Annotated in this window: 103 protein-coding genes and 2 pseudogenes (1 of these 105 only partly in view); 62 read left to right on the top strand and 43 right to left on the bottom strand. The window is 72.9% G+C overall.

Translation table 11 applies throughout. From position 1 onward, the window contains the following. From ACI3ET_RS09790 to ACI3ET_RS09820, 7 genes and pseudogenes are all read left to right on the top strand, one after another. A pseudogene (locus ACI3ET_RS09790) lies at positions 1 to 209 on the top strand (nucleotide sugar dehydrogenase); the annotation flags it as partial. Continuing rightward, on the top strand, positions 206 to 1,117 hold the full coding sequence (locus tag ACI3ET_RS09795) for an ABC transporter permease (protein ID WP_405032849.1): 912 nt from the start codon (positions 206 to 208) through the stop codon (positions 1,115 to 1,117). The pseudogene ACI3ET_RS09790 and the gene ACI3ET_RS09795, both read left to right, overlap by 4 nt. Next, on the top strand, positions 1,104 to 2,006 hold the full coding sequence (locus ACI3ET_RS09800) for an ABC transporter ATP-binding protein (RefSeq protein WP_405032850.1): 903 nt from the start codon (positions 1,104 to 1,106) through the stop codon (positions 2,004 to 2,006). The genes ACI3ET_RS09795 and ACI3ET_RS09800 overlap by 14 nt, the downstream gene beginning before the upstream one ends. Next, positions 2,003 to 3,169 (top strand): glycosyltransferase, encoded by a 1,167-nt coding sequence (locus ACI3ET_RS09805; protein ID WP_405032851.1) that lies wholly within the window; start codon positions 2,003 to 2,005, stop codon positions 3,167 to 3,169. Before ACI3ET_RS09800 ends, ACI3ET_RS09805 begins: the two co-directional genes overlap by 4 nt. Before the next feature lie 85 nt (positions 3,170 to 3,254). Beyond that, complete coding sequence (locus tag ACI3ET_RS09810) at positions 3,255 to 3,656, top strand: hypothetical protein (RefSeq protein ID WP_405032852.1); 402 nt, start codon at positions 3,255 to 3,257, stop codon at positions 3,654 to 3,656. Then, positions 3,653 to 6,148 carry a glycosyltransferase gene (locus ACI3ET_RS09815; RefSeq protein ID WP_405032854.1) on the top strand — a complete coding sequence of 832 codons (2,496 nt, stop codon included), beginning with the start codon at positions 3,653 to 3,655 and terminating at the stop codon, positions 6,146 to 6,148. The genes ACI3ET_RS09810 and ACI3ET_RS09815 overlap by 4 nt, the downstream gene beginning before the upstream one ends. Beyond that, a complete protein-coding gene (locus ACI3ET_RS09820; protein WP_405032855.1) occupies positions 6,145 to 8,340 on the top strand; it encodes a glycosyltransferase family 4 protein in 2,196 nt (731 codons plus the stop codon). Before ACI3ET_RS09815 ends, ACI3ET_RS09820 begins: the two co-directional genes overlap by 4 nt. On the opposite strand, the gene ACI3ET_RS09825 is transcribed toward ACI3ET_RS09820, so the two are convergent. The 4 genes from ACI3ET_RS09825 to ACI3ET_RS09840 form a co-directional block, all read right to left on the bottom strand. Beyond that, positions 8,310 to 9,926, bottom strand: a complete 1,617-nt coding sequence (locus ACI3ET_RS09825; protein ID WP_405032856.1) for a glycosyltransferase family 4 protein — start codon at positions 9,924 to 9,926, stop codon at positions 8,310 to 8,312. The two genes, ACI3ET_RS09820 and ACI3ET_RS09825, sit on opposite strands and share 31 nt — an antisense overlap. Positions 9,927 to 10,013: 87 nt before the next feature. Next, entirely contained in the window at positions 10,014 to 12,086 is a 2,073-nt protein-coding gene (locus ACI3ET_RS09830) for an acyltransferase family protein (protein WP_405032857.1), read from the bottom strand. A 73-nt stretch (positions 12,087 to 12,159) separates the two neighbouring features. Further along, the gene (locus tag ACI3ET_RS09835) at positions 12,160 to 12,987 is read right to left on the bottom strand and encodes a glycosyltransferase (protein ID WP_405032858.1); all 828 of its coding nucleotides are present in this window, start codon (positions 12,985 to 12,987) and stop codon (positions 12,160 to 12,162) included. Positions 12,988 to 13,235: 248 nt separating this feature from the next. Then, a complete protein-coding gene (locus ACI3ET_RS09840; protein WP_405032859.1) occupies positions 13,236 to 14,402 on the bottom strand; it encodes a nucleotide sugar dehydrogenase in 1,167 nt (388 codons plus the stop codon). A 109-nt stretch (positions 14,403 to 14,511) separates the two neighbouring features. On the opposite strand from ACI3ET_RS09840, the gene ACI3ET_RS09845 reads away from it, so the two are divergent. Next, entirely contained in the window at positions 14,512 to 14,727 is a 216-nt protein-coding gene (locus ACI3ET_RS09845) for a biotin/lipoyl-binding carrier protein (RefSeq protein ID WP_405032860.1), read from the top strand. Here the strand turns inward: ACI3ET_RS09845 and ACI3ET_RS09850 are convergent. Beyond that, positions 14,724 to 16,856 carry an acyltransferase family protein gene (locus tag ACI3ET_RS09850; protein WP_405032861.1) on the bottom strand — a complete coding sequence of 711 codons (2,133 nt, stop codon included), beginning with the start codon at positions 16,854 to 16,856 and terminating at the stop codon, positions 14,724 to 14,726. The genes ACI3ET_RS09845 and ACI3ET_RS09850 overlap by 4 nt on opposite strands. Before the next feature lie 226 nt (positions 16,857 to 17,082). Here ACI3ET_RS09850 and rpsF point away from each other — a divergent pair, with 226 nt between their 5' ends. The 10 genes from rpsF (at position 17,083) to mnhG (ending at position 25,194) form a co-directional block, all read left to right on the top strand. Next, entirely contained in the window at positions 17,083 to 17,370 is a 288-nt protein-coding gene (rpsF, locus tag ACI3ET_RS09855) for a 30S ribosomal protein S6 (protein ID WP_405032862.1), read from the top strand. Positions 17,371 to 17,424: 54 nt separating this feature from the next. Beyond that, positions 17,425 to 18,069 carry a single-stranded DNA-binding protein gene (locus tag ACI3ET_RS09860; protein ID WP_405032863.1) on the top strand — a complete coding sequence of 215 codons (645 nt, stop codon included), beginning with the start codon at positions 17,425 to 17,427 and terminating at the stop codon, positions 18,067 to 18,069. Between the two features lie 94 nt (positions 18,070 to 18,163). Next, positions 18,164 to 18,406: a 30S ribosomal protein S18 gene (gene rpsR, locus ACI3ET_RS09865; protein ID WP_405032864.1), complete on the top strand. Its 243-nt coding sequence runs from the start codon at positions 18,164 to 18,166 to the stop codon at positions 18,404 to 18,406. A gap of 25 nt (positions 18,407 to 18,431) precedes the next feature. Next, positions 18,432 to 18,878, top strand: coding sequence for a 50S ribosomal protein L9 (rplI, locus tag ACI3ET_RS09870; RefSeq protein ID WP_405032865.1), 447 nt, complete (start codon positions 18,432 to 18,434; stop codon positions 18,876 to 18,878). A 120-nt stretch (positions 18,879 to 18,998) separates the two neighbouring features. Next, on the top strand, positions 18,999 to 21,914 hold the full coding sequence (locus ACI3ET_RS09875) for a Na+/H+ antiporter subunit A (protein WP_405032866.1): 2,916 nt from the start codon (positions 18,999 to 19,001) through the stop codon (positions 21,912 to 21,914). Continuing rightward, the gene (locus ACI3ET_RS09880; protein WP_405032867.1) at positions 21,911 to 22,402 is read left to right on the top strand and encodes a Na(+)/H(+) antiporter subunit C; all 492 of its coding nucleotides are present in this window, start codon (positions 21,911 to 21,913) and stop codon (positions 22,400 to 22,402) included. Before ACI3ET_RS09875 ends, ACI3ET_RS09880 begins: the two co-directional genes overlap by 4 nt. A gap of 17 nt (positions 22,403 to 22,419) precedes the next feature. Further along, positions 22,420 to 23,952 carry a Na+/H+ antiporter subunit D gene (locus ACI3ET_RS09885; RefSeq protein ID WP_405033027.1) on the top strand — a complete coding sequence of 511 codons (1,533 nt, stop codon included), beginning with the start codon at positions 22,420 to 22,422 and terminating at the stop codon, positions 23,950 to 23,952. Further along, positions 23,949 to 24,548, top strand: coding sequence for a Na+/H+ antiporter subunit E (locus ACI3ET_RS09890; protein WP_405032868.1), 600 nt, complete (start codon positions 23,949 to 23,951; stop codon positions 24,546 to 24,548). Before ACI3ET_RS09885 ends, ACI3ET_RS09890 begins: the two co-directional genes overlap by 4 nt. Then, complete coding sequence (locus tag ACI3ET_RS09895) at positions 24,545 to 24,847, top strand: monovalent cation/H+ antiporter complex subunit F (protein WP_405032869.1); 303 nt, start codon at positions 24,545 to 24,547, stop codon at positions 24,845 to 24,847. The genes ACI3ET_RS09890 and ACI3ET_RS09895 overlap by 4 nt, the downstream gene beginning before the upstream one ends. Continuing rightward, on the top strand, positions 24,844 to 25,194 hold the full coding sequence (gene mnhG / locus ACI3ET_RS09900; protein ID WP_405032870.1) for a monovalent cation/H(+) antiporter subunit G: 351 nt from the start codon (positions 24,844 to 24,846) through the stop codon (positions 25,192 to 25,194). The genes ACI3ET_RS09895 and mnhG overlap by 4 nt, the downstream gene beginning before the upstream one ends. 57 nt (positions 25,195 to 25,251) lie before the next feature. On the opposite strand, the gene ACI3ET_RS09905 is transcribed toward mnhG, so the two are convergent. Then, the gene (locus tag ACI3ET_RS09905) at positions 25,252 to 26,595 is read right to left on the bottom strand and encodes an MATE family efflux transporter (RefSeq protein WP_405032871.1); all 1,344 of its coding nucleotides are present in this window, start codon (positions 26,593 to 26,595) and stop codon (positions 25,252 to 25,254) included. A 340-nt stretch (positions 26,596 to 26,935) separates the two neighbouring features. On the opposite strand from ACI3ET_RS09905, the gene dnaB reads away from it, so the two are divergent. Beyond that, positions 26,936 to 29,281, top strand: a complete 2,346-nt coding sequence (gene dnaB / locus ACI3ET_RS09910; protein ID WP_405033028.1) for a replicative DNA helicase — start codon at positions 26,936 to 26,938, stop codon at positions 29,279 to 29,281. Between the two features lie 75 nt (positions 29,282 to 29,356). Beyond that, complete coding sequence (locus ACI3ET_RS09915; protein WP_405032872.1) at positions 29,357 to 30,562, top strand: AI-2E family transporter; 1,206 nt, start codon at positions 29,357 to 29,359, stop codon at positions 30,560 to 30,562. 67 nt (positions 30,563 to 30,629) lie between these two features. Here ACI3ET_RS09915 and ACI3ET_RS09920 read toward each other — a convergent pair whose 3' ends face one another. Further along, positions 30,630 to 31,112, bottom strand: a complete 483-nt coding sequence (locus ACI3ET_RS09920; RefSeq protein ID WP_405032873.1) for a GNAT family N-acetyltransferase — start codon at positions 31,110 to 31,112, stop codon at positions 30,630 to 30,632. Positions 31,113 to 31,389: 277 nt separating this feature from the next. Here ACI3ET_RS09920 and ACI3ET_RS09925 point away from each other — a divergent pair, with 277 nt between their 5' ends. Then, positions 31,390 to 31,608: a hypothetical protein gene (locus ACI3ET_RS09925; RefSeq protein ID WP_405032874.1), complete on the top strand. Its 219-nt coding sequence runs from the start codon at positions 31,390 to 31,392 to the stop codon at positions 31,606 to 31,608. Between the two features lie 17 nt (positions 31,609 to 31,625). Further along, positions 31,626 to 32,000 (top strand): annotated as a pseudogene (locus ACI3ET_RS09930) (GNAT family N-acetyltransferase); the annotation flags it as partial. A gap of 9 nt (positions 32,001 to 32,009) precedes the next feature. On the opposite strand, the gene ACI3ET_RS09935 reads toward ACI3ET_RS09930, so the two are convergent. Together ACI3ET_RS09935 and ACI3ET_RS09940 are read right to left on the bottom strand one after the other, a co-directional pair. Next, the gene (locus ACI3ET_RS09935; RefSeq protein ID WP_405032875.1) at positions 32,010 to 32,330 is read right to left on the bottom strand and encodes a rhodanese-like domain-containing protein; all 321 of its coding nucleotides are present in this window, start codon (positions 32,328 to 32,330) and stop codon (positions 32,010 to 32,012) included. Positions 32,331 to 32,433: 103 nt separating this feature from the next. Next, the gene (locus ACI3ET_RS09940; protein ID WP_405032876.1) at positions 32,434 to 33,111 is read right to left on the bottom strand and encodes a PIG-L deacetylase family protein; all 678 of its coding nucleotides are present in this window, start codon (positions 33,109 to 33,111) and stop codon (positions 32,434 to 32,436) included. Between the two features lie 103 nt (positions 33,112 to 33,214). Between ACI3ET_RS09940 and ACI3ET_RS09945 the strand changes: the two genes are divergently transcribed. Next, positions 33,215 to 33,718, top strand: coding sequence for a hypothetical protein (locus tag ACI3ET_RS09945; RefSeq protein ID WP_405032877.1), 504 nt, complete (start codon positions 33,215 to 33,217; stop codon positions 33,716 to 33,718). Positions 33,719 to 33,769: 51 nt separating this feature from the next. Here ACI3ET_RS09945 and ACI3ET_RS09950 read toward each other — a convergent pair whose 3' ends face one another. Beyond that, on the bottom strand, positions 33,770 to 35,470 hold the full coding sequence (locus tag ACI3ET_RS09950; RefSeq protein WP_405032878.1) for an AMP-binding protein: 1,701 nt from the start codon (positions 35,468 to 35,470) through the stop codon (positions 33,770 to 33,772). Between the two features lie 23 nt (positions 35,471 to 35,493). Between ACI3ET_RS09950 and ACI3ET_RS09955 the strand changes: the two genes are divergently transcribed. From ACI3ET_RS09955 to ACI3ET_RS09975, 5 genes are all read left to right on the top strand, one after another. Continuing rightward, on the top strand, positions 35,494 to 35,955 hold the full coding sequence (locus ACI3ET_RS09955; protein WP_405032879.1) for an SRPBCC family protein: 462 nt from the start codon (positions 35,494 to 35,496) through the stop codon (positions 35,953 to 35,955). Positions 35,956 to 36,145: 190 nt separating this feature from the next. Next, on the top strand, positions 36,146 to 36,364 hold the full coding sequence (locus tag ACI3ET_RS09960; RefSeq protein WP_405032880.1) for a hypothetical protein: 219 nt from the start codon (positions 36,146 to 36,148) through the stop codon (positions 36,362 to 36,364). Between the two features lie 43 nt (positions 36,365 to 36,407). Further along, positions 36,408 to 38,093, top strand: a complete 1,686-nt coding sequence (locus ACI3ET_RS09965; RefSeq protein WP_405032881.1) for an FAD-dependent oxidoreductase — start codon at positions 36,408 to 36,410, stop codon at positions 38,091 to 38,093. 134 nt (positions 38,094 to 38,227) lie between these two features. Further along, positions 38,228 to 41,830 (top strand): hypothetical protein, encoded by a 3,603-nt coding sequence (locus tag ACI3ET_RS09970; RefSeq protein WP_405032882.1) that lies wholly within the window; start codon positions 38,228 to 38,230, stop codon positions 41,828 to 41,830. Positions 41,831 to 41,852: 22 nt separating this feature from the next. Next, a complete protein-coding gene (locus ACI3ET_RS09975; RefSeq protein ID WP_405032883.1) occupies positions 41,853 to 42,848 on the top strand; it encodes a hypothetical protein in 996 nt (331 codons plus the stop codon). A 49-nt stretch (positions 42,849 to 42,897) separates the two neighbouring features. On the opposite strand, the gene rimK is transcribed toward ACI3ET_RS09975, so the two are convergent. Beyond that, a complete protein-coding gene (rimK, locus tag ACI3ET_RS09980; protein WP_405032884.1) occupies positions 42,898 to 44,112 on the bottom strand; it encodes a 30S ribosomal protein S6--L-glutamate ligase in 1,215 nt (404 codons plus the stop codon). Positions 44,113 to 44,137: 25 nt separating this feature from the next. Here rimK and ACI3ET_RS09985 point away from each other — a divergent pair, with 25 nt between their 5' ends. Together ACI3ET_RS09985 and ACI3ET_RS09990 are read left to right on the top strand one after the other, a co-directional pair. Continuing rightward, positions 44,138 to 44,626: an ATP-dependent zinc protease family protein gene (locus tag ACI3ET_RS09985; RefSeq protein WP_405032885.1), complete on the top strand. Its 489-nt coding sequence runs from the start codon at positions 44,138 to 44,140 to the stop codon at positions 44,624 to 44,626. Then, a complete protein-coding gene (locus tag ACI3ET_RS09990; RefSeq protein ID WP_405032886.1) occupies positions 44,627 to 45,709 on the top strand; it encodes a succinylglutamate desuccinylase/aspartoacylase family protein in 1,083 nt (360 codons plus the stop codon). It begins immediately after the preceding gene. On the opposite strand, the gene ACI3ET_RS09995 is transcribed toward ACI3ET_RS09990, so the two are convergent. Next, positions 45,699 to 46,343, bottom strand: a complete 645-nt coding sequence (locus ACI3ET_RS09995) for a rhomboid family intramembrane serine protease (protein WP_405032887.1) — start codon at positions 46,341 to 46,343, stop codon at positions 45,699 to 45,701. The genes ACI3ET_RS09990 and ACI3ET_RS09995 overlap by 11 nt on opposite strands. Further along, positions 46,340 to 47,029: a cation diffusion facilitator family transporter gene (locus ACI3ET_RS10000; protein WP_405032888.1), complete on the bottom strand. Its 690-nt coding sequence runs from the start codon at positions 47,027 to 47,029 to the stop codon at positions 46,340 to 46,342. The genes ACI3ET_RS09995 and ACI3ET_RS10000 overlap by 4 nt, the downstream gene beginning before the upstream one ends. Positions 47,030 to 47,136: 107 nt before the next feature. Between ACI3ET_RS10000 and ACI3ET_RS10005 the strand changes: the two genes are divergently transcribed. Continuing rightward, positions 47,137 to 47,340 (top strand): ArsR family transcriptional regulator, encoded by a 204-nt coding sequence (locus tag ACI3ET_RS10005; RefSeq protein WP_405032889.1) that lies wholly within the window; start codon positions 47,137 to 47,139, stop codon positions 47,338 to 47,340. Between the two features lie 57 nt (positions 47,341 to 47,397). Here the strand turns inward: ACI3ET_RS10005 and cobS are convergent, their stop codons facing one another. From cobS to ACI3ET_RS10040, 7 genes are all read right to left on the bottom strand, one after another. After that, entirely contained in the window at positions 47,398 to 48,135 is a 738-nt protein-coding gene (gene cobS / locus ACI3ET_RS10010; RefSeq protein ID WP_405032890.1) for an adenosylcobinamide-GDP ribazoletransferase, read from the bottom strand. 13 nt (positions 48,136 to 48,148) lie between these two features. Further along, entirely contained in the window at positions 48,149 to 49,243 is a 1,095-nt protein-coding gene (cobT, locus tag ACI3ET_RS10015; RefSeq protein ID WP_405032891.1) for a nicotinate-nucleotide--dimethylbenzimidazole phosphoribosyltransferase, read from the bottom strand. Positions 49,244 to 49,246: 3 nt separating this feature from the next. Then, on the bottom strand, positions 49,247 to 49,771 hold the full coding sequence (gene cobU, locus ACI3ET_RS10020; RefSeq protein ID WP_405032892.1) for a bifunctional adenosylcobinamide kinase/adenosylcobinamide-phosphate guanylyltransferase: 525 nt from the start codon (positions 49,769 to 49,771) through the stop codon (positions 49,247 to 49,249). Between the two features lie 66 nt (positions 49,772 to 49,837). Next, positions 49,838 to 50,332 carry an SRPBCC domain-containing protein gene (locus tag ACI3ET_RS10025; protein ID WP_405032893.1) on the bottom strand — a complete coding sequence of 165 codons (495 nt, stop codon included), beginning with the start codon at positions 50,330 to 50,332 and terminating at the stop codon, positions 49,838 to 49,840. 345 nt (positions 50,333 to 50,677) lie between these two features. Then, entirely contained in the window at positions 50,678 to 51,520 is an 843-nt protein-coding gene (locus ACI3ET_RS10030) for an ABC transporter ATP-binding protein (protein ID WP_405032894.1), read from the bottom strand. Further along, complete coding sequence (locus tag ACI3ET_RS10035; protein ID WP_405032895.1) at positions 51,517 to 52,599, bottom strand: FecCD family ABC transporter permease; 1,083 nt, start codon at positions 52,597 to 52,599, stop codon at positions 51,517 to 51,519. Before ACI3ET_RS10035 ends, ACI3ET_RS10030 begins: the two co-directional genes overlap by 4 nt. 56 nt (positions 52,600 to 52,655) lie before the next feature. After that, positions 52,656 to 53,636 (bottom strand): ABC transporter substrate-binding protein, encoded by a 981-nt coding sequence (locus ACI3ET_RS10040; RefSeq protein ID WP_405032896.1) that lies wholly within the window; start codon positions 53,634 to 53,636, stop codon positions 52,656 to 52,658. 407 nt (positions 53,637 to 54,043) lie between these two features. Between ACI3ET_RS10040 and ACI3ET_RS10045 the strand changes: the two genes are divergently transcribed. Further along, positions 54,044 to 54,316: an HU family DNA-binding protein gene (locus ACI3ET_RS10045; protein WP_405032898.1), complete on the top strand. Its 273-nt coding sequence runs from the start codon at positions 54,044 to 54,046 to the stop codon at positions 54,314 to 54,316. A gap of 115 nt (positions 54,317 to 54,431) precedes the next feature. After that, positions 54,432 to 55,799, top strand: a complete 1,368-nt coding sequence (locus ACI3ET_RS10050; protein ID WP_405032899.1) for an SGNH/GDSL hydrolase family protein — start codon at positions 54,432 to 54,434, stop codon at positions 55,797 to 55,799. A 43-nt stretch (positions 55,800 to 55,842) separates the two neighbouring features. On the opposite strand, the gene ACI3ET_RS10055 is transcribed toward ACI3ET_RS10050, so the two are convergent. Beyond that, a complete protein-coding gene (locus tag ACI3ET_RS10055; RefSeq protein ID WP_405032900.1) occupies positions 55,843 to 57,630 on the bottom strand; it encodes a SulP family inorganic anion transporter in 1,788 nt (595 codons plus the stop codon). A 338-nt stretch (positions 57,631 to 57,968) separates the two neighbouring features. Here ACI3ET_RS10055 and ACI3ET_RS10060 point away from each other — a divergent pair, with 338 nt between their 5' ends. From ACI3ET_RS10060 to ACI3ET_RS10090, 7 genes are read left to right on the top strand one after another with little or no spacing between them, the layout of a single operon-like run. Beyond that, a complete protein-coding gene (locus tag ACI3ET_RS10060; protein ID WP_405032901.1) occupies positions 57,969 to 59,678 on the top strand; it encodes a nitrite/sulfite reductase in 1,710 nt (569 codons plus the stop codon). Continuing rightward, positions 59,675 to 60,475, top strand: coding sequence for a phosphoadenylyl-sulfate reductase (locus ACI3ET_RS10065; RefSeq protein ID WP_405032902.1), 801 nt, complete (start codon positions 59,675 to 59,677; stop codon positions 60,473 to 60,475). Before ACI3ET_RS10060 ends, ACI3ET_RS10065 begins: the two co-directional genes overlap by 4 nt. Beyond that, positions 60,472 to 61,428 (top strand): sulfate adenylyltransferase subunit CysD, encoded by a 957-nt coding sequence (cysD, locus tag ACI3ET_RS10070; protein ID WP_405032903.1) that lies wholly within the window; start codon positions 60,472 to 60,474, stop codon positions 61,426 to 61,428. Before ACI3ET_RS10065 ends, cysD begins: the two co-directional genes overlap by 4 nt. Beyond that, positions 61,428 to 62,708 carry a sulfate adenylyltransferase subunit 1 gene (locus ACI3ET_RS10075; RefSeq protein ID WP_405032904.1) on the top strand — a complete coding sequence of 427 codons (1,281 nt, stop codon included), beginning with the start codon at positions 61,428 to 61,430 and terminating at the stop codon, positions 62,706 to 62,708. Before cysD ends, ACI3ET_RS10075 begins: the two co-directional genes overlap by 1 nt. Beyond that, positions 62,705 to 63,982 (top strand): uroporphyrinogen-III C-methyltransferase, encoded by a 1,278-nt coding sequence (gene cobA, locus ACI3ET_RS10080; RefSeq protein WP_405032905.1) that lies wholly within the window; start codon positions 62,705 to 62,707, stop codon positions 63,980 to 63,982. Before ACI3ET_RS10075 ends, cobA begins: the two co-directional genes overlap by 4 nt. Further along, positions 63,979 to 64,959: a sulfite exporter TauE/SafE family protein gene (locus ACI3ET_RS10085; protein WP_405032906.1), complete on the top strand. Its 981-nt coding sequence runs from the start codon at positions 63,979 to 63,981 to the stop codon at positions 64,957 to 64,959. Before cobA ends, ACI3ET_RS10085 begins: the two co-directional genes overlap by 4 nt. Continuing rightward, positions 64,956 to 65,669 (top strand): sirohydrochlorin chelatase, encoded by a 714-nt coding sequence (locus tag ACI3ET_RS10090; protein WP_405032907.1) that lies wholly within the window; start codon positions 64,956 to 64,958, stop codon positions 65,667 to 65,669. The genes ACI3ET_RS10085 and ACI3ET_RS10090 overlap by 4 nt, the downstream gene beginning before the upstream one ends. Positions 65,670 to 65,730: 61 nt before the next feature. Here the strand turns inward: ACI3ET_RS10090 and ald are convergent, their stop codons facing one another. The 4 genes from ald to ACI3ET_RS10110 all read right to left on the bottom strand — a co-directional run bounded on the left by ald (position 65,731) and on the right by ACI3ET_RS10110 (position 70,876). Beyond that, positions 65,731 to 66,846, bottom strand: coding sequence for an alanine dehydrogenase (gene ald, locus ACI3ET_RS10095; protein ID WP_405032908.1), 1,116 nt, complete (start codon positions 66,844 to 66,846; stop codon positions 65,731 to 65,733). 58 nt (positions 66,847 to 66,904) lie between these two features. After that, positions 66,905 to 68,116 carry an AAA family ATPase gene (locus tag ACI3ET_RS10100; protein WP_405032909.1) on the bottom strand — a complete coding sequence of 404 codons (1,212 nt, stop codon included), beginning with the start codon at positions 68,114 to 68,116 and terminating at the stop codon, positions 66,905 to 66,907. A gap of 40 nt (positions 68,117 to 68,156) precedes the next feature. Beyond that, a complete protein-coding gene (locus ACI3ET_RS10105) occupies positions 68,157 to 69,923 on the bottom strand; it encodes a choice-of-anchor I family protein (RefSeq protein ID WP_405032910.1) in 1,767 nt (588 codons plus the stop codon). Between the two features lie 158 nt (positions 69,924 to 70,081). Further along, entirely contained in the window at positions 70,082 to 70,876 is a 795-nt protein-coding gene (locus ACI3ET_RS10110) for a HEAT repeat domain-containing protein (RefSeq protein ID WP_405032911.1), read from the bottom strand. 34 nt (positions 70,877 to 70,910) lie between these two features. On the opposite strand from ACI3ET_RS10110, the gene ACI3ET_RS10115 reads away from it, so the two are divergent. The 4 genes from ACI3ET_RS10115 to ACI3ET_RS10130 all read left to right on the top strand — a co-directional run bounded on the left by ACI3ET_RS10115 (position 70,911) and on the right by ACI3ET_RS10130 (position 74,116). Next, complete coding sequence (locus tag ACI3ET_RS10115; RefSeq protein WP_405032912.1) at positions 70,911 to 71,339, top strand: ankyrin repeat domain-containing protein; 429 nt, start codon at positions 70,911 to 70,913, stop codon at positions 71,337 to 71,339. After that, positions 71,336 to 72,145 carry an SDR family NAD(P)-dependent oxidoreductase gene (locus tag ACI3ET_RS10120; protein WP_405032913.1) on the top strand — a complete coding sequence of 270 codons (810 nt, stop codon included), beginning with the start codon at positions 71,336 to 71,338 and terminating at the stop codon, positions 72,143 to 72,145. Before ACI3ET_RS10115 ends, ACI3ET_RS10120 begins: the two co-directional genes overlap by 4 nt. 108 nt (positions 72,146 to 72,253) lie before the next feature. After that, positions 72,254 to 73,417: an LLM class flavin-dependent oxidoreductase gene (locus ACI3ET_RS10125; RefSeq protein ID WP_405032914.1), complete on the top strand. Its 1,164-nt coding sequence runs from the start codon at positions 72,254 to 72,256 to the stop codon at positions 73,415 to 73,417. A gap of 39 nt (positions 73,418 to 73,456) precedes the next feature. Next, entirely contained in the window at positions 73,457 to 74,116 is a 660-nt protein-coding gene (locus tag ACI3ET_RS10130) for an FMN reductase (protein ID WP_405032915.1), read from the top strand. A gap of 13 nt (positions 74,117 to 74,129) precedes the next feature. Here ACI3ET_RS10130 and ACI3ET_RS10135 read toward each other — a convergent pair whose 3' ends face one another. Further along, complete coding sequence (locus ACI3ET_RS10135; RefSeq protein ID WP_405032916.1) at positions 74,130 to 75,551, bottom strand: D-glucuronyl C5-epimerase family protein; 1,422 nt, start codon at positions 75,549 to 75,551, stop codon at positions 74,130 to 74,132. Positions 75,552 to 75,924: 373 nt separating this feature from the next. Here ACI3ET_RS10135 and ACI3ET_RS10140 point away from each other — a divergent pair, with 373 nt between their 5' ends. Continuing rightward, positions 75,925 to 76,650: a matrixin family metalloprotease gene (locus ACI3ET_RS10140; protein ID WP_405032917.1), complete on the top strand. Its 726-nt coding sequence runs from the start codon at positions 75,925 to 75,927 to the stop codon at positions 76,648 to 76,650. A 28-nt stretch (positions 76,651 to 76,678) separates the two neighbouring features. On the opposite strand, the gene ACI3ET_RS10145 is transcribed toward ACI3ET_RS10140, so the two are convergent. Beyond that, positions 76,679 to 77,296, bottom strand: coding sequence for a hypothetical protein (locus tag ACI3ET_RS10145; protein WP_405032918.1), 618 nt, complete (start codon positions 77,294 to 77,296; stop codon positions 76,679 to 76,681). A 99-nt stretch (positions 77,297 to 77,395) separates the two neighbouring features. Between ACI3ET_RS10145 and ACI3ET_RS10150 the strand changes: the two genes are divergently transcribed. Beyond that, positions 77,396 to 78,196 (top strand): PIG-L deacetylase family protein, encoded by an 801-nt coding sequence (locus tag ACI3ET_RS10150; RefSeq protein ID WP_405032919.1) that lies wholly within the window; start codon positions 77,396 to 77,398, stop codon positions 78,194 to 78,196. On the opposite strand, the gene ACI3ET_RS10155 is transcribed toward ACI3ET_RS10150, so the two are convergent. From ACI3ET_RS10155 to ACI3ET_RS10170, 4 genes are all read right to left on the bottom strand, one after another. Then, the gene (locus ACI3ET_RS10155) at positions 78,193 to 78,951 is read right to left on the bottom strand and encodes an amino acid ABC transporter ATP-binding protein (RefSeq protein ID WP_405032920.1); all 759 of its coding nucleotides are present in this window, start codon (positions 78,949 to 78,951) and stop codon (positions 78,193 to 78,195) included. The two genes, ACI3ET_RS10150 and ACI3ET_RS10155, sit on opposite strands and share 4 nt — an antisense overlap. After that, positions 78,948 to 79,658, bottom strand: a complete 711-nt coding sequence (locus ACI3ET_RS10160) for an amino acid ABC transporter permease (RefSeq protein WP_405032921.1) — start codon at positions 79,656 to 79,658, stop codon at positions 78,948 to 78,950. Before ACI3ET_RS10160 ends, ACI3ET_RS10155 begins: the two co-directional genes overlap by 4 nt. Positions 79,659 to 79,670: 12 nt before the next feature. After that, positions 79,671 to 80,561 (bottom strand): transporter substrate-binding domain-containing protein, encoded by an 891-nt coding sequence (locus tag ACI3ET_RS10165; RefSeq protein WP_405032922.1) that lies wholly within the window; start codon positions 80,559 to 80,561, stop codon positions 79,671 to 79,673. A 329-nt stretch (positions 80,562 to 80,890) separates the two neighbouring features. After that, on the bottom strand, positions 80,891 to 81,916 hold the full coding sequence (locus tag ACI3ET_RS10170) for a saccharopine dehydrogenase (protein ID WP_405032923.1): 1,026 nt from the start codon (positions 81,914 to 81,916) through the stop codon (positions 80,891 to 80,893). A gap of 116 nt (positions 81,917 to 82,032) precedes the next feature. On the opposite strand from ACI3ET_RS10170, the gene ACI3ET_RS10175 reads away from it, so the two are divergent. Further along, positions 82,033 to 83,046 (top strand): zinc metalloprotease, encoded by a 1,014-nt coding sequence (locus tag ACI3ET_RS10175; protein WP_405032924.1) that lies wholly within the window; start codon positions 82,033 to 82,035, stop codon positions 83,044 to 83,046. A 4-nt stretch (positions 83,047 to 83,050) separates the two neighbouring features. Here the strand turns inward: ACI3ET_RS10175 and ACI3ET_RS10180 are convergent, their stop codons facing one another. Then, the gene (locus ACI3ET_RS10180) at positions 83,051 to 84,229 is read right to left on the bottom strand and encodes a MalY/PatB family protein (protein ID WP_405032925.1); all 1,179 of its coding nucleotides are present in this window, start codon (positions 84,227 to 84,229) and stop codon (positions 83,051 to 83,053) included. Positions 84,230 to 84,275: 46 nt separating this feature from the next. On the opposite strand from ACI3ET_RS10180, the gene ACI3ET_RS10185 reads away from it, so the two are divergent. Next, the gene (locus ACI3ET_RS10185; protein ID WP_405032926.1) at positions 84,276 to 84,908 is read left to right on the top strand and encodes a hypothetical protein; all 633 of its coding nucleotides are present in this window, start codon (positions 84,276 to 84,278) and stop codon (positions 84,906 to 84,908) included. A 1-nt stretch (position 84,909) separates the two neighbouring features. On the opposite strand, the gene ACI3ET_RS10190 is transcribed toward ACI3ET_RS10185, so the two are convergent. Continuing rightward, positions 84,910 to 85,914: an aldo/keto reductase family protein gene (locus ACI3ET_RS10190; protein ID WP_405032928.1), complete on the bottom strand. Its 1,005-nt coding sequence runs from the start codon at positions 85,912 to 85,914 to the stop codon at positions 84,910 to 84,912. Positions 85,915 to 85,991: 77 nt separating this feature from the next. Here ACI3ET_RS10190 and ACI3ET_RS10195 point away from each other — a divergent pair, with 77 nt between their 5' ends. Continuing rightward, a complete protein-coding gene (locus ACI3ET_RS10195) occupies positions 85,992 to 86,549 on the top strand; it encodes a LiaF domain-containing protein (protein WP_405032929.1) in 558 nt (185 codons plus the stop codon). Here ACI3ET_RS10195 and ACI3ET_RS10200 read toward each other — a convergent pair. After that, the gene (locus tag ACI3ET_RS10200; RefSeq protein ID WP_405032930.1) at positions 86,464 to 87,657 is read right to left on the bottom strand and encodes a tocopherol cyclase family protein; all 1,194 of its coding nucleotides are present in this window, start codon (positions 87,655 to 87,657) and stop codon (positions 86,464 to 86,466) included. The genes ACI3ET_RS10195 and ACI3ET_RS10200 overlap by 86 nt on opposite strands. A gap of 176 nt (positions 87,658 to 87,833) precedes the next feature. Here ACI3ET_RS10200 and ACI3ET_RS10205 point away from each other — a divergent pair, with 176 nt between their 5' ends. Then, positions 87,834 to 90,026: a catalase gene (locus tag ACI3ET_RS10205; protein WP_405032931.1), complete on the top strand. Its 2,193-nt coding sequence runs from the start codon at positions 87,834 to 87,836 to the stop codon at positions 90,024 to 90,026. Positions 90,027 to 90,152: 126 nt separating this feature from the next. Here the strand turns inward: ACI3ET_RS10205 and ACI3ET_RS10210 are convergent, their stop codons facing one another. Then, on the bottom strand, positions 90,153 to 91,145 hold the full coding sequence (locus ACI3ET_RS10210; protein WP_405032932.1) for a sigma-70 family RNA polymerase sigma factor: 993 nt from the start codon (positions 91,143 to 91,145) through the stop codon (positions 90,153 to 90,155). Positions 91,146 to 91,189: 44 nt separating this feature from the next. Continuing rightward, complete coding sequence (locus tag ACI3ET_RS10215; protein ID WP_405032933.1) at positions 91,190 to 91,648, bottom strand: VOC family protein; 459 nt, start codon at positions 91,646 to 91,648, stop codon at positions 91,190 to 91,192. A 147-nt stretch (positions 91,649 to 91,795) separates the two neighbouring features. Between ACI3ET_RS10215 and ACI3ET_RS10220 the strand changes: the two genes are divergently transcribed. Next, positions 91,796 to 92,251, top strand: coding sequence for a MarR family winged helix-turn-helix transcriptional regulator (locus ACI3ET_RS10220; RefSeq protein ID WP_405032934.1), 456 nt, complete (start codon positions 91,796 to 91,798; stop codon positions 92,249 to 92,251). Positions 92,252 to 92,279: 28 nt separating this feature from the next. Continuing rightward, positions 92,280 to 94,397, top strand: coding sequence for an MDR family MFS transporter (locus ACI3ET_RS10225; protein WP_405032935.1), 2,118 nt, complete (start codon positions 92,280 to 92,282; stop codon positions 94,395 to 94,397). Here ACI3ET_RS10225 and ACI3ET_RS10230 read toward each other — a convergent pair. The 6 genes from ACI3ET_RS10230 to ACI3ET_RS10255 all read right to left on the bottom strand — a co-directional run bounded on the left by ACI3ET_RS10230 (position 94,394) and on the right by ACI3ET_RS10255 (position 99,538). Then, a complete protein-coding gene (locus tag ACI3ET_RS10230) occupies positions 94,394 to 95,683 on the bottom strand; it encodes a DUF2254 domain-containing protein (protein WP_405032936.1) in 1,290 nt (429 codons plus the stop codon). The genes ACI3ET_RS10225 and ACI3ET_RS10230 overlap by 4 nt on opposite strands. After that, positions 95,680 to 96,480 carry a crotonase/enoyl-CoA hydratase family protein gene (locus ACI3ET_RS10235; protein WP_405032937.1) on the bottom strand — a complete coding sequence of 267 codons (801 nt, stop codon included), beginning with the start codon at positions 96,478 to 96,480 and terminating at the stop codon, positions 95,680 to 95,682. The genes ACI3ET_RS10230 and ACI3ET_RS10235 overlap by 4 nt, the downstream gene beginning before the upstream one ends. Positions 96,481 to 96,548: 68 nt before the next feature. Next, a complete protein-coding gene (locus ACI3ET_RS10240) occupies positions 96,549 to 97,442 on the bottom strand; it encodes a patatin-like phospholipase family protein (RefSeq protein WP_405032938.1) in 894 nt (297 codons plus the stop codon). Beyond that, positions 97,418 to 98,422, bottom strand: a complete 1,005-nt coding sequence (locus tag ACI3ET_RS10245) for an NAD-dependent epimerase/dehydratase family protein (RefSeq protein WP_405032939.1) — start codon at positions 98,420 to 98,422, stop codon at positions 97,418 to 97,420. The genes ACI3ET_RS10240 and ACI3ET_RS10245 overlap by 25 nt, the downstream gene beginning before the upstream one ends. A 32-nt stretch (positions 98,423 to 98,454) precedes the next feature. Then, positions 98,455 to 99,060 carry an AMIN-like domain-containing (lipo)protein gene (locus tag ACI3ET_RS10250; protein ID WP_405032940.1) on the bottom strand — a complete coding sequence of 202 codons (606 nt, stop codon included), beginning with the start codon at positions 99,058 to 99,060 and terminating at the stop codon, positions 98,455 to 98,457. Positions 99,061 to 99,115: 55 nt separating this feature from the next. Beyond that, a complete protein-coding gene (locus ACI3ET_RS10255) occupies positions 99,116 to 99,538 on the bottom strand; it encodes an ArsR/SmtB family transcription factor (protein WP_405032941.1) in 423 nt (140 codons plus the stop codon). A 46-nt stretch (positions 99,539 to 99,584) separates the two neighbouring features. Between ACI3ET_RS10255 and ACI3ET_RS10260 the strand changes: the two genes are divergently transcribed. From ACI3ET_RS10260 to ACI3ET_RS10305, 10 genes are all read left to right on the top strand, one after another. Further along, positions 99,585 to 100,607, top strand: coding sequence for a permease (locus ACI3ET_RS10260; RefSeq protein ID WP_405032942.1), 1,023 nt, complete (start codon positions 99,585 to 99,587; stop codon positions 100,605 to 100,607). A 197-nt stretch (positions 100,608 to 100,804) separates the two neighbouring features. Further along, positions 100,805 to 102,709, top strand: coding sequence for a molecular chaperone DnaK (gene dnaK / locus ACI3ET_RS10265; protein WP_405032943.1), 1,905 nt, complete (start codon positions 100,805 to 100,807; stop codon positions 102,707 to 102,709). Continuing rightward, positions 102,706 to 103,407 carry a nucleotide exchange factor GrpE gene (locus tag ACI3ET_RS10270; RefSeq protein ID WP_405032944.1) on the top strand — a complete coding sequence of 234 codons (702 nt, stop codon included), beginning with the start codon at positions 102,706 to 102,708 and terminating at the stop codon, positions 103,405 to 103,407. The genes dnaK and ACI3ET_RS10270 overlap by 4 nt, the downstream gene beginning before the upstream one ends. Before the next feature lie 47 nt (positions 103,408 to 103,454). After that, the gene (locus tag ACI3ET_RS10275; RefSeq protein WP_405032945.1) at positions 103,455 to 104,498 is read left to right on the top strand and encodes a DnaJ C-terminal domain-containing protein; all 1,044 of its coding nucleotides are present in this window, start codon (positions 103,455 to 103,457) and stop codon (positions 104,496 to 104,498) included. A gap of 6 nt (positions 104,499 to 104,504) precedes the next feature. Next, positions 104,505 to 104,960 (top strand): heat shock protein transcriptional repressor HspR, encoded by a 456-nt coding sequence (locus ACI3ET_RS10280; RefSeq protein ID WP_405032946.1) that lies wholly within the window; start codon positions 104,505 to 104,507, stop codon positions 104,958 to 104,960. A gap of 47 nt (positions 104,961 to 105,007) precedes the next feature. Next, positions 105,008 to 105,775 carry an SIR2 family NAD-dependent protein deacylase gene (locus ACI3ET_RS10285; protein WP_405032947.1) on the top strand — a complete coding sequence of 256 codons (768 nt, stop codon included), beginning with the start codon at positions 105,008 to 105,010 and terminating at the stop codon, positions 105,773 to 105,775. Further along, positions 105,772 to 106,365, top strand: a complete 594-nt coding sequence (locus ACI3ET_RS10290; RefSeq protein ID WP_405032948.1) for a protein-L-isoaspartate O-methyltransferase family protein — start codon at positions 105,772 to 105,774, stop codon at positions 106,363 to 106,365. The genes ACI3ET_RS10285 and ACI3ET_RS10290 overlap by 4 nt, the downstream gene beginning before the upstream one ends. A 15-nt stretch (positions 106,366 to 106,380) precedes the next feature. Beyond that, positions 106,381 to 107,385 (top strand): threo-3-hydroxy-L-aspartate ammonia-lyase, encoded by a 1,005-nt coding sequence (locus ACI3ET_RS10295; RefSeq protein WP_405032949.1) that lies wholly within the window; start codon positions 106,381 to 106,383, stop codon positions 107,383 to 107,385. 71 nt (positions 107,386 to 107,456) lie between these two features. Further along, positions 107,457 to 108,572, top strand: a complete 1,116-nt coding sequence (locus tag ACI3ET_RS10300) for an ATP-binding protein (protein WP_405032950.1) — start codon at positions 107,457 to 107,459, stop codon at positions 108,570 to 108,572. After that, positions 108,556 to 109,800, top strand: a complete 1,245-nt coding sequence (locus ACI3ET_RS10305; RefSeq protein ID WP_405032951.1) for an MFS transporter — start codon at positions 108,556 to 108,558, stop codon at positions 109,798 to 109,800. Before ACI3ET_RS10300 ends, ACI3ET_RS10305 begins: the two co-directional genes overlap by 17 nt. A gap of 15 nt (positions 109,801 to 109,815) precedes the next feature. Here ACI3ET_RS10305 and ACI3ET_RS10310 read toward each other — a convergent pair whose 3' ends face one another. Beyond that, a protein-coding gene (locus ACI3ET_RS10310; RefSeq protein ID WP_405032952.1) for a hypothetical protein crosses the window boundary here: on the bottom strand, positions 109,816 to 111,960 show its 3' portion. 42 nt of this gene lie beyond the right edge of the window; the window shows 2,145 of its 2,187 coding nt (coding positions 43–2,187); its start codon lies off the right edge, out of view; its stop codon occupies positions 109,816 to 109,818.

Genomic DNA, 111,960 nt, shown 5'->3' on the forward strand with positions numbered 1-111,960 from the left:
AGTTCCACGACCCGCACGTGCAGGACTGGCGCTCCGTGCCGGAGGCGACCAAGGTGGCGGACGCCGCCGCCGCGGTCGGCGAGGCGGACCTGACGATCCTGGTGCAGAACCACCGCGAGTACGACGTCGAGGCCCTCGCCTCCGCGTCCCAGGTGTTCTTCGACACCCGCGGCAAGGCCCGTGAGGGGGAGAAGGTCCACCGCCTGTGACCGACTTCGGGCCTGACCCGACCCGGATCCCCGAGGCGCTCACTGACGAGGAGGCCGAAGCCCTCGCGGCCCGGTACGGTCTCGACCGGGTCGGGGTCAGGCCCTCGCTGGGTTCCTACCTGAGGGACCTGTGGCGCTACCGGCACCTGGCGTGGTCGATGGCCAAGGGCGAGTTCGTCAGCCAGCACCGGGACAACTACCTGGGGCTGCTGTGGGCGGTGATCAACCCGATCATGCTTGGCGTGGCCTACTACCTCATCTTCGGGGTGCTGCTGGACCTCAAGCGCGACGTCGGCAACTTCATCGCCTTCCTGACGATCGGTCTGTTCACCTTCGTCTTCTTCTCGGCGGCGCTGACGTCCGGGTCCAAGGCGCTGCTGGGCAAGGTCAGCATGATGCGGTCCCTGCAGTTCCCCCGGCTGCTCCTGCCGATCGTCGTCGTGGTGTCCGGGTTCGTCTCCAGCATCCCGGCGTTCCTGGTCCTGGCGCTCATCGCGCTGGCCACCAAGGAGCCGGTCACCTGGTCGTGGCTGCTCTTCCCGGTCGCGCTCCTCGTCGTCGCCGTGATGGGCCTGGGCATGGCCATGATCGTCGCGCGGGTCGTCCACGGCGCCCGCGACCTGGCCAACGTCGTGCCGCTGTTCGTCCGGCTGCTCCGCTACGTCTCGGGCGTGTTCTTCTCGATCGAGGCCCGCGTGGCGGCCATCGACGACGCCCCGGTGTGGCTCGGCCCCCTGCTGGAGTACCAGCCTGGCGCCGTCGCGCTGACCATCGTGCGTCAGACCCTGATGAGCGAGATGCCGCTGGACTGGACCACCTGGGCCGTCGCCGTCGGCTGGGCGATCTTCTTCCTGGTCACCGGGTTCTTCGTCTTCTGGCGCGCGGAGGGCACCTATGGGCGCGCCTGACGTCGCCCGGGCCGATGGTGGCGAGGAGCGGGTGCCCTCCGTCGTCTGCTCCCACGTCGACATCACCTACCGCGTCTACGGCGTGGGCCGGGAGGGCGACGACGCCGACGGCTCCGTGCGCCGGCTGCTCAGCCGCAGCACGCGCGGGGTCGGCGTGCGCGAGGTGCACGCCGTGCGCGACGTCTCCTTCGTCGCCTACCGGGGCGAGTCGATCGGCATCGTCGGACGCAACGGCTCGGGCAAGTCCACCCTGCTGCGCACCATCGCCGGCCTCGTCCCGCCCACCGCCGGGCGTCTCTGGCTGGGGGGCAAGGCGTCCCTGCTGGGCGTCAACGCGGTCCTGATGCCCAAGCTGACCGGCCGGGAGAACATCTGGATCGGCACTCAGGCCCTGGGACTGACGCCCGCGCAGGTGCGGGCGAGCTTCGAGGAGATCGTGGAGTTCGCCGAGATCGGCGACTTCCTCGACCTGCCGATGGACTCCTACTCCACCGGGATGGGCGCCCGTCTACGGTTCGCGATCTCGACCGCGGTGACGCCGGAGATCCTCGTGGTGGACGAGGCGCTGTCCACCGGTGACGCGCACTTCCGGTCCAAGGCGACCGAGCGGATCACCCAGATCCGGCAGAACGCCGGCACCGTCTTCATCGTCAGCCACAGCGACAGGACGATCGCGGCCATGTGCACCCGTGCGCTGTGGATCGACGACGGTCGGCTGCTCGCCGACGGCGACCCCCGCGCCGTCAACGGGCTCTACGCCCGCAAGTACGGCCAGCACCGGCAGGTCTGGCGGCAGCGCTTCGACGAGGCCCGCCGGATCGAGGACATCGAGGGTCCCGAGGCGGCGGCCCGTTACCTGCGCCGCTGGGACGCAAGCGCGGGACCGTGAGCATCGACGGGCAGGAGGGGCCCTCGGCCACCCCTCGGCGGGGGCGGCGCGCGCTGGTGGTGACCGTGGTGCACCACCCCCACGACGCGCGCATCCGCCACCGGCAGATCCCGGCCCTGCTGGCGGCTGGCTGGCAGGTCACGTACGCGGCGCCGTTCCAGGGGTATGGCGTGCCCCCCGAGCAGGACGTCGCGGGCCTGACCTGCGTCGAGGTGACCAGGGCGGTGGGTCGCGACCGGTGGCGTGCCCAGCGGTCGGCCCGGGCGGTGCTGCGAGATCTTGGACCGGCCCACGACGTCGTCCTCCTCCACGACCCCGAGCTCGTGCCCACGACGACCCGGCTCGACCTGCCCCCGGTGGTCTGGGACGTGCACGAGGACACGGCCGCCGCGGTCGCTGTCCGACCGTGGGTGCCCGACCCGCTGCGGCCCGTGCTGGCGCGGGCGGTGACGGCCGTCGAGCGCCTGGCCGAGCGCCGCATGTCGCTGCTGCTGGCCGACGAGCACTACGCCGGGCGGTTCCGGCGCCAGCACCCGGTCGTCCCCAACACGACGCTGGTGCCGGTGGACCCGCCACCGGCCGGGTCTCCAGGACCCGACGGGGTGCAACGGGTGGTCTACCTGGGCAGCGTGACGGTGGAGCGAGGGGCCCGCGAGATCGTCGACGTGGGTCGTCGGCTGCGGTCGGTCACCGACGGTCGCGTGATCGTCCAGGTCGTGGGGCCTGCGCACGGCCCGGCCGGCCGGGTCGTCCAGGCCGCCCACCTGGCCGGCGACCTGCGCTGGGAGGGCTTCGTCCGCAGCGACACCGCCCTCGGGATGCTCGACGGTGCGCTGGCCGGGCTGTCGCCGCTGCACGACACCGCGAACTTCCGGCCCAGCGTGCCGACCAAGGTCGTCGAGTACATGGCCCACGGCGTCCCCGTCATCACCTCACCCCTCCCGTGGGCGGTGGACCTGGTGGACCGCAGCGGTGGCGGGGTCGTCGTTCCTTTCGGGGACGTCGACCAGACCGTGGCCCAGGTGCTGGCCTGGGCGGAGGACCCGACCGCCGCGGCGGCGGTCGGGCGCCGTGGGCACGCTCTGGCCGTCGCCGAGCTGGACTGGGCGTCCAGGTCCGTCGACTTCGTCGCCGCCCTGGACCGTGCGGCCGACGCGGGCTGAGACGAACCCTCTCGTGCGTGGCATGCTGGGCGGGTCCGGGAGGGGTTCGACCCCGCTGCCACGTTCACGAGGAGGGTAGGCCTCGATGTCCTCTGCACCGACCACGGCCGCAGGCCAGGGCCTGCGGCAGGCGCCCGCCTCCGCCGTCCTCGCCGTCCTCGCTCTGCTGGGCGTGCTGACCGTCGTCGCGGCGGTGCTCACGAGCTGGGCCGCCGTCGTGGTCGGACTCGTGCTGATGCAGCTCGGAACGGCCACGGCCGTCCTCGGACCGTGGGGGCGCCGTCCGGCACCGACCACGTCGGCGGCGAGCCCGACGCGGACCGGGGCCACCGGTGATCACGGCCCGACCGTGGACGAGCTGCGCGACCTGCAGAAGCGGGTCGACGCCCTCGGTGCCCGCCTGGTGGCCAGCAGCGAGCGCACCCGCGTCGAGCTCCTGGACGCCCTGGGCCCGGCGTCGGACCCGTCGAGCCACCCCGACCGTTGAACCACCAGGCCACCGCCCGGGTGCCGGCACCCGCAGCGGCCCGTGGCCCGGGGGACGGTGCCGCTGAGGACGTCGAGCGGTTCGCGCTGCGCACCCGCAGCCCGCGGGCGTGCGAGGCCCTGGCGCTCGTCGCGTCGGGGGGACGGCCCGGGCGTGACCTCCTGACGGGGGAGGAGGCCGGTGGCACGACGCTGGACCCCACCTGGGGCCCGGTGCTGGCGCGCGCCGTGGCGCTCGGGCCCCGGCCGGACGCCTGGAGCCTGGGAGCCCGCCTGTTCGAGGCGTCCCTGGCGGGCGGTCCACCCTCGATGCTCACCCGCAGGGCCGCGACCACCTGGGCCCAGCTGCTCCTGCGGCTCGGGCGCGAGGACGAGCTGGGCGAGGTCCTGGGGAACGAGGACGTGCCGATCACCGACGTCGACAGGTGGGCCCTGCGGACCGACCTCGCCAACCCCTGGCGGACCGACGCGACGCGACAGGTTTCCGAGCAGCAGGAGCAGGACTGGCTGACGATCCTCAACGAGGTGCACCACCAGGACGGCCTGGACCCGGTGGCCCTGTCGGCTGTCGGTGGGACGCCCTACCAGCGGCTCTCCGCGGTGTCGCCGGCGAACGTCGACGGGGAGCTCGTCACGGTCGTCATGTCCGCCTACCGGCCGGAGCGCGACATCTTGACCGCGGCGCGGTCCGTGCTCGCCCAGAGCTGGAGCAACGTCGAGCTGCTCGTCGTCGACGACGCGTCCCCGCCCGGGTCGGCCGGGCTGCTCGAGGAGGTGGCGGCCCTCGACCCGAGGGTGCGTCTGGTGCGGGCCCCCCGCAACGGCGGGACGTACGAGGCGCGCAACCTCGCCCTCGGCGCGGCGCGCGGCCGGTGGATGACCTTCCAGGACAGCGACGACTGGACCCACCCGCAACGGGTGCAGACGCAGGTGGAGTCGCTGCTGGAGGACCCTCGCCGGCTGTCCTGCCGGACGTGGACGCTGCGGGCCTTCCCGGACCTGACGCTGACCTACGTCGGCTACCCGCCCGAGCGGCTCAACGCCTCGTCGCTGCTGTTCGAGCGTGCGGACGTGGTGCGGCTGCTGGGTGGCTTCGACGCCACCCGCAAGTCGGCCGACATGGAGCTGCCGCTGCGGCTGCAGGCGCTCCGGCCGGGCAGCCACCGCGACCTGCGCCGCCCGTCGCCGCTCGCCATCACCCAGCTGCGGACCGACTCGTTGTCTCGCACCGACGCCGTCCCCGGGTGGACCCGGTGGACGCGCCTGGTCTACCGCGACCTCTACCTCGAGTGGCACGCGCGCATCGCGGGAGGGCGGGCGTCCGCCCGGCTCCCGGCCGAACGGCGGCCGTTCCCCCTGCCCGACCCGACCTGGGCGCCCGACCGGACGCCGCCGGCGCCGCGCACGTTCGACGTCGTCGTCCTGGGTGACCTCAGGGCGGAGCAGCCGCGGGCGACGAGGACGCTGGGCGTGGCGCAGGCGCTCTCCTCGGCACTCACCACGGCGGTGGCGCACGCGGAGGTGCCAGATCCGCTGACGTCTCGCCGCCCGGACCTCCTCCCGGCCGCGGCAGCCGCGGTCGCTGCCGGGCGGGTGGGCCTGACCCATCCCGACGAGCCCGACCGGGCCCGGCTCCTGGTGGTGACCGACCCCCAGGCCGTGCTCCACCTCGGCGACGACGTCCAGCTGGAGGCCGACGCGGTGCTGGTCGTCGTCGACCGCCCCCCGCCGACCGAGGAACCCACCCACCTCGACGGGCCGGTCGACCTCCTGAGGGGATGGACGGTGGCCGCGGTCGACCGGCGCTGCGCCGAGATCTTCGGACACCTCCCCGGGTGGGGTGCCCCGGCGTCGGTCCGCCAGGCCGTTGCCGCCCTCCTGCCGGCGGACCGTCGCCTCGACGCGGACCTCGCGGTGGTCGTCGACCCGACGCTCCTGCGCGTCGGTGCCGGAGGACGCACGAGGAGCGCGCACCAGGGCCGCCTGGTGGTGGGTCACCACCTTCCTGACCAGCGGGTCCGCTGGCCGGGCACCCGCGCCGAGCTGCGCGCCGCCTACCCGGACGACCTCGGGGTGCACCTCCTGCAGGGCGCTGCGACCCCCGCCCGCATGCTGGGTCTCACCCTGCCCCCGCCGTCCTGGTGCTCCTTCCGCGGCACCGGGATGACGAGCCGCGAGTTCCTCAGCCACCTGGACGTCTACGTCTACCAAGGCACCTGGGACGAGGCCGCCGAGGTCGGTGCCCTCGAGGCGCTCGCGGCCGGGCTCCCCTGCGTCCTCCCCGCTGCGGCCGCAGGCCGGGTCGGACCGGGGCCGGTGCTGTGCGTCCCCCCCGAGGGCGTCCCCGAGGCCGTCCGGTCCCTCACCGGCCCGGCACCGCCCGGGGCGGGGTCAACGGGCCCCGCCCTCGTCGAGCGGCGACGCCATACCTGGGTCGCCGCCCTGACACCCTTGGTCCAGCACGACCCCGTTCCGCGAGGAGTCCACCCATGAGCCCCGCCCGCCGCGTCGTCCGACAGGCCCGCGACCGACTGCTGCCCCTGGCCCGCCTCCTGCCGCCGGGCCGCGGCCCGGCGCGGGTGCGGAGACTGGGCTGGTCGGGGCGCGTGGCGTCGGCCCGAGCGCAGATGCGGACCGACCCGCAGGGTGCGCTGGCGGCGCTCCAGCGCGTGCTGGGACCGCAGGCTCCCCCTCGGGTGTGGCGGACCGCGGCTGAGGCGGCGGCGCGCGCCAAGGAGCACCACACCGTGGTCGAGCTCGACCGTCGGGGGGTCGAGCTCGGGTACGCCAGGATCAGCGACGTGCTGAGGCTGCGAAAGGCATCCCGGGCCGTGGGTGACGAGGAGGCGGCACGGCTCGCGGAGGAACACCTGCTGCTGCTCACCCCCGCACGGCCCGGCGCGGTCAAGCAGTGCGCGCCGGTGCTCGCCCAGCTGGACCCGGCCCAGCTGGGGGCGCTGCAGGCCTTGCGGGCACGGACTGCCAGCAGCCACCCCGGCCTGGACCTGACCGCGGTCGACGACGCGGTGGCGCAGGTCCGGCTCCGCGGCGAGCTGGCGGACGGACACGTGTCGGAGCAGACCGTGCTGAGGGCGCTGGAGGCGCCGGGCGGGGCGACCAGCCTGGTCCGGTCCCTCCTCGATGCGCGCCTGCTGGACGAGCTGCAGTCGTTCCTCGCCCGCCTGACACCGCAGCAGGCAGAGACCGTGCCCGTGGCGACCTGGCGTCGGGTCGCCCGCCGAGCGGCCCCTGCCGGATGGACCGAGCTGGCCGGCCGGTCTGCCGCCCAGGTGCTGGCCGCCGGACCCGACGACGAGGGGACCGAGCAGGACGGTCCCTGGCTGCACGACCTCGTGGCCCAGGGCCGCGACCAGGAGCACACCATGGCCGAGGGGTGGACCCCGCCGGCGCGGCACGCCGCAGGGCGCACCGACCGCGACCCTCGCAGCGTCGTCTCCGTCCTCGGGCAGTCGCTCCCGCTGCGGTCGGGGGGGTATGCCACCCGGTCCCACGGGATCCTCACCAGCCTCGTCTCGCGCGGCTGGCACATGAACGCCGTGACCCGGCTGGGCTTCCCCTACGACCTGTGGTGGGCCACCGACGACGACCGGACCGTGCACCCCGTCGACACCGTCGACGGGGTGCCCTACCACCGGCTCCTCCACGACGGGGTGCGCCACTACCCCCGCACCCCCCTCGTCCCCTACGTGGAGGACGGTGCCCGGGGCATCGCCGAGCTGGCGCGCTCCCACCGGGCCAGCCTGGTCCACGCCTCCAGCCTCTACGACGTGGGCATGGCAGGCCTGCTCGCCGCCCGTGAGGTCGGCGTCCCCTTCGTCTACGAGATGCGAGGGCTCAAGCAGCTGCTGGAGAGCGCGCGCCAGCCGCAGTTCGCCGACTCCCCCCGCAGCCGCTACCTCGACCTGCTCGAGGGGACCGTCGCCCGGGAGGCCGACGCCCTGTTCGTCATCACCGCCGCGCTGGGCCGGCAGATGGTCGACATGGGTGTGGACCCGCGGAAGATCACGGTCGTGCCCAACGGGGTCAACGCCGGCCGTTTCCGCCCCCGTCCCCGGGACGCGGATCTCGCCGACCGTCTGGGTGTGACGGGGAAGACCGTCATCGGCTACGCCGGGGGGCTCGTGCACTACGAGGGCCTCGACCTGCTCTTCGAGGCAGCTGCCCTGCTGCGGCGCACCCGGGACGACTTCCACGTCCTGGTCGTGGGGGACGGGGCTCACCAGCGGGCCCTGCACCGGGTCGTCGACACCCTCGGTGTGCAGGACCTGGTGACCTTCACCGGGCGGGTGCCCCACGACGAGGTCGAGGAGCATCTCTCGGTCGTCGACATCACCCCCTTCCCCCGCAAGCCGCTGCCGGTCTGCGAGCTCATCTCCCCGATCAAGCCGTTCGAGGCGATGGCCATGGAGAAAGCTGTCGTGGCCTCCGACGTAGCGGCGCTCGCCGAGATCGTCCAGGACGGGGTCACCGGTCGGCTGTTCGCCAAGGGCGACGCCGAGGACCTGGCCAGGGTGCTCGGCGAGCTGCTGGACGACCCCGAGCAGCGGCTCCGCCTCGGCCGGACGTCGCGCGAGTGGGTGGTCGAGGAGCGTGACTGGAGCCGGATCACCGACGCCGTCGACGGCGTCTACCGTCAGCTGCTGGCGGACAGCACCGAGTCGTAGATGGTGCGGTAGCGGTCGCCGTTGCGCGCCCAGTCCCGCTCGGTGACGGCCCACTCCCGCGCCCGGGCGGCCAGCTCGGCCCTGCGGGCGGGATCCTCGTGCAGACGCTGGAGGACGTCCGCCAGCGACCTGGCGTCGCCGGTGAGGAAGGTCTCGCCACGTTCTCCGTCGCCCGTGATCTCCTGCAGCGCAGGCAGGTCCGAGACGACCAGCGGGACCCCCAGGGCCATGGCCTCGTAGGGCTTGAGCGGGGTGACGAGGCGGGCCGCCCGCTCGTCGATCCTCGGGACCACGAAGACGTCGAGCTGGGCGTAGTAGTCGCCCACGAGGTCGTGAGGGATGCGGCCGGTGAACAGGACCGTGTCGCCCGCCTCCAGCGCGCGGGCGTGCTCCTCGAGCTCTGCGCGCCGGTTGCCGTCCCCGACCACGAGGGCCGTCGCCCGCACGCCCCGGCGGCGCAGCTCGACCGCCGCGTCGACGAGCAGCTCCTGGCCCTCGCGGTAGTGGTCGAGGTTGGAGACGTAGCCGAAGACGAAGCGGTCACGCAGACCGAGACGTTCGGTGAGCGCCTCGTCGCGCTCGCGGGGCACGAAGACGGTCGGGTCCACCCCGTTGGGCACCACGTGCACGTGGTCGTCCGCGACCCCGCGCCCGACGATGTCGTCCTTCATGGACTCGCTGAGGGTGACCACGGCGTCGGCCTGCTGCATGCACCACGTCTCTGTCGCGTGCCGACGGTCGTAGACCTCGGACCGCTCGGCCCACGACGTGTCGGAGGTCCACAGGGACTCGAAGAAGCCGCGGACCTCGTAGACCACGGGAAGGTCCAGGGCCCGTCCCACCGCGAGGGCGACGAGCGCCGCCTCGTAGCCGCGGTTGCCGGAGTGGACGTGGATGAGGTCTGGCCCTTCCTCGGCGACGACCGGCGCCAGCGCCGTCGCGTAGGCGTCGAGGTAGGCGTCCCAGGGCTCGTGCGAGGGGATCCGGTCGCGCAGCAGGTGCCGGTACCGCACGCCGCGCACCTCGTCGACGGCGGGGGCGTCTGCGACCCCGACGTTCCGCGGGAAGTCGAGTGCGGTGACGGCGACGGGGTCGAGGCCGGCCCGCACCTCGCCGGTGAGGGTGTACATGCTGCGCATCGAGTAACCGCTCTGCCGTTGCGGCATGCCGATCTTGAGCAGGTGCAGCACCTTGCCGCTCGGGTGACGGTCCGGGGCGCGGGGGGTGCTGAGCGCGCCGAGGGCGGCCGGGTCGATCGTCGGGAGCCAACCGGCTGCTGTCTCCCGCCAGCGACCCTCCTGGGTGCGCAGCTGGCGGCGCAGGCTCGGGTCCTCGGGGAACAGGTCCAGACGGCGGCGGAGGGCGCGCAGGTGCAGGCTGGTGGCGCCCGCCTTGGAGGCACTCATCTGGATCTGGCGCAGAAGAGCCGGGTCCGGACCCTCCGCCCGCTCGAGCAGGGCCAGCTCCTGCTCTGCAAGCGTCAGCGCTTCGTCGTAGTTCTTCTGCTCGGTGAGCTCGGTAAGACGAACGATGGAGGGATGGGGGGACTTCTCCCCGTCCGCTTCGACGTCTTCACGCGGGGCCACGAGATCACCCTGAGGCTGTGGCTTGCTGCGAGACAGAGAGCGTCGGAGACGGAGGGACCAGCGCCTGGGATCAACCACGACCCGACCCTACGCCTCGGTCCGGGCAGGGACGTCGTCCACGGAAATGTCCTCCACCGGGGTGTTGGCGAAGCCGAGGTGGCTCAGTTCCCGGTGCAGGAAGGGCGTCAGGGATCGGGCATACGTGTCGGTGATGTGACTGCCTTGGCGGTAGATGAGCTGTCCACCGATCGCGACCGGGCACTGCGGGGTGCCCGCGCACAGCCACGGGACCATGTCGACGACCGGCAGGTTGAGCTCGTCCGCGACGGCTTGCAGGAGATCGTCGGCGTCGTCGGCAGGTGAGAAGTCGCAGCGCCGCAAGTCGTCAGCGTGCTGCGTTGCGCACTCGTACGCCTCCTGGCGTGGATGAGGATTGTCCATCATGACGATGACCGGGATCCCGGCCTCGTCCAGCGTCCCAGCGGCATCGATCATGCCGGCAGCAAGCTCTGGATCGAGCCGGCTGCCCGAGGAGATGACCACGAGGCTGGGCGGGGTCTGTTGAGCAAGCATGGTGTTGATGATGTTCTGGCCGAAGACGTTGCAGTCGCTCTTGGGGGCACCTGACACCGTTGGGGCGCACGCGCTCTTGAGGTAGGTGGTCAGGCGCCAGCCCTCCGCACTGGCGATGGCGTCGAAGGCCGAGAAGTACTGCCCCATCTTCGAGTCGCCCCACAGCACGATCTCGTCCGAGGATTCGAGGTCCCCGTACACGCAGTCCGGACGCGGATCCGTGGCACCGGCGGTCAGCTGACACTCGTCGGCGTAGTAGACCGGCACATCTTCGGTCGCCAGCACCGGCGGGGGTTCGAGCTTGCCGGACGTCGAGTAGACCGTCTCCGGGTCTGCTCGCGGCGCCCACACCTCAGCGGCCGGGTCGGCCACCAGAGCTGCTGGGCCGGGGCTGGAGGTCTCCATGTCCAGGGTCGGGCGGGTGACCCAGCCGGTGAGGGCGACCGCGCAGATGGCGGCCATCGCCGTTCCTCCCGTGGCCAGGGTCAGACCGGGCCGGGCGGCGAGCGTGCGCTGGTAGCGGACGGGGTCCTCGACCAGGTGCTTGGTCAGCCACGCCATGAGCACGCTCACCACGCCGAGGGCGACCAGAGCCGGGATCGCCAGCTCGCCCCACCGGGCCTCGGCGAGGATCACCAGCGGCCAGTGCCAGAGGTAGATGGCGTAGGAGAGACCTCCGATCCACACCATGGGGGCCAGCCCGAGCAGACGTCCCCCGACGGTCCGGTGGCCCGGAACCCCTGCGGCGATCACGAGCACGGACCCGACGACCGGCAGCAGCGCGGCGGACCCGGGCCACGGGGTGCTCGCATCGACGACGGCCACCGTGAAGACGATCATTCCGAGGCCGACGGCAACCCCGAGGTGCGCAACGACGCGCGGGAGCCGGGCGAGCCGTGGCACGGCGAACGCCAGCAGCGCCCCCGCCGCCAGCTCCCAGAGCCGGGTGGTGGTGACGAAGTAGGCAGTCTCGGGAGTGGCGCGGGTTGCGACGACCGACCAGCCGAGCGAGGCGGCGCCCAGGGCAGACAGCAGCAGGAAGAGGGTCCGCCGTTGCTTCAGCCGGAACCGCCGTGCGAGCAGCAGTCCGAGCAGGATGAGCACCGGCCAGACGAGGTAGAACTGCTCCTCCACCGAGAGAGACCAGTAGTGCTGGAGCGGTGAGACGTCGGCGTCCTCGGCCAGGTAGTCCACGGATCGGGCAGCGAGCACCCAGTTCACCACGTAGAGCGTCGAGCCGAACACGTCGGCCAGCAGGTTCGATCGCTCGCTCCCCGGGAGGACGAACCACCCGACACCCAGGGTGAAGGCGATGACGACCGATGCGGCTGGAAGCAGGCGCCGGGCCCGCCGAGCGTAGAAGTCGACGAGCGACACCGTCCCGGTCCGCGCGACCTCACGCAGCAGGAGCGACGTGATGAGGAAGCCGGAGATGACGAAGAAGACGTCCACGCCTGCGAATCCGCCGGGAAGCCAGGGGACGTGCAGGTGGTACAGCAGCACGGTCAGGACGGCGACCGCGCGGAGTCCCTCGATGTCGCGACGTACCGGTCGTGCGGACGCAGTCGTCGGGGACGGTGAGGTCACAGAATCGGGATCCCTCGGCTCGGACGGAAACGGACGGACGATGGTCTCACGACAGAGGTGGCTGGCTCATCGCCTACGGGGCGGGTCGGTACACGCCACGGAGAGTGGGGAACTGCTCGAAGACGGGCTCGAGGTCCTGTACTCCAGCGACGCTGGTGTGCTTGGACCGCAGAGCCTCGATCCCCGCCAGCTTGGTGGAGGTGTCCTGGCCGACGTGACGGAGCTGCATGAAGACGTGTGGACGCGAATCCAGGATGGTCGGCATTCGGTCGTCGACCGTGGCATGGCTTCCGGCTCGGGGGAACGTGATCTCCTCCCGATCTTTGTCCCACCATCCGACGTAGGCCTGCCCCTGCGACCCGAGCCGTCGGTGGGCCGTGCGAATGTGCGTCACTGATCCTTCGTCCCACAAGGCGCTGTACCCCCGGGCCATCGACACGGCCCGGCCACGGTCGTGCGGGTTGGCGTACTGGGAGAGCTCGTCGAGGTAGTTCAGACCGAGCAGGTCATCGTCGTCGATGCGGAACCAGACGACGACACGGCTCGGGGAGCCGGTCCTGATCAAGTGGCCCTTCATGGTGTTGTGAAGTTTTGTCGACTCGACCGGCTGCAGGATGAGCACGTCGTGGGTGTCTGCGGCATCGTGAAGCTGTGACTGCCACGGATCGGGCATGTCGGAGGAGTGGGTGACCACGTGACGGTAGTCGTGGCGCTCACGCATCCGCTGAAAGAGCGGAACGGAAAGGTCGAGAAAGACGTGTGAACGGGTGATCATGCGGTCCGCCGCCCACAGCTGGCGCTTGTAAGCCTCGGGATTCGGGACCTCTCTCGAAACCACGAAGGCCTTGGAGTCCGGGTAGAAGGCGCTGTACCGGGTCCAGCCGAAGTACATCGGAGGCATGACCTGGTCGGCTGGCGCCGGCCACGCCGGCAGCAGCTCAGGGTCACGCCCGGCCGGGACATTCCCCGTGCTCAGGAGCCGACCGGCGTCGCGAGCGCGGCGCGCTGCACCGAGCGCCCGTCGTCGAAGCGTGGCAGTCAGGTTCGGTTCGCGGGAGTTCCCCATGAGCTCATGGTGCCCGACGGACGGTCGCTCCCCGACAAGCGCCACGCGTCCGGCGGGTGCCCCGAGGGCGGGGATCTGGCTCCTCAGTCGCGGCTGTAGAGGTCGCGGGTGTAGAGCTTGGGGCCGAAGGAGCGGGCGGTGTCGTCGAGGCGGTTGGCGATGATGACGTCGGCGGTGGCGGCGAACTCGTCGAGGTCGCGGACCACGGCGGCGCCCTGGAAGGTGTCCTCGGGAAGGGCGGGTTCGTAGATGACGATCTCGGCGCCGCGGGCCTGCAGGCGGGACATGATCCCCTGGATGGAGGAGGCGCGGAAGTTGTCGGAGCCGGCCTTCATGATGAGCCGGTAGATGCCGACGGTGGTGGGGTTGGCGGTGAGGATGTCGGCGGTGATGAAGTCCATGCGGGTGGTGTTGGCCTCGACGATGGCGGTGATGAGGGTCTGGGGGACGTCGCCGTAGTTGGCCAGCAGCTGGCGGGTGTCCTTGGGCAGGCAGTAGCCGCCGTAGCCGAAGGAGGGGTTGTTGTAGTGGTCGCCGATGCGGGGGTCCAGGCCGACGCCCTCGATGATCTGGCGGGTGTCCAGGCCGCGGGTGGCGGCGAAGGTGTCGAGCTCGTTGAAGTAGGCCACGCGCATCGCGAGGTAGGTGTTGGCGAACAGCTTGATGGCCTCGGCCTCGGTGGAGCCGGTGAGCAGGACGGGCACGTCCTTGGTGATCGCACCTTGCAGGAGGAGGTCGGCGAACTGGCGCCCGCGGGGTCCGGTGTCGCCGACGATGATGCGTGAGGGGTGCAGGTTGTCGTGCAGGGCGCGGCCCTCGCGCAGGAACTCGGGGGAGAAGATGATCGTCGCGCCGGGGTGCTCCTCGCGCAGCCGGGCGGTGTAGCCGACCGGGATCGTGGACTTGATGATGACCGTGGCGTCGGGCGCGTGCGCGAGGACGTGCGCCAGGACGGCCTCGACGCTGGAGGTGTCGAAGAAGTTGGTCTCGGTGTCGTAGTCGGTGGGGGTCGCGACGACGACGAGCTCGGCACCGGCGTAGGCGTCGGCGGGGTCGGTGGTCGCGCGCAGGTCCAGGTGGTTGTTGGCCAGGTAGTCCGACAGCTCGGGGTCCACGATCGGGGAGCGGCGCTCGTTGAGCATCGCCACCTTGGCCTCGTTGATGTCCAGCGCGACGACCTCGTGGTTCTGGGCGAGCACGACGGCGTTGGACAGGCCGACGTAGCCGGTCCCGGCGATGGCGATCTTCATACGACTCCTCAGGTGGATCTGGACGGCCCCAGTATGGCGTGCGCCCCCAGCGTCGGCGCGGAGGACGAGGAGGGCTGCCCTGCCCCCGGGATCTGAGACGATCGGAGGCATGCCGCAGCAGATCGCCTCCGAGCTCGTCGCCAGCATCGCGCAGGTCCACGTCGTCGTGGGTCAGCGGGTGGAGGCGGGGCAGGAGGTGGTCCTGCTGGAGTCCATGAAGATGGAGATCCCGCTGCTCGCGGAGGACGCCGGCACGGTGACGGGGGTGTTCGTCGAGCCGGGTGACGTCGTCCAGGAGGGTGACGTCGTCGTGACCGTCGACTAGCGGGGCGGGTCCGTGGGGACGTCCCACGCGATCTGGTCGAGGGCCGTGGTGGCCACGCCCGTCCGGGCCAGCTCGTGGTGCAGGATGGGCGTGAGGCTGCGCACGTAGCTGCCCGACAGGTGGCTGCCCTGACGGTTGACGACGACGCCCCCGACCACTGGTGAGCAGCCTCCCAGGTCCGCCGGGGACGGGCAGATCCACGGTGTCAGGTCGACCAGGGTCGCGGGGAGCCGCCTGGCCAGCGCCTCCAGGACGGCGGCGCCGTTGGCGCGGTGCTGGTCGGACCAGCAGGACGTCCAGTCGTCCCGGTGGGCGTCGAGGCACTCGTATGCCGTCACCCCCTCCGCCTCACCCCTCGGCTCCTGGACCGCGGTGTCGGCGAGCACGACGAGACGCGCGCCGCCGTCGAGAGCCGGCGCGAGCAGCTCGGCCATCGAACCCTCGAGGCCGGTGTAGCCCGATCCCACCGAGGTGAGGACGAGGTCCGGCGTGTGCTCGCCGTCACCGAGGTGCGCGGACAGCTCGGAGTTGTAGGCGTGGCACTCCTCGGTCCGTCCCTCGTCCACGAAGCCGCAGCCGGACTTCGTGTAGACCTTGATCCGCCAGCCCTCCACCCGCCCGATCGCGTGCAGCGCCGAGCTCCACTGCTCCATCTTGGAGTCGCCCACGAGGGCCACGACCACGTCGCCGTCCAGGTCGCCGTACCAGCACGCGTCGTCGGGCCTGCGCTCAGTGCCCTGCAGGCTCACCTGGCACCCGTCGCGGTAGGCCACCGAGATGTCCTTCTCGACCACCGCGGGGTCCGGTGTCAGCGTGTCGACGTGCGCGACCGCCCGCGACGGGTCGTCGACGGCGCGCAGCTCGGTGGTGGTCCGGCTGGCCGGGTCCACCAGGGCGATCGCCCCCACGGCGTCCGCCGCGGGGGCCTCGAGCCGCGGGGCGGTGAGGAGGAGAGAGAGGCCCAGCGCCGCCGAGACGCTCATGGCCGCTGCCCCCATGGCGAGCGCCGGCCGGGGGCTGCTGCCGACCGCGCGCCCGAAGCGGATGGGGTTCTCCACGAGGCGCAGCGTCAGCCACGCGAGGAGCACGGAGAGCAGACCCACCGCGAGGCGGGTAGGCAGCCGCGCGTCCGGGTGCGTCTCCTCCAGCAGGCGCAGCGCGGGCCAGTGCCACAGGTAGAGCCCGTAGGAGAGCGCCCCGAGGAAGCGCATCGGTGGCACGCCGAGCAACCGCGCCGGCGGGCTGCTCGGCCACGCGATCCCTGCGGCGATGACGGCGGCGGTCCCGAGCGTCGGCAGGGCGGCCGCGCTGCCCGGCCAGGGGGTCCGGGTGCTCACCGCGAGGAACGTGACCCCGATGAGGACGAGTCCGGTCCACGCCGCGGCCGAGGCCGCCGGACGACGGAGGCGGGCCAGGAGCGGTGTGAGCAGCACGAGCAGCGCACCGACCCCCAGCTGCCAGGCCCGGGTCGTGGTGGCGAAGTAGGCGGTCCCCGGGGAGGCGGCCGTGTGCACGACCGACCATGCCGCGCTCCCGATCACCAGCCCGGCCAGGACGACCGTCAGCACCGGGCGGAAGCGCAGGCGCAGCCGCCGTGCCACCCACAGGGTGGCGATGATGAGCAGCGGCCAGACGACGTAGAACTGCTCCTCGACGGACAACGACCAGTAGTGCTGGACGAGGGAGGGGTCGGCGTCCTCCGCGAGGTAGTCCACCTCCCGGTACGCGAAGAGCCAGTTCACGACATACCCGGTCGCGGCCAGCACCTCGGTGCCGAGCTCGGCGTGCCGGCCACGGGGGAGCAGGAGCCACCCCGCCACCGAGGTGCAGACCAGGACCAGCGTCGCGGCCGGCAGGAGGCGGCGCGCGCGCCGCGCGTAGAACCGGGGGAGGGACACCCGGCCGTCCCTGGTGGCCTCCCTCACCAGCTGGTTGGTGATGAGGTAGCCGGAGATGACGAAGAAGACGTCGACCCCGGCGAAGCCGCCGGAGGACCCGGGCAGTCCCAGGTGGTAGGCCAGCACCATGAGCACCGCGATGGCGCGCAGTCCCTCGATGTCCCCCCGCAGGACGGCCTGCGGGGAGGACGGGCGGCCGGGCGACGCGGTGACGGGGAGGACGGTGGTCATCGGGGGTGACAGTAATGCCTCCCGCTGTCCGCACTGATTAGGCACCGGCTCGACGGGGCCGGTATCGTGGCGGAGTTCGCTCCTCCGTGTCCTGGGCGTCCTAGCCTGTGGACAACTCCTGCTCGACCTCCCTGGTCGGTGGCAGGGTGGAGCGGTGAGCACGTGTGAAGCCCTCCTGTCACGGAGAGACCGTGACCGCCAAGACCGAAGGAGGTGGGTTCTCAGCATGCGTCAGTACGAACTCATGATCATCCTCGACCCCGAGACCGACGAGCGCACCCTCCAGCCCACGCTGGAGAAGCTGCTCGCCGTCGTCCCCAAGGACGGGGGAACCGTCGACGAGATCGACCTCCTGGGTCGCCGCCGGCTGGCCTACGAGATCAAGAAGCAGGCCGAGGGCATCTACGCGGTCGTCCAGATGACCGCCGAGCCCGCGACCGCCCAGGAGCTGGACCGTCAGCTCGGGCTCAACGAGTCCGTCCTGCGGACCAAGCTGCTGCGTCGCGACGCCTGAGCCTGCGCCGCAGCACCACCGGACACCCCACCCACGGATCAAGGACGACCTGACATGGCCGGAGACACCCCCATCACCATCGTCGGCAACCTGACGGCCGACCCGGAGCTGCGCTTCACCCCCAACGGTGCGGCCGTCGCCAACTTCACGGTGGCCTCGACCCCCCGCACCTTCGACCGCCAGGCCAACGAGTTCAAGGACGGCGAGACGCTGTTCATGCGCTGCTCGGTCTGGCGCGAGGCGGCGGAGAACGTCTCCGAGTCGTTGCACCGCGGCGCACGCGTCGTGGTCACCGGCCGGCTCGTCTCCCGCTCCTGGCAGACCGCCGAGGGCGAGAACCGCACCGTCATGGAGATGCAGGTCGACGAGATCGGCCCGTCGCTGCGCTACGCCACCGCCCAGGTGACCAAGGCGCAGCGCGGCAGCGGTCAGGCCGGCGGCAGCACCTACAACCAGGGTGGCCAGCAGGCTGCGCCCGCCGGCGGACAGTCGTCCGGCGGCTGGGGCGGCCAGCAGTCCGGTGGGCAGTCGGCCGGCGGTCAGCGACCGGCGGCCCAGCCGGCCGGTCAGCAGCCCGCCGCCGGTCAGCAGTCCGGCGGTCAGGCCGACGCCGACCCGTGGGCCACCGGGGGCGCCTCCAACGCCGGGAAGTCCGGCGGCTGGGGCGGGGCCCCGTCCTACGACGAGCCGCCGTTCTGACCCTCGGGTCACCGGCGCTCGCCCGCACCACCTCTAGCAGAACAAACCCATCCCGAGCTCAGCTCGGGCTCTCACGAAAGGGGAGAGCTCCACGATGGCCAAGCCCGTTGTGCGCAAGCCCAAGAAGAAGGCGAACCCGCTGAAGTCCGCCAAGATCAAGATCGAGTCGATCGACTACAAGGACACAGCGCTGCTTCGCAAGTTCATCTCCGACCGCGGCAAGATCCGTGCCCGTCGCGTGACCGGTGTCTCCGTCCAGGAGCAGCGCCGCATCGCCAACGCGGTCAAGAACGCCCGCGAGATGGCGCTGCTGCCCTACAGCAGCTCCGCCCGCTGACCCGACGACGACAAAGGAGAAGCTGATGAAGCTCATTCTGACCCAGCCGGTCTCTGGCCTCGGTGCCGCCGGCGACGTCGTCGACGTCAAGGACGGCTACGCCCGCAACTTCCTGCTGCCCCGCAAGGTGGCGACCGCCTGGACCAAGGGCGGCCAGAAGCAGGTCGACTCGATCACCAAGGGTCGTGCCAAGCGCGCCATGAAGTCGGCCGAGGACGCGGCGTCGGCCAAGTCCACGCTCGAGACCACCACGATCACCCTGACGGCCCGCGCCGGCCAGGGCGGTCGCCTGTTCGGTGCGGTGACCCCGTCCGACATCGCCGAGGCGATCGTCGCCGCCGGCGGCCCGCAGGTCGACAAGCGCCGCATCGAGGTCCCGACCCCGATCCGCAGCGTGGGCGAGCACGCCGTGCACGTGCGTCTGCACGACGACGTCTCCGCCGACGTCACCGTCGTCGTCGCCGCCTCCTAGGGCAGCGACCCGGCACCCCCGACGGCCCCGGCCACCGCGCTTCGCGGTGACCGGGGCCGTCGTCCGTGTCCGCTAGACTGAGGGACACGTCATACACCAGTTCGGGGGAGGGCCCACGCCGTGATCGTCGCCCTCCTCGCACTGCACCTGGCCGCCGCGGTCGTCGCGCCGTCGCTGGTCCGGCGGCTGGGGTCGACGGCCTTCGTCCCGCTCGCGCTCGTCCCCGCCGGGACCGCGATCTGGGCGGCGACCCAGGTCGGCGGCGCGGGCGCCGCGCAGCCCCACGCCGAGCGCCACGTCTGGGTCCCGGACCTCGGGATGGACCTCGCCTTCCGGATGGACACCCTGTCCTGGCTCCTGACGCTGATCGTCTCCGGCGTCGGAGCGCTGGTCCTCCTCTACTGCGCCCACTACCTGCGCGAGGACGACGGGCAGGTCGGGCTGCTCGCGGGATCCCTCGTCGGCTTCGCGGGCGCCATGCTGGGTCTGGTCACCGCCGACGACCTGCTGCTGCTCTACGTCTTTTGGGAGATCACGACGATCCTCAGCTACCTCCTCATCGGCTACCTGTCGACGAGCCCTGCCAGCACCCGCGCCGCCAAGCAGGCACTGATCGTCACGACGGCCGGTGGACTGGCGATGCTCGTCGGGATCGTGCTGGTGGGGCACGCGGCCGGGACCTACCGCATCAGCGACGTCCTCGAGGCGCCGCCGATGTCGAGCGGCGCGGTCGTCGGCGTGGTCCTGCTGCTGTGCGGGGCGGTCTCCAAGTCCGCCCTCGTACCGTTCCACTTCTGGCTGCCCGGCGCGATGGTGGCGCCCACCCCCATCAGCGCCTACCTGCACGCCGCCGCGATGGTCAAGGCGGGCGTCTACCTCGTGGCCCGGCTCGCCCCGGCGTATGCCGACCTGCCGGCCTGGCAGGTCACCGTCCTCGTCCTGGGCGGGGGAACCATGCTGCTCGGCGGCTTCCGCGCCACCCGTCAGAACGACCTCAAGCTCCTGCTCGCCTACGGCACCGTCAGCCAGCTCGGGTTCCTCGTCGTGCTGCTCGGCTGGGGCAGCCCCGGAGCCACCCTCGCGGGACTGACGCTCGTGCTGGCGCACGCGCTCTTCAAATCGAGCCTCTTCCTCACCGTCGGCACCATCGACCACGCGACCGGCACCCGCGACATCCGCCGGCTCACCGGCGTGCGCGGCCAGATGCCGGTGCTGGCGGCCTCGGCTACCCTGGCCGCGATGTCGATGGCCGGGCTGCCGGTCCTCCTCGGCTTCGTCGGCAAGGAGGCGGCGCTGGGCGCGCTCCTCTGGCCGCCGGACGGCTGGTGGTCGCTCCAGGGCGCGACCGCCGCGGCCGTCGTGCTGGGGTCCGTCCTGACGATGGCCTACTCCCTGCGCTTCGTCTGGGGCGCCTTCACCGACGGGGCCCGTCCGCCCGTCGGCAAGCCGGTCCCGCCCCACTGGCACCCGCCCACGAGGTTGCTGGTGGGGGTGCCGGTCGTGCTGTCCACCGCCGGCCTGGTGCTCGGGCTGACCTCGACCACCCTCGAGGCCGCGCTCGCCCCGCATACCTCGGGGGTGGTGCACGTCGCCGACACCCACCCGGTGCACCTGGGCCTGTGGCACGGGCTCACCCTGCCGCTGGGTGTCTCGGTGCTCGTCTGGCTCGGCGGGCTGGCGTGGTGGGGGCTGCAGGCGCGGCGACCCGTGGAGGTGCCCGTGCCGCTGTGGCCGGTCGACCTCGGCCGGACCTACCACCAGGTCATGCGCGGCGTGGACCGAGTGGCCCTGGAGGTCACCGGCTTCATGCAGCGGGGCTCGCTGCCGGTGCTGCTGGGCACGATCCTCGCCGTCGTCGTGCTGCTCCCCGGGGCCGCCATCCTGCGCGGCGTCGAGTGGCCCGAGAGGGCGCGCGTCGCCGACTCGCCGGCGCAGGTCGCGACGGGGGCGCTCGTCGTCGTCGCGGCCCTGCTCGCCACGCGTGCCCGTCGTCGCCTCCGGGCCGTCTTCCTCGTCGGCGTCACCGGCTACGGCACCGCCTTCCTCTACCTGCTGCACGGCGCCCCGGACCTCGCCCTGACCCAGCTGCTCGTGGAGACGGTCACGCTCGTGGTCCTGGTGCTCGTGCTGCGCCGCCTCTCCGGGCGCTTCCCCGACGACCCGACCGTCCTGACCCGACGTCTGCGTGCCCTCCTCGGCACGGCCGTCGCCGTGGTGCTGGGCAGCGTCACGGTGATCGCCGCGGGCTCCCGCCTGCACGAGCCCGCCGGGGCCGGGCTGCCCGAGCGCGCGGTCGACTACGGCGGCGGGAAGAACATCGTCAACGTCATCATCGTCGACGTCCGCGCCTGGGACACGATGGGCGAGCTCTCGGTCGTGCTCGCGGCCGCGACGGGGGTCGCGAGCCTGGTCTTCCTCCGCGACGAGCAGGTGGAGCGGGTCGCGCAGCGGATGCGGCGGGCCCGGGACCAGCGGCAGCGGCGCGTCCGCGGACTGACGGCAGCGCCCGTCACCGCAGGGAGCCCGTGGATCGCCCGCACCGACCTCGTCGACCCCGAGCGCCGCTCGACCATCCTGGAGATCGTCACCCACCTCGTCTTCCACACCATCATGCTGTGGTCGGTCTACCTGCTCTTCGCCGGCCACAACCAGCCCGGTGGCGGGTTCGCGGCCGGGATCGTGGCCGGGCTCGCGCTCTGCCTGCGCTACCTGGCCGGCTACGGCGCCGAGCTGCGGGCCGCCCTGCCCGTGATGCCGGCCGCCCTGCTGGGCACCGGGCTCTTCATCGCCGCCGGCTCCGCGGTCCTGCCGATGATCTTCGGCTCGCCCGCCCTGCGCACCTGGATCGCCGACGTGCCCGTCCCGCTCCTCGGTGAGGTCCACGTCGTCACCTCGCTGCTCTTCGACGCCGGGGTCTACCTCGTCGTGCTCGGCCTCATGCTCGACATCCTGCGCAGCCTGGGCTCGGGCATCGACGAGCAGATCCGCGCCGAGAACGCCACGGCCGCCGCCGAGACCCGGCAGGTGGCGCCATGAGCCCGAACCTGACGCTGGTCCTGGTCGCCTCCACGCTGATCGGGACGGGCACCTACCTGTTCCTGTCCCGCTCGCTCGTGCGCGCGCTCATGGGCTTCCTGCTCATGGGCAACGGCATCAACCTGCTCTACATCGTGGCCTCCGGCCCGGCCGGTGCCCCGCCCATCGTCGGGGAGTCGACCGAGGACATGGCCGACCCCGTGCCCCAGGCGCTGGTCCTCACCGCGATCGTCATCACGCTGGCGATGACGGCCTTCGTGCTCGCCCTGGCCCACCGCGGTCGTCAGCTCTCCGGCGTCGACCTCGTCTCGGACGACACCGAGTCCGCGCGCATCCACGCGCGCGCCGAGGCCGACGACCTCGGGCGCGGGCCGACCCCGCGCGAGACCGCCGAGCAGATCGCCGCCGAGGGTGAGCGGACCGAGAGCCGGCACCACGGGTCACCCTCCGAGGCCCCTCCCGGGTCCGAGGGGAGGGCAGAGCCGTGACCACGACCTACTCCTGGATGGTCCCCCTCGTCGTCGTGCTGCCGCTGATCGGGGCCGGGCTGGCGCTCGCCGCCGCCCGCCGCACCGCGTGGCAGCGGGTCATCAGCATGACCGTCCTCGTCCTGATGCTGGCGCTGGCCAGCGCGCTGCTGTGGGCGGCCGACACCCAGGGGCCGCAGGTGATGTTCGTCGGGGGCTGGATGCCGTGGGAGGGCATCGTGCTGGTCGTGGACCGGCTGTCCGCGCTCATGGTCATGGTGTCGACGACGGTCACGATGGGCGTGCTCGGCTACTCGATCGGGCAGGGGCGCAGCTCCTTCGACGAGGAGAGCGACGGGCACGCACCGCTGCCGGTGTTCCACCCGACGATCCTCGTGCTCGCCGCGGGGGTCACCACCACCTTCGTGTCGGGCGACCTGTTCCACCTCTACGTCGGCTTCGAGATGCTGCTGGCCGCCAGCTTCGTGCTGCTCACCCTCGGCGGGACCCCCGAGCGCGTCCGGGCGGGCACCACCTACGTCCTGGTCAGCCTGCTGTCCTCGATGATCTTCCTGGCCGCGATCGCGATGGTCTACGCGGCCACCGGCACCGTCAACCTGGCCATCCTGGCCCAGCGGATGGGCGACATCGCGCCCGGCACCGTCGCGCTGCTGCACCTCATGCTGCTCATCGGCTTCGCCGTCAAGGCCGCCGTGTTCCCGATGTCGGGCTGGCTGCCGGACTCCTACCCCACGGCGCCCGCGCCGGTCACCGCGGTGTTCGCCGGCCTGCTCACCAAGGTCGGCGTCTACGCGGTGATCCGCACGCAGACCCTCCTCTTCCCGACGTCGCGCTTCGACGACCTCCTGCTGTGGGCCGCGCTGCTCACCATGCTCGTCGGCATCCTCGGCGCGGTGGTGCAGGACGACATCAAGCGGATGCTGTCGTTCACCCTGGTGAGCCACATCGGGTTCATGATCTTCGGCATCGCGCTGGGCAGCACGGTCGGGCTGGCGGCCGCCATCTTCTACGTCGTCCACCACATCCTGATCCAGACCACGCTCTTCCTCGTGACGGGTCTCGTGGAACGGGTCGGCGGCTCCAGCGACGTGGGCCGCCTCGGCGACCTCGCGCGGGTCTCGCCGGTGGTCGGCGTCCTGTTCTTCGTGCCGGCGATGAACCTGGCGGGGATCCCGCCGTTCACCGGCTTCCTCGGCAAGGTGGGTCTGATCCAGGCGGGCGTGGACCACGGGGGCTGGTTGGCGCTGACCCTGGTGGGTGCCTCGGTGGTCACCTCCCTGCTGACCCTGTATGCCGTCGCCCGGGTCTGGGGTCGCGCCTTCTGGGCGGAGAACCCGCAGGGGATGACGGGACAGGGTCCGGTGCGCGGTGGCCACCACCACGCGCTCGGCCTGGGTGTGCTGGTCCCGACGACCGCCATGGTCGCGGTCGGGGTCGCGCTGACCGTCGTGGCCGGGCCGCTCTACGACATCACCACGCGGACGGCGGTCGACCTGATGATGCGCCAGCCCTACCTCGACGCGGTCCTGGGAGCGGGGGTGAGCCTGTGACCACCTGGGCGCGCCGTCGCGGCATGGCGCCGCTGTCGGTCGCCTGGCTGACGCTCGTGTGGATGATCCTGTGGGGCAACCTGGGCCTGATGACGCTGGTCAGCGGGCTGGTCGTCGCGGTGGTGGTGCTCGTCGTCTTCCCGCTGCCCCGGGTGCGGGTGGCGCTGGTCGTGCGGCCGCTGGCGACCCTGCTGCTCGTGGGGAGGTTCCTCGCCGACGTGGTGGTCGCCTCGACGCAGGTGGCCTGGCTCACGGTGCGTCCGGGCATCCCGCCGGGCGGCATCGTCATGGACCTGGAGCTGGCCGGCGACGACGAGCTGCTGCAGACCATCACCGCCGAGATGGTCGGGCTGGTGCCCGGCACGGTCGTCATCGACCTCGACCCCGGCGACCGGCTGCTCACCCTGCACGCCCTCGACGTGACGAGCCGACGACAGGCTCAGGTCGTGCGGCAGCGGGTGCTGGCCCAGGAGGCCCGGGTGCTGCGCGCGTTCCACCCCGACCCCGCCTCGCTGCTGGACCCGCGCCGTCGGCGGGAGGCCGAGCGCCTCGCCGACGACGCCCACCCGCCGCCCGACCCGGAGGAGCACCGATGACCCTCACCACCGCCCTGGCCTGGCTGGTGGGTTCCCTGCTCACCGCCGCGGCGCTGCTGTCCCTGATCCGGGTGACCATCGGCCCCAGCGTCCTCGACCGTGTCGTGGCGATCGACGTGCTGGTCTCCGTCGTGGTCTGCGCCCTCGGCGCGCACGTCGCGCTGACCGACGGCTCGAGCACGCTCACGCTGCTCATATCGCTCTCGCTCGTCGGCTTCATGGGGTCGGTCGCCGTCGCGAGGTTCGTCGCCCGTGACCGGGACCCCGAGCCCGACGGCCACCCCGAGGGCGAGCGATGACCGTGCCGGAGGTGCTCGACCTGCTCGGGCTGGTGTTCCTGGTGCTGGGCTCAGCGCTGTGCCTGGCCGCCGGTATCGGGCTGCTCCGCTTTCGCGACCTGCTCACCCGGATGCACGCCGCCACCAAGCCCCAGGTCCTCGGGGTCCTGCTGGTGCTGCTCGGCGTGGGCCTGCGGACCCGGTCGGGCCTCGACGTCGGCGTCCTCGTGCTGGTCGCGGTGTTCCAGCTGCTCACCATCCCTGCGGGTGTCCACATGGTGGGACGGGCCGGCTTCCGCACCGGGCAGGTCGCGCCCGCGGACGTGCACCTCGGCCGGCGCACGCACCAGGAGCCGCCGCCCTCCTAGCCGGCGGCGGGTCTGGCCACAGGGCGTGGACGCGCGCACGGCATACCCGGTCCGTCTCTAGCGCCCCGCCCCGGTCACCATCCACGCGTCCCCCCGGGCGCGCCAGAGCAGCCCGGCGGCCCGCACGGCCATGTAGCCGGTGAACGCGACCCACAGCCACATCAGCCCCTCCACCCCGACGGCACCGCCCGCCCACACGGCCAGCACCATCGGCAGGTAGGCGAGGAGGAAGACGGTCTGCGCGACCGCCAGCCAGCGGGCGTCGCCGGCGCCGATGAGCACCCCGTCGAGCACGAAGGCGACCGCCGACACCGGCTGCCCCACCGCCACCACGAGGAGGGCTGCGGCCAGCGCCGCGCGCACCTGGTCGTCGGTGGTGAAGCCGAGCGGCACGACCCGGTGCAGGAGCGCGAGGACGACCGCCAGGACGACGCCGAACCAGACGCCCCAGCGCACCATCAGCGCGGTCATCGCGCGTGTGCCGGCCACGTCACCGGCACCGAGCGCCTTGCCGGTGAGCGCCTGCGCCGCGATGGCGAGGGCGTCGAGGGCGAACGCCAGCGAGCTCCAGACCGTCAGCGCGACCTGGTGGGCGGCGAGCTCGGGCTCCCCCAGCCCCGCCGCGACCCAGGTGGTGATGAGCAGCACGGCCCGCAGGGCGAGCGTGCGCACGAGCAGTGGCACCCCGTCCACCGCCGCCCGCAGCACGCCGGAGGCAGCGAAGCCCATCGGCGCCCCGAGGCGCCGCGCGCCGGAGACGACCACGCCCACGAGGACGACCGCCATCGCGGTCTGGGCGATCACGGTCCCCCACGCGGCGCCGGCGATGCCCATCCCGACGCCGTGGACGAGCCACAGCGAGAGGGCGGCGTTGGTGGAGAACCCCGCGACGGCGACGAGGAGCGGGGTGCGGGTGTCCTGCAGGCCCCGCAGCACCCCGGTGGCGGCGAGGACGAGGAGCATGGCCGGTATGCCGAGGGTCGAGACCCGCAGGTAGGTCACCGCCTCGGCGCTGGCCTGCGGCGGCGCGCCGAACACCTCGACGAGGGGGGCGGCCCACAGGGCCACGGCGGCGGCGGCCAGCACGCCGAGGAGCAGGGAGAGCCAGAGGCCGTCGACGCCGCTGCTGAGGGCGGCGCGCTGGTCGCCGGCACCGAGGCGGCGGGCGACGACGGCCGTGGTGCCGTAGGCGAGGAAGACGAAGATGTTGACCGCCGTCAGCAGGACGGCGCTGGCCACCCCGAGACCGGCCAGTGAGGAGGTGCCGAGGTGCCCGACGATGGCGGAGTCGGCCAGCAGGAAGAGCGGCTCGGCGACCAGGGCGAGGAAGGCGGGGACCGCGAGCCGCAGGACCTCGCGGCCGAGCCCCTGGTCGGGGGCCGGGGCGGTGTCGTCGGTCACGGATGGAGTCTGCCAAAGGGGTCCGACGGCGCGCGACGCGACGTGCGCCCGGGGGTCAGAGAAGTTCCCTCCACAGGGTGTGGACGACGTCGTCGCTGGTCAGAGGGTTGGTGTGGTCAGAGTTCTCGGACCGTCCCCAGGACTGTCCACACGCCGTCCGGCGTGTCTGGCCCGTCGTCCACCGTGGGTGCACAGCGGGTCCACATGTTGTCCACAGGCCCGGTTGGGGGGAGCGGGAAAAGGGCATACGGTGACGCGATGACCCCGCCAGGGCGGGTCTGTCAGTGGTCGATGGTGGCCTTGGGTGCACGGGTCGTCAACGGAGCAGGAGCTGGGGCACATGTCGCTGAGCGAGCTGGAGCAGGCGTACGGCGCGGGCAGCGGCGGGGGACCCGAGAACCGGCTGCCGCCGCAGGACGTCGCGGCCGAGCAGAGCGCGCTGGGGGCCATGCTCCTGTCGAAGGACGCGATCGGCGAGTGCTCGGAGATCGTCCGCCCACCAGACTTCTACCGGCCGGCCCACGAGAGCATCTACGAGGCGGTGCTCGACCTCTTCTCGCGGGGCGAGCCGGTCGACGCGATCACGGTCGCCGACGAGCTCACCAAGCGCGGTGACCTCGCCCGGGTGGGTGGCACGGCATACCTGCACCAGCTCATCGCCCAGGTGCCCACGGCCGCCAACGCGGCCTACTACGGCGAGATCGTCGCCGAGCGTGCCGTCCTGCGGCGGCTCGTGGAGGCAGGCACCCGCATCGTGCAGATCGGCTACGGCGGCGGGGACGTCGAGGAGATCGTCAACGCCGCCCAGGCCGAGGTGTTCGCGGTCGCGGACCATCGTGGCGGCGACGACTACCACCCGCTGTCGGACCTGCTGCAGCCCACGGCCGACGAGATCGAGCTCAACGCGTCGTCCTCCGGCGACATGTCCGGGGTCCCGACGGGGTTCACCGAGCTGGACGAGATCACCAACGGGCTGCACCCGGGGCAGATGATCATCGTCGCGGCGAGGCCAGCCGTGGGAAAATCGACTTTTGCTTTGGATGTGGCGAGGGCAGCGGCCATCAAGCACAACCTGCCGACCGTCGTCTTCAGCCTGGAGATGAGCCGCACGGAGATCACGATGCGTCTGCTGTCGGCGGAGTCGGAGATCCCGTTGCAGAACATGCGCAAGGGCAACATGCGCGACCGTGACTGGACGCGGCTGGCCGAGACCCAGGGACGCATCCAGAACGCGCCGCTGTTCATCGACGACTCGCCCAACATGTCGCTGATGGAGATCCGCGCCAAGTGCCGTCGCCTCAAGCAGCGTCACAACCTCAAGCTCGTCGTCGTCGACTACCTGCAGCTCATGAGCTCGGGCAAGCGTGTCGAGTCGCGCCAGCAGGAGGTCGCGGAGTTCAGCCGTGCCCTCAAGCTGCTCGCCAAGGAGCTGGAGGTGCCGCTCATCGCGCTGTCGCAGCTGAACCGCGGGTCCGAGCAGCGGACCGACAAGAAGCCGCAGATGAGCGACCTGCGCGAGTCCGGGTGCCTCACGGCTGACACGCGGGTGCTGCGCGCGGACACCGGTGCCGAGGTGACCCTGGGTGAGCTCGACGCCTCCGGGGAGCGGGACGTGCCGGTCTGGTCGCTCGACGAGTCGCTGCGCTACGTTCGCCGGCACCTCACCCACGTCTTCTCGACCGGGACCAAGCCGGTCTTCCGGCTGACGCTGACCTCCGGCAAGGTGGTCAGCGCGACGGAGAACCACCCCTTCCTGACCTACGACGGGTGGCGGCAGCTGGGCGACCTGCGCACAGGTGACCGGGTCGCCGTTGCCCGGCACGTGCCCGCCCCGGAGGTGCACGAGCCCTGGGACGACGACGGACGTGTGCGAGCCGTCGGACGGGCCCTCGCGTCAGGGGAGGTCGTCGACCTCCCGGTCGGCGCCTGGAACATGTCCAAGCGACAGATCGCCCTCCTCGTCGGCTCCGCGTGGGAGCGGTCGGGGAGGGTGGAGTGCGGCGAGGCGTCCGGGTGCGTGACGATCGGGATGGACGGTCCCCCGCGAGCGCTGGACCAGCTCTCCCGCCAGCTGCTGCGCTTCGGCATCAGCACCCAGCGCGCGGTCAGCGGCGGTGTGGGCACCCTGGCGGTCGGTGACCGGGACGACCAACGACGCTTCCTGCAGGAGATCGCCCCTCACGTGGACCTCGGGCCCGATGTGAGCGCCGCGCTGGCGGCGGTGACGTCTCGCGCGGCAGAGGAGACGCCCCGGCGCGTGCTCGAGGACCCGGCACCTCTGTGGCAGGAGGTCGGACGCGTTCTGGGTGAGCAGGCCGCCGGAGGAGCGCTCGCGTCGGTGGTCGACGTGCTCGACCAGGAGGACCTGGACCTGGCCGCCGTCAACGACGTGCTGTTCGAGGCGGTCGAGTCGGTCGAGCTGGTCGGCGTCGAGCGGGTCTTCGACGCGACCGTCCTGGGGACGCACAACTTCATCGCCGACGGCATCGCGGTGCACAACTCCATCGAGCAGGACGCGGACGTCGTGATCCTGCTCCACCGGGAGTCGATGTACGAGAGGGAGTCCCCTCGGGAGGGGGAGGCGGACGTGATCATCGCCAAGCACCGCAACGGCCCGACAGACACGGTCGTCGTGGCCTTCCAGGGCCACTACAGCCGGTTCACGAACATGGCGAGCAACTTCTGACCCAGCCTGCGCGGACCGCCCACGGGCACGCCGGCCCTCGGTGAGCCGGACCAGTGTCGGGGGGATACTGGTCACATGTCGGAGGAATCGCCACGCCACCTGCTGTGGGGGGTGCGCGTGTGGACGGCGGTCGGTGTCGCCATCCTGCTGGTCGGGCTGGTGTACGTCTCCAGCCAGGTGAGTCTCATCCTGACGCCGTTCGTGCTCGCGCTCTTCCCTGCGGCGCTGCTGGACCCGCTGGCCGGGCGGCTGCGCGCGACCCGTCTCCCGAACGCCGTCGTCGCCCTGCTCATCCTGCTCCTGCTGCTGGGGGGGCTGGCTGGAGCGGGAGCGTTCATCACGGTGGCGTTGATCGACCAGCTGCCCGCGATCGTCGACTCGGTGGTCGACGGGCTGGACGAGCTGGAGCGGAACGTCGACTGGGCGGTCCTCCCCGGCGACGTCGACAGCCTCTCCGACCTGGTGGCGCAGGCGGGTACCGCGCTGGCCAGCGGCGAGGCGATGACCACGGGGATGCTCGCGGCCGAAGCGGTCGGGGGCTTCGTGACCGGGCTGGTCCTGATGCTCGTCGTGCTCTTCTTCTTCTTCAAGGACGGCCGACGCATCTGGGCTGCCTTCCTCGACTTCGTCCCGTCGCGTCACCAGGCCCGTGTGGACGCGATCGCGGCACAGTCGTTCTGGACGATCGGCGCCTTCTTCCGGGCGCAGCTGCTCGTGGCGCTGGTCGACGCCGTCTTCATCGGTCTGGGGCTGTGGGCGCTGGGGGTCCCGCTGGTCCTGCCGCTGTCCGTGCTGGTCTTCCTCGGCGGACTGATCCCGATCGTGGGGGGGCTTGTCTCAGGGTCGGTCGCGGTCGCCGTCGCCCTCGCCGACCGCGGACCGTTCATCGCCCTCCTCGTGCTGGGCCTGGTGCTGCTCGTCCAGCAGCTGGAGGGCAATGTCCTCGAGCCGTACATCCAGGGCCAGATCATCTCGCTGCACCCGCTCGTGATCATCCTGGCCGTCGCCGCCGGCGCGATCCTCATGGGCATCCTCGGCGCCTTCCTCGCCGTCCCCGTCGCCGCGGTCATCACGCGCCTGATCGAGAACCTCCGTGGACGACCCCCAGCGGCCGGCCCGCTCTCCCCCAGGCGGCTGGCGTCGCGCCAGAAGCGCGCGGAGGCGAAGACCCGCCGTCAGGCAGCCGTGGCAGCGGGGGCGCAACCCATCCCTGCAGGCCCGACTCGCGGAGCGGGCGACGCGCCGGTCGCGGGTGAGGCAGGGACGGAGCGACCCTCCTGAGCCAGCTCTCGCCGTCCGGGCTTGGGGGTAGGTACCGCGGAGCTGAGGGAGCCTCAGCAGCCTGAACTCATTCCAGGTCGAGGCGCAGCCGCAGTCCACGGTCGACCTCGACGGCGACCTGGCTGACCTCGACGAAACCGGCGGCGCGGTAGAAACCGAGCGCGTGCGGGTTGCCCCAGACAGACAGCTGCTGATGACCCCCCTGGCGGGCGGTCTCGACGGCATCGAGGACCAACGCACGGGCGATGCCCCGGCGGCGCCACGGCGGGTCCACGAAGAGGTCCTCGAGCTCGAGCCCACCGGACGTCCCAGCGGCCACCGTGGCGAAACCCAGGAGCCGATCGCCACCGCTCCCGGTGGTGGCCGCTCGGGTCCGCCCCTCGGCGATGCCGTCGCCGGCGAACACCAAGAACTCAGGGTGAGCCCGCAGAAGGGGCACATCCCCCGCGTTGGACAGCGCGGCGGCCCGGAACACCCGCTGCAGCGCGGGCAGGTCGGCCGCGACGGCCGTGCGGATCAGCGGGCGTGTCGCGTCCGCGCGGTCACTCACCCGTTCAGTCCAGCATCGGCGACAACCCTCGTCAACCAGACGACCAACGACCGGACGCGCGCAACGCCAGAGTCCACACGTGTCGTCGTCAGACATCGTGGACGAACGCTGCACCGACGCGTACTGCGTCGTCGCCCCGGCGCGCCTGTCGCATCGCTCGACAGGACCTGACCCGAGCGTCCGGCAGTCGCCCGACGCACCCCGATCGAGGGAGGACCGTTCCGCGGAACAGCGGCGGGAATTCACCTCTGGCCCGCGAGGGCGCATACTGGCAGTAATGCCATCCTTGCCCGCACGGCGGCGGTCCCTCGCCAGCAGTCCTTTCCGGCCCGAGCCTGAGCCGGTCATCGAGCAGTTCGCCACCGGCGACCTGGTCACCCACGACGTCTACGGCATGGGCCGGGTCATCGGCGTGGAGGCCCACGCGGTCACCGTCGACTTCGGCACCCAGAAGGTCCGCGTCACCAGTCCCTTCACCAAGATGGCGGCCCTGTAGTCCGTGCCTCCTGGGCCGTCGCGGACGCCTCCGGTCGGCTCGCCGGGTCCGTCTCGATCCACAAGATCGACCCGGACCAGGGCGATGCGGAAATGGGCTACTGGGTCGGACCGTGGGCCCGTCGCCGAGGCCTCGCGTCTCTCGCTGTCGTCAGTGCCTCACGCTTCGCGTTCTCACACCTCGGTCTGCACCGGCTGTACCTGTACCACGCGGTCGAGAACCCCGGCTCCTGCGCGGTCGCCAGGGCAGCGGGCTTCCTGCACGAGGGGACGCTCCGCCAGTCGTACAGGTATCCCGACGGTGTCCACCACGACGAGCACCTGCACGGCCTCCTGGCCGTCGACCTCGAGGCAGCAGCAGGCGGAGCCGGAGCCGGAGCCGGCCGATCCTGAGCCGACCGGTCAGGCGGCGTGCGCGCCCATGACCACGGGCCGCCCGGCAGCGACCCACGCGGAGGTACCACCGTCGACGGACACGGCCTCGTAGCCCAGGGCGACCAGCAGGTCGGCCATCGAGCGGCTGCGGTTGCCGGACTGGCAGATCACGTGCACGGTGCGGTCCTTCGGGACCGGGCCGAGCGACGAGGTGATCCGGCTCATCGGTGCCAGCACGGCGCCGGGCACGTGCCCGCCGACGTACTCCGCGGGCTCGCGGACGTCGAGGACGAAGGCGCCGTCGGCGTGGCGGGCGAGGAAGGAGGGCATGGTGATGGTCTGCGTCATGGCTCCAATATACCCGGGGGGGTATGAGGTCACCAAGTCCGCGGGCCCGCACCGTGACCACCGACGAGACGCCAGAGGGCGTGAGGCGGAGGCGTCGGGAGGTTCATCCCACCGGGGGGCGGAGCCAGACCAGGGCCTCGCGGTCCGCCTGCAGCTCGAGCCGGCGCCAGAGCACGCTGCCGGGCACGGCCTGGCTGACGTGGCACGCGATCGCCCGGTGCTGGGCCGTGCGGTCCACCTGGATGTCGAAGCACCCCGGCCCCGACCGGCCGGCGAACGGCACTCCGGTCTCGGTGCGCAGGGCGTCAGCGACCTCCGGGCTGAGCGTCCAGGCCAGCACGGGGACGTCGAGCTCCTCGCCGGCGCGCACCGCGGCCTCGGTCGCGGCGACGTGGTCGGGGTGACCGGAGATCCCGGTGACGTCGAAGACCAGCAGTCCCTCGACATACCCCGCCCTGGCCGTCACGACGACGTCGTCGGTCAGCGACCGCGGGTCCACCACCGCCAGCCCGCCGTCGGCGTAGTCGCGCAGCAGCGTCGACCGGGCCCCGATCTCGGTGGCGGCGGATCGCAGCTCGACGGCGCGCCGGCCCCCCAGGTCCTCGGCCGCACCCAGCGTCGAGGCCTCGCCCTGCGTCAGGCAGAGGACGTCCACCTCGGCGCCGGCGCGGGCGAAGGCGTCGATGATCGCGCCCAGCCCGAACGACTCGTCGTCGGGGTGGGCGACGACCACCAGGACGCGTGTCCACGCGGGCAGCGTGGTGGTCGGTGTCAGCAGCATGGTTCCATCATACCCGTGGGGGTATGCCGTCCAGAGGGTATGGTGTGGCCGTGCCCCTGTTCCCTGCCGTCCTGTCCCGTCGACCCGCCAGGGGGGTGAGCTGATGCTGCGCGACGACCTCGTGACCCTGCGCGGGTGGGGTGCTCGACGCTGGTGGGCGGCGGCCGCCGGTGCTGCCTCGACCGTGCTGTTCATCGGGCTGCCCACGGTGCTCATCCCCAACCCCGTCTTCGGGCGCGAGATCGACACGACCTGGTGGGCGTGGCCGGTCCTCCTCGTCACGGCCGTGCTCGGCGGGCTCGTGATGGCCACCTACGTGCGCCAACGGGGAAGGGTGGCCGAGGACGAGACCGGCTCACGGCGGGGCCTGGCCGGCGGTCTGCTGGCGTTCTTCGCGGTGGGCTGCCCCGTCTGCAACAAGCTGGTCCTGCTGCTCCTGGGCTACGCCGGCGCCCTGCAGTGGTTCGCGCCGGTCCAGCCGCTCCTCGCGGTGCTGGCTGTGGGCGCCCTGCTCTGGGCGCTGCACGCGCGGCTCGCCGGGGAGCGCGCCTGCCCGGTGCGTCCCCAGGCCCGGGAGACCATCGAGGTCGGCTCACCCGGAGCGTGACGGTCCTGCCCACCGCCCGGGCCGGTCACCTGCCTGCCTGACCCCCCGACCTCAGGCCTCGGGTCGGTCGCGGAGAAGACGCTCGCGCACGCGGCGACGCAGCACCTTCCCGAGCTGGCTGCGGGGAAGCTCCTCGAGCACGTGGACGGCCCGGGGGAGGGCGTAGCGGGACACCTTGCCGTGCAACCACGCCCGCACGGCGTCGAGGTCGACCGCGGCGCCCGGCTCGAGGACCAGCGCGGCGACGGCATGCTCCCCCAGCGACGTGTCCGGCATCCCGACGACGGCAACGTCGAGGACGCCCGGCATGCCCCGGACGGCGTCTTCCACCTGCGAGGGGTAGACGTTGAAGCCGCCGGAGATGATGAGCTCCTTGCGGCGGTCGGCCAGCGCCACGAAGCCGTCCTCCGGGTCGCGACGCACGAGGTCGCCGGTGCGCAACCAGCCCCCGGGGAGCAGCACCTCAGCCGTCTCCTCCGGGGCGTCGAGGTAGCCCGAGAACACCTGCGGCCCGTGCACGAGCAGCTCCCCGACCTCGCCGTCCGCCACGTCCGGGGCCTCGGCGTCGGTCGCCAGCGCCTCGGGGTCGACGATCCGGATCGCCGTGCCGGGGAAGGGCAGCCCGAGGGTGCTGGGCCGTCGCCCGGGACCGAAGGGGTTGCCCAGCGTGATCGGCGAGCACTCCGTCATGCCGTAGCCCTCGATGACCAACCCGTCGGTCGCGGCCTCCCACCGGCGCGCCACCTCCGGGTCGAGCGCCATCGCACCGGAGATCGCGTAGCGCAGCGGGTGCAGCAGGTGCGGGTCCTTCGCGCTCGCCACCGCCTCGAGCCGGTCGAACATCGGCGGCACGCCGGCGAGGAAGGTCAGCGGCCGCCGGCGCATCGCGGCCAGCACCATGTCGACGTCGAAGGTCGGCAGGACGACCTGGGTGGCGCCCATCGCCACGGCGAAGGTGAGGCAGAGCGTCATACCGAAGGCGTGGAAGAAGGGCAGGAGGGCGCCGAAGGTCTCCTCGCCCTCCCGCAGGCCGGGCACCCACTGCCGACCCTGCGCGACGTTGGCCATGAGGTTGGCGTGGGTGAGCGGGACGAGCTTGGGGGTGCCTGTCGTCCCCCCGGTGGGCAGCAGCACGGCGACGTCGTCGGGCCCGGGCCCCGGGGTGTGCGGTGCCTCAGCCCCCGAGGTCGGTGACGCCGCAGCGAGACTCCGCTCCCACGAGCCGACGCCGTCCGGGACGGGGCTGCGCAGCTTGTCGCGCTGGGCGCGGGCCGCGCGCAGCGGCAGGCGCAGCAGCGTCCGCGTGCGCCACGGCAGCGCGGCCGTGAGGTCGACGGCCAGGACCGTCCGGCCCTCCGTGCGCCCACCGGGCGCCACCGTCTCCACGGACTTCTCCCAGGCCACCACCACCCGCGCCCCGTGCAGGTCCAGCTGGGCACGGACCTCCTCGGGGGCAGCGAGCGGGTTGTGCTCGGCGACCGTCGCGCCGAGGGAGGTGATCGCGTAGAACGCCACGACGTGCTGAGGGCAGTTGGGCAGGATCACCCCGACGCGGTCACCGTGCCGGACGCCGGCGTCGTGGAGGGCGGCGGCCGCGGTGGCGACCTCGTCGGCGAGCTCGCCGTAGGTGGTGGTCGCCCCGAGGAAGTCGACCGCGACCCGGTCGGGCCAGCGGCGTGCGGCCTCGGTCAGCAGGGCGGTGGTCGTCGTCGACGGATCGACGGTGAGCGGGGTCTGGACGCGCGGTTCCACGGTCCTAACCTACGGTGTCGTAGGTGACATCTGCGCAGTCGCCCGGGCACTTCGTCTTCCGCCACACCTGGGACCTCTCCAGGTCCCAGGACGCGGTGCTGGACCTGCTCGCCGACCTGGGGTCCTATCCCCGCTGGTGGCCGCAGGTGCGGCGGGTGACGCAGCTCGACGCGTCGCGCGCCGCCGTCACGATCCGCAGCGTCCTGCCCGTCCCCCTCCGGCTGGTGCTCACCCGCGAGGTCGAGGACCGTGCGGGCGGTGAGCTCCGGGTCCGGCTGACCGGTGACCTCGACGGGTATGCCGAGTGGCGCGTCGTCGGTCGCGGCACCGGGTGCCGCCTCGACTACGAGCAGGTCGTCGACCTCAGGCACCCGCTCCTGCGGCGCGTGACCGTGCTCCCGCCCGCACGCGCCCTGCTGCGCGCCAACCACTCGGTGATGATGCGTTCGGTCGGCGACGGGCTGGGTCGGGCGACCGGTCCGTAGGAGGCGGGCGCGGCTCGAGGGCGAGGTCCGGCCGCTGCTGGAGCGAGGTCGGCGGCCCCACCCCTCGACGACGCGCTTGGAGCAGGCACCCGCACGCTGTCCTTGATGAAGCAACACTTACTGATACCAGCAATAAAACATGACTTGTCCTTATGGTTCTGTCCTGTCAATGTTGGTGACAGATCACCCCGTGATCGACGTCGTCCCACCCGACATCCTCAAGGAGTTCCCCGTGTTCGAGCTGGTCCTGCTCATCGCCCTGTCCCTGCTCTCCCTGCTCCTCCTCGGCCGCGCCGCCGGCACCCGTGAGCTCTCGCCCGCCGGCCTCGGCCGCAGCGTCGCCCGCGGCACCCGGGTGCTGACGGGCACCGGCTCCTCGATGCGCCCGGTGGAGCACCTGCGCGGCTGACCTCCGCCGTCGGCCCCGTCGGGGCGCCGCGTTACCGTCGGGCATGACCACCCGGCCCCCCGAGCACTACGACGTCCTCGTCGTCGGCAGCGGCTTCGGCGGCAGCGTCACGGCGCTGCGGCTGACCGAGAAGGGGTACCGCGTCGGGGTGCTGGAGGCCGGTCGCCGGTTCGCCGACGAGGACTTCGCCGCCACCTCCTGGGACCTGCGCCGCTTCCTGTGGGCGCCTCGCCTGGGGCTCAAGGGGATCCAGCGCATCCACCTGCTGCCCGACGTCATGGTGCTGGCCGGGGCAGGTGTCGGCGGGGGCTCGCTCAACTACGCGAACACCCTCTACCGGCCTCGCTCGGACGCCTTCTACGACGACCGGCAGTGGGCGCACATCACCGACTGGCGGGCTGAGCTGGCGCCCCACTACGACACCGCCAGCCGGATGCTGGGCGTGGTCACGAACCCGACCACGACGTCCGCCGACGAGCTCTACCGCGACGTCGCCGAGGAGATGGGGGTCGGGCACACCTTCCGCCTCGCCCCGGTCGGCGTCTTCTTCGGCCGCGACGGTCGGCAGGAACCCGGCGTCGAGGTGGACGACCCCTACTTCGGCGGCGCCGGACCCCGACGGACCGGCTGCACCCAGTGCGGCGAGTGCATGGTCGGCTGCCGCTACGGCGCCAAGAACACCCTGGTCAAGAACTACCTCTGGCTCGCCGAACGCGCGGGCGCCGTCGTGCTGCCGGAGACGACCGTCGGTCGCATCAGGGCCCGGGACGGGGACGGCCCCGGGTATGCGGTGGAGACCGTCCGGTCGGGTGCGTGGCGCACCAATGGCGCAGGTGCACGGCGTACGTTCACCGCCGACCAGGTCGTCCTGGCGGCGGGCACCTGGGGGACCCAGCACCTGCTGCACCGCCTCCGGCGCGACGGCGACCTCCCGCACCTGTCCGAGCGGCTCGGGTGGCTCACCCGCACCAACTCCGAGGCGCTCGTCGGTGCGTCCGTGCCGCCGGGGTGGCGACGCGACCGCTCCGTCGACTTCACCCGCGGGGTGGCGATCACCAGCTCCTTCCACCCGGACGAGGACACGCACGTCGAGCCGGTGCGCTACGGCCGGGGGCAGAACGCGATGGGGCTGCTCACGACCCTGATGACGGACGGCGGCGGCCGGGTGCCACGGCCGCTGCGGTGGGTCGGCGCGCTGGTCCGCTCCCCGGTCCGGGCGGCGTGGACCTACGCGGGGATCGGCTCGTGGTCGGAGCGGACCACGATCGCGCTCGTGATGCAGTCGCTCGACAACTCGGTGACGGTGCGCGCCGGCCGGGGGCTGCTGGGACGCTACCGGCTGACGTCCGCACAGGGCCACGGGCAGCCCAACCCGACCTGGATCCCGGTCGCCAACGACGCGGTGCGCCGGATGGCCAGGCGGATCGGAGGTCACCCCGGCAGCAACGTCGGCGAGGTCTTCGGACGGCCGCTGACCGCCCACTTCCTGGGCGGGTGCGTCATCGGCGACTCGGCGCGGACGGGTGTCGTCGACCCCTACCACCGTGTCTTCGGGCACCCCGGCCTGCACGTCGTCGACGGCTCCACCGTCTCGGCGAACCTCGGCGTCAACCCCTCGTTGACCATCACCGCGCAGGCGGAGCGGGCGATGTCGATGTGGCCTGTCAAGGGGGAGCCGGACGTCCGGCCCGCGCTGGGTGAGCCCTACGAGCGGGTGGAGCACGCCTGACTCCTCGCTGGAGGAGCGGCCCAGGCTGCACCCTCGCGGTGCCAGGACGCAATGGGTAGTTTTGCCCATCCCCAGGGATCGGTCCTGCGCGTAGCGTCGAGAGGGACCGACCATGTCGAACTCGAGGGGTTGCCGTGTCAGAGACCGAGCCCAGACGCCCGGACGACGACGAGGCGGGCCTCCGGGCGAGGCGGGTCCGCGTGACCGAGCCCTTCGTGCCCACCCTCGACGTGGTGCACCTCGGCCTCGAGCAGCTCGAGCAGCTGAGCCAGGAGGACCGGTCCCGGGTCGTGGACGGCATGGTGGCCGACGTCACCCACTTCTACCTCGGCCTCGAGGGACTCGGGCACACCCTGGACGTGGCGCGGGACCTCGTCCCGGTGGTGCGGGCACTGCCGACCGAGGTGCGGGGCCAGGTCGTTCAGCCCGACGGGCAGCCGGTCGACCGCCTCTCGGTGGAGCCGACCCATCCGGGTGGACGGGTCCTCGGCAGGGGGGTTGTCACCGGCACCGACGGTGTGTTCGCCCTGCCTCTGCGCGGCATCTCCGACGACGACCGCGCAGCCCTGCTGGACAAGGGCCTGGGCCTGCGGATCAAGGGGGCCGACGGGACGAGCCACGTCGTGCGCGAGCTGCCGGCCCCCGGCGGCGCGGCACTGGGGGTCATCACGCTGGAGCAAGAGCTCGCGCCCCTGCCCCGCAGCGTGGTGGGAGCGCTGGTGGACCTCGTCGACGGACTCGGCGGCCTGGACTCTGGCGCACCGGGCGACGGGGGGGAGACCCCGCCGGTGAAGGTCACCCTGGGGCAGGACGCGTGCAGTGTGGTCTTCGAGGAGGACACCGCCGTCCGCAGGTTCCCGTACAAGGTTCTCGTCCGGCTGGTGGAGCCCCGGACCACCACGATCAGCCGGGTCGCGTGGCCGGGGCGGGACCGTCTCTTTCCCCTCATCCTGTGGAACCCGGCCTGGGGGCCCGGGCTGAACCTGGAGCGGGTGAGCTACGTCGACCGGGTGCCGATCGACAAGCCGATCGGCGTGGACCGCTTCCGGGACGGGATCATCGGCCTGCAGGGCAGCACGATCACCGCCGACCGGCCGGTGCCCGTGGCCGGCACGCTCGGTCTGGGATACGTCCTCAACCTCGCCCAGGTGTGGAAGTACAAGGGTCTGACGCTGGGCAACCTGATCTACTCCCTGCCGCTCGCCCCGGGGGAGCAGCAGCGGATCGCGGTCTCGGAGCGGGTCAGCACAGCCTCCGTGCGGGACGCCGAGGTCCTCGACGTCTTCGAGCAGCAGCAGGCCTCCGTCCGCGAGGACGCCTCCGCGAGCTCGGTGTTCACCTCGGCCTTCGAGGAGCACGTCACGGCGAGCTCGAAGTACAGCAACTCGGCTCGCTCCTCGAGCTGGGGGGTCGCCGGCGGCATCGGCGCCGTGCTGGGACCGGTCGTCGTCGGCATCGGTGCCGGTGGGGGCAGCGGGAAGAGCTCCAACAACGGCAGCACCTCCAGCGCTCTCGACGGTGTGCGGACGACCACCAACACGGCGGCAGAGGACCTGCACCGCCAGGTCGAGTCGGAGGCATCAGGGCGGCGACGTGCCACCCGCTCCAGCATCCGGCTGGCGAGGGAGACCGAGACGCAGTCCGTGACGACGAAGGTCATCACCAACCACAACAAGGCCCACGCCCTGACCATCCAGTACTGGGAGGTGCTACGGAAGTTCGCGGCAAGCACCGAGGTGGAGGGCACCACGCTCGTCTGTTTCGTCCCGCTCGACATCGTGCGCTTCCTACCCCCCGGCCAGCCGCTCGAGATCACCGACACCACGGTCGTCGACGACCGCGACGAGCTCATGGACCGGTGGTCCCTGCTGCACCGGCACGCTGACGCGATCCAGTCGTGGATGCCCGGCCGGCACCGGGAGGGCATGCGCCTGCTCACCGACTTCTTCGCCAACCCCCGGCAGGAGGTCGCGATCGACGGTGCCGCGTCGGACGCGCTCAGCTTTTCGGTCCGCGGGACGTTCGTGCCCTACGAGACCGTCTGGATCACCGTGCTGCTGCGCGGTGGCCGTCGACTGCGGCGGCTGGCGCTGTCGCACTCGCAGACCGAGCTGGACCCCAAGACCCTGAGCTCGGAGTCCGAGGTGGTGGCCGCGCTGCAGGCGGTGCGCAGCAGCACCACGCTGACCGAGCGGGCCGCCACCCTGCGCCTGCCCGAGCCGGTCGACCGGGGTGACGTGGTGGGCTTCGAGATCGAGCGTTCTTTCCGGACCCTGACCTACCAGGTCGACATGAGCAGCAACCCGACCTACCAGCTGCTGGAAAAGCTGAAGGACAGCCCGTGGCTGAGGAGCGTGCTGGACGCCGACGACCTCCGGTCCAGCGTGACACTCTCGCCCTCAGAGCTGGAGCGGCACCTCGGCGGGCCGACCCTGTCCGGGTTCTCGGTTCTCCTCAACGGCGCCGGTGAGTCGATCGCCGCCGAGGCCATCGATCGCCCCACGGTGCTCCTGCCCGGGCCGCTGCTGGTCGCGGCGCTGGAGCAGAACAGCCCGCTGCGCTACCGCGACCTCCTCAAGGTCGAGCGAACCCTGCAGCACGTGGTCTCGAACACAATGACCTACTCCAAGGCGGTCTGGTCCTCGCTCACCGCGGAGGAGCGGGTGGTGATGCTCGAGGGCTACACGATCGGCCTGCCTGACACCGGCCTGGACGTCGAGGGGCTGGCCGACGCCAGCCAGCACGTCCCGCTGCTCAACTGCGTCGCCAACCAGGTCCTCGGCTACTACGGCAACTCCATGATCATGCCCTTCTCGATCCCGGCCGCGCTCGCCGTGGCGCTCGCGGGCGGCGCTTCCGACGACGACGAGGACGCGACCCGTCCGCTGACCACCGGAGCCGTTCAGGACGCGTTGACGGCCTTCCACCGCTCAGCCTTCGCGCCGCCGGTCTCGCACTTCACGCTCCCGACCAAGGGGGTGCTGGGCGAGGCCGTCCTGGGCAACTGCCCGTCCGCCGAGAAGATCGACCTCACCCGGTTCTGGAACTGGCAGGACTCGCCGGGCGACGAGGCGACCGCGATCGAGGGCGTCACCCTGCGGGACTCACCGATCGCCCAGCTGGTGGCTCCGTCGACCCTGGCCCAGGTGCCCTCCGTCGTCGGTCTCACCCCCGGCCAGGGCGGGACCCTGACCCCCGGGACCCTCGCGGCGGCGCTGGCTGCCGAGGCGAGCAAGCAGGCGTCGTTCTCCACCGACTTCCTCGGGCACGACGTGCTCAAGGCCCTCGGCGAGAAGACGATCGCCACGGCCGAGTCGGCTCGTTCGGACGCCCTGGGAAAGGCGACGCAGCTCGCCAGCCAGGCGATGACCGCCGCGGTGGACGTGCACAAGGCGGCAACCGTGGCCAAGCAGGAGAAGGAGGCCAAGGACAAGGCCGCGGCGAAGGAGGCGGAGGACAAGGCCGCTGCTGCGACGAAGGCCAAGACAGCCGCGGTCGACTCCGCGGTGAAGAACCTCAAGGACAACGCCAAGGCCTACCTGTCGGCCGCCAACGCCAAGCCGGACCTCGCCGAGGCCAAGGCGATGGCCGCCGCCGTGGTCAAGGAGCTGACCACCGAGCCGATCCCCACCACCAAGGCGATCACCCTGTTCGACGCGTTCACCCAGGAGGAGAACGGCTCGCCGACCCAGGGCAGCACCGCGTGGCTCACCACCCTCGGCCTGGTCGCGGGATGACCGGGCCCGGCAGGAGGAGACGATGACCGAGACCACCCCCACCCCGAGCGTGGACGACGGCCTGTCGGAGATCGTCGAGGTGCTGACCGAGCTGATGCGCACCGCGACCCGGCCCGAGGTCCTGGAGGCACAGCGCGTGCTGCTGCAGCGCCTGGCCCACCAGGGTGACGTCTTCCCCTCTCGAGTGCCCCCGCCGGGCAACATCACCGAGGTGGGTGGGTACCTCAACCTGCTGGCCTCCATGGGTCTGGCCGAGACGCGGGCGAACGCTGTGGCCAGTGCTCTCGGCATCGCCGGGCCGCCCCCGCGGGCCGGTCTGTCCACCCCTGGCGCCGGGTTCGTCGAGATCGTCAACGACCGCCCGGCAGGTCCCGCGCAGTTCTCGATCCCCCCGACGATCCGCGTCCGCGCCGATCTCGTCACGCCGCTGCTCACCGCGCTCACCCTGCTGCACGCCAGCGGCTGCGCACTGCCGCTGCGATCGGTCGTCCCCGGGCTGCCGGCGGCCGTGCCCTCCGCCCCACCGGTCCTTGACCAGACGCAGCTGCTCGCCGTGCTGGGGCGGACCCTCGAGGTCTTTCCCGGGACCGTCCTGGTCGACCCCGCCACGGACCCGCTGGCGGTGGCCCGGCCGGATCAGCCACCGGGGGAGGAGCTGCGGCTGGTGGCCCGCGAGCTCGACGGCGGCGCGCTGGTGCCCGAGGCCAGCTGGGTCAGCGTGCGCGCGGACGAGACAACCGTGACCGAGGACGTCCCGGCCGCAGCTCGCCACCTCGAGGTCGGCCCGCTGCTGGCTGCGCAGGGGTGGTACCACCCGGAGCCGCTCGTCGCGCCCACCAGTCTTCGTGAACCCGGGACGCTCGTGCGCCTCATCAACCGTACCGGTCTCGTCGCCGGCGAGACGACGCTGGGGACCGAGCTCGCAGGGCTCTACACCGCGGCCGAGATCGGGAGCAGCGCCCTCGCCGCCCACGTCCAGGCGGTCTGGGACGGCGAGGCCTTCGCCCAGACCCTCTGACCCCTCTGCGACAGTCGTGAGGCATCGTCACCGCCTGCGCGTCGATGCCTCAGCCCCCGGCGGACTCCGGCATCGGCAGGTCGTGGATGGGTTCCCTCGGCAGGCGGCGGACCCGCCGCGGGCGCCGGCTGCGGGCCGGGATCATCGACCGCATCTGCTCCAGCCGGCCGAAGCACAGCAGCCGGTCGCCGTCCTCGAGCTCCTTGGCGGGCAACGGGTTCGGGACCACGCGGGTGCCGCGGTGCAGGGTGAGCACCTGGATGTCCTTCTCCCGCAGGCCCGACTCGGCGAGGGTGCGCCCGACCATGTCCGACCCTGACAGGACCGCGATCTCGGCCACGCCATACCCGGTGGAGACCGCGAGCCGCTGCCGCACGTCGATGTCCGGGAAGCCGGCCTGGTCGGCGATGTAGTCCACGATCGCCCCGGCGACGTCCAGCTTGGTCGCGCTCTCGATGCCCTCGAGACCGGGGGAGGAGTTGACCTCCATCACCAGCGGCCCGTCGCGCCCCTCGAGCATGTCGACCCCGGCGACCCGCAGCCCCATGATGTGCGCGCAGCGGACGGCGATCTCGGCATACTCCGGGTCCAGCTCGACCGGCTCCACGCTGCCGCCGCGGTGCACGTTGGAGCGGAACTCCTCACCCTGGGCGCGCCGCCTCATCGCTGCCACGACCCGGTCGCCGACGACGAGCGCGCGGATGTCGGTGCCCTTGCTCTCCTTGACGAAGCTCTGGATGAGGACCTGCTGGTTCGTGCCGTGCAGGGTCTCGATGATCGCCTCGGCGACCTTGAAGTCGGGGGCCAGGATGACGCCGATGCCCTGCGTCCCCTCGAGCAGCTTGACGACCACCGGCGCCCCGCCGACCATCTCGATCGCGTGCGGGATCTCGGCGCGGTTGCGCACGAAGACCGTCGCCGGCATCGGGATGCCGTGCCGCGACAGGATCTGGCTGGCGCGCAGCTTGTCCCGGCTGTTCATGATGCCGTTGGAGGTGTTGGGCGTGTAGACGTCCATCTGCTCGAACTGCCGCACGACCGCCGTGCCGAAGTAGGTGACCGACGAGCCGATCCGCGGCAGGACCGCGTCGTAGGTGGACAGCGGCCGCCCCCGGAAGTGCAGGTCGGGCTCGGGCCCCGAGAGGTCGATGCCGAAGCGGAGGGTGTCCAGCACCTTGACCTGGTGGCCCCGGTCGAGGGCGGCGGTCCGCAGCCGCTGCGTGGAGTAGGCGCGCAGCGACCGGGAGAGGATGGCGAACTTCATGCACGGGTCCTGACAAGATGAGGGGGTGCCTGGGCAGACCTATGAAACCACCCCCGACCGCACGGTCGTCGGCTGGCGGGAGTGGGTGCGGCTGCCGGGCGTCGGGGTGCCCTGGATCAAGGCCAAGATCGACACCGGTGCCAGGACCAGCTCACTGCACGCCTTCGACGTGCGCCCCTACGAGGCGGAGGGTGGCCATCGGGTGCGGTTCAGCATCCACCCCTGGCAGGCGACTCCCGCCGACGAGACGGCCGTGGACCTGCCTGTCCACGACGAGCGCACCGTGCGGAGCAGCTCGGGGCACGTCGAGACCAGGTATGTCGTGCTCGTCCCCCTCGTCCTCGCGGACCGGCAGGTGCCCGCGGAGGTCACGCTGACCGACCGGGACGAGATGGGGTTCCGGATGCTCGTGGGGCGCGAGGCGCTGGTCCAGGGGTTCGTCGTGGACCCGAGCGTGTCCTACGCAGGGGGTCGCCCGGACCGGGCCACCCGCAAGAAGAACTGGGGGAGGTGAGTGGCCGCCGCCCGTCCGCCGTTGCGACCCTCCTTCGCCATCGGGACGGTCAAGGTCCGCACCGGCACCCGGCGCGAGGTGTCGCTCCCGATCACCCGCCTGGTCACCGGCGCAGAGGTCAGCCTGCCGGTGCACGTCCTGCACGGCCGCGAGGACGGGCCGACGGTGTGGCTGGACGCGGCGATCCACGGTGACGAGGTCGTCGGGATCGAGGTCATCCGCCGGGTGCTGGAGCAGCTGTCCGCCAAGGAGATCCGCGGCACGCTCATCGCGGTGCCCATCGTCAACGTCATCGGGGTGATGGTCGGCGACCGCTACCTGCCGGACCGGCGCGACCTCAACCGCAGCTTCCCGGGGTCGGCCCGCGGCTCGCTCGCCAGCCGTATCGCCCACCTGATGATGACCGAGATCGTTGCCAAGTGCGACGTCGGCATCGACCTGCACACGGCCTCCGACCGTCGCTCGAACCTGCCCCAGATCCGGTGCGACCTGGAGGACCCGCGGACGCGTGCGCTGGCAGAGGCCTTCGGCGCGCCGGTCATCTACCACGCCCGGCTCCGCGACGGCTCGCTGCGCTCGGCGGCCCGGGAGCGCGGTGCCCGGGTGCTGCTCTACGAGGCGGGTGAGGCGTGGCGCTTCGACGAGTGGGCGATCACCGCCGGCGTCGACGGCGTGCTGCGGGTGCTGCACTCGTTGGGGATGACCGACGCGCCGCCCCCGGCGTCGCAGCCGCCCCGGCCCAGCGAGATCTGCTGGCGCAGCGGCTGGGTGCGGGCCCGCCGGACCGGCATCCTCAGCATGGCCGTCTCGCTCGGCCAGCACGTCACGGTGGGCGAGCGGCTGGGCGAGCTCCACAACTCCTTCGGCCGGCGGCTGGCCATCGTCAAGGCCGACCGCGACGGCATCGTCATCGGTCGCGCGGAGGCGCCGCTGGTCAACAGCGGGGATGCGATCGTGCACATCGCCTCCACGGACCCGGGTCCGCCCGGGACGCCCGACGAGGGTCTGCAGGACCCCGACGACTACGCCGACATGGACGGTCAGGTGCCCCTCGACGACCAGCCCGGCCGACCTACCGACTGACGGGACCCCGGCCTCCGGCGCGACGGTCCCGGTCACGGCGCCCCAGCCAGACCGCCAGCACCACGCCGGCCAGCGCGCCGAAGAGGTGTCCCTGCCACGAGACCCCCGGCCGCAGGGGCAGCACGCCCCACAGCAGCCCGCCGTAGACCGCGACGACCGCCAGGCCGAGCAGCGCCGAGCCGACGTGGCGGGCGACGAAGCCGTAGACCGCGAGGAACGCGGCATACCCGTAGACGACGCCGCTCGCGCCGATGACGACGGTGCGGGGTGCGCCGAGCAGCCACACTGCCGCCCCGCCCAGGAGCACGACGCCGACCGTGACCAGCCACAGGTGCCGGGTCGACCACGCCAGCAGCGCGCCCAGGACGAGCAGCGCGCCGGTGTTGGCGAGGAGGTGCGCGAGCCCGAGGTGCAGGAAGGGGCTCAGCACGATCCCGGGCAGCCCCTCCAGCTCGCGCGGACGGATGCCGAAGCCGTCCAGCCGCAGGGGCGTCAGGAGGTCGAGCAGCTCGCTGACCCACATGAGTCCGACCAGCACCAGGACGGGGACGAGGCGGTGCAGCCACGCGGGCAGGCTCGGGCCGCTGCCGGGGCGGGGTGCGGGGCGGGGTGCGGTGGACCGGGCTGAGCTCACGGCCCCAGCCTGCCAGGTGACCCTGGAGGGCTCACGACCGACGTGGGGGCCTCCCCCCGCGACCGGGCGTGCCGACGGGTCAGGACGTCCGCGCCGGGCAGGCGTGGACGCTGGCCCGGTCCAGGTGCGGCACGCCCGGGACAGCTGCGGCGACCGTCTCGATGTGCCCGATCACGCCCTCGTCGACGCCGTCCATGAGGCGGGTTGATCGTGGTCCGCATGGACTGCACGAGGACCAGGATGATGACGGCCGCGATGACCAGGCCGACGACGGCGTCGACCTGCGGGAAGCCGAGCCAGGCCCCGACCGCGCCGATCACGACGGCGAGCGAGGTGAGCGCGTCGGTCCGCGCGTGCTGGCCCTCGGCGACCAGGGCGGCCGAGCTGATCCGCCGCCCGACCCTGATGGGGTAGCGGGCCACCACCGCGTTGCCCAGGGCCCCGATGAGCGCGGCAGCCAGGACCCAGCCGAGGTTGGTCAGCGCCCGGGGCTGCGCCCGACGGAAGCCGTAGGAGCAGCGCCGGGTCGGGGCCAGCAGGCCCAGGCCGAAGGCGATGATGGGCGGGATGGTCGTGACGAGGTGGCCGAGGTTGTGCACGGTGTCGGCGAGCAGCCCGATCGAGCCGGAGATCCAGACGATGACGATCTGCAGGAGCGCGGTCGCGGCCATCCCGACGACCTGCACGCCCGCACCGTGGCGGACACCTTCCGCCTGCTCGCCGACCCGACCCGCGTCAAGATCCTGTGATCGCTGCTCCAGGGCGAGCCGAGCGTGGGCGCGCTGGCGGAGCCGTGGACGCCAACCCCACCGCCGTCAGCCAGCACCTGTCCAAGCTGCGGCTCGCGGGGCTGGTGCAGACGCGGCGGGACGGGACCTACGTCTTCTACTCCGCGGACGACGCCCAGGTGCGCAAGCTGCTGACCGAGGCCCTCTCGCACGCCGAGCACGCCACGGGGACGGCCGACGACGAGGGGCGGCACCGCTACCGCGGGTGAGGTCGGGCGAGCCGCGAGCCGCGAGCCGCGAGCCGCGAGCCATCAGCCGAGGTCTGCTCAGGCCACCAGGCTCGCGCCGAGGAGACTGCCGAGCAGCGCCACCTGCGCGGTCGCCCCGAGGACGTCGCCGGTCGCGCCGCCCAGCCAGCGGTGGGCCAGCCAGCCCACGCCGCCCGCCCCCACGAGGGCGCCGGCGAGCATCGCCATACCCGTCCACCCCAGCGCCGCGCAGAGCACGAGCGGCACCACCCACCCCACCGCGGTATGCCGTACCGCCAGCCCGTCCACCACGCCCCGCCCGGTCCCCTCGGCCCGGGCGTAGGGCAGCAGGAGCGCGACCGGCAGCATCGCCGCGCGGCTGAGGGACCAGGCGGCGGCACCGAGCACGGCCGCGTCGACCCACCCTGTCGCGGGCACGAGCTCGGCCAGCAGCGCCACCTCGAGCAGCAGCGCCAGCACGACCGCCGCCGTCCCGTAGACGCCGGTGGCGTGGTCCTTCATGATCCGCAGCCGGGCCTCGCGGTCACCGCCGCCCGTCCCGTCGGCGAGGTCGGCCAGGCCGTCGAGGTGCAGGGCACCGGTGACAGCGGTCTCGACCACGACGAGCAGCACGACCGCGACCAGGACGGACGTCCTCCCCGACAGCGCGACGGCGAGCAGCACCAGCCCGGCGCCGAGCAGCGCCCCGACCACGGGGAACCAGGCCGCGGCCCGTGGCAGGTCCGGGACGCGGCGGTGGTCGACGGGGACGGGCACGCGGGTCAGGAAGGCGACCGCGTCGAGGAGGGAGCGCACGGGTCCGTCGGGCTCAGGCCGTCGGTGTCTGCTCGACGAGCCCGAGGTCGGCGAAGCTGCCCATCTGGATCAGGACCGCGACCGCCGATCTCACCACCGGGATCGCCAGGGCCGCACCGCTGCCCTCGCCGAGGCGCATCCGCAGCGTGAGCACCGGCTCCAGCCCGAGCGCCTCGAGCTGGACGACGTGCCCGGGCTCGGGGGAGAGGTGCCCGGCGATCATCGCGTCGACGCTCAGCGGGGCGAGCCGCCAGGCGACGAGGGCGGCGGCCGTGGTGATGAAGCCGTCGAGGAGCACCGGGACCCGCCGGGACGCGCAGCCCAGCACCACCCCGGCGAGCGCGGCCACCTCGAGCCCGCCCATGCGCGCCAGCACGTCCCACGGGTCGGTCGCCCCCCGGTGCCGCGCCAGGATGGCGTCGACGCGCCGCACCTTCCGGGCCAGCGCGTCGCCGGTGACGCCGGTCCCGGGGCCGACGAGGCGTGCCGGGTCGCGGTCGAGCAGCGCCGCGGTGAGCGCGCTCGCGGTCGTGGTGCTGCCGATGCCCATCTCCCCGAGCCCGACGAGGTCGGCGCCGTCCTCGATCAGCCTGGCCGCCAGCTCGATCCCGTGGGCGACCGCCTGCTCGGCCTCCGCCACGGTCATCGCCGGCCCGGCCGCGCTGCTCGCCGTCCCGGCGCGCACGCGGCGGTCGAGCACCTCGTTGTCGCCGGGCCGCAGGGACGGCGGCGAGAGCACGCCGAGGTCCGCCACGACGAGGCGTGCCCCGGCCTGCCGGGCCAGGACGCCGACGGCCGCCGTGCCCGAGGCGAAGCCCTGCAGCATGAGGCCGGTGACCTCCTGCGGGTAGGCGCTCACCCCGTCCGCAGCGACGCCGTGGTCGGCCGCGCAGACGACGAGCGCCGGCGCGTCGACATGGGGTGCGGTCGTCGCCTGGATGCCGGCGACGCGCGCCGCGAGGTGCTCCAGGACGCCGAGGCTGCGCAGCGGCTTGACCTTGCCGTCCATCGCGCCTGCGGCGGCGGCCGAGGCGTCGGCGTCGAGGGGACGGATGTCGCCGATCGTCGCGTCGACGACCTGGCGCGGGGTCCGGGTCGGGTCGGTCATCGGTCAGTCCTCCTCAGGGTCGAGGGTCAGGGTGCGTCCGGCCACGACGAGCTGGACGAGGTCGGCCCGCCGGGCCACGGTCGCGTTCACCCGCCCGAGCCGGTCGCGGTACTCCCGCGCCACCGGGTGCATCGGCACGATCCCCATCCCCACCTCGTTGGTCACCACCACCACCAGGCCCGGGTATGCCGTGGCCCAGTCCGCGAGGGCCGCCGCCCGGTCCGTGAGGGCCTGCTCGTCCTCGCCCTGCTCCATGAGGTTGGAGACCCACAGCGAGAGGCAGTCGACGACGACGGCTCGGCCGGCGGCAAGCTGCTCGACCGCCGCGAGCAGCTCCAGCGGCGCCTCGACCGTCGTCCACGGGGCGGGCCGCTCGGCGCGGTGGCGGGCGATCCGGTCAGCCATCTCGTCGTCCCTCGCCTGCCCGGTCGCGACGAAGACGACGGGGTCGCCGGTCCGTCCGGCCCGTCGCACGGCCAGCGCCGACTTGCCGCTGCGGGCGCCACCGGTGAGCAGGGTGAGGGGCACGGGTGGACCGTACCGCGAGGACCGCGTCCGGCAGGCCGCCGGCTCCCGCTGCCGCAGGAGGCCGTCCTACCCCTGGGCGAGAACGGCATACTCCTCGGCCAGCGCCTCGTAGTCCTCCCACGCCACGGTGCTCACCTCGCCGGTGCGGACGCTCTCCTCGAGCCGGTCGAGGTAGTACTCCCAGCCCGGTCCTACCTCCCGGACGTCGACGTCCTCGGTCAGCACCTGCGCGAAGGTCAGCGTGGTGACCCCGTCCGCGGAGTCGAGGCGCGCGTCGAGCGTCCACACCTGTGTCGGGTCGTCGGCGACGCTGCGCACGCCCAGGTGGCGCGGCTCCTCGCACGCGTCGATGACGTAGGTCTCGACCGGCATGTCCTCCTCGAAGACCCACCGCACATCGACGCGACCCGTCGTCGGGTCGCCGGTCCACGTGCAGAACCAGAGAGCCAGGCGTCCGGACCGGGTGATCGCCGCCCAGACGTCCTCGACCGGCGCGCCGAGGCGCCGGGTCAGGACGAGGTGGTCGGTGCCGTCGCGCGTCTGCCGGGAGCCGGTGAGCATGCGGCCCAGTCTGCACCCTGTGGACAACCGGAGCGGGCTGTCCGCGGTTCGCCTGGTCACGGAGAACATCCGACGCTTGGGGGTCCACCTGACCTACATCTTCGGGGCGCAGGACCACCCTCGGTACGCACGACTTCTACGAGCGACCGCAGTGGGAGCCCCTCCCCGCCCACCAGCTCACCTGGGCCGACGAACGGGGTCGCTTCCCGGGGGACGACGGGCACGATCCCGGGACATGGTCGCCCCCACCCCGCGGGCCCCTTCCCGGCTCCTGTGCGGCTCGCACGCTGCGCCAGGTGCGCTATCACGACCAACAGGTCGCGTGCGGGACGCACGGGCGCCGGCTCAGGAGACCCCGCGCCGACCACGCCGGTCGGCCAGCTGCACCGGCTCCGCCCCGGGGGTGTGCCGTGGGCCTCGCGGTGCGGGGAGCACGATCAGGTCGCCCGCGACCTCGTGGACGTGGAGCGGGTGGCCGTAGACGCGGGACAGCAGCTCGGGCTCGAGCACCTCGGCAGGGGTGCCCAGGGCGACCAGCTCGCCGCGGTCCAGCAGCGCCAACCGGTCGGAGTAGCGGGCCGCGGAGTCGAGGTGGTGCATGGCCGCGACGACGCTCAGACCGTCCTGGCGCCGCAGCTCGTCGACGAGCTCGAGCACCTCCACCTGGTGGCCGAGGTCGAGCGCGCTGGTCGGCTCGTCGAGCAGCAGCACCGGAGCCTGCTGGGCCAGCGCCCGCGCGATGACCACCCGCTGGGCCTCCCCGCCGGAGAGCCGCCGCACCGACCGGTCGGCGAAGGAGGTGAGCCCCAGCCTCCGCAGCACGTCGGTCACGACCCGGCGGTCCGCGGCCGACTCCGAGCGCAGCCAGCCGAGGTGTGCGGTGCGGCCCAGCAGCACGTACTCGACGACGCTCATCCCCGGCGGGAGCTCCGGGTTCTGCGGCATCAGCGACAGGTCGGTGGCACCAGGGACGGCGCCCGAGCCGAGCTGCACGCTCCCGGTGCTCGGCACCAGGCCCACGACCGCGCGCAGCAGCGTCGACTTGCCGGAGCCGTTCGGGCCGATGAGCCCCAGCCACTCGCCCGAGCGCAGCTCGAGGTCGGTCCCGCAGAGCACCTCCCGGCCCTCGTAGGAGACCCGCAGGTCGCGCAGCCGCAGGGCGTGCGCCGGGGTGATGAGGCTCGTCACGGGTCCTGCCTCCCTCTCCACAGCACGAAGGCGAAGAACGGGGCGCCGACGAAGGCGGTGATCACCCCGACGGGCAGCTCCGCAGGCGCTGCCAGCGTCCGCGCCCCCACGTCGGCGAACGCCAGGAACGCCGCGCCGACGAGCGCCGACAACGGCACCAGCACCCGGTAGGACGAGCCGACGAGCAGCCGGACCACGTGCGGCGTGACCAGTCCCACGAACGCGATCAGCCCGCTGACCGAGACCGCCGCGGCCGTGATCAGCGTGGCCGCCACGACGACCACGAGCCGGGAACGGGCCGGACGCAGCCCCAGCGCCCGCGCCTCCTCGTCACCGAGGCGCAGCACGTCGAGGTGCCGGGCGTGCAGGAGCAGGACCGCGCCGGCGAGCACGACATACGGCAGGAGCAGGGTGACCGGAGCCCAGCCGTGCGTGGCGAGCCGCCCGAACAACCACGACAGCACCTCTCGCGCCGCCGCCTGGTCCAGGCGCTGCAGCGCGTAGGTCTGGGTGGCCGAGAACAGGGCCGCCATCGCGACGCCCGCGAGCAGCAGCGTCGCGGGGTCGCGGAACGACCCGCGCGCCACCAGCACCGAGCCGGACACCGCGACGAGCGCCCCGACGAAGGCGGCGGCGGGCAGGGCCGCCACCGGCCCCCACGACAGGTCGAGCCCGAAGCCCAGCGCGAGCACCGCCCCGAGGCCCGCCCCGGCCGAGACGCCGAGCAGGTAGGGGTCGGCGAGCGGGTTGCGGAAGACGCCCTGGTAGCCCGCGCCGGCCATCGCCAGGGACGCCCCGACGAGGGCGGCCAGCACCGTGCGCGGCAGCCGGATCTGCCACAGGACCCCCTGCTGCTGCTCCGTCAGGGTCTGCTCGACGTCGAGCCCGGGGAGGGCGCCGAGGAGCGAACGGACCACCCCCTCGACCGACAGCCCGGCCGCGCCCTGCGTGACCGAGACGAGCCCGGCCAGCGCGAGCAGCGCCAGCGCGCCCAGGACGGCCGGCCAGGTCAGCCGGAAGGCGCGGTCGGCGGACTCCTCCAGCGGGTCGGCTGGCCTGGGTGCGGTGGTGGTCGACATGCTCGGGTATGCCGTGTGCCTGGCTCTGCGTGGCCGTCGCGTCCGCGTGCCCGTGGTCAGCGGCCGGCCGGGACGGCGGCCGAGCTCAGGGCCTCGGCGAGGACCGCGACGAGCTGCGGGAGCCGGGGCCCCCAGCGCGAGGAGACGTCGGCGTCGACCACGACGATGTTGCCGTTCTTCACGGCGGAGACCTGCGACCAGCCGGGCCGGGCGGCGACGTCCTCGGCGGTGTAGCTCGCCTGGTCGGAGATGACGATCACCTGCGGGTCGGCCTCGACGACGGACTCCTCCGTCAGCTGCGGGTAGCCGGTGGCGTCCGTGTCGGCCTCGTCGGCGATGTTGACGACCCCCATCTGCTCGTAGACCGAGCCGATGAAGCTGTGGCTGCTGGCGGAGAAGAAGGTCTCGTCCAGCTCGTGGTAGACCCGCAGCTCCTCGTCCTGCGGCGCGGCGGCCAGCGCGTCGTCCATCGCCGCCCGCATGCCCTCCACGGCACCGGCGGCCTCGTCGGCGTGCCCGGTGGCCAGGCCGAGGGCAGCCATCCCGTCGTAGCCGCTCCCGACGTCCGTGGGCGCGTCGTCGAGCACGACCGGGATGTCGAGGGCCTCCAGCGAGGCGACCAGGTCGTTGCCGTCGGTGGCGATGACGACGAGGTCGGGCTCGTAGGCGGCGACGGCCTCGACGTTGGGGTCGAAGCCGGACAGGTCCGTCGTGGGCGCCGTCTCGGGGTAGGTGGAGAACTCGTCGACGGCCACCACCTGGTCGCCGGCGCCGATCGCGAAGAGGATCTCGGTGGCCGACGGCGACAGCGAGACGATGCGCTCGGGCCGCTCCTGGATCGTCACCTCGCCGGTGGGGGTGTCGACCGTGACCGGGAAGGCGTCGAGGGCCTCGGCAGAGGTGGCCGCGTCGTCCGTCGTGGTGGTGTCGACGCTCGTGGTCGCCGTCGCTCCGTCGTCGTCGGCGGCGCAGCCGGCGAGCGTCAGGGCGAGGAGCGTGGCAGCGGCGGCGGCCGGGCGCAGGGGGCGGTGCGTCATGGAAGGTCTCCTGTCGTCGAGGGGTTTCCGCTCGAGCGACAGGCCCCACGAGGTGGCCGCCGTCCGAACCGGCCCTTGGTCCTCGAGGGCGTGGTGGTGTCGGATCGTCGGGCAGCTCGACCGGACTCGACGCCCTCGACCTGGTGCGGTCGGGGAGCTCCACCGTTGCGGGACAGTGCCGGGTTCTCACCGGACTTCGCCTGCGCGACCTCGCCAGCGTACTCCGGGGTGCACGCCACGGCATACCGGCTCCTCCACCCGCTCCAAGGGCACTCCGGGCCCCGGGGACCCCTCCCAGGGCCCATTCCGCCCGAGATGACGCGGTTTTCGGGCGTGGCGGTTGGCAATCCCGCTCCAGATCTGCCTACCGTGTCCCGACCCATCAGTGCGATGAAAGGGCTATACCCATGAGCAAGAAGGTCATTGTCGAGGCTGTCGCCCGCGAGGCCGGCATGACCCAGGCTGCTGCCGACAAGGTCGTCAGCTCCGTCCTGGAGGCCATCTCCGCCGAGCTCGCCAAGGGCGAGAAGGTCTCGTTCCCCGGCTTCGGCACCTTCGAGGTCCGGGAGCGCTCCGCGCGCACCGGCCGCAACCCGCAGACCGGCGCGGAGATCCAGATCGCCGCGAGCAAGGCCCCGGCGTTCAAGGCCGGCGCCAAGCTCAAGGACCGCGTCAACTGACGTAGCCCTTCTTTGCAGGCGCCCGGGCCCTCCCCACGTGGGAGGCCCGGGCGCCTGCTGCGTCTGGGGCCGCTGCCCGGCGGGGCGCCTCCCACGGGCGACCTATGCTCGGCGGGTGGACGTCCGCTCCGACCCCCTGCCGCGCCGCTGGCAGCGCTACGTCGCTCTCGGCGACTCCTTCACCGAGGGTCTGGTGGACGAGCACTCCGAGCGCGACGGCGACTACGTCGGCTGGGCGGACCGGGTCGCCGACGCGCTCGCCCGACGCAACGAGGACGAGGGCCTGCCGTTCGGCTACGCCAACCTCGCGATCCGTGGCCGACGCATCGACCAGGTCCTCGACGAGCAGCTCGAACCGGCCCTCGCCCTGACCCCCGACCTGGTCAGCCTCTGCGCCGGCGGCAACGACCTGCTGGTGCCGCGCAGCTCGGTGCCCCGGGTGATCGGGCGCCTGGAGGAGGCCGTCGAGCGGCTGCGCGCGACCGGAGCGGACGTCGTGCTGGTGACCTCCCCGGACGTGTCCTGGATGCCGCTCGTCAACCGCGTCCACCCGCGGTTGCTCGACTACACGGCCAACCTCTGGGCGGTGGCCCAGCGCACGGGCGCCTTCGTCGTCGACATCTACACGATGCGTTCGCTGCGCGACCCCCGCATGTACGGTCCCGACCGCATCCACCTCAGCTCCGAGGGCCACGCCCGGGTGGCGGCGCAGGCGCTGTGGACCCTCGGTTTGCCGTTCGAGGTGCGCGACTGGCTCGAGCCGCTGGAGGCCACCCCCCGCCTGGGTCGGCTCGAGTCGATCCAGGCAGACCGCGAGTGGGTCGCCACGCACCTGCGCCCCTGGATCGCGCGGCGCCTGCGCGGCGAGAACTCCGGCAGGACGCGCACCGCCAAGCGCCCGGACGTCGGCCCCGTCGACCTGGTGGCGCCGCCTGTGGAGATCCTCGTGCCACCATCGGGCATGAGCGAGATCGTGCCGGACACCAAGGACTGGACCGTCGTCCTCACCCAGGGGTGCGCGCAGTGCGGCTTCGACCCGGGGTATGCGGTGCACCTCACCGGCGCCCGCCTGCGGGCCACCGTCCCGCTGTGGGAGGAGGTGCTGCGTCGCCCGGACGTCGCCGAGCGGCCGGACCCCGCGACGTGGTCACCGCTGGAGTACGCCTGCCACAGCCGCGACGTCTGCACGGTGATGCGGGAGCGGCTGGACCTGATGCTGACGGAGGACGGGGCCGTGTTCGACGGCTGGGACCAGGACGCCGCCGCCGTCGAGCAGCGCTACGACCTGCAGGACCCGGTGACGGTGGCGCAGGACTACGCCCGGGAGGCCGAGCTCACGGCCGCCGCCTTCGACGCCGTCGAGGGAGAGCAGTGGGCGCGGACCGGTTCGCGCGGCGGCACGACGACGTTCACTGCTGCCACCCTCGCCGCCTACCTGCTCCACGACGTCGAGCACCACCTCGTCGACGTCGGAGCCGTCTGACGCGTCCCGCGCCGCAGCAACCGCCCCGCCCGTCGTCACGCACTCACAGGGTCGGGGGCCATGGGGGCGGCGGGATGGTCAGCCCGGGGGGCGGGTGGCCGTGCGTGGACTCGTACCAGACCGCATAGCCGGCGACAGCGGTCGGAAGGGTGGGGAAGATCCGGTCAGGACCGATCCGGTCCAGGAAGCCGGTGGCAGCGAGGGGGATCCGCAGGTCCTGCTTGACGCGGGCGAGCGCCAGCTCGACACCCATGTCGCCGAGAGTGAGCCTGAGCGAGTCCAGGGCGTCGACCGCCGTCATGTCCACCTCGGTGTTCGCCTCGACGTTGAGCAGCAGCCAGTAGACCGGGCCCGTCTTCTGCGCCTGGTTCACGCTGTCCAGGGCGCGTGTCAGGAAGTTGGCGGAGTTGGCGAAGAACAAGGGCGAGTCGTATCGATAGACGACGAGCCCGGGCACCTGCACCGCCTGGGGGTAGTCGTCGATGTCGTGCATGCCGCCGACGCCGGGGACGTAGCCGAGGACGCCGTCGTGGGGCTGGACGATCCGGCGCAGCAGGTCGAGCACCGACAGCGTGATCGCCGCACCGATCCCGCCCAGCACGCCCAGGGCCAGCACCGCGACCGTGGTCCCGACGGCCAGGACGAGCTCGCTGCCGCGGAAGACGGCGAACCGCCGGAACTCGGCGAGGTCGATGAGGCGGATCGCGGCATACACGACGACACCGCCGAGCGCCGCCTGGGGGAAGGTGGCGAGCACCGGCCCCAGCCAGAGCAGGGTCGCGAGGACGAGCGCCATCGACACCAGCGAGTGCAGCTGCGTCCGGGCGCCCATGCTGTCGGCGATCGCGGTGCGGCTCCCGCTCGAGCTGACCGGGAAGCCCTGGAACAGGCCGGCGACGACGTTCGCACCGCCGAGGGCAAGGAGCTCCTGGTTGCTGTCGATCCGCTCCCGCCTCCTCAGGGCGAACGCCCGCCCGGTGAGAACGTTGTCGGAGTATGCGACGACCGCCACTCCCGCCGCCGCCGGCAGGAGCTGCCACAGGTCGACCGACGCCACCTGGGGGAGGTGGAACTCCGGCAGCCCTTGTGGCACCTCGCCGACGACGAGGATCCCCTGCGCGGTGAGGTCGAAGAGCTGCACCACCGCGGCCGCCGCGAGCATCGCGATGAGCGGGCCGGGCCAGCGGGGGGCATAGCGGTGGAAGGCGAGCAGCACGACCACCGTCGTCAGAGCCAGGGCCAGGGTGGGCGTATGCACGTCCGACAGGTGGGTCACGGCGAACCACAGCTCGCCGAGGGTGCTGCCCTCGACCTCGACGCCCATGATCTTGTCGAGCTGGCTGACGACCATGAGGACCGCGATGCCGGCCATGTAGCCGACGAGGACGGGCTTGGACAGCAGCTCGGCGAGGAAGCCGAGCCGGAAGAGGAAGCCCAGGACGCACAGCAGGCCGACAGCGATCGCCAGCAGCGCCGCGACGTCGGCGGGTCCGATCGACCCCGCTCCGGCCGCGAGGATCGCCGCGACCCCGGCCGCGGTCATCAGCGCGGTCGTGGACTCCGGACCGACGGAGAGCTGACGGGAGGTGCCGAGCACCGCGTACACGAGCAGTCCGGGCAGGACCGCCCAGAGTCCGGTCACGGGTGGCAGGCCGGCGACCTCCGCATACGCGAGCACCTGCGGGACGAGGTAGGCCGCGACGGTCACTCCCGCCAGGACGTCCCCACGCAGCCACCTGCGCTCATAGCTGCGCAGCACCTGCAGGCCCGGCAGGAAGCGGGCCCAGCCGTGGGCCTCGCCGTCGCCGTTATCGATGCTCCGGGCGGCCATCGCCCTCCTGCTCCCCGTGCCGCGCCCCCGTGGCGCGGCAACAGGGTGAGTCTATTGAGCGGCGGGCTGTCATCCACCGACTGCTCACGCGGAGCTCCTTCCGGGACCCGCACCGTGGGGGGTTTGTTATCTATCCGATAACCGTGCATGATGGTCGCATGCAGTCATCGAGGGTGCGTCCGCTCACGCGGCGTCGCGAGGTCGACCTTCTGCGCGTCAGCAGCATGCTGATGTGCTGCGCCCGCTGACCCCTCCCCGCAGTCCTCTGCCGTCCCGCCCGGCCTGACCGGACGGGCCCGCCCGGCCGTTCGGCCGCCCGTATCCCAGAGAGCGCACCGATGACCCTCCATGCCCCCACGCCACCGCTCGTCCGTCCGTCCCGCACCAAGGGCTCGCAGGGCCAGTGGGCCGTCGACGGCCGAGAGCCCCTCAACGACAACGAGCGGTTCAAGGACGCCGACAACGGCCTCAACGTCCGCGAGCGGATCGAGACGATCTACGCCCGGGACGGCTTCGACTCCATCCCCACCGAGGACCTGCACGGCCGGTTCCGCTGGTGGGGGCTCTACACCCAGCGTCGTCCCGGGATCGACGGCGGCCGCACCGCCCAGCTCGAACCGCACGAGCTCGAGGACCGCTACTTCATGCTGCGCGTCCGCACCGACGGCGGCAGCCTGACCACCGAGCAGCTGCGCACGATCGCCGACCTCTCCACCGCCTACGGCCGCGACACCGCAGACATCTCCGACCGCCAGAACATCCAGCTGCACTGGGTCCGCGTCGAGGACGTCCCCGAGATCTGGCGTCGGCTCGAGGCGGTCGGCCTGCAGACGACCGAGGCCTGCGGCGACACCCCCCGCGTCATCCTCGGCTCACCGGTCGCCGGCGTCGCCGCGGACGAGATCATCGACCCCACCACCACCATCGCGGAGATCGTCCGACGCTTCGTGGGCGACCCGGAGCTGGCGAACCTGCCGCGCAAGTTCAAGTCCGCGATCACCGGTCATCCGAGCCTGGACGTCGTGCACGAGATCAACGACATCTCGCTGGTCGGGGTCGTGCACCCCCAGCTCGGTCCGGGCTACGACCTCTGGGTCGGCGGCGCTCTCTCGACGGCCCCGCGGCTGGCCGAGCGCCTCGGCGCCTTCGTCCCGCCCGAGCGGGCCGCCGAGGTGTGGCTCGGTGTGGTCAGCATCTTCCGCGACCATGGCTACCGCCGTCTGCGCAACAAGGCGCGCCTGAAGTTCCTGCTCGCCGAGTGGGGCGCCGAGAAGTTCCGCCACGTCCTGGAGACCGACTACCTCGACGCACCCCTGCCCGACGGCCCTGCACCTGCCCCCAGCACGGGCCCCGGCGACCACGTCGGCGTGCATGCGCAGAAGGACGGCCGGCGCTACGTCGGGCTGGCCCCCACCGTCGGCCGGGTCAGCGGCACCATCCTGGCCGAGCTCGCCGACATCGCCGAGGCCGCCGGTTCCCGCCGCGTCCGCCTCACCCCCCACCAGAAGCTGCTGGTCCTCGACGTCCGGCCCGACGCCGTCGACGCGCTCGTCGCCGGCGCGGCCGCCCTCGGCCTGAGCGCGACGCCGTCGGTCTTCCGTCGTGGCGCGATGGCCTGCACCGGCATCGAGTTCTGCAAGCTCGCGATCGTCGAGACCAAGGCCGCCGCCGCCAGCGCCATCACCGAGCTGGAGCGCCGCCTCGCCGACCTCGAGCCGGTCCTTCAGCAGTCGCTCACCCTCCACGTCAACGGCTGCCCCAACTCCTGCGCCCGCATCCAGACCGCGGACATCGGCCTCAAGGGTCAGATCGTCACGGACGACGCGGGGGAACAGGTGCCCGGCTTCCAGGTCCACCTCGGCGGCGGGCTGGCCTCCGTCGGTCTCGACGAGGCGGGGCTCGGGCGCACCGTGCGCGGCCTGAAGGTCACGGCCGACGAGCTGCCCGGGTATGTCGAGCGCGTCGTCCGCGCGTACGTCGCCTCCCGCGAGGCGGGGGAGGCGTTCGCGCCGTGGGCGCACCGCGTCGAGGAGGACCTGCTGAGATGACCGTCACGGACCAGCGCTCCGGCGAGCTCCGCGCGCTCGCCCTCGAGGCGCAGACCCGGTTCGCCGCGACCGGGGCCGACGCCCACGCGGACACCGTCCTCGCCTGGGCGGCAGAGCAGTTCGGCCGGCGGATGGTGGTGGCCTGCAGCATGGCCGACGCCGTCCTGCCCCACGTCGTCGCCGAGCACGTGCCCGGCGTCGACGTGCTGTTCCTCGACACCGGCTACCACTTCCCCGAGACCGTGCAGACCCGCGACCGCGTCGCCGACCTGCTCGACGTCACGGTCGTCGACGTCCGCCCCCGGCTCAGCGTCGCCGAGCAGGACGCCGCCCACGGGCCGGACCTGTTCGCCCGCGACCCGGCGGCCTGCTGCGCGATGCGCAAGGTCGAACCGCTGCGCCGGTCGCTGGCCGGCTACGACGCGTGGGTCACCGGCGTCCGCCGCGAGGAGGGGCCCACGCGCGCCGACACCCCGCTGGTCGCCTGGGACGACGTCTTCGGCCTGGTCAAGATCAACCCGCTCGCGGCGTGGTCCTTCGACGAGCTGCTCACCTACTCCGAGCGTCACCTGCTCCCTTCCAATCCTCTTCTCGCGCAAGGATACCCGTCTATCGGCTGCGCTCCCTGCACGCGCCAGGTCGCCCCCGGCGAGGACCCTCGCGCAGGCCGCTGGGCCGGCTTCCCCAAGACCGAGTGCGGCCTCCACCCAGGCGGCCCGTCCAGCACCGCGACCGCACCCGCGGCCGCGGACGTCATACCTCTTGCCCTCACCACCCCCGCCCGGGAGGCACGATGAGCACCACCCTCACCCCCGACCTGAGCGCGCTCCCGCTGGTGCAGGAGCTCGAGGTCACCAGCGAGCACGCGCTCCTGGACACCCTGGAGAGCGAGGCCGTCCACATCATCCGCGAGGCCGTCGCCGAGCTGGAGCGCCCCGTGCTGCTCTTCTCCGGCGGCAAGGACTCGGTCGTCATGCTGCACCTGGCGGCCAGGGCGGTGTGGCCCGCGCGGGTGCCGTTCCCGGTCCTGCACGTCGACACCGGCCACAACTTCCCCGAGGTGCTGGAGTTCCGGGACCGGGCCGTCGAGCGCTACGGCGTGGAGCTGCGGGTCGCCTCGGTGCAGGACTACCTCGACGACGGCCGGCTGCGCGAGCGGGCCGACGGCACCCGCAACCCGCTGCAGACCCGGCCGCTGCTCGACGCGATCACCGAGCACCGCTTCGACGGGGTGTTCGGGGGTGGGCGCCGGGACGAGGACAAGGCTCGCGCCAAGGAGCGCATCGTCAGCCTGCGTGACGACTTCGGCCAGTGGGACCCCAAGAACCAGCGGCCCGAGCTGTGGCGGCTCTACAACACCCGCCACCGCCCCGGCGAGCACGTGCGCGTCTTCCCGCTGAGCAACTGGACCGAGCTGGACATCTGGCGCTACGTCGCCCGCGAGCGCATCGAGCTCCCGAGCCTCTACTACGCCCACGAGCGGGAGGTCTTCGAGCGCGACGGCATGCTGCTGTCGCCCGGCCCGTGGAGCACCGCCCGCGCGGGGGAGACCACCACCCGGCGCACCGTGCGCTACCGCACGGTCGGTGACATGTCCTGCACGGGTGCCGTCCTCTCCGGGGCGACCGACGTGCGCGACGTGATCGTCGAGGTCGCCGCCAGCACCATCACCGAGCGGGGCGCCACCCGCGCGGACGACCGGCTCTCCGAGGCCGCCATGGAGGACCGCAAGAAGGAGGGCTACTTCTGATGAGCGCCGCACCCACACTGCTCCGCCTGGCCACCGCCGGCTCCGTCGACGACGGCAAGTCCACGCTCGTGGGCCGGCTCCTCCACGACACCAGGTCGGTCCTCGCCGACCAGCTCGAGGCCGTCGAGGCCGCGAGCCGCCGCCGCGGGTGGGCCGGTGAGCTGGCCGACCTCGCGCTGCTGACCGACGGCCTGCGCGCCGAGCGCGAGCAGGGCATCACGATCGACGTGGCCTACCGCTACTTCGCCACCGCGACGCGCTCGTTCATCCTCGCCGACTGCCCCGGCCACGTGCAGTACACCCGCAACACCGTCACCGGCGCCAGCACCGCGGACGTCGTCGTCGTCCTCGTCGACGCCCGCCACGGCGTGGTCGAGCAGACCCGGCGGCACCTGGCCGTGGTGGCGCTGCTGCGCGTGCCGCACGTCGTCGTCGCGCTCAACAAGATCGACCTCGTCGAGGACCCTCAGGCGGTGCACCGTGAGGTGGGCCGGGACGTCGCGGCGCTCGCCGAGCGCCTCGGCGTCGAGGACGCGCTCGTCGTCCCGGTCTCGGCGCTCCTGGGCGACAACGTGGTCGAGCCGTCGACCCGCACCGACTGGTACACCGGCCCGACCCTCCTCGAGCTGCTCGAGTCCCTGCCCCCGGTCGACGTCGCCGACGAGCCGTTCCGCATGGCGGTGCAGCTGGTGCTGCGCCCGCAGCACGGCGCGGTGGACCCGGCCCTGGTGGACTACCGGGGGTATGCCGGTCACGTGGGCTCGGGCACGGTGCGGGTCGGCGACGAGGTCGTGGTCTCGTCCTCGGGCCGGCGCACGACCGTCGTCGGCATCGACGTCGGCGGCCGCAGCGTCGAGGCGGCGGCCGGGCCGCTGTCGGTCTCCCTGCGCCTGGCCGACGCGCTGGACGTCTCGCGCGGCGACCTCGTCGCCGCTGCGGACTCCGCCCCGGTCCTCACCAGGGAGGCCGAGACCGTCCTCTGCTGGCTGGCGGAGACGCCGCTGCTGCCCGGCGCCCGGGTGCTCGTCAAGCACGGGACCCGCACGGTGCGGGCCCGTGTCTCGCGCATCGTGTCCCGGCTCGACGTCGGGACCTTCACCCACGGCCCGGCAGACCGGGCCGAGCTCAACGACCTCGTGCGCGTGGAGCTGCGGCTCGCCGAGGCGCTGCCGCTCGAGCCCTACGCCGGGTCGCGCGAGGGCGGGTGCTTCCTCGTCGTCGACGAGCACGACGGGACCACCCTGGCCGCCGGGATCGTCGGGACGGGGTCGGTCTGGTGAGCGTGCGCGTCAGCCTCCTGGGGCTGGACCTCGGCGGACGCCGCGTGGTGGCCGTCGGGGGCGGGCCCGTGTCGGCCCGCCGGGTGCTCGACCTCGTCGCCGAGGGCGCGCTCGTGACCGTGGTCTCGCCGGACCTGTGCGAGGAGCTCGCCGAGGCCGTCGAGGAGGGCCGGGTCGACTGGCTCGCCCGTCCCTACGCCGGGCCGGCCGACCTGGACGAGGCCTGGCTGGTGCACACCGCGACCGGTCGTCCCGACGTCGACGACCGGGTCGCGGCGGACGCCGAGGCCTCGCGCACCTTCTGCGTGCGGGCCGGGGCCCCGGCCCACGGTACGGCGCGGGTCCCCGCCCGCGGCACGGTGGCGACGAACGACGGCACCCTGCAGGTCGCGGTCTACGCCGGGGGCGACCCCCGCCGTTCGGTGGCCGCCCGCAACGCCGCCCTCGACCACCTCGGCTCCGGGACCGTCGACCTGAGGCCCCGCCGACCGCGCCGCCGCGGCTGGGTCGCGCTCGTCGGCGCCGGCCCGGGCGACGAGCAGCTCGTCACCCGGCGCGCCGCCACCCTCCTGGCGCAGGCCGACGTCGTCGTCACCGACCGGCTCGTCCCACCGGCTCTGCTGGAGGCGCTCCCGGCCGACGTCCGCGTCGTGGACGTCGGCAAGACCAGCGGCAGCCACCCGGTCCCGCAGCAGGAGATCAACCGCATCCTCGTCGAGGAGGCGGGGCGCGGCCGGGCCGTCGTCCGGCTCAAGGGCGGCGACCCCTACGTGCTCGGTCGCGGCGGCGAGGAGCGGCTGGCCTGCGAGGCCGCCGGCGTCCCCGTCGAGGTGGTCCCCGGCATCAGCTCGGCCGTCGCCGTGCCCGCGGCCGCCGGCATCCCGGTCACCCACCGCGGCCTGGCCCGCGGCTACACGGTCGTGACCGGGCACGAGGACCTCCCGGCGCTGCCCACCGGCGGCGACCACACCGTCGTCGTCCTCATGGGCGTCGCGACGCTCCGCCGCACCGCGAGCCTGCTCGTCGAGCACGGGCGGGCCCCGTCCACGCCGGTCGCGGTGGTGGAGAGCGGCTGCACCCCGCAGCAGCGGGTGACGGTCGGCACCCTCGCCGACATCGCCGACCGCGCCGAGGAGGTGGGCGTCGCCTCCCCGGCCGTCGTCGTCGTCGGCGACGTCGTCACCCTCGCGCACGCCGCGGCCGGCCGGGCCCCGCTCGCGACCGACCGCACCCCCCCGGTGGCGCACGCCATACCGGCCGGGGCCGTGGCGTGACCACCCTCCTGCTCGTCCACCTCGCGGGTTTCGCGGCGCAGCTCGTGGACGGCTCCCTGGGTATGGGGTACGGCGTCACCTCCGCCTCGCTGCTGCTCTCCACCGGGATCGCGCCGGCGCTGGCCAGCGCGTCCGTCAACGCGGCGCAGCTGGGCACCACCCTGTCGTCCGGGATCAGTCACTGGAAGGTCGGCAACGTCGACTGGCGGATCGTGCGGCGCCTGTCCGGCCCCGGCGCCGGCGGCGGGTTCGCGGGCGCGACGGTGCTCTCGAGCCTGGACACCTCGGTCGCCCGGCCCGTGATGGCCTGGCTGCTGCTCGTGCTCGGGGTGGTCGTGACCGTGCGCTTCGTGCTGCGACCGTCGCCGCGACGCGGACGGATGTCGCGGTGGTCGGGGCGGCGGCGCTTCCTCGGACCGCTCGGCGCCGGCGGCGGGTTCGTCAACGCGACGGGCGGCGGTGGATGGGGACCGGTCGTCACCTCCACCCTGCTGGCGACCGCGACGGTCGAGCCGCGCCGGGTGATCGGGTCGGTGGCGACGTCCGAGTTCGTGGTGACGGTGGCCGCGAGCGCCGGGTTCCTCGTCGGACTGGGGCTGCGCGACCTCGACTGGTGGACGATCGGCGCCCTCATGCTGGGCGGTGTCGTGGCGGCCCCCTTCGCGGCGCTGCTGGCCGGTCGGCTGCCGCAGGCGGTCCTGGGCGTGGCCGTCGGAGGGTTGATCGTCCTGCTCAACCTGGGGCCGGTGCTGACCGGGCTGGGTGCGCAGGAGGTCGGGGTGAGCGTGCCGGTGGTCGTCGGTGGCGTGGCCGCGGTGTGGCTCGGCCTGCTCGTGCGCGCCGGTGTCGTCGTGGTGAGGGCGCGGCGGTCTCGTCCCGACGAGGTTCCCGACGAGGACCTGCGGCCCGAGGGCTCGGCGTCGCGTGCCGAGCGTGAGCCCGACGACGAGCGGGTCGCCGCCGGGGTGAACGCGTGACCCGCCCGCTGGTCGTCGCGGCGCACGGCACCGCCAGCCCGGAGGGGCAGCGGGTCGTCGTCGACTGCGCCGCCCGGGCAGGTGCGGTCCTGGGTCTGGACGGGCCACCGCCCGTGGGCTACGTCGACGTCTGCGGGCCGACCCTGCCCGAGGTGCTCGCCGGGCTGACCGACCCGGTGGTGGTGCCCTTCTTCCTGGCGTCCGGCTTCCACGTCCGTCACGACGTGCCGTCAGCCGTCGCGGTGCTGCCCGGGGCGACCGTGACCCCGGCCCTCGGCACGGAGGACGAGGTGCTCGGCGCGCTGGTGGACCGCGTGCTCGCGGCCCGGAGGGGCCAGGGCCCCGGACCCGGTCCCGGCCCCGGTGCGGTGCTGGTCCTCGGAGCGGGCTCCAGCGTCGACGCCGCCCGGGCCGAGGTGGGGCAGGTCGCACGGCTCGTCGGGGAGCGGCTCGGCGCGCCGACGGGCACGGCGTTCCTCAGCGGTCCGGGACCTCGACCGGAGGAGGAGCTGGAGCGTCTGCGCTCCTGCGGCGTCGACCCCTCCGACGTCGTCGTCGCCGCCCACCTGCTCTCGCCCGGCCACTTCCTCGATCGTGCTCACCGGGTGGCGGCGACCGTCGGGGCCGTCGCGACGCAGCCTCTCGGCACGCACGACGCGCTCAGCGACCTGGTGGCGCGGCGCTACCGGGAGGCCGTGGCGGCACGGTGAGACGCCCGGGTGTTCCGCAGAACACCTCCTGCGGACTGCAGGTCCGCACCCGGCCCAGTGCTCAGGCGAGGACGTCGGCGGTGCTCACCGACCCCATCCCGAAGGCCTCGGCCACGGCGGCGTAGGTCAGCTGGCCGGCGTGCGTGTTCAGCCCCTTGGCCAGCGGACCGCTGTCGCGCAGGGCCTGCTGCCATCCCTTGTCCGCGAGCTGCACCGCATACGGCAGCGTGGCGTTGGTCAGCGCCCAGGTCGAGGTGTGCGGGACGGCCCCCGGCATGTTGGCCACGCAGTAGTAGAGCGAGCCGTGCACCCCGAAGGTCGGGTCGGCGTGCGTCGTCGCCATCGACCCCTCGAAGCAGCCGCCCTGGTCGATGGCGACGTCGACGAGCACGGAGCCGGGCTTCATCGACGCCACCATCTCGTCCGTGACCAGCTTGGGAGCCTTGGCGCCGGGCACGAGGACCGTGCCGATGACCATGTCGGCCTCGGGCACCAGCTCGCTGATCGTCAGGGTGTTGGACGCGAGCTGGCGGACCTGGTTGTTGAAGCGCCAGAAGAGCGTGCGCAGCTTGTCGAGGTCGGTGTCGAGGATGGTCACGTCGGCGCCCATGCCGAGCGCGATGTTGGCGGCGTTCTGACCGGCGACACCCCCGCCGAGGACCAGCACCTTGGCGTTCGCGACCCCGCCGACGCCGCCCATGAGGACCCCGCGTCCGCCCTGCGCCCGCATCATCGTGTGCGCCCCGACCTGCGGGGCGAGGCAGCCGGCGACCTCCGACATCGGGTAGAGGAGCGGCAGCATGCCGCTGGGCAGCTGCACGGTCTCGTAGGCGATCGCCGTGGTGCCGGCCTCGACCAGGCGCCGGGTCAGGGGCTCGTCCGCCGCCAGGTGCAGGAACGTGAAGAGGATGAGGTCCTCGCGCAGGTGGGCGTACTCGCTCGCCACCGGCTCCTTGACCTTGAGCACCATCTCCCCGGCCGCCCAGGTGTCCTCCGCCCCGTCGACGATCGTGGCGCCCTGGGCGACGAAGTCGTCGTCGGTGATCGAGGAGCCCTGGCCGGCTCCGCGCTGGACGAAGACCTCGTGCCCCCGCCCCACCAGCTCGTGGACCCCGACCGGCGTGATCGCCACCCGGAACTCGTTGTTCTTGACCTCGGACGGCACGGCGATCCTCATGGGGCCACTATGCCGTTCCCGGGCCGACCACGGGGGCGGTGGCCCCGGCGCGCCGGGCTCAGCGCCGGCTGCCCCACTCCCAGGCGGGGGTGCTGAGCACCCCCTGCCCCGCGACGCGCGTCTCGCCGAGGTCCTTGTTCAGCTCGACCAGCCGCAGGTCGGGGACGGTGCCGGGCGTGGGGTCGACGTCGCGCGGGTCGACCCCGTCGACGGCGAAGGCCTCCACCAGCTCGTCGACGAGCGGCTGGGAGTGGGTGACGACGACGACCTGGGTCCGGCGCGCAGCCTGCGCGACGAGCCGGGCCAGCGGCGGCAGGAGGGAGGGGTGCAGGCTGGTCTCGGGCTCGTTGAGCGCCATCAGTCGCGGCGGGACGGGTGTGAGGAGGGCGGCCAGCCAGAGCAGGTAGCGCAGCGTGCCGTCGGACAGCTCGGCCATCCGCAGCGGGCGCAGCATCCCCGGTTGGTGCAGCCGGACGTCGAAGAGGCCGTCGTGGACGACGACCTCCAGGCGCGCACCGTCGAAGGCGTCGGCGACCGCATGGTCCAGGCCCGAGCGGCCGTCCTCGGCGATCGTCTGCAGGGCGGCCGCCAGGTCGGCGCCGTCGTCGGCCAGGGCCCAGGTGCGGGTGCCGACCTGCGGCTGCCGGGCGGGGCTGGAGGCGTCCACCCGGAACCCGTCGTAGAACCGCCACGAGCGCAGCTGCTCCCGTACGGCCCACAGCTCGGGGGCGGCCAGCGGGTCGACCACCTCGGTGAGCATGCTCGACCACGCGGGCACGCTCACCGGGGCCTGCGCCCAACCGCCGTCGTCGTCGCGGACCTCGACCCGGTGGTGCCGGCGCCGGGCCACGAGGGTCGCGGGCCGCATCACCGGGCCGGTCCAGACCGCCTCGCGCTTGACCTCCGGGTCCCGGTCGAACGCCGATCCACCCTGCACCGGGATGCCGAGGTCGACGAGGTAGGAGAGCTCGTCGCCACCCACCCCCAGCAGGAGGGAGATCCGGTCCTTGCGCACGGTGCCCTCCACGGCATACCCCCGCCTGGCCCCGCCGAGGGTCTCCGGCCCGGCCCAGAGCGCCGACGCCAGCCCACCCTCGCGCGCCAGCGAAGCGACGACCCTCCCGCCCCCGCAGTCGGCGAGCAGGCGCAGCGCTCGGTAGATGCTGGACTTGCCCGACCCGTTGGGGCCGGTGACGACGGTCAGCCGGCCCAGCGGCAGGCGGACGTCGCGCAGGGAGCGGTAGCCACTGATCGCCACGGTGCTGTACACCCCGCCCAGGGTAGGGGCGGGGTCCGACACCGCGGACCGGTCAGCGGGCGGTGACCTCGAAGTAGGTCGTCGTGCCGGAGACCTCGTTACCCACGATCACGAGCGGGTTGCCGGTGGGGGACTCGGAGGCGGGGACGAACACCAGGCCCTCGGCGCCCAGGTCGCCAGCCTGCGCCAGGGCAGCAGCGATGTCGTCGTCGTCCCCTGCGTCCTCGACCGAGACCTCGAAGTTCCGGTTGTTGACGTAGGTGACGAAGGACGCGTCGACCGGGTCGGTCACGTCGTAGACCATGACGCCGCCGATGCGCTCCAGGCCGATGAAGGCGTAGGTGCGGCCGTCCACCTTGCCGACGACGACCCCCTCCGGCTCGGGGCCCTTGTCGTCGGAGCGGCCCTCGACGTTGGTCTCGGAGTGGTTGGAGTTGAACCAGTCAGGGACCGCCTCGGCGATGATCTCCTCGAACTGCGAGCCGGAGTCGAAGACCAGGTTGCCGGCGCCGTCGAAGATCGAGAAGCCGCGCGAGCCGTAGGTGTAGAGCTCGGAGTAGCAGCCCTGCTCCTCGTCGAGGCCCTGAGCGGTGGTGATGTTGAGGCGGCCGAGGTTGTCGTCCGCCTGCAGCTCCTCGACGGTCATGTGGACCTGCGCGGCGACGGACTCGCAGATCGGCGGCCGGCCGCCCACCTCCCCGAGGTCCTCGACGCGGGCCTCCTCGGAGTACGCGTCGTAGTCGCGGGCGTCGCCCTCGTTGGCGGTCGCGAGGTATGTCGTGCCGCGCACGGTCCAGGAGTCGATGGCGTCGGGCAGGCGGAAGCCCTGGACGGGCCAGGTGGCGAGGTTGATCTCGTCGTCCTTGTCGGACGCGTCGAACGGCACCTCCATCCGGTCCACGGTGCCCAGCGGCAGCAGGTCGGTGACCGTGGCGGTGCGCACGTCGACGACGGCCAGCGCGTTGGCCTCCTGCAGCGTGACCCAGGCCGTGCGCCCGTTGTCGGAGACGGTGACGTACTCCGGCTCGAGGTTCTCCGAGACGGGGAGCTCCGGGATGCCGGTGCCCGCGTCCTTGCGCCCGCCGAACACGCGCACGCCCTCCGGCAGCGCGTCACCCTCGAAGGCGTGGAAGTCGGCGGTGGCCACCCTGCTCTGGGTGATCGCTCTGGCACCGTGCTGGGCGGAGCGGCCGCGCTCCGTCAGCTGCTTCGGCAGCGTGACCACGGAGATCGTGCCCTCGGGGTCCACGCTGTAGTCGTCGGCGGGCTCACCCTCGTTGGCGACGAGCGCACGATCACCGCGCGGGGTGAGCGTGACCATGTCCGGCAGGGCACCGACGCGGTAGGCGCCGAGGACGACAGGCTCTTCCTGCCTGACGTCGACGACGAGCAGCCAGCCGTCGTCGGTCTTCTCGGGCGCCTCCAGCGCGACGACCGCCAGGCCGTCCGCACGGACGGCGACCGAGTTGGCGACGGTGCCGTCCGGCACGGTCGAGCGGTCGGCGGCGGCGACGCCGGTCGCGGAGATCTCGGAGACCTTGACCGGGTCGGTCGGGTCGGAGGCGTCGAGCACGTCGACGGTCCCGGTCTGCGCATTGACGACCAGCGTGCGCTCGCCGGCGGCGTACCAGGCGACGATCTCGGCAGCGGACGCGTCGAAGACGCCCGTCTCGTAGCTGCCGACGGGCTCCAGCGTGAACGCGGCGTCGTCGGCGGTGTGCTGGATCGGGTCGGGGACGACGCCGGCGAGGGCCGGGGCGGCGGTGAGGCCGCCGGCCAGGGCGAGCGCGGTCGCGACGCGCAGGGTGCGGGTTGACATGGGGGAGGACCTCTCGACGGCGGCACGGACGACCGGCCCGAAGACCGGCGTGCGCCGAACCTATTCACTCCGCCCAGACGTCCGGTGAGCACGAGGTGAACGGCCGGGGACCATCGCGTGACCACCCGCCAGGACGTCTCGAGCTCCGCGGGCGGGGGTCACCTCTGCCGTGGCCGCCGCTCCGCCCGGCGCTCGGCCCGGTCGGTGAGGAGCCAGTCCGCCGTGATCGCCAGCCAGCGGTCCTGGCTCTCGCGCAGCCGCTCGAGCACGCCGTCGACCTCGGCCAGGTCCAGCAGGCCGAGCGCCGACACGGCGACCACGGACACCTCCTTGTCGTCCTCCTCGACCGCCGTCACCAGGGCGTCCAGCGCACCCCGCGCGCCAGGGTCACCGATGGCCGCCAGGGCCTCTGCTGCGTGCCGGCGCACCTCCGGAAGGGTCGAGCGGTCGAGCAAGCGTTCCGCGAGCGCGGGGACGGCCGGGGTCCCCAGCTGCTCGAGGGCTGCCGTCAGCTCCCGACGCCGCGCCTCGTCCTCGTCACCCAGGCGGTCCACGAGCGTCGGCACCACCTGGGGCGTCCCTGTCCGCCCCAGCGCCCACCAGGCCTTGGCGGCCACGGCCGGGTCCGGGTCGTCGGCCAGCGGCAGGATGTGGGGCACGGCGTCCTGGTCGCGGATCTTGCTCAGCGCGTGCAGCACCTGCACCCGCGAGGCGTCCGGCCGGTCGAGCGCCGCCAGCAGGTGCGGCAGCGCCGCCTCCGCCTGCGCCACGACCGCCCACGTCAGCGTCTCGCGCACGAAGAAGTCGTCCTCGGAGACGAGGAGCGACACCAGCTCGGCCGCCATCGACGCATCCGCGAGCGTGCCGAGCCGCAGCGCGGCCTCCTGCCGGATCGTCGGGTCGGGGTCGTGCACGGCGCGGCGCGCCCGGTCGAGCGGGGAGGGATACGTCATGGTGGGCGACGCTACCGGCGCATAGGGTCGGTGCATGAGCGCGCACCCCGCCCCACCCCCCGAACCACCGGCCCAGGAGACGGTCGACCTCGCGCACGCGCTGTTCGACCTCGCGCGGGCCGGGCGTGCGGAGCAGCTCGCCGCCTACGTCGACGCCGGCGCACCCGTCGACCTCGCCGACCCGGCGGGCAACACGCTGCTCATGCTTGCCGCCTACCACGGTCACCCCGACCTCGTGCGCGAGCTCGCGCGCCGCGGCGCCGACGTCGACCGGCTCAACGACCGTGGGCAGTCCCCCCTGGCGGGAGCGGTCTTCAAGGGGGAGGACGAGGTCGTCGCCACGCTCCTGGACGAGGGGGCGGACCCGGACGCGGGTGTGCCGTCCGCGCGCCAGACCGCCCAGATGTTCGGCCGGTCCGACCTCGTCCCGGCCGATCCTGGCCCGGCGGGGGAGCCGTCGTGAGCGAGCACCGGCCGTCACGCGGTGTCCTCGTCACCGGAGCCTCCCGGGGTGTCGGGGCGGCGGTGGCGCGCGCCTTCGCCGGTCGGGGCGACCGGGTGGTGGTGCACTTCCACCGCAACGAGCAGTCCGCCCTCGACGTGCTGGCCGTGCTGCCGGGGGAGGGGCATGCCGTCGCCGGGGCGGACCTGGCCGACCCGGCGGCCGTCGAGCGGCTGGCCGCCGAGGCGGTCGCGGCCCTCGGGCGGGTCGACGTCCTCGTCAACAACGCGGCGATGATCGTCCCGCCCGCCGAGGGCAGGGGGAGGCGCGGGGACCACCCGCTGGAGGAGACGTCATACGCCGACTGGGTCGCGGTCTGGCAGGAGACGCTCGCCACCAACCTGCTCGGCCCGGCACACCTGATCTGGCAGGTCGCGCGCCACATGGTCGACGTGCCGCCGGCGCCCGGGCAGCCGACCGGGCGGATCGTCAACGTCGGCAGCCGCGGGGCATACCGGGGCGAGCCGGACATCCCCGCCTACGGTGCGAGCAAGGCCGGGCTGCACAGCCTGGGCCAGTCGATGGCGGTGCGGCTGGCGCCGCACGGGATCGCGGTGACGAGCATCGCACCGGGGTTCATCGACACCGAGATGGCGGGCTACGCGCTCGCGGGCGAGCAGGGCGAGAAGGTGCGCGCGCAGAGCCCGTTCCACCGGGTCGCGCGACCGGAGGAGGTGGCCGAGGCGGTGGTGGAGCTCGCCGACCCGTGGTCGCACTGGGCCTCCGGCGCCGTGCTCGACTTCAACGGGGCGAGCCACCTGAGGTGAGGACACGGAGGCGGCCCACCGCCACGCGCACGGCATACCCGGAATAGCCCTCCCTCAGCTCCTGTTGTTGTGGTTGATGCATCAACTATTCAGGAGAAGGTGAGCCCCATGCAGTTCGGTCTCTTCAGCGTCGGCGACGTCACGGCGGACCCGACCACCGGACGCACGCCGAGCGAGGGTGAGCGGATCGAGGCCATGACGCGCATCGCGCTCAAGGCCGAGGAGGTCGGCCTGGACGTCTTCGCGACCGGCGAGCACCACAACCCTCCCTTCGTCCCGTCCGCACCGACGACGCACCTCGCCTTCATCGCTGCCCAGACCGAGCGCCTCCTGCTGTCGACCGCGACGACCCTCATCACCACGACCGACCCTGTCCGGATCGCGGAGGACTACGCCTTCCTGCAGCACCTCGCCCAGGGCCGCGTCGACCTGATGATGGGCCGCGGCAACACCGGCCCGGTCTACCCCTGGTTCGGCAAGGACATCCGCCAGGGCATCCCGATGGCGATCGAGAACTACCATCTGCTTCGCCGCCTGTGGCGTGAGGACGTCGTGGACTGGGAGGGCAGGTTCCGCACGCCGCTGAACGGCTTCACCTCCACCCCGCGACCGTTGGACGACACCCCGCCGTTCGTGTGGCACGGCTCGATCCGCTCGACCGAGATCGCCGAGCAGGCCGCCTACTACGGCGACGGCTTCTTCCACAACAACATCTTCTGGAACATCGAGCACACGGCCCAGATGGTGGGCCTCTACCGTCGCCGCTTCGAGCACTACCGGCACGGTGCCGCCGACCAGGCGATCGTCGGCCTGGGCGGTCAGGCGTTCCTGGCCGGCACCGAGGCGGAGGCCAAGCGTCGCTTCCGGCCCTACTTCGACAACGCCCCGGTCTACGGCCACGGGCCGAGCCTGGAGGAGTTCACCCGGACGACGCCGCTCACGGTGGGCACGCCGGAGATGGTGATCGAGCGCACCCTCGGCCTTGCCGACCAGGTCGGCGACTACCAGCGCCAGCTGTTCCTCATGGACCACGCGGGGCTGCCGGTCGAGACCGTCCTCGAGCAGGTCGAGATCCTCGGGCGAGAGGTCGTCCCGGTGCTGCGTCGCGAGTTCGAGGCGCGTCGTCCCGCCCACGTCCCCAGCGCCCCGCCCACCCACGGCTCGCTCGTGGCCGCCGGACGGGACGCGCCGCACCACCTGGTCGCCCCGGCCCGGTCGGCCGCGGACCGTGCCGCCGACCGCGCCGCCGGGCGCGTCGCCGCCACCGCCTGACGCCTGTCCCACCCACCGCCGACCCCAGGGAGGCCCCGCATGTCCCGCCGCATCGTCGTCATCAGCTCCGGTCTGTCACGTCCCTCGAGCACGCGCCTGCTCGCCGACCGCATCTCCGAGGCGGTGGCCATCCAGGTCAGCGCCCGCGGCGAGAGCGCCGCGGTCGAGGTCGTCGAGCTCCGCGAGCTCGCGCAGGACCTGGCGACCACCATGACCACCGGGGGTATGGCGACCGGCACGGTCGCGCGCGCCCGTGACCTGGTCTCGTCCGCGGACGGCGTGATCGCGGTCACTCCGGTGTTCACGGCGAGCTACTCCGGGCTGTTCAAGATGTTCATGGACGTCCTCGACACGGACTCGCTCAACGGCATGCCGGTCCTCATCGCGGCGACGGCCGGCACCGCGCGGCACCAGCTGGTGCTGGACCACGCGCTGCGGCCGTTGTTCACCTACCTGCGGGCGGTGGTCGTCCCGACCGGCGTCTTCGCCGCGACGGAGGACTTCGGCGGGGACGGCGCGGGCGGGCTGACCGACCGGATCGGCCGCGCGGCGTCCGAGCTCGCCGCCCTCGTGGTCGCCGAGTCGGGCGCCGTCGCAGGGTTCACGCAGGTCGGGAGCACGGGCCGCGCCCGCCGCAGCGGCAACGACCTGGCCGAGGTCACGGACTTCGAGGACCTCATGCAGGGCCTCGGCCGCTGACCCGGGGGTCAGGTCAGCCGTTCCCGGCCGCGTCCACCCGCAGCTTGTCCTGCGCCGGGACCCAGTAACCGTCGATCTCGCCACCGCTCAGCTGCCAGGCCGGACGTCCCTCCACGACGCCTGACCGGTAGGACGAGGAGAGACGGCCCGGCTGCAGGGTCACCTCCTGCGTGTCGATGGGTGTTCCGTGCTCGTCGTACCGGGTGGCGGTCGTCTCGACCTCGTCCGTCACCCGCAGGACGACGGCGGGCCGGTACTCGTGCACCTCGACCGGGGTCGTCGACCACGCCTGGTCGGGACCTTCGGGGACCCACCAGCCCTCCAGGTGACCGGACGTCAGCCGGATGACCACGGGGCCCTGGGGGATCCGGCCCCGTCGGTCGTAGTCGACGGTGGCCGCCCCGTCGAGGTCGACGGGCTGCGTCTCCAGGACGACCATCGAGCGGTCGCTGACGTGCTGGGCGTCGTCGTCGAGCCGGTAGGCGGTGGTTGTCCGCGGAGCGACCACGGCCCGCCCCGGTGCCGTGCGGTAGGCGGGGTGGTCGTCGCGGAAGGTCGCTGCCCGGTCGACCCACGCGGTGTCGTGCGACATCCGGTACAGCATGAGGAACTGCTGCTGGTGGTGCCAGTGGTAGGTGGGAGCCTCCTTCTTCTGCCATACGGAGTACAGGCTGTACCACTCGGGGGTGCGGAAGACGGGCTCAGCGGTCCGGTCGACGGTGTACATCGCCCCGCGCCACAGCAGCTCGGCGTCGGGGTGGTCGTAGTCGTTCATCATCCAGTAGTCCCAGATGCCGTACATCGACCACATGTGGCCGTTGAGGACCCGCTCGCTGTCCATCACCGGATAGCGGGAGTACTCCTCCAGCCAGAGCATCCCCGCGTCGTCGACGAAGGAGCTGAAGTAGCCGACACCGTCAGGGGCCTGGAGGAACGCGGCGAACGTGTGGTCGGCGGCGTCGCGCCAGAACTTCTCACCGGTCACCTCGTGGAGTCGCACGAAGAGGGACAGCGCCTGACCCGAGCTCATCCCGGACGCCCACGGAGCGGTCAGAACACCCTTGCCGTTGCGGAAGAGGTCGAAGTCGAAGTCGTAGGGGAAGTACCACGCTCCGTCGATCTCGTCCCTCCGGTCCACGATGCGCTGCGCGTTCCGGGTCGCCACGTCCAGGTACTCGGGGTCCCCGGTCAACCGGTAGGACTCGAGAGCGCTGAGGCCGTACTGCGCCTGCGCGATGGGGTGGTCGTACACCGTGTCGTCCCAGTCCGCCTCGAACATGCGGACCCCCGTGCTGTCGACCAGACCGAACGGCAGAGGGACGACCTCCCCGCTCTGGTAGGGCTGCATCCCGAGCGGGATCGGTTGCGGCGCGACGGCGGAGATGGAGAAACCGTCGATCCGCTCTCTCGCGGCGTCGACCGGTCGCGGGGTCACGGTGCGGTCCGCAGGCGCGGCAGGCACAGAGGTAGGCGCGGGCGCGGGCGCTGGCGCAGGCGACGACGTCGCGACAGGACGTGCCGGCGCACCGCTCTCCGACGACGATGCCCACGACAGCCCGACGACACCCACCGTCGCAGCACCCAGGGTCGCCGCCAGCAGCCATCCAGTCTTTCGACGCCCCACGTCTCCGCCCGTCCTCCCGCAGCAGCACCTCCCGGGTGTCCCGGACCGGGCCATCACACCACACGACTGCCGCGCGACGAGCTCAGCCCGAGCTGGCGTCCAGGTCGTCAGGACGTCCGGACGCTGGCCATGACCCCGTGGTGGTCCCCAGGTGTCTCCCCGTCTCGTCGGCGACACTGTCGTCATGACCGCCCAGCCCGAGCCGCGCCGCTCCTGCGGTGGCGTCCTCGGAACCCTCGTCATCGTGGGGGCGGTCATCGTGGGGACGGTGCTCGTCTCGCCCGACCTGCACCTCACCGACCTGCGCGACGCGGCGATCGACCCCCTGGCCGGCGTGCCCGGCTCGGGCGGCGACGGTTACACCTTCATGGCCACGACCCCGGGCGGCAACCCGGTCACCTGGCCCTGCGACGGCACGATCGAGGTGGAGGTCAACCCGCAGGGGGCGCCCGAGGGGTATGCCGCGCTCATCGCCTCTGCGGTGGGGCAGGTCAACGACGCGAGCGGGTTCACCTTCGAGGTCGTCGGGGAGACCGACGACCGGGAGCTCCGGGAGCGGGGGGCCGGGCCGGTGCTGCTCGCGTGGGCCGACGAGGAGGAGGTGCCTGAGCTGGCCGGGACCACGGCCGGGACCACGGCCGGGATCGGAGGCGCCTCCTACCTGCAGGGCCCGGGGGGCGGGGGGCACGCCGTCGGAGGCATGGTCGTGCTCGACACCGACACCCCTGGCGGGTTCCTGCGCCGCTGGGACCTCGAGCCGGTGCTCGTGCACGAGCTGGTCCACGTCCTGGGGCTGGGTCACAGCGAGGACCCGTCCCAGCTCATGGCACCGGAGTACGCCTCCCAGCGCGGCCTCGGCGACGCCGACCTCGCCGGTCTGCAGGCCCTGCGCGAGGTCGCCTGCTCCTGACGGTGGGACCGACCGCCTCGGGCCAGGACTACCAGGCCCAGGTGTCGAAGACCCGCTGCAGCTCGGCGGCGTGCCGCGACGGCACGTAGGCCACCGTCACGTCCTGGCCGTGCCCGATCTGCGCGTGCCGCTGACCGGGGCCGGAGACGGCCTCGTAGAGGTCCTGCATGACGTCGAGGTCCGCGCGGTCCCAGTTCAGCCGGGGGTGGATCTCGCGGGTCAGCCCGTCGACGGTGAAGCGCAGCACGCACCGGTCGTGGTCACGGTCCAGCTCGCCGCTCACGTCTTGCAGGAGGTGCGAGGTCCCGGCGGCCTCAGCGAGCCGCCGGAGCACGGTGGGGTAGGAGTCCGCGTCCTTGACGAAGCCGGGGTCGACGTGGAGCACCTTGGGGTGGTGGGTCAGATTCCCGTCGCCGTCGCGGGCCAGGCAGTGGACGAGCGCGGCATAGGGGTGGCGCCGCACCCAGCCGGCTGCCTCGCCGTCCTGCGCGATCTCCTCGGCCGTGACGCCGTCCTGCGGCTCCAGCCCGAGCCTGGCCAGGGTCTGGACCTGCACAGCCACAGAGGGCTTCTGCGCCGGCGGGACCGCGGCGGGGGGCTCGGGGCTACCGCTGCCCCGCTTGCTGAAGACATCGAGGATGCCCATGGCCCCACCCTGCCACTGTCGGCGCTGCGCGGCAACGGTTCGTCGTGCGGATCACACCCCGCTGGCCCCGGCGGCACCGCATACCCGCAGACTTGCCGGATGAGCACCATCGTCTTCGTCCACGCCCACCCCGACGACGAGGCGTCCCAGACGTCCGGGACCATGCACCTGGCGGCGCGTGCCGGGCACCGCGTGGTCGTCGTCTTCGCCACGAACGGTGACCACGGCGATGCGCCGGAGGACCTCGCCGACGACGAGACGGTCGTCCTCCGCCGCCGCCGTGAGGCGCAGGCGTCCGCCGAGGTGGTCGGGACCGCACGGGTGTCGTGGCTGGGCTACGCCGACTCGGGCATGGCCGGCTGGGACCAGAACGCGCACGACGGCTCGTTCCACGGCGCCGACCTCGACGAGGCGGCCGACCGGCTCGTGGCCGTGCTCGACGAGGAGGACGCGGACGTGCTCGTCACCTACGACTGGCACGGCGGCTACGGGCACCCCGACCACGTCAAGGCCCACCAGGTGGCGATGCTCGCGGCCGGCCGGGCGGAGCGGTCCCCTCGGGTCCTGCAGTCCACGATGAACCGTGACGCGCTGCGGCTCATGGCCGAGGCGGCCCGCGCAGCGGGCGAGGACGTCGACGACTGGGACCCGGATGCTCCCATGGACGACGGGAACCCCTTCGGGACGCCCGAGGCGGAGCTGCACTGGCGCGTCGACGTGCGCGCCGTCCTCGACGTCAAGCGGGCGGCCCTCGCCTGCCACGCGAGCCAGCCGGACGCCCGGGAACTCCTGGAGATGCCGGACGCCCACTTCGCCGCGTTCCTCGGCGACGAGTGGTACGTCGAGCCGGGGCGGCCCCCCGGCCTGACCGAGGGACCGTTGGTCGACTCCTTCGGCTAGTGGTCGGTGAGCTGCTGCAGAAAGGCCTGGCCGCGCTCGCTCGTGGGGGAGTCGAGGACCTGCTCCGGCGGTCCCTGCTCGGCGATGCCGCCGTCGGCCAGCAGGACGACCCGGTCGGCGGCCCGGCGGGCGAAGCGCATCTCGTGCGTGACGACCATCATCGTCATGCCCTCGTCGGCCAGGGCCCGCATGACGTCGAGCACCTCGCCGACCAGCTCGGGGTCGAGGGCGGAGGTCGGCTCGTCGAAGAGCATCACCGCCGGGTCCATGGCCAGGGCCCGGGCGATCGCGACCCGCTGCTGCTGGCCGCCGGAGAGGTTGTCCGGGTAGGCGTCGGCCTTGTGCGCCAGCCCGACCCGTTCGAGCAGCTCGGTGCCGCGCGAGCGCGCCTCGGCCTTGGACCGGCCGAGAACCTCCCGCTGGGCGACGGTGATGTTCTCCATCACCGTCATGTGCGGGAAGAGGTTGAAGGACTGGAACACCATCCCGATCCGGGCCCGGAGGCGGTTGAGGCCCTTCTCGGTGTAGGCCAGCCGCTCGCCGGCCACCTCGATGGTGCCGTCGCTGATCCGCTCGAGACCGTTGACGCACCGCAGCAGGGTGCTCTTGCCGGCGCCGGAGGGCCCGATGAGGGTGACGACCTCGCCCTCGGCGACGTCGAGATCGATGCCGTCGAGGACTGTCGTGCTGCCGAAGCGCTTGACGATGCCCCGCATCTGCACCATGGGCCGGTCCTGCCCGTCCGCCGTGGTCATGAGGGCTTCACCCCTTCCTGCTCGGACTGCCGCACCTGCGCGTCGCTCTCCGGCCGGCGATGGGCGCTGAGCCGATGCTCGAGCCAGGCCACGAGGGCGGTCAGCGCGAGCACGATGACGAGGTAGTAGATGGCGACCACGATGTAGGCGGTCAGCGGCTCGTAGGTGGTCGCCGCCATGTTGCGCGAGGTCTGGAACAGCTCGGTCATCCCGATGAAGGAGACCAGCGAGGAGTCCTTCACCGCGATGATGTACTGGTTGCCCAGCACCGGGAGCGTGGTGCGCAGCGCCAGCGGTGCCTGGACCCGCTTGAGGGTCTTGACCTTCGACATCCCCAGGGACCGGGACGCCTCCGTCAGTCCTTTCGGGACCGCCTGGAAGCCGGACCGGACGATCTCGGCGATGTAGGCCGAGTTGTGGAAGGCCAGGGCCAGGGCGCCGGCCCAGAACGCCGGGAGGGTGACGACAGCGGTCAGACCGAAGTAGATGATGAAGATCTGGGTGATCAGCGGCGTGCCGCGGACCAGGCCGATGTAGGCGGTCGCCAGCCACCGCAGGGGCCGGACCTTGCTCATGGCCATGGCGGCGACGGCCGCGCCGCCCACCATGGCCATGAGGAGGGCGGCGGCGGTGAGCCGCAGCGTCACCGAGGTGGCCTCGATGAACAGCGGGGAGTACTCGGCGAACAGCTCGAGGAAGTTGGTCACCTGAGGGTGTCCTCAGCCCTCGGTGCTCTCGACGGCGTCGTCGGTCGCGCCGGTGGTGCCGCCACCGGTGGTGGAGATGTCCTTGCCGAAGTACGTCGCGGAGATCTCGGCGTAGGTGCCGTTCTCCTTGATCGTGGCGAGGGCTTCGTTGAGCGCCTCCTGCAGCCCGGTGTTGCCCTCCTTGACGGCGAACGCCGGCTCCTCGGTGAAGACCGGTTCACCGCACTCGACGAGGTCGAGACCCGACTCCTGGATCTGGTAGAGGCCGACGTTGCGGTCGGTCATCGCAGCGTCGAGCCGGCCGGTGGCCACGTCCTGCAGGGCGGTGATGTCGGAGGAGAACGTGCGCACCTCGCCGATCCAGTCGCCACCGTTCTCGTTCAGCCAGTCCTGGTAGGTGGTGCCGCTGGCCACTCCGATCGTCGGCGAGTCCAGCTCGGAGATGTCGGTGCACTCGGTCCCCGGTGCGACGAACGCCTGGGCGCCGGAGACGTAGTAGCTGTCGGTGAAGTCAACCTGCTCGTCCCGCTCCTCGGTCGGGGTCATCGAGGCGATCAGCACGTCGTAGCGGTCGGCGTCGATGCCCTGGATGAGGGTGTCGAAGGCGCCCGTCTGGGCGTCGACCTCCAGCCCGAGCTCCTCGGCGACGGCGACGCCGATGTCGTGGTCGAAGCCGGTGAGGGTGTTGCCGTCGAAGTAGCTGAACGGCTGGAACTCACCGCTCATGGCGACGACGAGCGTGCCGTCGTCGATGAGGCCGAGGCTCTCGGCCCCGGCAGCTGCGGTGTCGTCGCCGTCCTCCTCCGCGTCGGCGCCGCAGGCGCTCAGCGCGAGGGCCGCGGCGCTGGCGGCGGCGAGGGCGGTGAGGGTGCGGCGGTGCGGGCGTCGGGTGGTCGAGATCATCAGGTGTTCTCCTCCGGGTCGTCGAGGGCCGGACCCGCGGCTGGCTCTGCGGCGCACACCCGTGAAGGTGTGCCGTGCTGCCGGTCGTACCGGCGCTGCAGAGGGGCGGGCCGACCCAGCGGTCAGTTCCACCGTAGCCAGGGTCAGGAGGGTCGCCCACACCTCTTGCGCGGGCACCGTCCGATGCGCTACGCGCGCGCGCGTTGGGCTCCGGCCAGCTGCCCGCAGACCCGCGTCCGGGCTGTTATCAGATCGTTACGCGAACGGGCGTGCACGGCAGACTCCCGTCGTGTTGGGCGCGGAGGCTGGTCCGGAGGACGTGTCCGGTGCTAGTGGACGTGCTTGCGGAACCACGCCAGGCTGGCCGCCCACGGCCCGGACCGGTCGGCGAGGTCCGGCAGCAGCGGCGTGAGCTCGGCGGAGAAGCTCTCGCTGGACTCCCCGGGAAGCAGCGAGGGCAGGTTGTCGATGGCGATGACGTCGAGCGGCTGGTCGGCGCCGCCGAAGCGCCGCACGGGCTCGTCCCACGTGGTGATCGCCGTGTTGACGGGCAGGAGGTTGGCCTCCGAGGTGACGTCGCAGGTGACGTCCCCGACGACCCGCAGCCGGCGTGGCACGTCGACGTCGGCGGCCGTGACGAACGGCTCGCGCTTCTCGCCGCTGACCACGCAGTTCACGAGAATGTCCTGGTCGAGCAGCGCCCGTCGGTCGAGGACGACGGTGTCCGCGCGGTCCCACCGGGTCATCGTGCAGCCGGCGACCGCCAGCGCGTCGACGGCCCCGGAGCCGGACCGGCCCCGTGACCCGATCACGAGAGCGCGCTCGGGCTCGGCCGGCGTGCTGGAGCGGAGCCGATCGTCGAGGTCGGCCCTGGTCATGGGCGCGACACCGCCCTTCAGCAGCCCGCGGTGGCGCAGCACGCTGAGGGCGGCGCCGACATAGCCGGCCCAGTAGCCGAAGGCGACGACCCGCTTGCCGTCCACCGTGAGGAACTCCACGTCCAGGAGCTCGCCACCGCCGCGTCGGAAACGGTCGAGCACCTCGTCGGCGCCGTCCTGGCCCTTGTAGGCGTGGGCGAAGAAGACGTGGGTGTGCTGCAGGTCGGCGGGGTCCTGCGGCAGCTCCTTGATCCCGACGACGACCGCGCCCTGCGGCGCCTCGACCCAGGAGCCGACCGGGGCGGCCGTGCAGCCGACGGCGAGGTACTCCGCGAGCGGGACGATCCGCGTCGGCGAGTCCTCGACCGTCACCGTGAACCCGTCGGCGATGAGGCGGGCTGCGTCGGCCGGGACGATCGGGACGCGCTGCTCGGTCGGGCGCGCCTCGGCGCGGATCCACAGGTGCGGCTTGGTCATGGTCGAACCCTATGCCGCCCGGACGCGTGTGGTCACCGCGACCGTCGTCCCGGTGGCCTGTTCCCGGTGGCCTGTTCCCGGTGACCTGTCAGCGTGCTCGTGCATCATGTGGCCGCATGGGGAGCCTCGAGTCGGCGGCCCGTCGTCGCCGGGCGGCCGAGATGCAGAGGCGCCTCACCGAGCTCGACCGGTGGGACGAGCTGCACGGCCTCGGCTCCGTCCCGTCCGGCTACCGGCGGCCCCCTGCGCGGACGCGCGGCGGGGGACCGGGCCTGCTGTGGCTCCTCGTCCCCGCGCTCGTCCTCGTCGCGTACTTCTTCCCCGCCGAGCTCGGGGCGGCGAGGGCGGGGGTGACCGCGGCAGCCCGGTCCGTGCTCGGGCTGCCCGCCGTGGACGCTCCGACGCGCCCGGACGGCTCGCTCGCCCGGCCCGGGCCCACCCCCGAGCCCCCGCCCGGCACGGCGACGTCGGAGTCCATCCTGGACCGCCTCGACAGGGTGGTCCCGCAGATCGACGTCCGCCAGCTGGGCTGGCAGCCTCCCGAGGGAAGCCGCGTGCTGCCGGTGGTCGACCCCGGCACCGTCGGCTCCTTCGCCTTCGCCCGCACCCAGCCCGGCTCGGACGTGCCGGTCGGGTTCTCGCCGTGCGGCACGGTCCCGGTCGAGGTCAACCCGGTCGGCGCGCCCGAGGGGTATGCCGCGCTCGTCCAGGGGTCCCTCGAGCGGCTCACCGTCGCGTCCGGCCTGCAGCTGGAGCTCGTCGGCGAGACGTCCGAGCGGTGGAGCGACGAACCGCGCGAGCCAGGCTCTCCCGTCGTCGTGAGCTGGTCCGACGCCGGTGACGAGCCGGTCCTCGGCGGCAGCATCGCCGGCATGGGTGGCCCGACGATGGTCTCGGGTCCGGACGGTCGCTGGTGGAACGCCGGCGGTCAGGTCGTGCTCGACGCCCAGGACCTGCCGACCCGGGAGGCGCACTCCTCCGTCCTCGACCACGAGCTCGCCCACGTGCTCGGACTCGACCACGTCGACGACCCGGGCGAGCTCATGTCGCCCACCAACACGGGCCGCACGGCCTTCGGGCCGGGCGACCTCGCCGGCCTCGCCGAGCTGGGGGCGATCGACTGCCCGTGACCGGTCACCGGTCCAGCGCCGAGGCCATCCTGCGGACCGCCTCGGTCATCAGCTCCTGGGAGGTGCCGATGTTGAGCCGGGCGAAGCCGGTGCCGCCCGGTCCGAACGCGGGTCCGGGGGAGAGCAGGACCCGACCCCGCTCGAGGAAGGCCTGCGCGGGGTCGTCGCCGAGCCCCAGCTCCCGGCAGTCCAGCCAGGCCAGGTAGCTCGCCGAGGGCCGGTGGTAGCGCACCCCCGGCAGGTGCTCGGCCAGCAGCGGCTGCAGCTGGGCGGCGCGTTCCTCGATCTCCCTCCGCACCACGTCGAGCCACTCCCGCCCGCCCGTGTAGGCCGCCACCGCTGCATACTGCCCGAGAATCCCTGCGCCCCAGTCCAGCCCGCCGGTCATCGCCGCCGGCCACCTGGACCGGTCGGCCACCACCCCGACCGCGAGCTTGAGCCCGGCGAGGTTCCACGCCTTCGACGGCGAGTGCAGCGCGATGCCCACCTCGCGCGCGGCGTCCGACACGGCGAGGAAGGGGACGAACTGGCGCTCGCTGCCCGGGTGGACCAGCGGGGCGTGGATCTCGTCGGCGATGACCAGCGCCCCGTGCGCGCGGGCCAGGTGGGCGACGGCGGCCAGGTCCTCCCGGGGGGTGACCATGCCGAGCGGGTTGTGGGGGGAGCAGAGCAGGACGACGCGGGTCCCGCCGGCCAGGGACCGCTCGATCCCCTCGAGGTCCAGCCGTCCGCCACGGTCCTGATCGAGCATCGGCACGTCGTCGGGGACCAGGCCGAGCCCCGTGATCCACGGGTAGAAGCTCAGGTAGACCGGAGGGTTGAGCATCACCCGGTCCCCGGGTGAGGTCACCGCGCGCAGGATCTCCTGGACCCCGACGCCCACGTCGCCCATCACCCGCACGCTGCCCGTGCCGGCCACGGGGTCCCAGTCCCAGACGTCCCGGGCGAACCCGGCGAAGGCGTCCACCACGGGCTTCGGGTGGCCGGCGTAGCCGAAGTCGGACCGGTCCACCGCCGTGTGCAGCGCCTCGGCGATCGCCGGCGCGGTCCGCACGTCCATCTCGGCCGTCCACGCCGGCAGCACGTCGGCCTTCACCCGGCTCCACTTCGCCGAGCGGTGCAGGCGCATCTCCTCCAGGGTGACGTCGAAGGGTGACCCGGGACCCGTGGACGCAGCGCTCATGGGGCCACCCTCTCAGGCCCGGGCGCCGCCACGGGAGGATGGGGGTATGGCGTCGCGCACGTGGACCTTCAGCGGCCGGATCCTCGGGGTCGGGACGACCAGCGGGGTGCGGGTGGTCGTCGGTGTCTGGGACGACTCGCCGCTGGGGTCGTTCGCCGACGTCATGGTCGAGCGGGCCGACGGGCACCGTCTGCTCATCGCCCCGAGCCAGGAGGTGGTCGACTTCGTGGCCAGCACCTACACCTTCGACGAGACCCGGGTCGAGCCGGTCCAGGTCGGCACGGACGCGACGCCCGACCGGGGCGTGCCGCACACCCTGCACCTCACCACCGCGTCCCTGGAGCTGGCGGCCGACCTCGGGCGACGGACGGCGCTGGGGTGGCTGCTGCGCGGCATACCGCGCGGGTTGGCCGGCAGCCCCGCGCTCTCGACGGTCACGGACCCGGTGGCCCGGGTCGTCCTGCGTGGCGTGCGCACCCGCGGCAGCGCCGGCCACGGACGTGGGGAGTACTACGGTGCGACCGACATCCGCGCCGTCAGGGCGGTGACCGCGCGGCTCGACGGCGTGGACCTGGGCACGCTGACGCCGGTGGACCCTCCGGCACGTTTCGGCTTCTCGTCCACGCCGCGCCGCCCGGCCCTGACCGAGGTGGTCACCACCGTGGTCGAGCGGGCGTGAGTCAGGCCACCCGGCCCTTCGGCGCGTTCTCCGCGGTCTTGCCCGCCTCTCGCTCGACGACGCCCTCGAGCACCTCGTCGATCTTCGTCATGAGGCCCGCGTCGAGCGTCACGCCGGCGGCCTTGACGTTGTCCGCGACCTGCTCGGGCCGGGAGGCGCCGACGAGCGCGGCCGCGACGTTCGGGTTCTGCAGGACCCAGGCGACGGCCAGCTGCGGCATCGTCAGCCCGGCTTCCTCGGCCAGCGGCTTCAGACCCTGCACGGCGGTCAGGACCTCGTCGCGCATGAAGCCCTGCATCCCCCGGCCCATCTTGTCGTCGGCCGCACGCCCCTCGGTGGGCTGCCGGCCCGGGAGGTACTTGCCGGACAGCACGCCCTGAGCCATCGGGCTCCACACGATCTGGGAGATGCCCAGCTCCTCGCAGGCGGGCACGACCTCGGGCTCGATGACGCGCCAGAGCATGGAGTACTGCGGCTGGGAGGAGATGAGCTGGAAGCCCAGCTCCCTGCTCAGCCGGTGCCCGTCGCGGATCTGGTCGGCCGTCCACTCGCTGACCCCGATGTAGAGCGCCTTGCCGGCCCGGACGATGTCCGCGAAGGCCTGCATGGTCTCCTCCAGCGGCGTCTCGGTGTCGTAGCGGTGCGCCTGGTAGAGGTCGACGTAGTCGGTCTGCAGGCGTCGCAGCGAGCCGTCGATCGACTCCATGACGTGCTTGCGCGACAGCCCCGTGTCGTTGTGGCCGCCCGGCCCCGTCGGCCAGTAGACCTTGGTGAAGATCTCCAGGCTCTCCCGGCGCTCGCCCTTGAGCGCCTTGCCGAGCACCTTCTCCGCCTTGGTGTTGGCGTAGACGTCAGCTGTGTCGAACGTCGAGATGCCGGCGTCGAGCGCGGCGCGCACGCACTGCAGCGCCACCTCGTTCTCCACCTGCGACCCGTGGGTCAGCCAGTTGCCGTACGTGATCTCACTGATCTTCAGTCCGCTGTTGCCGAGGTACCTGTGCTCCATACCCGCACCCTAGCCGCGGCCGCCGACGGTGCCGGACGTCAGGTGTGGGGGCGCGGCCGCAGGGCTACCGTGGGGGTATGACGCAGCCCCAGTCCGACCCGCACGCCACCCCTGAGCGGTGGGACGCACCGCCGCTGCCCGGTCCTCAGACGCCGGGGAGCGGGCTGCCCGAGGTCGTCCCGTCGCAGCCGCCGACCCTGGGACGCCCGGCCGCCTCCGCCCCGCCCCCCGCCCGCCTCGACCGGTCCGACCCGATCATCGGCTTCATGGGCGACATCGTGCGCACCGGGCGCTGGCCGGCGGCGCGGAGGACGACGGTCTACCAGTTCATGGGAGACCTCAAGCTCGACCTGCGCGAGGTCATCGTGCCCGGTGAGACGCTCGAGGTGGAGGCGTGGTCGTTCATGGGCGACGTGCGGATCGCCGTGCCGCCGGGGACCGACGTGGTCGTCAACGGCGGCACGCTGCTGGGGGACGTGCGCACCGAGACGGACCCCCGCGAGCCCACGTCCCGCAGCGGCGCCCGCCTGGTCGTGACCAACTACTCGTTCATGGGTGACGTGAGGGTCCGCGAGATGGGCCCGGACGTCGGCAAGCCCCCGCGCGGCTGGCGGTGGGTCGTCCCCAAGCGCTGACGCAGGTCGGGTCGGGTCGGTCGGGTGAGCCGCGTCCCTGTGCCGGTGCCGGCACCGGTTCCCCACCGCGCCGGGCCAGCTCGGCCTCCGCCCGTCGCAGGCCCCCGTGCTCCAGGCCGGCGAGCGACGAGGTGCCGGCCCACACCCGCCGGCCACGCCGGCTCACCTCCACGTGCAGGGTGCCGGTGAGGTGCTCGAGGGCACCGGGGATGTTGCGGCCCTGCGACGGGAGCGGGACCGGCAGCACGTGCGCCTCCTCGAGGCGTGCGCCCGCCGACACCTCGACGCCCCACCCTCGGACCCGGTCGGTCCCGGACAGCTCCCACCGGTCGTCGCCCACCCGCGCGCGGACCGGGGTGGTCCCCGGGTCGCCCAGCCGCAGCACCCGGCCGTCGGGGAGGCGCACCACGAGCGCGGTCACCTCGGTGCGCAACGTCATACCCAGCGCCCGGGCGTGCACCTGACCGCCGGCGAACGCCACGGTCGCCCCCGGCTCGGCGAACCCGTGCGCCTGCCCCCACCACCACGCGTCCGGGAAACCCTCTGCGCCCCAGTTCTTCTCGGCGTACACCTGCGCACCGTCCAGGTGCCATGTCGCGCTGCCGAGACGCACCGTGCCGGTGGCGCGACCGCAGAGCAGCCAGGGGTGCCAGTACTGGTTGAGGCGCGGCACGCTCTGGAAGACGCTGGATCCGCCGAAGGGCCGCCGGGGCCACGGCGCCAGCGGCTGGAGGACGAGGTCGACCCCGGCGTCGGCGCCGAGGCGTGCGTGCAGGTGGCGGTCGCTGCCGCGGAAGGTCGCCGCGTCGGCGCCCCCGACCCCGGCCGCACGGCCCCCTGCCGCCCCCACCCCGTGGGGGGCGGCCCAGGCACCCGGCAGGCCGTCGGTGCGGAGGAAGCCGTCGGAGGACGCCAGCCCCACGGTCGCCCAGGGCCCGTCCGGGCCGCGGTTCACCCCGATCAGCGCGATGAGGACCCGGCCGGTGGGCGCGTCGGTGACGCGCCAGAAATAGCCCTCCATGGCGACGCCCGGGTGCGAGCGACGCAGGTCCGTCCACGGCAGGTCGGCGCCGGTCGCGCGGTAGCGGCGCAGGGGTGCAGGGCTCACAGCGCCCACGCTAGGCCCACCGGCTGCCGTTGTCCCGGCACGCGGGTGCGGCCGGGGGTGGTCGCCGGACGCCGCGGCTGGGCCACCGCTCTTCGACAGGACGGCAGCGCTCTGCCGTCCTAGCGTGGGAGCTCAGCCGTCGACGACGACGGCGCCCCCTGCCCCACGGAGGAACGATGGCCGCCAAGAAGCCCGCCCCTACCCCTGCCGTCGAGGCCGGAGGGCCGCAGCTGCCGGGCTACCCGCAGGACCCCGCCCCGCCGAAGCCGCCGACCCCCTCCAACTCGGGCGCGGCAGCCGACAACCCGCTCTACACCGACGCGACCGAGCCGGGCGAGGGCGGCGAGCTGCACCAGCTGCCGGGCGACGGCACACCCCCGCTGACGACCTCCCAGGGGCAGCAGCTCTCGGACGACCAGAACTCGCTGAAGGTCGGCGACCGCGGCCCGACCCTCCTCGAGGACTTCGCGTTCCGCGACAAGATCTTCCACTTCGACCACGAGCGGATCCCCGAGCGGGTCGTCCACGCCCGGGGGTACGGCGCGCACGGCACCTTCACCGCGGCCGAGGACCTGTCCGACCTGACGCGGGCCTCGCTCTTCGCCGCGGCCGGCAAGGAGACGCCGGTGTTCGTCCGGTTCTCCACGGTGGCGGGCAACCTGGGCTCCTTCGACCTCGCGCGCGACATCCGCGGCTTCGCGACGAAGTTCTACACCGACGAGGGCAACTGGGACCTGGTGGGCAACAACATCCCGGTGTTCTTCATCCAGGACGCCATCAAGTTCCCCGACCTCGTCCACGCGGTCAAGGAGGAGCAGGACCGCGGCTGGCCGCAGGCGCAGTCGGCCCACGACACGTTCTGGGACTTCGTCGGCCTGATGCCCGAGTCGACCCACACGCTGCTGTGGCAGATGTCGGACCGGACGATCCCGCGGTCGTTCCGCTTCATGCAGGGGTTCGGCGTGCACACCTTCCGGTTCGTCGACGCCGACGGGCGCAGCACCTTCGTCAAGTTCCACTGGGTCCCCAAGCAGGGGCTGCAGTCGGTGGTGTGGAACGAGGCCGTCAAGATCAACGGCGCCGACCCAGACTTCCACCGGCGAGACCTGTGGACCGCGATCAAGAACGGCGACTTCCCCGAGTGGGACCTGTGCGTCCAGGCCTTCGACGACGAGTTCGCCGACGCCTTCGAGTTCGACGTCCTCGACTCCTCGAAGATCATCCCCGAGGAGCAGGTGCCGCTGCGGGTGATCGGCACGATGCGGCTGGACCGGGTGGTCGACAACGTCTTCAGCGAGACCGAGCAGGTCGCGTTCATGACGCAGAACGTCGTGCCCGGCATCGACTTCAGCAACGACCCGCTGCTGCAGGGGCGCAACTTCTCCTACCTCGACACCCAGCTCAAGCGGCTCGGCTCGACCAACTTCAGCCAGCTGCCGGTCAACGCCCCGCGCTGCCCCGTCATGCACTTCCAGCGCGACGGCCACATGCAGTTCGGGCGGCAGGCGGGCCGGGCCAACTACGAGCCGAACTCGTTCACCGGCGCCGCCGCCGGCCCGAGGGCCGACCAGGAGGCGGGCTTCCGCACCTTGGAGCGGCCGGAGAGCGGTGACACGCGGCGGGTGCGAGCCGAGAGCTTCGCCGACCACTACTCCCAGGCGGGGCAGTTCTACCGCAGCCAGAGCGGGCCGGAGCAGGACCACATCCGGATGGCGTTCGTCTTCGAGCTGTCCAAGTGCGAGATCCCGACGATCCGCGAACGGATCGTCGCCAACCTGCGCAACGTCGACGAGGACCTCGCCGCCGGGGTCGCGGACGGTCTCGGGATCGACCTGCCCGACGCGACGCCGCCGGCCGTCGCGGCGCGCACCGACCTGCCCGAGTCACCGCCCCTGAGCATGACGTTCCGGGCGCCGGCGAGCTTCGCCGGGCGCAAGCTGGGCATCCTGGTGGCCGACGGCACCGACGGCGCTGCCCTGGACGCGCTGACCAGGGCCTTCGTGGACGGCGGTGCGATGGTCGAGACGATCGGCCTCAAGGTCGGCGGGGTCGACCTCGCTGGCGGCGAACGGCGGCCGGTCGACCACAAGATCGACGGTGGCCCCTCGGTGCTCTTCGACGCGGTCGCCCTTCTCGCCGAGGGTGCCGGGGCCGAGGAGCTGGCCGGCCACCCGGCCACCCGTGACTTCGTCGCCGACGCGTTCTCGCACTACAAGTTCATCGGCCACGTGCCTGGCGCCACGCCGGTGCTGAAGGCCGGCGGGGTCGCTGACCGGCTGGACGAGGCGTGCCTGGACCTGGCCACCACCACCCCGAGCGAGTTCTTCACGGCCTGCGCGGCGATGCGGCACTGGGCGCGGGACGTCTGAGGCGCGCCCGCGGCCACTCCCACCGTCTTGGAGCCTGAAGGCGGTCCTGGAGCCGGCAGGAGCCGGCTCCAGGACGCGTGTCCGGCCACCAGTCTGCAAGAAAGGGGTGACGGAGGGTCGCCGTCCTCAGTCGCGCAGCTCGGCCGGCAGCCCGGCCCGGGCGAACGCCTCGGCGTCGAAGAACCCGACGACAGCCGTGACGACACCGTCGACGATATCCACCACCACCAGCTGGAACGGACGGTGCACGCCGTCCTCGCCGCGGAAGTACATCCCGGCCGCCGGCTGGCCGTTGGAGACCGTCGGCACCATGAGCAGGTCCCGGGGCGCCGTGGCGGGGCACTGCGTCCCGATGAGCGCGGCGATCGCCTCACGCCCGAGGTAGTAGCGGTCGAAGGGCGGCATCTGCCAGCTCGCCTGGTCGGCCATCACGCCCACGACCGCAGGCACGTCATACCGCTCGAAGGCGTCGCAGAAGCGGGCGAAGACCGCGCGCTCCTCGGCGTCGAGCTCGTGCACGCGCCGCCCCGCACGGCTGACGCCCTCGCCGATCGTCGCCCGCGCCCGCTGGAGCGCGGAGTTGGCCGCCGCGACGGAGCAGCCCAGCGCCTCGGCGGTCTCGGCCGCCGACATCTGCAGCACGTCTCGCAGCACGAGCACGGCGCGCTGGCGCGGCGGCAGGTCCTGCAGGGCGGCGACGACAGCCAGCTGCACGCCCTCGTTCGCGACCGCGGCCTCCGCCGGGTCCGGCTGAGCCTCGCCCCACACCATCCGGTCCGGCAGCGGCTCCAGCCAGTCCCGCGAGCGGTCCTCCACCACGGGGACGTGGGGGTCGCCGGGCGGCTGGCCGAGCCCGCTCGGCAACGGTCGGCGCCCCTGCCGCTTGAGCGCGGTGAGGCAGGTGTTCGTGGCGATCGTGTACATCCAGGTGCGCACCGACGACCGCCCCTCGAAGGAGTGGAACGCCCTCCACGCCCGCAGGTACGTCTCCTGCACCATGTCCTCGGCCTCGCCCGCGGAGCCCAGCATCCGGTAGCAGTGGGCCAGCAGCTCCCCACGCAGCGGTGCCGTGAGCTCCTCGAACGTCGTCGCGCCCGCCTGGTCCTCGACCGTGCTCATCAGCGTGTCACCTCGCCTCGTCGTCCCTGTCACCCGCGTGGCTGTCACCGTCGCTCACCACGCCCGGGCCCGACGTCCACAGTGGCACCGGTCGGCCCTTCCGGTCCACCCCCTGGAGTGACCGGCTCCATCCAGAGGATCTCCCAGATGTGGCCGTCGGGGTCGCTGTAGGACCGGCCGTACATGAACCCTTCGTCCTCGGTCCGCACGTCCGCCCCGCCGAGGGCCACCGCGCGGTCCACGATCGAGTCGACGGCCCCGCGGGAGTCGGCCGACAGGCACAGCAGGGTCTCCACCGTTCCGGGCCCGGCTGTCCGGCCGTCGTGGAAGCGGGCGAAGAAGTCCTGCGTCAGCAGCATGGCGTGCAGGGTGGGGCCCAGCTCGAGGCACAGTCCGCGCTCGTCGCAGAAGTCCTCGTTGAAGGTGTAGCCGAGCCCGCCGAAGAACGCGCGGCTGCGCGCCAGGTCGGCGACCGGGAGGTTGACGAAGATCAGCTGGTGCACGGGGGCTCCTCTGCTCGGGGCACGCGGCGGGTATGGCGTGCACGTGCCAGTACCGACCACGCCCGCCGGCCCAAGTCATCGGTCCGGGCCACCCGGCGCGTCAGGTCGGGCCACCCGACGCGTCCGGTCGAGTATGATGGTTGCATCATGCAACTTTCTGAAGAGCTGGCCCGCGCCTTCGCGTCGATGGGACGCCTCCTGGACGACTTCCAGGGCGAGGAGCTCTCCCGGCCCGACTTCACGGTGCTCGTGCGCCTCGCCCCCAAGGACCCGACCGGCGAGCCCGTGCGCTCCCGTGACCTTGCTCGCTCCGAGGGGCTCGACCCCTCGACGATGAGCCGGCGCCTCGCCTCGCTCGCCGACCGGGGGCTCGTCGCGCGCGAGCCGGACCCCGCCGACGGCCGGGCCCACCTGCTCACCCTCACCGACGCGGGGTGCGAGGCGGTCCGTCGTGAGCGCGCCCGGCGGGTGACTCTCGTCACCGACGCCCTCGACGGCTGGGACGACCCGGACCGCGCCGAGCTCGCCCGGCTCCTCTCCCAGCTCACCGACAGCCTCGAGACCCGCCGCGCCCAGCGGCGCCCTGCCGGGCGCGCCCGCTGACCGCACCGCATACCCCCGAAGGACCCTCGTGACCACCACCGCACCACCGCCCGGGCGCACCGAGCCCCCCGTCCCCTACACGATGACCCGGGCGCACCGCCGCGTCTTCGCCGGGCTCATGCTCGGCATGTTCGTCGCGTCCGTCAGCCAGACCATCGTCGGCCCGGCGATGCCGAGGATCGTCGCCGAGCTCGGGGGGATGGAGCACTACAGCTGGGTGGCCACCGCCGCGATGCTCGTCTCGGCCATCGTCGTGCCGATCGTCGGCAAGCTCTCCGACATCTACGGCCGCCGCGGCTTCTACCTCGCCGGCCTGGTCGTCTTCATGCTCGGCTCGGTCATCTCCGGCCTCGCCCCCAACTTCTGGACGCTGGTCGCCGGCCGGGCCGTGCAGGGGCTGGGCATGGGCACCCTGATGCCGCTGTCGCAGACGATCATCGGCGACATCATCCCGGCGCGGCAGCGTGGGAAGTACCAGGGCCTGATGGGTGCCGTCTTCGGCGTGACCTCGGTCGCCGGGCCGCTGGCCGGTGGCTTCATCACCGACGCCTGGGGGTGGCGCTGGCTCTTCTTCGCGGCGCTGCCGATCGGCGTCGTCGCCCTCTTCTTCATCGCCCGGTTCCTCCACCTCGACCACGTGCCCACGCGCGGGCGGATCGACGTCGCCGGGATCGCCACCCTCACCCCCGCGCTGGTCGCCGTCCTGCTCGCGACGTCCTGGGGAGGCGTGACCTACCCGTGGGGCTCGGTGCCGGTCATCGGCCTGTTCGCCGTCGGGGCGGCCCTGCTGGCCGCCTTCGTCTGGATCGAGCTGCGCGCCGTCAACCCGCTGCTGCCCCTCGGCCTCTTCCGCAACAGCATCTTCACGTGGTCCAACGTCGCGGCCTTCGGGCTGGCGATGGTGATGTTCGGCTCGATCATCTACATCCCCATCTACGCCCAGGGGGTGCTGGGGGTCGGGGCCACCGAGTCCGGCCTGATCCTCATGCCGATGATGCTCGGGATGATCGTCCTCGGCATCCTGTCGGGCCTCGTCATCACCCGCACCGGGCGCTACAAGGAGATCATGCTGCTGGGCGTCCTCGTCCTCACCGTCGGCCTGTGGATGCTCACCCGCCTGACCGTCGACTCCACGCAGCTGCAGATGACCGCCGGCATGGCCGTGATGGGCGTCGGGCTGGGGATGGCGATGCAGCAGTACACCCTCGTGGTGCAGAACGCCGTGTCCCGCAGCGACCTCGGTGTCGCGACGGCGGCCCTGCAGTTCTTCCGCAACGTCGGCAACACCGTGGGCATCGCGATCTTCGGCTCGGTCATGACCGCCGGCATGGCGCAGGCGATCGCCTCGCACCTGCCCCCGGAGCTCGTCGAGGGTGCCGCCGGGCTGGAGGACGTCGGCGCGGGGGCGGCGCTGGACCCCGCCGTCACCGCCGGTCTGCCCCCCGAGATCCTCGCCGCCGTCCGCGCCGGACTCGCCGACCAGCTCCACGACGTCTTCGTGCTCGGCCTGCCGGTCATGGCCGTGGTCTTCCTGGCGACCCTGGCCATCCGCGCCATCCCGCTGCGCGAGACCGTGCAGTCGCCGGAGGACGCGCAGAACGAGTACCTCGACACGATGGCGATGAGCGCACCCCCGGAGGGCTTCGTCCCGAGCCTGCGCCAGGACGACCGGCCCGGTGCCCGCACCCGGGAACGGGTCCTGGGCATCCAGCTCGGGGTCCTCGCCAGGCAGGCCTGCCGCGACGACCGACCGCTCTTCCGGCGGGCGGTCCTGGAGCTCGGCGGGGGAGACCTCGACCGCGGCCGGGCGCTGCTGGGGCGGGCCTCGCGGATGCTCACCAGCGACGACCCGCGCGAGGCCGCGGAGGCGGAGAGGTATGCCGTGGAGCTGGGACGGGCGGCGTCGGCGCCCGGGGGGCTCCTCAGCGAGGAGCTGCGTCAGGAGCTGGCGGTCCGCGCTGCGGCGGCCCGACCGGCGCAGGAGGTGCTGTCCAGCATCGAGCCCACGGTGGCTCAGCGGCACGAGTCGGTCGACCTCGCGCAGCTGCGTCACGCGGCCTCCGAGCTGTCCGCGGTGCTGCTGGTCGAGCTGGCCGCCGTGGCTCGTGAGGAGCCTGGGGCCCCACCAGCCACCGGTCCTGCCTAGTCGGTCACCAGCCCCTGCGCCTCCTCCAGCCAGGACTGCAGGGCGGTGCGGTGCTCGGGAAGGGCGACGGTGAGCAGGTCCTCGACCATGGCTGCGACGCGCCGGGGGATCTGCAGGGTGTCCTTGCCGTAGTGCAGAGGCTCGGCCAGCGCCAGGTCGACCAGCTGCTCCACCCGCTGGGGGAGGTGCACGAGGCGGACCTCCCCCTCGGAGGTCACCAGCGCGGGGAGCTCCGCACGCGTGACCGTCAGCCGCAGGATCCGGTGCAGCTCATCGAGCACCTGGACGCCGGTGGTGGGGTCGTTGATGCCCGGTGACAGGGCTCGCTCGGCGATGTCGACGAGCTTGCGGACGCCGAAGGCGGGGTCCTGGTTGAAGAAGCGGTCCTTCTCCACCACGACCAGGCGCCGCAGCGGCTCGAGCTCGCTGGCGTCGAGCTCCGGGGCGCCGGCGGCACGCCACACCCGGATCGCGGGTGCGCCCTGGGGCACGAACGCGCCCACCTGCAGGAGCACCTCGACGACCGCGTCGTGCTCCGCCGCCCACGCGACCAGCTCGCGGTGGTCGACCTCGACGATCGCCCCGTGCTCCTGCGCCGGGACGGTCTGGGGCGTCAACCCCTCCTCGGGCACCCAGGTGTCCGTCCCCAGCCGCGCGCCCGGCGCGTCGGGCTCGGGCAGGTAGCGGTCCACGACGTCGACGGTGTCGTCGCCGAGGTGGGACACGATGGAGGACACCTGGATGGAGTCGGTGATGTGGTGGATGAAGGCGAGGAACATCCCGACGCTGGCCAGCACGAGCACGAAGCCGAGCGTGACCGAGACCTGCGGCACGAACATCCCGCCCTCGCCGGACTCGCCCTCCACCGAGCGCAGGACGGTCAGCGCGTAGGTGAAGCTCGCGGCGAAGATGCCGAGCGTCACCTGGGTCACGCGGCTGGACAGGAAGTCACCCAGGACGCGGGGGCTGTACTGGCTGCTGGCCAGCTGCATCACGACCATGGTGATCGAGAAGACCAGGCCGGTCACCGAGATCATCGCGCCGGCGATGGTGCCGAGCATGTCCCGCGCCCCGCTCGGTCCGCCGGGGAAGAAGAACGGCAGCTCGTCGTCGAGGGTGCGGTCCAGCTCGGGCATGAAGATGCCCGCGACCGTGGCGGCCACGACGATCACCATCGGCAGGACCCAGAAGGGGCGCCAGACCCGGTCCCAGCGGCTGATCGACCGCGTCCTGGGCAGGGCGCCGACGTTGCCGGTGTCGGCGTCGGGCTGCGCCGTGGGGCTCATACCTGCATCCCCGGTGCGCGGGCCCCTCGGGACGACGGCAGGGCCGAGCGGTCCATCCGCCGCAGCAGACCCAGCTGGGCCCCCCGCTCCCGCGCGAACGCACGCCGGGGAGAGGAGCTCACCGCGCCGTCGAGCAGCCGCTTGGCCCTCCCCAGCGCCTCGCGGTTGTGCGTGACCATCTCGGCCACCAGCTCCTCGGCCGCGGCGAGGGGGTCGTCAGCCACCCGCGTCACCAGCCCCAGCCGGTGCGCCTCCGCACCGCTCAGCAGGCGTGCCGTGAGCGTGAGGTCCTTGGCCACGTCCAGACCCACCACCTCGACGAGCGACCGCGTGCCGCTCATGTCCGGCACCAGTCCCCACCGGGCCTCGCGCACCGACCACTGCGCGTCGGGCGCGCTGACCCGCAGGTCGGCCCCCAGCGCCAGCTGCAGCCCGGCGCCCAGGCAGTGCCCATGGACCGCGGCCACCACCGGAACCGGGAGCCGGCGCCAGGCCCAGCACGCCTCCTGGAAGACGTTGGTGCCCAGCCACGGCCGCGGGACGAAGCGTGCCGCAATGGCTCGTGGCTGCCGCAGCGCCGCGGCCAGGTCGAGGCCCGCGCAGAAGGCCCCGCCCTCGCCGGAGAGCACCACGGCCCTGGCCTCCGGGTCCCGGCCGATCGCGCGTGCCACGGCCACCAGCTCGTCGAGCATGCTCAGCGTCAGCGCGTTGAGCTTCTCGGGTCGGGACAGGCGCACCCGCGCCACCCCGTCCCCGACCTCGCAGACGACGTGGTCCTCGGCGGTGCGTGACGTCATACCCCGGAGCATGTCAGGTGCGACCGGGCTGTCGACGGGTGGACGTCACCCCAGGGGCCGCCCGGGGCTCACCCGGCCAGCCCGAGGAACTCCCGGATCGCCGGCAGCTCCCGCCTCGCCTGCGCCAGCCCCGCCGCGTGGCTGGCGCGCAGCCGTGCGGTGTCGCGCGTGCCGTTGCCCACCGGCATCGCCTCGGGCACGAAGAGGTAGGCCGCACCGGCGCGCTCCAGCTCCCAGAGCTCCTCGCGCGTCGCGTTGTAGCGGGCCGGGCGCCCGCGCAGCGCGTCGGCGACGGCCGGCAGGCGGCGGAAGTGCCGCCTCAGGTACCAGTCGTTGCGCGAGGGCGTCTTGACGTAGCCGCGCTCCTGGGTGAGCACGACGAGGAACTTCCGGTAGCCGTCCGCCCGCGCCGCGTCGAGCGGGATCCCGCCGGAGGGTCCCAGGGCGCCGTCGACATAGACCTCGCCGTCGATCGTCACCGGTGGCATGACGACCGGCATCGTCGACGACGCGCGCACCCGCACCATGAGGTCGCCGACCGTCCCCAGGTCCTCCCGGCCCCAGTAGACGGCCTCGCCACGGGTGGCGTTGAAGCCACCGATCCGCACCTGCACCGGGTTCGCGGTGAAGGTCTCGAAGTCGAACGGCAGCGCCTGACCGGGCAGCCCGGTCTCCTCGTAGATGTACTGCGCGTTGAACAGCCCCTGCCCGCGCACGAACGTCCGCCAGTCCCCGAACCGCGGGTCGCTGACGAAGTCGGTGAAGCTGTGCCGCGCCCGCCACGGGTCCCGCGAGACGTAGTTGACGGTGTTGCTCGAGCCCGCCGAGATCCCGCCGACCCAGTCGAGGTGGATGCCGGCCTCGAGCAGCGCGACGAGCAGCCCGGACGTGTAGGAGGCCCGCATGCCACCGCCCTCGAAGACCAGGGCGGTGCCGGTCACGGTGGAGGTGAGCTGCTCCATCCCCCGAGGGTAGGGGGTGCCTCCAGGACCCGACGCTCCTCGTCGTCGGTGAGGCCGGCGGCGCGCGGGGTGGTGCGCGTCTCCTCGTAGGCCAGAGCGTCGCGCAGGGTGTCTGCCAGCGGTCGGGTGCGCAGCCCGGCGGCCCTCGCCCTGGAGCTGTCCAGGGTGCCGAACCCGCGCATCGTCGCGTCGTCGAGCCACAGCGGCATCGAGGTCGGGCCCATCCAGGGCCGGACCCCGAGCTCGGCGAGGACGGGCGGGGGTATGGGGCGCGCGCGGGCGCCGGTGCCGGCTACCTGCGCGGCGGTCGCCAGGACGTGGGAGAGCGGGGTCGTCGGGCCGGTGACGTTGGAGGGGCCCTGGAGCCGCTGCTCCGTGGCCATGACGATCCATGCGGCCAGGTCGCGGACGTCGACCAGGGCGCACGGGAGGTCGGGGTCGTCGGGCACCGCGACCTCCTCGCCGACCGGGTGGGCGAACCTCCAGGGCCAGTAGCCGCTGCGTCCCGACGCGTCGCCCGGTCCGCCGATCAGCCCCGGGCGCACGACGGCGGCCGGCGTGCTGCTGGCCAGGTAGGTCTGCTCGCAGGTGACCTTGGCACCCCCGTAGGTCTCCATCCCCTCCATCCGGTCGGCGTCGTGGGCGTCGACCAGCGGGGCGTCCTCCGACGGCTCGGGACCCGTGCCGTCGGCGTAGACGTTGGCGGTGGAGACGAAGAGCCAGTGGCCGGTGGTGAGGTCGCGCACGGCCCGGCGGGCGTGGACGGGGTGCAGGGTCAGGTCGACCACGCCGTCCCAGGTCCGCCCGGCGGCAGGAGCGAGCCCGTCGTCCTCGTCACGGTCGGCGCGCACGAAGGCAACGCCCTCGGGCGGCGGGGCCGAGCCACGCGCGAGGCACGTGACCTGGTGGCCACGGCCGAGCGCGTCCTCGGCCACCGCGCGCCCGAGGAAACGGGTCCCACCCAGGATGAGGAGCTCCATACCCCCAGCCTGCCAGGGTGCGCCGACAGACCTCACCAGCGGTGGGCGACGTCCACGACCAGCCGGGCCCCGTCGCCGGGTCCGTCCAGCACGAGGACCCGGAAGGGCAGCCGTGCCCGGACGCCCAGCCCCAGCGTGGTCTGGCCCTCGAAGCTCCCGGCCCAGGCGACCTGGCGGAAGGTCGACCAGCCGTCCACGTCGACGAGCTCGTCCCGGTCGGCGACGGCGTAGGTCGGGCGGCCCCGGCCGTCGTAGGCCGGTGCGCGGAGCACGACCCGCAGGTCGGCGCCCCCGGCCAGCGGCACGGCCAGGCCGCTGCCGTCGCCGCGCACGGTGTCGACGTAGCGCACGTCGTAGGTGAGGGTGCCCGGCACGTCGTGGACGTCCAGGACCAGCCGGTCGAAGCAGCTGTGCCGGCCGGCGCGCACGTCGGTCAGCGTGCCCGTGGTGTGGGCCGTGCCGTTGCCCTTGGCCAGCGAGCCCCAGACCAGGCCGCAGGAGCTCGTGGTGGTGGCGGCGTGGGTGGCGACGCCCGCGGTCCCCCCGACCGCGGCCGTGCTGGGTGCGGCCGCGGTGGCCCCCAGCGCCACGGCGGCGGCGAGGGCGGTGAGGCGGAGGTGTCCCCGGCGAGTGCTCATGATGTCTTCCCCTTGGGTCGAGGGCAGGTGCCCTGCTCGTACGACGCGAAGCGCGTCATGCGGGGGAGTCGCGGGAGGGGGAGGAAAAGGTTGCGGTGGCCTCCGTTGGAGCGGGGTCGAGCAGCTGCTGAAGCGACTCGAAGGCGGCGGGCTCGATGCGGTACCAGGTCTGCCGACCCGCCCGCCGGCGGGTCAGGAAGCCCATCTCGTGCAGCGTGCCCAGGTGGTGGGACACCGTGGGCTGCGTCAGGCCGAGGTGGTGGCTCAGGTCGCTGGTCGTCGTCTCTGCGGCGGGACGCGTCCGGATCCTCCCGAGGATGCGCAGCCGCACCGGGTCGCCCAGGGTCCTCAGCGCCCGGGCGAGGAAGTCGGCGTCGTCCTCCGACAGCTCCGCGGCGAGCAGGGGGGCGCAGCACAGGGCGGAGAGCAGGCGAGGGACACCCGCGGGGGAATGGGTTGACGCCGTCGCAGCATTCATAGATAGTCATCTAAGCATTAGACAGGCATCTATGCAAAGGAGCACCATGCCGTCCTTCATCATCGACCTCCTCCTACGGGTCCTCGAGCGCGTCGTGAGCACGGTGGAGCACACCTGGCCCTACCTGCTCATCAGCATCGTGCTGGCCGCCGCCATCCAGGTGTACGTCGGCACCGACCGCCTGGCGCGCTGGATGCGCCGGAGCACGCCGGTGGCGGTCCTGGGCGCGGTGGCCCTGGGCGCGCTGACCCCCTTCTGCTCCTGCGGCACCATGGCGGTGATCCTCGGTTCCCTCGCCGCCTCGGTGCCCTGGGCCCCGGTGGTCGCGTTCATGGTCTCCTCACCGCTGACGAGCCCGGGGGAGTACGTCCTGTCGCTGGGGCTCTTCGGGGCCGGCTTCGCCACGACCTTCCTCGTGGCGGCGATCGGGGTCGGCCTGCTGGGCGGGGCGGCGGCATGGGCGCTCGAGCGGACCGGCTGGCTGGCGGGCCAGGCCCGGATCAGTGCCCCGCCGGCCGCTGTCCCGTGCTGCGCCGCCGAGCTCGTCGGTGTCGGCGTGCCGGCCGGCGGGGTCGACCTTCCCCCCGGGGCCGACCTTCCCGCCGGGCACCCTGACGAGGCGGCACCGACGACGTCGTGCTGCTCCGAGGCCCGGTCGCCCCACCGGCAGTTCCTCTCCGCGATCCTGGACAACGGTCGGCGGCTGGCCACCTTCTTCCTCGCCTTCGCCTTCCTCGGCTACCTGCTCATCGAGCTCGTGCCGTCGTCGGTCTTCGAGCAGCACCTCGGCGACGGCAACGCCCTGACGGCCGTGCCTCTCGCCGCCCTCCTGGGCATCCCGGTCTACCTGAACTCCGACGCCTCGCTGCCGCTCGTCGCCTCGCTCATGGACGGCGGGATGGGGGCCGGGCCCGCCCTGGCGTTCCTCGTGACCGGTGCCGGGACCAGCGTCGGGGCCATCAGCGGCATGCTCCTCGTCGCGCGCTGGCGGGTCGTCGCCCTCGTCGTGGTCACCCTGCTGCTGTCCGCGTGCCTCGTCGGATGGCTCGCACCCCTCTGGCTGACCTGACCAGCAGGTGCCGGACGACGTCGTCCCGCCGGGAACAACGGCGACCCCCCGTGGGTTGAGCCGAGTGAACTCAACTTCACTGAGTCCTGGTTTGACAACGGACCGACGGGGCGAGCAGGGTTGAGTGCAGACAGGGCAAGCCTCGCCGACCACGCCCACCCGGGCGGGGCGGCACGACATACCAAGGAGAGCAACGCATGGGACGTGCAGTCGGCATCGACCTCGGCACCACCAACTCGGCGGTCGCCGTCCTCACCGGCGGCGAGCCGGAGATCATCGCGAACGCGGAGGGCGGTCGCACGACGCCGTCCGTCGTCAGCTTCGCCAAGAACGGCGAGGTCCTCGTCGGGGAGGTCGCCAAGCGGCAGGCCGTGACCAACGTGGACCGCACCATCCGCTCCGTCAAGCGCCACATGGGCACCGACTGGAGCACCTCGATCGACGACAAGCAGTACACCCCCCAGGAGATCAGCGCGCGCATCCTGATGAAGCTCAAGCGCGACGCCGAGTCCTACCTGGGCGAGCCGGTCACCGACGCGGTCATCACCGTGCCCGCCTACTTCGACGACGCCGAGCGCCAGGCCACCAAGGACGCCGGTGAGATCGCCGGCCTCAACGTGCTGCGCATCGTCAACGAGCCGACCGCCGCCGCGCTGGCCTACGGCCTGGACAAGGGCAAGGAGGACGAGCTGATCCTCGTCTTCGACCTCGGTGGCGGCACCTTCGACGTCTCCCTGCTCGAGGTGGGCAAGGACGCCGAGGACGGCTTCGCGACCATCCAGGTCAAGGCCACCCACGGCGACAACAAGCTGGGCGGTGACGACTGGGACCAGCGCGTCATCGACCACCTCGTCACCACGGTCAAGAACCAGAGCGGCGTGGACCTGGCCAAGGACAAGATCGCCCTGCAGCGCCTCAAGGACGCTGCGGAGCAGGCCAAGAAGGAGCTGTCGTCCTCGACCAGCACCACCCTCAACCTGCAGTACCTGTCGATGGGCGAGAACGGCCCGATCCACCTCGACGAGACGCTCACCCGCGCCCAGTTCGAGCAGATGACGGCCGACCTCCTGGAGCGCACCAAGGCTCCCTTCCAGCAGGTCATCAAGGACACCGGCGTCAAGGTCGAGGAGATCGACCACGTCGTCCTCGTCGGCGGCTCGACCCGCATGCCTGCGGTCGTCGACGTCGTGCGCGCGCTGACCGGCGGCCAGGAGCCCAACAAGGGCGTCAACCCGGACGAGGTCGTCGCCGTCGGCGCCGCCCTGCAGGCCGGCGTCCTCAAGGGCGAGCGCAAGGACGTCCTGCTCATCGACGTCACCCCGCTGAGCCTGGGCATCGAGACCCAGGGCGGCATCATGACCCGCCTGATCGAGCGCAACACCGCGATCCCGACCAAGCGGAGCGAGGTCTTCACCACGGCCAGCGACAACCAGCCGTCGGTGGGGATCCAGGTCTACCAGGGCGAGCGTGAGATCGCGCAGCACAACAAGCTGCTCGGCAACTTCGAGCTGACCGGCATCGCCCCGGCCCCCCGCGGCGTGCCGCAGATCGAGGTCACCTTCGACATCGACGCCAACGGCATCGTGCACGTGTCCGCCAAGGACCGCGGCACGGGCAAGGAGCAGTCGATGACGATCTCCGGCGGCAGCGCGCTGCCCAAGGACGAGATCGAGCGGATGATCAAGGACGCCGAGGCGCACGCCGAGGAGGACAAGCAGCGCAAGGAGGAGACCGAGGCCCGCAACACCGCGGAGCAGCTGGTCTACTCGACCGAGAAGTTCCTCGCCGACAACGGCGAGCAGGTCCCCGCGGAGACGCGCGGCCCGGTCGACACCGCGCTGACCGCCCTCAAGGACGCCCTCAAGGCCGACTCGGGTGCCTCCATCGAGGACATCAAGGCCAAGATGGAGACCCTGTCGACGGAGTCCCAGAAGATGGGCTCGGCGATGTATGCCGCACAGGCCGAGTCGGGCGCCGGCGGCGCCGGGGCGGGCGCGGGCTTCGCGGACGCCACGGGCGCGGCCGACGTCGACCCGAACCGCACGCCGTCCGACGACGACGTGGTGGACGCCGAGGTCGTCGACGACGAGGAGACCAAGTGACCGACGTCGACGGCACCCCCACCGGGGGCGACCCTCGCGAGGGCGCTCCCGGCCAGGGGCCGGTCATCCGCGACAAGCGGCGGATCGACCCCGAGACCGGTGAGGCACGCACGCCGCCTGTCGCGGCGGGGCACGAGCCGGGCGAGGCGTCCGGAAGCGGGTCCGGGTCCGGGTCTGGGGCTGGGTCTGGCAGCGCCGTCGGCGGCGAGGTCGGTGAGACCCTCCCCGGATCCTCCGCCGGCGACGTCCACCCGGACACCGCGCTGGCCGTCGAGCGTCTCGAGGAGATGCGTCGGATGCAGGCCGAGTTCGTCAACTTCCGCAACCGCACCCAGCGGGAGCGGGCGGCGGACAGAGACCGTGCGGTCTCCTCGGTCGTCGAGGCGCTCCTGCCCGTGCTGGACGACGTCCACTCGGCGCGGGAGGCGGGCGACCTGACCGAGGGTCCGTTCGCGGTCATCGCCGAGAAGCTGGAGTCGACGCTGAGCCGGTTCGGTGTCGAGCGCGTGGGTCAGGTGGGGGACGTGTTCGACCCCCACCACCACGACGCGCTCACGATGCTCCCCGCCGGCAGCCCCGGGGCCGAGCTCCCGGAGGGCACGACCGAGACCACCGTGGTCAGGGTCGTCCAGCCGGGCTTCCGGATCGGCGAGCAGGTCGTGAGGGCCGCCACGGTCATCGTGGCCGACCCGCACTGACGCTCCGGTCGGAGATGATGAGCAGCACTACGAGGAGGTGAGCACCGATGGTCAGCCAGGACTGGATCGAGAAGGACTTCTACGCGATCCTCGGCGTCGAGAAGGACGTGGACGCCAAGACGCTGAAGAAGACCTACCGCAAGCTTGCGCGGCAGTGGCACCCGGACGCCAAGCCGGGCGACGCCGCGGCCGAGCAGAAGTTCAAGGACATCGGTGAGGCCTACGCCGTCATCTCCGACCCGGAGCAGCGCAAGCAGTACGACGCCGTCCGCGCGATGGGTGGTGGTGCCCGCTTCACCTCCGGCGGCGGAGCCGGGGGTGCGGGCGGGTTCGAGGACGTCTTCGCCCAGATGTTCGGCGGTTCCGGCGGGGGCACCCAGAACGTCCGCTTCACCACCGGGGGCGGAGCCGGTGGCATCGACCTCGAGGACCTGCTCGGGGCCTTCGGCGGGGCGGGCGGGGCGGGCGGCTTCCCCGGCGGCGCCCAGGGCTTCCCCGGGGCGGGGCAGCGTCAGGGCTACGGCGGCCGGGGCATGCCGCGCGGTCAGGATGTCGAGGCCCGCACCACGATCGACTTCCGCGCCGCCGCCACCGGCGACACGGTCACCCTCAGCAAGCCGGACGGCGGACGGATCACCACCCGCATCCCGGCCGGCGTCAAGGACGGGCAGCGGATCCGGCTGCGCGGCAAGGGCCAGCCCTCGCCCGTGCAGGGCGGCGAGGCGGGCGACATGATCCTGCACGTGACCGTCCGGCCGCACCCCGTCTTCGGACGGGAGGGCAGCCACCTCACGGTCGACCTGCCGGTGACGTTCAGCGAGGCCACCCTCGGCGCGACCGTGACGGTGCCCACCCTCGACGGCAGCACCGTCAAGGTCCGCATCGCCCCCGGCACGCCGTCAGGACGGGTGCTGCGCGTCAAGGGTCGCGGCATCGCCACCTCCTCCGGCACCGGCGACCTGCTGGCCAAGGTCCAGGTCGTCGTCCCCCAGCGGCTGTCCGACAAGGCCCGCGAGGCCGTCGAGGCGCTCGCCGCCGAGGAGGGCGACGTCGACCCCCGCGCGGCCCTGATGGGCCGCGCCCGGGAGTGATGAGCCATGGCCACCCCTGAGGGTCCTGACCGCGACACCCCCGTCTACGTCATCTCGGTCGCTGCGGAGCTCGCCGGCATGCACGCGCAGACGTTGCGGCAGTACGACCGTCTCGGCCTCGTCACCCCCTCCCGCACACGCGGCGGGGGCCGCCGCTACTCCGCCCGCGACATCGACCGGCTCCGCGAGGTCCAGGCGCTGTCGGCCGACGGGGTCAGCCTGGCCGGCATCCACCGCATCCTCGGGCTGGAGACCCAGGTCGAGGCGATGCGCAACCGGCTCGTCGCGCTGACCGCGGAGAATCAGGCACTCCGGGAGGCGCTCGGCCGCAGCCCGCGCGTCTTCGCGGCCGGGCTCTCCGGAGAGGTCGTCACCCTGCGCGCCGGCACCCGGCCCCGCGGCCCCGCGTCCAGCTCTGCGCTGGCGGTGTGGCGACCGCAGGGCTGGCCCTTCGGAGACTGACCGTGGGCGCACCCGCAGGGCACCCAACCCCCGGGGGCCACGCAGCGGTGCCCCCGGCGGTCCTCGACCTCGCCCGACCGGCCCGCCGGGTCTGCGTCCTCACCGGCGCGGGCATGTCGGCCGAGTCCGGCATCCCGACCTTCCGCGACGCACAGGTAGGGCTGTGGGAGCGCTTCGACCCGCTGGAGCTGGCGACCCTGTCGGCCTGGGCGTCCGACCCCGGGCAGGTCTGGGCCTGGTACGCCTGGCGTGCCGGCCTCGTGGCAGGGGCCCGCCCGCACGCAGGTCACCGCGCGCTCGCCCGGTGGCAGCGTCGGCCGGGCGTCGACCTCACGGTCGCCACCCAGAACGTCGACGACCTCCACGAGCGTGCCGGGTCCGACGTCCTGGCCCACCTCCACGGCAGCCTCTTCGTGCTGCGCTGCAGCGCGTGCGACCGGGCCAGCGACGCGTCATACCCCGTCATGCCCGAGCCCGTCGCCCGCCTGGACCCGCCGACCTGCACGTCGTGCGGCGGCCCGGTCCGGCCGGGGGTCGTCTGGTTCGGCGAGGCGCTGCCCGAGGACGACTTCCTCTCCGCGGTGGACGCCGCCCAGGCGGCCGACCTCGTGCTCGTCGTCGGGACCTCCGGGATCGTTCACCCCGCAGCGACCCTGCCGCACCTCGCCGGAGCCCGCGGAGTGCCGGTCGTCGAGGTCAACCCGCGCGAGAGCGCGGTGAGCGAGGCCGCGGACGAGGTATGGCGTGCCACCGCGGCGACCGCGCTCCCGGCTCTCGTCGAGGCGCTGGACGACGAGCGCGAGGCGTCGCGATGAGGCACGCCGACCGGACCTCGGCCCAGCGCCGCGTGGAGGACGCCATGGCGGCCACGCCGCGCTCGGCATACCTGCCGCCCGGTCAGCGGTGGGCGGCCGACCACGACGAGCCGCTGCGCATCGGCCACGGGGCCACCTGCTCGCAGCCCACGACCGTCCGGACGATGCTCTCGCTGCTCGACGTCCGCGAGGGCCAGCGCGTCCTCGACGTCGGCAGCGGGTCCGGGTGGACCACGGCGATCCTGGCCCGCCTGGTCGGGACGACCGGCAGCGTGCTGGGCGTCGAGATCGTGCCCGAGCTGGTGGAGGACGCGGCGGCGCGGCTGCGCCGGGACAAGCTCGGCCACGCGGCGGTCCGGGTGCCCGACGCCGACGTGGTGGGTGCCCCCGACGCCGGGCCGTTCGACCGCATCCTGGTGTCCGCGATGGCGCAGACCCTGCCGGAGCAGCTCGTCGAGCAGCTGGCACCGGACGGCCTCATGGTCCTCCCGCTCGACGGCCGGGTGGTCCGGGTGACCGTCGAGGACAACGTGCCCCGGGTCGACCCCGCACCCGGGTGGTACCGCTTCGTCCCCCTCCTCGGGTCCTGAGGGCAGGATGGGGCGGTGACCACGCCCCCGCTGCCCACCTACGCCGACGTCCAGGCCGCCGCCCGCATCCTCGACGGGGTCGCGCACCGCACGCCCGTGCTGCGCTCCCGCAGGCTCGACGCGCTCGCCGGCTGCGAGGTGCACCTCAAGGCCGAGCACCTGCAGCGGGTCGGGGCGTTCAAGTTCCGGGGCGCCTTCACCGCCCTGTCCGCCTTCGACGCCGACCAGCGGCGCGCAGGCGTCCTCGCCTGGTCCTCCGGCAACCACGCCCAGGCGGTGGCGCTCGCCGCGCGCGAGCTCGGCATGCCGGCCACGATCGTCATGCCCCACGACGCACCGGAGCTCAAGGTGGCCGCCACCCTCGGCTACGGCGCGGAGGTCGTCCGCTACGACCGCTGGACCGAGGACCGGGAGGCCATCGGCGCGGCGCTCGCCGCGGAGCGCGGCATGACCGTGGTCCCGCCCTACGACCACCCGGGCGTCATCGCCGGCCAGGGCACGGTGGTCAAGGAGCTGCTCGAGGACGTCCCCGACCTCGACGTCGTGGTCACCCCGCTCGGCGGCGGCGGGCTCCTGGCCGGCAGCCTCCTGTCGGCCCGGGCGGTGGCGCCACGGGCCCGGGTCTACGGCGTGGAGCCGGCGGCGGGCGACGACGGTCGCCGCTCCCTCGAGGAGGGGCGGATCGTCACGATCGGGACGCCGCGCACCATCGCCGACGGCGCCCAGACACTCCACCTGGGCGAGCTGACCTTCCCGATCCTCCGCGACGGTGTGACGGAGGTTGTCACGGCGACCGACGACCAGCTCGTGACGGCGATGCGCGTGGCGGCCTCCGTCCTCAAGCAGGTCGTCGAGCCCACCGGGGTGCTGGGACTGGCCGCGGTCCTCTCCGGCGCGGTGCCGCAGACGGCGGGTCTGCGGGTGGGTGTGGTGCTGTCCGGGGGGAACGTGGACCTGGAACGCTTCGCCGCGCTGGTCACCCAGGGTGCTGACGGGGCCGAGGGTGTAGAACAGACATGACGATGTATAACAAATATAACGACGCGCCTAAGGTATAACAGGTATAACGACAGCAGTCCCCAGGAGGTCGCATGCCGCACGGACCGAACCCCTTCCGGCCGGGGTTCGGCGTGTCGCCCCGGGTGCTCGCCGGGCGCGCAGACCTGCTCGCGGAGTTCGAGATCGCCCTGGACGAAGGACCTGGATCGCCCCTGCGCTCGGTGCTGGTCAGCGGCGCCCGGGGCATGGGCAAGACGGTGATCCTCAACGAGCTGGAGGAGCTGGCGAGGGTGCGGGGCTGGCTGGTGGTCCGGCTCCCGGAGTCGACCGGACTGGTCGAGGAGCTGGAGGCGACGACCCTGCCCACCCTGCTGGCAGAGCACGACGGCACCCGCGTCGTCCGCCGGAGGGTCACGGGCGGTGGGGTCACCGGCCTGGGGTCGGTCTCGACGACCGCCGAGGAGCGCTACCCGGTGCACGAGTCGGCGGAGACCATGCTCGTCCGGCTGCTCGACGTGCTCGCCGAGCACCGGACCGGGGTGCTGTTCACGCTCGACGAGGTGCAGGCGGTCGACCGCGAGGCGCTCGCCGCCTTCGCGTCGATCTACCAGCACCTCCTGCGCGACGAGCGCGAGATCGCGTTCGCGGCCGCCGGCCTGCCCGTGGGCGTCGACCAGCTGCTGCAGCACCGCGGCACCACCTTCCTGCGCCGGGCCGAGCGCGTCCACCTCCCCGCGCTGACCCCCGCCGAGGTGACGGGCGCGGCCCGGCGCACGGTCGAGCAGGGCGGCGGCCGCATCGTCGACGACGCGCTCACCACCCTGGCCGACGTCGTCCACGGCTATCCCTACCTGCTCCAGCTCGCCGGCTACGGTGCCTGGCGGGCGGCGGACGGGCGCGAGGAGCTGAGCCGGGACGACGTCATCTCCACGGTCCCGGGCGTGGCCGAGCGGATGGGCCGGCTGATCCACGCCCCGGCCCTGCGGGACCTGCCGCAGTCGCAGCGCGACTACCTGGCGGCGATGGCGCAGGACGACGGACCCTCGTCCACGGGCGAGCTCGCGGCCCGGCTCGGCCTCAACGTCCAGCACCAGAACGTCTACCGCACCCGGCTCATCGAGCGGGAGCTCATCACGCCCGCCGGCCACGGGCTGGTCGACTTCTCCCTGCCCTACATGCGGGAGCACCTGCGTGCCCGCACCCGCTGAGGCGAGCGCCCGCGCCACCCCGCGCGACCCCGTACCTCCCGAGATCTGGATCCTCGTCGGGTCCGCGTTCGTCATCGCGGTCGGCTTCGGCCTGGTCTCGCCCGTGCTGCCGGCCTTCGCGAGGTCCTTCGACGTCGGGGTCGCGGCCGCCACCGTCGTCGTCTCGATCTTCGCGGCGTTCCGCCTGGTCTTCGCCCCGGTCGGGGGCGCCCTGGTGGAGCGGCTGGGGGAGCGACCGGTCTACCTGTCCGGTCTGCTGATCGTGGCCGTGTCCTCGCTGGCCACGGCGTTCGCGCAGTCCTACTGGCAGCTGCTCGCCTTCCGCGGCCTTGGCGGCATCGGCTCGACCATGTTCACCATCTCCTCGACCGCCCTGCTGGTCCGCCTCTCGCCGCCGGCGGCGAGAGGCCGCGTCGCGTCGCTGTTCGCGTCGTCCTTCCTCGTCGGGAGCATGCTCGGTCCGGTGCTGGGTGGTCTGCTCGCCGAGTGGGGCCTGCGCGCGCCGTTCGTCGTGTATGCCGTCGCGCTCCTTGTCGCCGCCACGGTCGTCGCCGTCGGGCTGGGTGGGGCGCGGCTGCGCCCGGTCCCCGCGGGGGACGCGGCGCGGCCGGTGCTGACGGTGGCCCAGGCCTGGGCCGACCCGGCGTTCCGGGCCCTGCTCGTCGCCGCCGTGGCGAACGGCTGGGTGAGCTTCGGCGCGCGCATCGCGGTGCTGCCGCTGCTCGCGGCAGCCGTGCTCGACCGGCCCTGGGTGGCCGGGGCCTCGCTCGCCGTCGGTGCCGTCGGGACGGCTGCCACCCTGCAGGTCTCGGGGCGGCTCGCCGACCGGGTCGGTCGCCGACCCCTCATCCTCACCGGGCTGGCCGTGATGGGCGTGTCGGTCGGGGTGATCGGGCTGGTCAGCCACCCGGCGGTCCCGCGCACCGCCGGGCTCGTCGCCCTCCTCGTGCTCTCGGCCGTCTCCGGCGTCGGCGCCGGCCTCGTCAGCCCGGCCACCCAGGCGGCCCTCGCCGACGTCGTCGGGCACGAGCGCAACGGCGGCAAGGTGCTGGCGGCCTTCCAGATGGCGCAGGACCTGGGGACGATCGTCGGCCCGGTGCTCATCGGCGTGGTCGCCGACCTCCTGGGCTTCGGAGTGGCGTTCGGGCTCTGCGGCGTCGTCTGCCTGGCGGCGTTCCTCGTGTGGTGGCGGGCGCCTGAGACGCTGGGCCGTCCAGCGGGTGGCTAGCGACCCGCGGTGGACTCACCCGACCTTCTGGAGCGGCTTGGTGGTCCAGAGGATGGTGTCGAAGTAGCTGCCCCGGAACTCGTCACGGGGGAAGCTCAGCAGCTCGCCCTCCAGCGTCCAGCCGACCTCGGCGTAGTGGAAGTCCAGGCACCGACCTCCGCTGTCCGCGCCGAGAAGAAGACGGTCGGGACGTCCCTCGCTGCGCCCGACCGAGCCGGTGCACCACACCTCGCCAGCATCTCCACGGGTGATGCTGTAGTCGGCGTCGCGCAGGTCCAGACGGTACGTGCCGTCCAGCAGCTCGGCCTGCGTCGTCAGCCGGTCGACGGACCTGTCGTCCAGCTCGCCGAAGGCCTCCTCGGCGTGGCTGAGGGCAGCCTCCCTGAGCTCGTCGGAGGCCCACGTGAGCGTGTACGACCCCCGGACCTCTTCGGGTACCACCGCCTCCGAGCCCTGGAGGGCGGCCCGGCTGGGGCACGGGTCGACGAGGTAGGACCGGCACTCGCTCTGCGTCAGACCGCGGGTGAGCGTGTCGCGAGCCAGCTCGAGCAGCCGATCGGAGTCCGTGGTGACCGTCGTCACGTCCCCCGTCGCGCTGAGCAGCACGAGGCTCTCGTCGTCGAGCCACTGCACGCCTTCGAGGCGTCCGAGGCCCGGGTCCGTCCGGTCGACGAGCGCCCGGGTGGCCAGGTCCCAGACGTTGACGTCTCCTTCGCTCGTGGCCAGCGCGACCCTGGTGCCGTCCGGCGAGATGTCCGCGGCCTGCACCGTACCCTCGGCGACGCCCGACCACATCCGTCGGACGACGAGCGCGTCGGGGTCGACGAGAAGCAGCGCGGGGTTCGCAGCGTTCTGGAAGAGCGGGTTCACGACGACGAGAGCCCCGTCCGCGGCATACCCGACCACACCGGCCCAGCTGGCGTTCTGCACCCCGAGCTCCTCTTCGACGACCGGCTCCCACGTGGCGGTGTCGACGGCGACGAGCTGACCGCTCCAGGTCGACAGGACGAGCCGGTCGGACCCGGGGGAGAACCGGGCGTCGTAGGCCGACGTCCACCGTTCCTGCTCGGCCGTGCCCGGCGTCGCCAGCGAGGCGACGAGGGCGCCGGTGGTCGCGTCCCAGACCGCGACACCCTCGCCCACCGTCGCGCTGGCGGCAGCGATCCACCGGCCGTCCGGTGACCAGCGCACCACCCAGGTGGAGAAGGTGAAGGGCGGGTCCCCCAGCCGCCCGCACGTCTGCAGGGCCGGGTCATCCTCGGCGATGCCCGTGAACGGGTCGGCGAGGGTGTGCTCGCAGAAGCCGTCGAGCGTGGTGACCACCGCGCCCGTGCCGAGGTCGCGCACACGCAGCGGCCCCACCACGGGCGTCCCTGCCTCTGAGCTGACGGCGCCGTCCCTGGACACGACGAGGCGACCGTCCGGCGAGACCTCCAGAGCCTCCCAGCTGACGCCCTCCCAGCTCCGGACCTGGTCTCCGGACCGCGTGAGCGTCTCCAGCCCACCCTGGGCCTCGCCCTGGCAGTCGCGAGCGACGACGACGAGATCGCCGGCGACCCTGAGCCGGTCCAAACCGGCGAGGCCCTGGCACGAGGAGACAGACCAGAGCTCACCAGGGGGAGACGTGTCCACGAGCACGGCACCGGTGGTGTCCGGGCGGGGGACGAGCACGACGTCGCCGGAGCTCGTGGGTGGACCGGAACCGGTCGCGGGCAGCCTGCGCAGCTGCTCGCCGGTACCTGCGTCCCACTCGAGCAGCATGTTGTCGAGGCCGGTCGTGAACACGGAGGAGTCGCCCGGGCCGAACCGGCCGTAGAAGGTCACCGCCTCGTGCCCGTTGAAGGTCGCCACCGGGGCGTGGTCGAGCATCGAGATCACGTGCCAGGCGTCCGTCTCCGTGTCTGCGGCGAGGAGACGCTCACCGGACGCGTCGAAGTCATACCCGAAGGCGTTCTCGAGGCGGCCGACCTCACGACCGGTGGACGTGTCCACGAGCACTCCCTCACGGGCGGAGAAGTCTGGTACGGCGGCCAACAGGCCGTCGTGGGAGAGGGCGTGGCTGAGCGTCAGGTTGAGGTTGAGTGCCTCCGTCTGGCTGACGAGGTGGGACTCCCCGGTGGTGTGGTCGACGACGAGGGTGCCCATGGCGCCGTCGTCCCA

Source organism: Ornithinimicrobium jinqii, assembly GCF_045032595.1.
In the GTDB taxonomy this organism is placed as follows: domain Bacteria; phylum Actinomycetota; class Actinomycetes; order Actinomycetales; family Dermatophilaceae; genus Ornithinicoccus.

Coding starts and splice junctions, on each gene's coding strand:
- ACI3ET_RS10065 (WP_405032902.1), top strand. CDS start 59,675: ATGACCGTCACGGACCAGCGCTCCGGCGAGCTCCGCGCGCTCGCCCTC.
- ACI3ET_RS10185 (WP_405032926.1), top strand. CDS start 84,276: ATGGCGTCGCGCACGTGGACCTTCAGCGGCCGGATCCTCGGGGTCGGG.
- ACI3ET_RS10155 (WP_405032920.1), bottom strand. CDS start 78,951: ATGACCACGGCGGACGGGCAGGACCGGCCCATGGTGCAGATGCGGGGC.
- dnaK (WP_405032943.1), top strand. CDS start 100,805: ATGGGACGTGCAGTCGGCATCGACCTCGGCACCACCAACTCGGCGGTC.
- ACI3ET_RS09925 (WP_405032874.1), top strand. CDS start 31,390: ATGCCATCCTTGCCCGCACGGCGGCGGTCCCTCGCCAGCAGTCCTTTC.
- cobT (WP_405032891.1), bottom strand. CDS start 49,243: ATGACCGACCCGACCCGGACCCCGCGCCAGGTCGTCGACGCGACGATC.
- ACI3ET_RS10150 (WP_405032919.1), top strand. CDS start 77,396: ATGAGCACCATCGTCTTCGTCCACGCCCACCCCGACGACGAGGCGTCC.
- ACI3ET_RS10040 (WP_405032896.1), bottom strand. CDS start 53,636: ATGACGCACCGCCCCCTGCGCCCGGCCGCCGCCGCTGCCACGCTCCTC.
- ACI3ET_RS10165 (WP_405032922.1), bottom strand. CDS start 80,561: ATGATCTCGACCACCCGACGCCCGCACCGCCGCACCCTCACCGCCCTC.
- rpsR (WP_405032864.1), top strand. CDS start 18,164: ATGGCCAAGCCCGTTGTGCGCAAGCCCAAGAAGAAGGCGAACCCGCTG.
- rplI (WP_405032865.1), top strand. CDS start 18,432: ATGAAGCTCATTCTGACCCAGCCGGTCTCTGGCCTCGGTGCCGCCGGC.
- ACI3ET_RS10260 (WP_405032942.1), top strand. CDS start 99,585: ATGCCGTCCTTCATCATCGACCTCCTCCTACGGGTCCTCGAGCGCGTC.
- ACI3ET_RS10205 (WP_405032931.1), top strand. CDS start 87,834: ATGGCCGCCAAGAAGCCCGCCCCTACCCCTGCCGTCGAGGCCGGAGGG.
- rpsF (WP_405032862.1), top strand. CDS start 17,083: ATGCGTCAGTACGAACTCATGATCATCCTCGACCCCGAGACCGACGAG.
- ACI3ET_RS10195 (WP_405032929.1), top strand. CDS start 85,992: ATGACGCAGCCCCAGTCCGACCCGCACGCCACCCCTGAGCGGTGGGAC.
- ald (WP_405032908.1), bottom strand. CDS start 66,846: ATGAGGATCGCCGTGCCGTCCGAGGTCAAGAACAACGAGTTCCGGGTG.
- ACI3ET_RS10180 (WP_405032925.1), bottom strand. CDS start 84,229: ATGAGCGCTGCGTCCACGGGTCCCGGGTCACCCTTCGACGTCACCCTG.
- ACI3ET_RS10060 (WP_405032901.1), top strand. CDS start 57,969: ATGACCCTCCATGCCCCCACGCCACCGCTCGTCCGTCCGTCCCGCACC.
- ACI3ET_RS10230 (WP_405032936.1), bottom strand. CDS start 95,683: ATGAGCCCCACGGCGCAGCCCGACGCCGACACCGGCAACGTCGGCGCC.
- ACI3ET_RS10045 (WP_405032898.1), top strand. CDS start 54,044: ATGAGCAAGAAGGTCATTGTCGAGGCTGTCGCCCGCGAGGCCGGCATG.
- ACI3ET_RS09940 (WP_405032876.1), bottom strand. CDS start 33,111: ATGCTGCTGACACCGACCACCACGCTGCCCGCGTGGACACGCGTCCTG.
- ACI3ET_RS10145 (WP_405032918.1), bottom strand. CDS start 77,296: ATGGGCATCCTCGATGTCTTCAGCAAGCGGGGCAGCGGTAGCCCCGAG.
- ACI3ET_RS10290 (WP_405032948.1), top strand. CDS start 105,772: ATGAGGCACGCCGACCGGACCTCGGCCCAGCGCCGCGTGGAGGACGCC.
- rimK (WP_405032884.1), bottom strand. CDS start 44,112: ATGAAGTTCGCCATCCTCTCCCGGTCGCTGCGCGCCTACTCCACGCAG.
- ACI3ET_RS09885 (WP_405033027.1), top strand. CDS start 22,420: ATGGTCCCCCTCGTCGTCGTGCTGCCGCTGATCGGGGCCGGGCTGGCG.
- ACI3ET_RS10175 (WP_405032924.1), top strand. CDS start 82,033: ATGGGGAGCCTCGAGTCGGCGGCCCGTCGTCGCCGGGCGGCCGAGATG.
- ACI3ET_RS09810 (WP_405032852.1), top strand. CDS start 3,255: ATGTCCTCTGCACCGACCACGGCCGCAGGCCAGGGCCTGCGGCAGGCG.
- ACI3ET_RS09835 (WP_405032858.1), bottom strand. CDS start 12,987: ATGCCTCCGATGTACTTCGGCTGGACCCGGTACAGCGCCTTCTACCCG.
- ACI3ET_RS09895 (WP_405032869.1), top strand. CDS start 24,545: ATGACCCTCACCACCGCCCTGGCCTGGCTGGTGGGTTCCCTGCTCACC.
- ACI3ET_RS10115 (WP_405032912.1), top strand. CDS start 70,911: ATGAGCGCGCACCCCGCCCCACCCCCCGAACCACCGGCCCAGGAGACG.
- ACI3ET_RS10220 (WP_405032934.1), top strand. CDS start 91,796: ATGCAACTTTCTGAAGAGCTGGCCCGCGCCTTCGCGTCGATGGGACGC.
- ACI3ET_RS09935 (WP_405032875.1), bottom strand. CDS start 32,330: ATGACGCAGACCATCACCATGCCCTCCTTCCTCGCCCGCCACGCCGAC.
- ACI3ET_RS10240 (WP_405032938.1), bottom strand. CDS start 97,442: ATGGAGCAGCTCACCTCCACCGTGACCGGCACCGCCCTGGTCTTCGAG.
- dnaB (WP_405033028.1), top strand. CDS start 26,936: ATGTCGCTGAGCGAGCTGGAGCAGGCGTACGGCGCGGGCAGCGGCGGG.
- ACI3ET_RS10105 (WP_405032910.1), bottom strand. CDS start 69,923: ATGTCAACCCGCACCCTGCGCGTCGCGACCGCGCTCGCCCTGGCCGGC.
- ACI3ET_RS10210 (WP_405032932.1), bottom strand. CDS start 91,145: ATGAGCACGGTCGAGGACCAGGCGGGCGCGACGACGTTCGAGGAGCTC.
- ACI3ET_RS09820 (WP_405032855.1), top strand. CDS start 6,145: ATGAGCCCCGCCCGCCGCGTCGTCCGACAGGCCCGCGACCGACTGCTG.
- ACI3ET_RS10250 (WP_405032940.1), bottom strand. CDS start 99,060: ATGAGCACTCGCCGGGGACACCTCCGCCTCACCGCCCTCGCCGCCGCC.
- ACI3ET_RS10275 (WP_405032945.1), top strand. CDS start 103,455: ATGGTCAGCCAGGACTGGATCGAGAAGGACTTCTACGCGATCCTCGGC.
- ACI3ET_RS09880 (WP_405032867.1), top strand. CDS start 21,911: ATGAGCCCGAACCTGACGCTGGTCCTGGTCGCCTCCACGCTGATCGGG.
- ACI3ET_RS09945 (WP_405032877.1), top strand. CDS start 33,215: ATGCTGCGCGACGACCTCGTGACCCTGCGCGGGTGGGGTGCTCGACGC.
- ACI3ET_RS09965 (WP_405032881.1), top strand. CDS start 36,408: ATGACCACCCGGCCCCCCGAGCACTACGACGTCCTCGTCGTCGGCAGC.
- ACI3ET_RS10055 (WP_405032900.1), bottom strand. CDS start 57,630: ATGGCCGCCCGGAGCATCGATAACGGCGACGGCGAGGCCCACGGCTGG.
- ACI3ET_RS10190 (WP_405032928.1), bottom strand. CDS start 85,914: ATGGAGCACAGGTACCTCGGCAACAGCGGACTGAAGATCAGTGAGATC.
- ACI3ET_RS09915 (WP_405032872.1), top strand. CDS start 29,357: ATGTCGGAGGAATCGCCACGCCACCTGCTGTGGGGGGTGCGCGTGTGG.
- ACI3ET_RS10035 (WP_405032895.1), bottom strand. CDS start 52,599: ATGTCGACCACCACCGCACCCAGGCCAGCCGACCCGCTGGAGGAGTCC.
- ACI3ET_RS09800 (WP_405032850.1), top strand. CDS start 1,104: ATGGGCGCGCCTGACGTCGCCCGGGCCGATGGTGGCGAGGAGCGGGTG.
- ACI3ET_RS10140 (WP_405032917.1), top strand. CDS start 75,925: ATGACCGCCCAGCCCGAGCCGCGCCGCTCCTGCGGTGGCGTCCTCGGA.
- ACI3ET_RS10025 (WP_405032893.1), bottom strand. CDS start 50,332: ATGCTCACCGGCTCCCGGCAGACGCGCGACGGCACCGACCACCTCGTC.
- ACI3ET_RS09840 (WP_405032859.1), bottom strand. CDS start 14,402: ATGAAGATCGCCATCGCCGGGACCGGCTACGTCGGCCTGTCCAACGCC.
- ACI3ET_RS09850 (WP_405032861.1), bottom strand. CDS start 16,856: ATGACCACCGTCCTCCCCGTCACCGCGTCGCCCGGCCGCCCGTCCTCC.
- ACI3ET_RS10130 (WP_405032915.1), top strand. CDS start 73,457: ATGTCCCGCCGCATCGTCGTCATCAGCTCCGGTCTGTCACGTCCCTCG.
- ACI3ET_RS10170 (WP_405032923.1), bottom strand. CDS start 81,916: ATGACCAAGCCGCACCTGTGGATCCGCGCCGAGGCGCGCCCGACCGAG.
- ACI3ET_RS10125 (WP_405032914.1), top strand. CDS start 72,254: ATGCAGTTCGGTCTCTTCAGCGTCGGCGACGTCACGGCGGACCCGACC.
- ACI3ET_RS10075 (WP_405032904.1), top strand. CDS start 61,428: ATGAGCGCCGCACCCACACTGCTCCGCCTGGCCACCGCCGGCTCCGTC.
- ACI3ET_RS09860 (WP_405032863.1), top strand. CDS start 17,425: ATGGCCGGAGACACCCCCATCACCATCGTCGGCAACCTGACGGCCGAC.
- ACI3ET_RS10280 (WP_405032946.1), top strand. CDS start 104,505: ATGGCCACCCCTGAGGGTCCTGACCGCGACACCCCCGTCTACGTCATC.
- ACI3ET_RS10110 (WP_405032911.1), bottom strand. CDS start 70,876: ATGACGTATCCCTCCCCGCTCGACCGGGCGCGCCGCGCCGTGCACGAC.
- cysD (WP_405032903.1), top strand. CDS start 60,472: ATGAGCACCACCCTCACCCCCGACCTGAGCGCGCTCCCGCTGGTGCAG.
- ACI3ET_RS10235 (WP_405032937.1), bottom strand. CDS start 96,480: ATGACGTCACGCACCGCCGAGGACCACGTCGTCTGCGAGGTCGGGGAC.
- mnhG (WP_405032870.1), top strand. CDS start 24,844: ATGACCGTGCCGGAGGTGCTCGACCTGCTCGGGCTGGTGTTCCTGGTG.
- ACI3ET_RS10300 (WP_405032950.1), top strand. CDS start 107,457: ATGCCGCACGGACCGAACCCCTTCCGGCCGGGGTTCGGCGTGTCGCCC.
- ACI3ET_RS09845 (WP_405032860.1), top strand. CDS start 14,512: ATGCCGCAGCAGATCGCCTCCGAGCTCGTCGCCAGCATCGCGCAGGTC.
- ACI3ET_RS10255 (WP_405032941.1), bottom strand. CDS start 99,538: ATGAATGCTGCGACGGCGTCAACCCATTCCCCCGCGGGTGTCCCTCGC.
- ACI3ET_RS10245 (WP_405032939.1), bottom strand. CDS start 98,422: ATGGAGCTCCTCATCCTGGGTGGGACCCGTTTCCTCGGGCGCGCGGTG.
- ACI3ET_RS09975 (WP_405032883.1), top strand. CDS start 41,853: ATGACCGAGACCACCCCCACCCCGAGCGTGGACGACGGCCTGTCGGAG.